This window comes from Rhizobium sp. RCC_161_2, from assembly GCF_041355235.1.
Lineage (GTDB): Bacteria > Pseudomonadota > Alphaproteobacteria > Rhizobiales > Rhizobiaceae > Rhizobium.
The window spans coordinates 115,343-230,685 of sequence record NZ_JBFUPL010000007.1; the positions used below are offsets into that span (position 1 = coordinate 115,343).

Genomic DNA, 115,343 nt, shown 5'->3' on the forward strand with positions numbered 1-115,343 from the left:
CATGGCAACGTTCAAGCGGACGGGAAAAGTCGATGAATTCAAGCAAGACATGATTTCCGGTATGGTCGCAAACAATTATCCCCGCGACTTTGCAGAACGCTGCTTTAGCCAAATTGAAGGCTTCGGCGAATACGGCTTCCCCGAAAGCCACGCGGCTTCCTTTGCTTTGCTCGTCTACGCTTCTTCCTGGCTCAAGACTTATTATCCCGATGTCTTTTGCGCGGCGATCCTCAATGCCCAGCCGATGGGCTTCTATGCGCCGGCGCAGCTCGTGCGCGATGCGCGCGAGCATGGTGTCGAGATGCGGCCGGTGGATGTCAATCATTCCAGCTGGGACTGCCTTTTGGAGGAGGCGCGCTTCGATAAGGATGCGGTCGAGGCCCGCCATGCATCGATGCGCGACCACATCAAGACGAACAGGGCCGTTCGCCTCGGCTTCCGGCAGGTCAAGGGCCTTTCGGATAAGGAGATGGTCCAGCTCGTCGAACGCCGTGGCTCCGGCTATGCCTCCGTGCGCGATCTCTGGCTGCGCTCCGGCCTTGCCAAATCCGCCATCGAGCGGCTTGCCGATGCCGATGCCTTCCGGTCGATCGGGCTCGACCGCCGTGAGGCGTTGTGGGCCGTCAGGGCGCTGGATGCGCAAAGTGCCGCCGAAAAGCTTCCGCTCTTCGATCTGGCCGATCGCGCCGATCTGCAGGTCGAGCCTGGCGTTTCCCTGCCCGAGATGCTGCCCGGCGAGCAGGTTATCGAGGATTATCGTTATCTCTCGCTGTCCCTGAAGGCGCATCCGGTTTCCTTCCTGCGCGTGGATTTTGCCCGCATGGGCATCGTGCAGAACCGGGATCTGCCCACGATCGCCAATGGACGGATGGTGACGGTGGCGGGACTGGTGCTGGTGCGCCAGCGGCCGGGCTCGGCGAATGGGGTAATCTTCATGACGCTGGAGGATGAGACCGGCGTTGCCAATGCGATCGTCTGGCCGAAGATGTTCGAGAAATACCGCGCCATCGTCATGGGCGCCCGGCTGGTCAAGATCAGGGGCCGTCTGCAGAGCGAAAGAGGCGTCATTCATGTGGTGGTCGATTATATCGAGGACATGACGGCTGCGCTCGGCATCCTGCAACGCGAGGCTCGGCGTTTCGGCGTCAGTGATCGGGCCGACGAAGCCCTGCGCCCGACCATGGATCATCGGCAGAGCAAGCGGCGTGCAAGCTCAGCCCAGTCGGATCAGGGACAGGTTGATATCGCGACGGATGGCCGCGGTGATGTTGCAGAGACGGCCAGAGTCATGCCGCGCGGCCGCAATTTTCATTGAAATCTGAAGAAATTTCGGCTGCCGGGCCTCACACGCGGCGATATCCTTGGCTTTGCTCAATGAAAATTGACTCGATTCTTTACTTGACAAGAACCCTCTTCTTTCGCAGATAACAGGATAGCAAATGTCATGTTTGACGGACTGAGCGAAGAATGCTGGTTTGTAGCTGTAATTATATCACCGATAAGGAAATCCGGGACGTCATCAACGAGTTCCTGGATGAGGACTGTTGGCAGCTCATCGTCCCTGCCAAGGTGTATCACGCCATGTCGAAGCGCGGCCGTTGCTGCGGTTGTTTCCCGAATGTCGTTGATATCATTATACAGACAACCGAAGACTATCATGCCCGTCGCCACTCGACGGAAGCCGAAATATTTGATTTCATGTCCCGCCTGAAAAAATTTCATGAAGACAGCAGGAGAGCGGACATTGAAAGGCGACAAAAAAGTCATCGAGCGGCTTAACGAGGCTCTGTTCCTCGAGCTTGGCGCAGTCAACCAATATTGGGTTCATTACCGGCTTCTTGAAGATTGGGGCTACACCAAGCTTGCCAAGAAGGAGCGTGCCGAATCTATCGAGGAGATGCAGCACGCCGACCGTCTCGTCGCCCGTATCATCTTCCTTGAGGGACATCCGAACCTGCAGACGCTGGCACCTCTGCGCATCGGCCAGAATGTCAAGGAAGTGCTGGAAGCGGATCTTGCCGGCGAATACGACGCCCGTACCGCCTACAAGAAGTCGCGCGACATCTGTCATGACGCCGGCGACTATGTGTCGATGAAGCTGTTCGAACAGCTGCTGATCGACGAGGAAGGCCATATAGACTTCCTGGAAACCCAACTCGAACTGCTCGGCAAGATCGGCGAAGCCAAATACGGCCAGCTCAATGCCGATTCGGCTGATACCGCCGAATAATCACATTCAGGTCCGGCCGCTTTCCCGGCGGCCGGACCTCAATTTGCGTCAGTCTTCGGCTTCCAGGCCCGCCAGGTGCTGGAATTCAGCTACCACCTGCTCATAGACCGGGCGCTTGAAGGCGACGATCAAGCTGGGCAGCTCCGCCATCGGCTTCCAGTCCCAGGCGTCGAATTCTGGCTCATGGCCGCCGGGCGGCGGATTGATGGCGATTTCGCTCTCGTCGCCATCGAAGCGGAAGGCGAACCAGCGCTGGGTCTGGCCACGGAATTTCCCCTTGAGGCCGATGCCGATCAGTTGCGGCGGCAGGTCGTAGTTGATCCAGTCTTTTGCCTCGGCGAGCAGCGTCACCGTCTTCATGCCGGTTTCTTCGTAAAGTTCGCGATAGGCGGCTTCCAGCGGGTCTTCGCCGGCGTCGATGCCGCCTTGCGGCATCTGCCAAAGCTGCGGCGAGCCATCATATTCGGAGTTGCCGATCGGAATGCGCTTGCCGGCCCAGACCAGCCCCTCGCGGTTGAGCACCATGATGCCGACGCAGGGGCGATAGGGCAGGTCTTCGGCTTTGACGGGTGAGTGGGTCTTGCTCATCGTGTCCTCTAGCGGTCAGGGGTGTTTGGGGTCGTCGGCAAGTGCCGAGACGGCGACGATCTCGATGCCGCGCATCGCTGCCTCCTCGCTCCATTTGCTGATGGCGTCGATGCTTTCGTCGAAGGCGGATGCGACGCCGATCGCCGTGCCATTGCGACGCGCGACGCGCTCCAGTTCGTCGAGCTTCTTCAGGATGGCATCCTGCTGCAATTCGCCATCAAGCTGCATGTCGGCGAAAGCATGCGGTGTCTCCAGCGCCTTGGCGACGGTGCCGGATTTGGATTGGGCGGACGAGCCGTCGTCGAGGAACAGCAGGCCGCGCTTGCCGATATCGCGCATGACGGGCTGCAGAGCGTCGGTGTTCGACAGGAAGCGCCCGCCGAGATAGTTCATCACGCCGGTATAGTTGGTGATCTTGCCCATGGCCTTATGCAGGTTGTCGATGTTCTTCGCCGCTGATTGCGAGGTCAGAAGTGTCTCAGGCCCGGGATTGTTGCTGGGATAGTCGAAAGGCTCGAAGGGTACCTGGATCAGGATCTCATGGCCGCCGCGCCGCGCCTCCTGCATCCAGCGCTGCAGGCTGTTGCCGCTGGCGGCAAAGGCGAGCGTGATTTCTTCCGGCAGCTTCTCGATGGCGCGTTGCGTGCCGGTCTGGCTGAGACCGAGGCCACTGACGACAATGGCGATGCGCGTGCCGCGAGCGCCGGACCACGGCCGGGCATATTGGTCCATTGGTCTAAGCCCGCTCGGCGCGACGATCGGCAGCTTGCCGAAGGGCGAATCCTCCAGTAGAGCCTCGTTTGGCGTTGCCGCCATGCGTGGATCCTGGCCGATCTGGTTGGCATTGATCAGCACCGGACCGCTGCCATCGCGCGTGCTCGGGCTGAACATGGTTACCACGGAACCATCGCTGGTGACGATGCGCGAGGTATTGGCGCCTGATTGCGGATCGACCTCCGTCAGGCTCGGCTGATCGGCGGCGGTGGGCTTGCTGTCAGCCGGTGGCGTGGGCGCCGTCTTTTCGGCTGTCTCGACCGGCGGCGGGGTTTTCTGGAGAGTATCGCGCAGCAGCGCCGAATAGAGAGAAAAGCTGGCGATTGCGATCAGACAGAAGCCGGCAAGGATGCGCCCGAAGGGCGGCCGCCGCCGCTTGCGGTTCGGTCCGCGGTTCTGGCCGAGCGGTGCATGCAAATCCGTTCCCAAAGTCCGTATCCACCCCAAGCGGGAAACTGTCTGCCCCAGACTCAAAACACGAAAGCATGATCCGAATAGATGTCGAATGAGATCGCGCTCATTCCGGCGGCGGAAGCGAGATGAGATCAGTCATCTCGGCCCCGGATATGAAAAGCGCCGGGTCTGTTTCCAGCCCGGCGCTGTTTCCTTATTTGGAGGAAACCGCCTTTTCCGGATTCGGCGGGAAGGCCGGATCAGTCTTGGCGCCGCGCAACAGGTCAAGCGCGTAGTTGAGCTGGAGATCGTCCTTCGGATCCGGCGGCACATAGGCGGCCGAGCCGGAGCCCTGGTCGGTTTCGCTCTGGCCCTTGATGTGGCCCGGCAGGCTGGATTCGCCTTCGGTCACCAGCTTGCCCTTCAGATCGTCCGGCAGCGGCTGGTCGACCTTGATGTCCGGTGTGATGCCGGTGCCCTGAATGGAGCGGCCCGACGGCGTGTAGTAGAGCGCCGTCGTCAGACGCAGCGCGCCGTTGCCGTCACCGAGCGGGATGATCGTCTGGACCGAGCCCTTGCCGAAGGACTGCGTGCCGACGACGGTGGCGCGGCGCAGGTCCTGCAGGGCGCCGGCGACGATTTCCGAAGCTGAAGCCGAGCCGCCGTTGATCAGGACGATGATCGGCTTGCCGTCGGTGATGTCGCCCGGGCCGGCATTGAAGCGGCGGGTTTCATCCGGATTGCGGCCGCGGGTCGAGACGATTTCGCCACGCTCCAGCACATCGTCGGCAACGTTGATCGCCTGGTCGAGCAGGCCGCCCGGGTTGAGGCGCAGGTCGAGGACATAGCCCTTCAGCTTGTCGGCCGGGATATCCTTCTTGATCTTGGTGATTGCGGCTTCGAGATCCGGCGTGGTCTTTTCGGTGAAGGAAATGATGCGAAGATAACCGACATCACCTTCTTCGCGCGACTTGACGGCGGCAACGGCGATCACGTCACGGATGATGGTGAGTTCGATCGGCTTGTCGGCGCCTTTGCGCAGCAGCGTCAGCTTGATCGGCGTCTTGACCGCGCCGCGCATCTTCTCGACCGCATCTTCCAGCTTCAGGCCGCGCACGGACTGGCCATCGATGGCGGTGATGTAGTCGCCGGCGAGAACGCCAGCCTTGGCGGCAGGTGTGTCGTCGATGGGGGTGATGACCTTGACCAGATCGTTGTCCATCGTCACTTCGATGCCGAGGCCGCCGAATTCACCCTTGGTCTGGGTGCGCATGTCGTCGGCATCCTTGGCATTCATGTAGCTCGAATGCGGGTCCAGTGAGGTCAGCATGCCGTTGATGGCGGCTTCGATCAGCTTGTCTTCCTGGGGCGGCGTCACATACTGCGCGCGCACACGTTCAAAGACATCGCCGAAAATCGACAATTCCTTGTACGTGGAAGAACCAGCGGCTTCCGCCGGCACTACAGCCGTGTAGATAACGCTCATCGCGGTCGCACCCATCAATGCGCCAACGAGAACAAGAGAAGCCCTACGTATCATTGCGTGCCTTTCCAGTATCCTTTGAGGTCCACCAAGGTCGAGAATCGACCGGCTTCCCATCTTTTCGAAATTCAATGTAAAGCGTTGGCCGATCTGTTTCCAGCGCCAATGCAGTCGCACTCGCGACTCTTTTTTGGCCCATCACCGCGAGTGGCTCGCCGGCGAAAACAAATTTGCCCAGACGCGTCTTGATCGCGTCCATACCCGACAGCACCATATGGTAGCCGTCGCCCGTGTCTAGAATGACCATCTGGCCGTAGCTGCGAAACGCGCCGGCGTAAACGACTGTCCCATCGGCAGGAGCGGTGACGAGTGCGTCGGGACCGGTTGCGAGCGTGATGCCCATCGCCGTATGTCCCGTACCGTCGTTGTCGCCGAACTGGCGGAGAATATCGCCCGCCACAGGCAGCTCCAATTTCCGTTTAAGATCGGAGAACGGATATGCGGGCGCAATGCGGTTTTTATCGGGCACTCCGCTTTCGGCCAGGGCCTTGGCCTGCTCGCGCTGCTGATCGGTCAATTGCTCCCGGCGGAGCTGTTCCGCCCGCGCCGCGGCGGCGGCATCGCGCACCGAGCCGATCTGGCTTTCCAGCGAGGCGACAAGGCCCTCGAGGCTGGTCGCTTGGCCCGCCAGTTCCTCGGAGCGCTTGCGCTCGGTGTCGAGTTTTTCGGCATTCTCGTGGCTGAGCTTGTCGTTCTCGCTGAGCAGCAGATCCATGCGGCGCTCTTCCTCCAGACTGTTGGTCATGGTGGTGGTGAGGTCAGCCTTCTCGGCGGCGGTGGCGGCATGCAGCTTGGTGAGGTCGGTCAGGTCGGCGATGAGCTTGTCCGTCTCCTTGCGCATGCCGGGAACGACGGCGCCGAGCAGGATGGCGCTCCGCACCGAGGCAAGGGCATCGTCGGGCGTCACCAGCAGTGCCGGCGGCGGGTTGCGGCCCATGCGCTCCAGCGCGCCCAGAACCTCGGCCAGCAGCGCGCGGCGATCATGCAGCGATTTGCGGATCCCGTCTTCCTTCACGGCCAGATCAGTCAGCGTCTTTTCGCTCTGCTGGATCTTGCGGTCGAGATCCCTGCGGCGGGTGGCGCTGTCGATCAGGGCTTGGCGCAGGCTGGCAGTGCTCTTGTCGAGCGCGGCGATGCTGTCGGTCAGGGCTTTCGTCTTGTCGGAGGAAAGGCTGATCGTCTTCGACAGATCCTCCAATGCCGCGCGGGTCTCGTCGCGCTTGCGGGCAAGTTCGGCCGCCGGATCCGGGGCCTGTTCTGCCGGTCCCATCGATGGAGGAGCGGCGGCAGGCTGGTCGCTTGGCGCCTGCGCCACCGTGCCGCCATCTTCCTGCGCGAGCGCCATGTCCCGGAACTGAAATGGCCCGATCACATAGGCACCCACGCCAAAGCACACCGCCAGGGACGGCAGCAGCAGGCGGGAAAACGTGGGCGGGGTTTTTCTCATCCAGTCGGTTCGGGCTTGGTCCCTTTAGATCGCGTGAAATTAAGCTGATTTGCCGCGATTACCTAGGAAGCATCATTATTTTTCCGGCGGGAATCAAAACACGCCTGTGTGAGCGTTCCGTTAACGCAAAACGGCGCAAAGCCAAACTGTTTTCGAGCGGCTGGACTCTCGCCGACCGAGCGTCAAACCCGGTGGTAGGGATGTCCGGACAGAATGGTGACGGCGCGGTAGAGCTGCTCGGCGATGAGAATGCGGACGAGCTGGTGCGGCCAGGTCATCTTGCCGAGGCAGATGGTGGCGTCGGCCCTGTCGTAAAGGGAAGGGTCGAGCCCGTCGGCGCCGCCGATGGCGATCGTCAGGTCGCGCTTGCCCTGGTCGCGGAAGGTGCCGAGCAAAGCCGCGAAGGCTTCGCTGTCGAGCGCCTTGCCCCGCTCGTCGAGGAGAATGAGGATACCGCCGTCCGGATGCGCTTTCTGCAGCAGAACCGCTTCTTCGCGCTTACGCGTTTCGCCGTTGGAGGCGCGGCTTTCAGCCACTTCGGTCATCCGCGCCAGTTCCAGGCCGATTGCCGGACCGGCCTTGGCGAAACGGTCGAGATAACGGGCCGCAAGATCCTTTTCAGGGCCGGTTTTCAACCGTCCCACGGCAAAAAGACCTATTCGCATTCCCACTCCCAAGCATATCCGCCGTCATGGCGGCACACATATAGACTGTTGCCGGACAATTATGTCCGGCGTTTCAAAATAGCCTGCCGGGACCGGGAAGTGCTTCCGGGAACCGGTTAGTGCAACGTGCCCTCGTCGAGGTCAGGCGCGGCCCACATCTTCTCGATGTTGTAGAACTCGCGGATCTCAGGACGGAACACGTGGATGATGATGTCACCGGTGTCGATCAGCACCCAGTCGCCGCCTTCCAGGCCTTCGACGCGGGGAGAGCCCAGGCCTTCGTCCTTGAGGTCGGTGGTCAGGTGGTCGGCAATCGCCAGGACGTGGCGGTTCGAACGTCCGGAGACGACGACCATGTGGTCTCCAAGCGCGGATTTGCCAGCAATGTCGATGGTGACGATATTTTCGGCCTTGGAGTCCTCGAGGCTAACGAGGACGGCTTGCAGGGCTCGGGCGGCGGCATCAACGCCACGTTCCGGGCTCTTCGGGATAACGACAGGCGTTCTTCCCTTGGCGTGTACTGTTGTCAGTGCTTTTCCTTCCTTGAGTAACAGAACATGCACATAGGTGATCTGAGTCGATCACACTACAAAGATAGGCATCAAAGCATAAAGGTTTCAAGACGCCGGCCGGTATCTATTGGCCGTGAAGACACGCTTTTGTGTCAAAGGCTGGTTCTTTCGCACTATATACGGGCAATTGTTCATGCCGGATGTCGATCAAGGCTTCCGGCGCGGCAATATCTGTCGAATTTGCGCGCCATGTACAGGCGGACGAAGGCCGCGTATACACGAGAGCAGACCGAAACGCCCCGATGCCATGACCAAAGCTCCGCAACAATCCCTGAAGCCTGTCCTCCGTGTCCATTTTTCCGGGCAGGACCGGCTTGGGCGCGGCAAGATGGAGCTTCTCGAGCATATTCGCGAAACCGGTTCGATTTCGGCGGCAGGCCGCGCCATGGAGATGTCCTATCGCCGCGCCTGGCTGCTCGTCAGCGAATTGAACCACATGTTCCGGGAGCCGGTGGTCGAATCGCAGCGCGGCGGCCAGAAGGGCGGCGGCGCGGTGCTGACGCCATTTGGTGAAGAGCTGTTGCAGCGGTTTCGCTCCATGGAAAGCGCGGTGCGTGCGGCGATCGCCGGCGATCTCGCATGGCTGGAGGCCAATCGCAGCGATGGCGAGGCCATTGCGGCGCAATCCACGAAGTCCTGATCGTTCCTAGGATTCGAGCGCCACGGTCTTGATGACCGCGTGGATGGGCAGGCCAACACGCAGATCCATGCGCTCGGCGGAAAATTGCGTGATGCGGGCAAGCACGATGTCGCCACCGCAATCGACCTTCACCTCGACCGTGCCATCGGCGGCAGCCCCCATCCCCACTATGCAGCCGTCGAGAATGTTGAGGGCGCTGAGCCCTTCCGGCCTGCCTGTTGCCAGCATGACGTCGCGGGCGGGAATATGGACGCGAACGGTCTTGCCGATACCAGTGGCTTCGCCGGGCACGAAGAGCCTCGCCGCCTTCAGTGCGACGATGGTCAGGCGATGCTGGTGGTCGATATGCTCGACGCGGCCCTCGAGCAGAACGCCGGCTTCGCGACGGTCGCTCGCCTGCGGGCCGGAAAGCTCGCTGAAGATCTCGACAGCTGGTCCCATCGCTTCCACCTTGCCGTCACGCATGACGACGACGCGGTTGGCGAGCCGCGCCACCTCGGCGATCGAGTGGCTGACATAGATGATCGGCACGTTCGTTTCGTCGCGCAGACGTTCGAGATAGGGCAGGATCTCGGCCTTGCGGGCCTCGTCGAGTGCTGCCAGCGGTTCGTCCATCAACAGCAGTCGGGGCGAGGACAGCAGGGCGCGGCCGATGGCGACGCGCTGTTTCTCGCCGCCGGAGAGTTTTCCCGGCCGCCGGTCGAGAAGCGCTTCGATGCCCAGGAGGTCGATGACGCCATCGAAACTTTCGCCGCGCTCGTTCTTCGGTGCGAACCAGCGGCCGTAATTCAGGTTCTGTCGCACGGACAGATGCGGAAACAGCCGTGCTTCCTGGAAGACATAGCCGAAGCGGCGGCGGTGGCGCGGCACGAAGAGATGCTTGTCGCTGTCGGCAAGCACGTCGCCGTCGAGGCTGACGCGGCCATGGTCGGGCCGGATGAGGCCGGCGATGATGCGGATCATCGAGGTCTTGCCGGAGCCGGAGCGGCCGAAGAGCGCGGTGACGCCGCCGTCGGTGGTGAAGGCGGCGTCGAGCGAGAAGGCACCCAACCGATGGCGGATATCGACGGAGAGCGTCATTCGAAATCTACCCTCTTGCCGGCGAGATAGGCGAGGAATTCCGAGGCGAGCAGTGCCGCCATGGAGATGGTGATGGCGATGATCGTCAGCCGCATCGCGCCGGCATCGCCGCCCGGCACCTGCGTGAAGGTGTAGATCGCCGAAGACAGGGTCTGCGTTTCGCCGGGAATGTTGGAAACGAAGGTGATGGTGGCGCCAAACTCGCCCATGGCCTTGGCGAAGGAGAGGATCATGCCGGCGATGATGCCGGGCAAGATCAGCGGCAGAGTGACGGTGAGGAAGATCCAGAGCGGGCTGGCGCCGAGCGTTCCGGCTGCCTCCTCCAGTTTGCGGTCGACCGCCTCGATCGACAGGCGAATGCTCCTGACCATCAGCGGAAAACCCATGATGCCGCAGGCAAGCGCTGCACCCGTCCAGCGGAAGGAGAGCACGATGCCGAGATACTGGTCGAGCAGCGCGCCGATCGGGCCTTTGCGGCCGAAGAGGATGAGCAGGATGAAGCCGGTGACAACCGGCGGCAGGATCAGCGGCAGATGGATGACGCCATTGAGGATCGACTTGCCCCAGAACTTGCCGCGGGCAAGCAGCAGCGCGGCGACGATGCCGAAGGGCAGGCTTACCAGCATGGCGACGGTCGAGACGCGCAGGCTCAGCTCGATCGCCGTCCATTCGTCGCTGCTCAAACCCAATGCGTCCAAGTCCCGCCTCACAAAACATGTCAGGCTCGCCAATACAGCTGGCGAGCCTGGAGGGATAAGCTCTTGCCTATGGTCGAACGATGAGGCTCAACGCTTCAGGACCGTGAAGCCTTCGTGCTCGAAGAACGGAACAGCCTTAGCCGATTTCAGATAGTCGACATAGGCCTGCGTGTCCGAATTGGTGCTGCTGGTCGTGATCGCGATCGGATAGACGATCGGCGGATGGCTGTCTGCCGGGAAGGTACCGACGACGGCGACGCCCGGATCGGCGGAAACGTCGGTCTGGTAGACGATGCCATAGGGGGCTTCGCCGCGCGACACCAAGGCGAGCGCGGCGCGTACGCTTTCGGCGCCGGCGACCTTCTTTTCGACGGAAGACCAGATGCCGAGCTTTTCCAGTGCGGCCTTGCCATACTTGCCTGCGGGCACCGATTCTGGTTGGCCGATCGCCAGGCGTCCGTCGCCGAGAAGGCCGGCAAGGTCCAGGCCCTGCTTGATCTCGACAGGTTTGGCCTTGTCCTTGGCGGCGACGAGGACGAGCTCGTTGCCGAGCAGGTCGACGCGGCTGTCATCCTTGATCAGCTTCTTCTCGGCGACATAGTCCATCCAGTTCTTGTCGGCGGAGATGAAAACGTCGGCCGGTGCGCCGTTTTCAAGCTGCTTGGCCAGCGGTCCGCTTGCCGCGTAGGAGACGGTGACCTGCTTGCCGGTTTCCTTGGTGAAGGCGGCGTCGAGGTTGTCGAGCGCGTTTTTCATGCTGGCGGCGGCAAAGACGGTGATCTTGTCGGCGGCGAGCGCCGGTGCCGGAATGGTCGACAGGCCGAGCCAGGCGGCGGAGAGGGCGGTAGTTGCAAGTTTGAACCATTGGCGGCGACCGGTGGCCATCATATTTCTCCCAGAGATTGTCGAGATATTCCGAGAGATATAACGGTCGGCGAGGCTTGGCTAGGGGATATATCTGAAAAAGCATAGCGCCACTGCCAGCCGTAACCACACGAATTTAATGGGGTTTTTCATTCTCCGTGCATATTGAGGGACTTTGATATCGCGAAAATGCATGACTAGAATCGCCCAAGACAATGGCGAACGCTCACGACCTGAGACGCAACGTTACGAATCGTGCGTTTTCGCCGATAATAGGTAAAAGTATGATTTTTTAAATCGCCTGCTCGCACCTTCGGATGATGTAAAAGAAGCGTTTTTTGGGCAGGAAGTTTTCAGAGCTATGATCTAAGTGCATTGCTGCATTGCGCTATCGGCGATTTATCTTTCGGTCAAATCTGCTAGAACTTAAGCATCGGAACGGCGATCTCCTCCTCCCAATGCCTTCCGATAACGATCGGCAACTCTCCTCCTCCCTGTTGCTGATCAGGTTTGAAAGCCCGACGGATCTCCTCCCCCGTCGGGCTTTTCATTTCTGGAGGTTTTTCCTGAAATTCAGCTTGGTCTTGTGCGGACGCCGTTATTGCGCGGCGCGCAAGGCCGTCGAGCTTAGCGTCGAACGACGGCCATGGATGAAGGTCCAGGCGGGTGCCTGCTTCTTCCAGAGAACGCGGGCATCGTCCTCGTCGACGCGGGCATATTGAAACGTCTTAGCCATCTTCGCGGAGAGATAGGACAAGGTTGATCCCGGCCGGTCGATGACGGCGATCGGAAAGGTGCGGGCAATCTCCTGCCATTTCTGCCAGCGATGAAACGTGTTGAGGCTGTCGGCGCCCATGATCCAGATGAAATTGACATGGGTGTTGCGCGCCTTGATGTAGGCGAGCGTATTGGCCGTGTAGCTCATGCCGAGCGTCTGCTCGAAAGCCGTGACCTTGATGCGCGGATCGTGGGTGATCGCCTCACTGAGCGCGATGCGCTCGGCAAGCGGCGCCAGATGATTGCGGCTCTTCAGCGGATTGCCAGGTGTCACCATCCACCAGAGCTGGTCGAGACCGAGCCGGCGGAGGGCGATTTCGGCCACCAGTGCATGGCCCTGGTGCGGCGGGTTGAAGGAGCCGCCGAAAAGACCGACCACCATGCCGCGTTCGGCATGCGGCATGCGCAGATGGCGGTAATCGATCTCTTGGCTGTGGTGCACGTCAGGGCCGTATCTGTCCGGTGCCGCGCACGCGGTATTTGAAGGAGGTGAGTTGCTCGACACCGACAGGCCCGCGCGCGTGCATCTTGCCGGTGGCGATGCCGATTTCCGCGCCCATGCCGAACTCACCGCCATCGGCAAACTGCGTCGAGGCATTGTGCAGCATGATTGCCGAATCGATCTCGGTGAAGAAGCGCTCGACGACATCAGGGTCCTCGGCAATCACCGCTTCGGTGTGATTGGACGAATATCTGCCGATATGGGCGATCGCGCCGGAAATGCCGTCGACGATCGCGACGGAGATAATGGCGTCGAGATATTCCGTCGACCAGTCCTCTTCCGTTGCGGCTTTCAGTCCAGGTACGAGGCGGAGCACCTCGGCGGAACCGCGGATTTCGCAGCCGGCCTCAGTCAGCCCATCGAGCAGGGGCTTCAGATGCGTCTCTGCTGCCTTGGCATCGACCAGCAGCGTCTCGGCGGAGCCGCAAATGCCGGTGCGGCGCATCTTGGCGTTGACGACGATCGCTTTCGCCATATCGAGATCGGCGGAGGCGTCGATATAGACGTGGCAGAGGCCTTCGAGATGGGCGAAGACCGGCACGCGGGCTTCGCTCTGCACGCGCGCTACGAGGCTCTTGCCGCCGCGCGGCACAATGACGTCGATCGCGCCTTCCAGTCCGCGCAGCATGGCGCCGACAGCAGCGCGGTCGGTGACGGGCACGAGCTGGATTGCATGTTCCGGCAGGCCGGCGGTCTTCAGGCCCTCGACCAGGCATTCGAGGATTGCCTGCGACGAGCGGCGCGAATCGCTGCCGCAGCGGAGAATCACGGCATTGCCGGCCTTGAGGCACAGCGCGCCGGCATCGGCGGTGACATTCGGGCGGCTTTCGAAGATGACGCCGATGACGCCGAGCGGCGTGCGGACGCGCTCGATCTTCAACCCGTTCGGCCGATCCCAGGCGGCGATGATTTCGCCGACCGGATCCGCCAGCGCTGCAATGGCGCGGATACCCTCGGCCATCTCGGCGACGCGCTTGTCGTTGAGCGTCAGGCGGTCGACGAAGGAGGCAAGGATGTCAGTGCCTTCGACATCCTTCAGGTCCTTGGCATTCTCGGCAAGGATATGATCCTTGCGGGCGAGAATGGCGTCGGCCATGGCGGCGAGCGCCTTGTTCTTGCTCTCGGTCGAAGCGAATGCCAACGGTCGCGACGCAGCCCGGGCCTTGCGGCCGATATCGTTCATCAGCGCATCGATGTCGGGGCTTTGTGCGACGGTATCAAGCATGAGCTTCATCCTTCTTCAGTTTTTCGGCCTTCGTCTTGACGGACGCGGTCATGACGAGGTCGTCGCGATGCACCATGGCGGCGCGGCCGGCATAGCCGAGGATGGCCTCGATCTCCGCCGACTTGCGGCCGGTGATCTGCCGGGCTTCCTCGGCATCGTAACCGACGAGGCCTCGGGCGATTTCCCGGCCCGAAGGGGCGATGACGGCAACGGTGTCGCCACGGCCGAAATGACCGGTGACCTTGCGCACGCCGGCGGGCAGCAGGCTCTTGCCGGCGCCGAGTGCTGTGACGGCACCCTCGTCGACATGCAGTTCGCCGGCCGGCTGCAACTGCCCGGCAATCCAGGTCTTGCGGGCGGTGACGGGCGTGCCCGATGGTGCGAACCAGGAGGAGCGCGCGCCGTTTGCGATGGCGTTCAAGGGACGATCGGTCTTGCCCGAAGCAATGATCATGGCGCAACCGGCACCCGTGGCGATCTTGCCGGCGTCGATCTTGGTACGCATGCCGCCGCGCGACAGCTCCGAGGCCGCACCGCCAGCCATTGCCTCGATCTCGGGCGTGATGTCGGCGATCGTTTCCAGGAACTTGGCGTCTGGATCGAGATGCGGCGGGGCGGTGTAGAGCCCGTCGATATCAGACAGCAGGATCAGCAGATCGGCGCCGGTCATGGTGGCGACGCGGGCGGCGAGGCGATCATTGTCGCCATAGCGGATTTCGCTGGTGGCGACTGTGTCGTTCTCGTTGATGATCGGCACGGCGCCGATCTTCAACAACTGATTGATGGTGGCGCGCGCGTTGAGATAGCGGCGGCGCTCCTCGGTGTCGCCGAGCGTCAGCAGGATCTGGCCGGCGACGATATCGTCGTGCGACAGGCTTTCCGACCAGGCACGCGCCAGCGAAATCTGGCCGACGGCTGCTGCTGCCTGGCTTTCTTCCAACTTCAAGGCACCAGAAGGAAGGTCAAGTACCGAGCGCCCGAGCGCGATAGCGCCGGAGGAAACAACGAGGACGTCGACGCCCTTCGCTTTCAGCGCGGCGATATCGGCGCACATGCCATCAAGCCAGGCCTTCTTCAGGCCCGTCTTGCGGTCGACGAGAAGCGCCGAGCCGATCTTGATGACGATGCGGCGGTAGCGATCGAGCGACTTGCGGGCAGTCATCCCTGCTGCTCCTCGCCGTCACTACGGCGCTCGTCATCGAGATCGCTGTTGTCCCCGCTTTCGTCTTCACTGCCGGAGGACTGCATGTCGCGATGGCGCACCTTCAGTGCCTTCATCGGCGCTTCCTGCCCAGCACCGCCGTTGGCTTCGACGATGATGTCGCGCAGAGCGCGCAGCACCTCGGTCATGCCGCTGCCGGTGATGGCGGAAATAAGGAATGGTGTCTTGCCGCAGGCCCGCGCCAGTTCGCGCTTCTTCTTCTTCAGCGTTTCCTCGTCCACCACATCGATCTGCGACAGCGCCACGATCTCCGGCTTGTCGGTAAGCTCGTTACCATAGGCTTCAAGCTCGTGCTTCACGGTCTTATAGGCCTTGCCGACCTTCTCTTCCTGGGCGGAGACCAGATGCAGCAGCACGCGGGTACGCTCGACATGGCCGAGGAAGCGGTCGCCGATACCGACACCCTCATGGGCGCCTTCGATCAGGCCGGGAATGTCAGCCAGCACGAATTCCTGGCCGTCGATGGTGGCGACGCCGAGATTGGGGTGCAGCGTGGTGAAGGGATAATTCGCGATCTTCGGGCGGGCGCGGGTGACAGCGGCCAGGAATGTCGACTTACCAGCATTCGGCAGGCCAACGAGGCCGGCATCGGCGATCAGCTTCAGCCGCAGCCAGATGGTCTTTTCTTCGCCCGGCAGGCCGGGATTGGCCCAGTCCGGGGCTTGGTTGACAGAGGATTTGAAATAGGCGTTGCCGAAGCCGCCATTGCCGCCGGCGGCGACGCGATAGCGCTGGCCCTCCCGCGTCAGGTCGCAGATCAGGGTTTCCTCGTCTTCCTCGAAGACCTGCGTGCCGACCGGAACCTTCAGCGTCACATCGGCACCCTTGGCGCCGGCGCGGTTGCGGCCCATGCCGTGCGTGCCGATGGTGGCCTTGAAATGCTGCTGAAATCGGAAATCGATCAGCGTGTTCAGCCCGTTGACGGCCTCGACCCAGACGTCGCCGCCTCGGCCGCCATCGCCGCCGTCGGGTCCGCCGAACTCGATGAATTTCTCGCGCCGGAAGGAGACGCTGCCCGCGCCACCATCACCGGACTTGATATAGACTTTTGCTTGGTCGAGAAATTTCATGTTGCGTCCGTCACTCGGTATCGGCGCATGACTTTCCCGGATCGAACGGGATTGGGAAAGCCCACGCGCTCTTTTCAATTGTTACCGCGCCCTTTTGCATATTCATCAGGATATGCGGCGCGGTCATTTGCCCGTCATGTCGCCTTCGATATAGGCGGTTCAGCCGGAGGTCAAAGACTATCGTGCGGTCGATGACCCATAACATCAAGGATCATGCGATCAATTCTGCCGATGCTTTCGATCTTACATCCGGTGGATCGAGATCGACGGGCGGCAATGTCACCGCCGGCGGAACCGGCGATGACTGATTTTGAAGACTTCACGCCGCCCGCGAGAGCCGCAGCGCGCCCGGCTTCAGCACGGTTTCGATATGCGGAACCATGGTGTTGCGGGCAAAGCTGTAGACCTCCGAGCAGCCGATGATCTCGAAGCCGAGCTTCTGTTGCATCTTCAACGAGGCCTGGTTGTCGGCGAAGATGCCGGAAAACACCGCGACGTCGGGCATGCGGCGGGCAAAACGCTCGAGCGTTGCCCCGACCGCCTCGCCCATGATGCCGCGCCGCCAGTAGTAGCGGTTCAGCCAGTAGCCGAGATGCCAGCGGCCATGCCTGAGATCGATGCCGACCATACCGATATGGACATCGTCCTTCTCGGTGACGGCCAGTTCCCAGCCGGTGTCGAGGCCGGCGGTGTGCTCGACCAGCCAGTCCAGCGCATCCTGCCGGTCATAGGGCGTCGGCACGCGGGCGAGCATGCGCGTGACAGCGAAATCCGACAGGGATTCCGTGATCGCATCGGCATCGCCCAGCCGATGCGGACGCAATGTCAGCCGCTCGGTCTGGATGATCGGGGTCGGTCCGGGCGTCAGGATCCTGACGTCGCGGCGGGGAAGGGCGAGGGCGTTCATCTCAGACCTCCCCAGCTTCGCAGCGACATCCAGGTCTTGCGGTCGAGCCGATACCATTCGACCGATACCGTGCTGCCGAGCGCCAGCGACGCGGCAAGGCCGGATCCCTGGAACTGGAAGCCGCACTTCTGCACGACCCGTCTCGAAGCGACGTTCATGACCCGGCAACGGGCATCGATCTGGGCGACGTTTTCGCGCGTGCGGAAGACCATGTCGATCAGGGCATGGGCGGCTTCCGTCGTATAACCCTGGTTCCAATGGGGCTCGCCTAGCCAGTAACCGATCTCGACCGTTTCCGGGTCGGCCGTCGGCTCGACGCCGCAGCAACCGAGAAAGGCGCCGTTATCGGCTTTGGTAATCGCATAGACGCACTTGCCAATCTCGCCAAGCTTCGTGCGTCGCACGAAATCGGCGGCATCATTGGTCGTATACGGATGCGGCATACGCGATACCATAGTGGCGACGTTGGCGTTGTTGGCGAGATGGGCAAGGGCGTCAATGTCTTCTTCGTGGGGCGCGCGCAGAACGAGCCTTTCCGATAACAAGACAGGGCAATCGGTCCTTAACCGCTCCGGCCTCAGCCGTTCTTCGGGAGACCTTGATTGGTCTTCCCTTAACAATTCGCCTTGCATGGTTCAGTCCTCCTTGAGGTTAAAGAAAAAGGGGAGATGGTGTCCCATCTCCCCTTTTCTTGACTGAACCTGATGCGTCAGCCGGGTCAATGAGACACCGGCTGTTTTCGAGCGCTACCGGTTATTCCGCTGCTTCCGCTTTCGGCATGACAGACACGTACACGCGGCCATTGGCCTTCGTACGGTAGTTCACATTGCCGGCCGTAAGCGCAAAAATGGTGTGATCCTTGCCGAGACCGACATTGGTGCCCGGATGCCACTCGGTACCGCGCTGACGCACGATAATGTTGCCCGCGATGACGGCTTCGCCGCCGAACTTCTTCACGCCAAGGCGCTTGGACTGCGAATCGCGACCGTTGCGCGACGAACCGCCAGCTTTTTTGTGTGCCATTGGAGTTCTCCTTTAAACCTTGTCCCGTGATCTTACTTGGCAGCCACGATGTCCGTGATGCGGACAACCGTGTGATGCTGGCGATGGCCGCGCGAACGCTTCGAGTTCTGACGACGGCGCTTCTTGAAGGCGATGACCTTCTTGCCGCGGTTGTGCTCGACCACTTCGGCCTTGACGGAAGCGCCCTTGACGAAGGGAGCACCAATCGCAGCGTCGGCGCCTTCGCCGATAACGAGGACTTCGGTGAATTCTACGGTGTCGCCGGCGACAACTTCCAGCTTTTCGATGGTCAGCACGTCGTTGGCTGCCACGCGGTACTGCTTACCGCCGGTCTTGATGACTGCGAACATTTTTTATCCTTTCATGTTCGTTCCAGCTCTCTCGCCCCGAGGGACAAGTGGCCGTCTTTTTATCAGTCGAAACTTAGCAGGGATTTCAAAGGCTTGCGGCCTCAAGAAAGATCTGCCGGTGAAGCCTCGCACAGAGCGAGGCGGCCAAGGCACGGACTTATCCACACCTATTGCGTTGCGGGGATACATAAGGGCCTCGGATCTGTCAAGGCAAAAGGATGAAAAGCTTGAATATTCACCCTTGCCATCCCTTCCGTCACTCGCTATGAGAACGCCGCGCTCCAAACGCGCCGACCAGCATAACCGGAGAGGTGGCAGAGTGGTCGAATGCACCGCACTCGAAATGCGGCATGCCTGCAAGGGCATCGTGGGTTCAAATCCCACCCTCTCCGCCATTATTGGCCCTTGGTTGTCAGCACATCCCCCAAGCTTACGTCGGTGAGTCGCCGCTCTACCGGTGAATGCAGCAGTTCTTCTTCTGGTGGGCCAGGTCCAAGGCGCATCGGAATGCCTTTTCGATGGCCGCCTAGCCTTGTTTCCTGATGTCTTCGAACCTGAGCTCGAAGCGGGCAAGATATTTGGTTAAACGATCCGCATCGTTGCTGCTCTTCTTCTCCAGTCGCGAGTTGGCGAACAGGGCTCTGCCGGCAGCGCTTGCCGTTGGATGTTCTCGGCAGGTATGAAGGACGATGGCAAGTTGCGGCGTGTCAAAGCGATCAAGGCGAGCGGCAGCTTCGGCGCCCAGCAGTTCTACGATAATTGCTTCGGCTGCATCCCCGTCATCTGCGGTGCGCCAGAAGGTCTTCAGTCTCCGGACTTCGTCGTCAACAACATCGGTGGTGATGCGCCCATGCGGCGCGAGTGTCGCCATGCGGGTAATAGAGGCCGACAAGTCGCGGAAGTTGGCGCTCCAGACGGCTTGCGGGCCGGTCGCGAAGGAAAGATAGCGTTCGCGTGCTTCTTTGTTGAAGGTGATATTTTCGCCTTCACGTTCCAGATAGCGCTTAAGCTCGAAGTCGAGATTGGGCTCTATGTCCTCCTTGCGTTCGCGCAGGGCCGGCAGCTGGAAGGTCCAGAGATTCAGGCGAGCATAGAGATCTTCGCGGAACCTGCCTTTGCGGACATTCTCGCCGAGATCGCGATTGGTGCCGGCCAGCAGCTGGAAGTCGGCCGACGTCTCCCGATCGGCTCCCACGGGCAGGAACCTCTTTTCCTCGATCGCCCGCAGGCACATGGCCTGTTCGTCTAGGCCGAGTTCGCCGATCTCGTCGAGGAACAGCACGCCCTTGTCTGCGGATTTGAGCAGGCCGGCCCGCTCGCCGGCAGCCCCGGTGAACGCGCCTTTCACATGGCCGAACAGGGTGGACATGGCCTGGTCGCCGCGCAGGGTCGCACAGTTGACCTCGACGAAAGGTCCGCTGACCTTGCGCTGGCTCTTTTTCAGCTCATAGATCCTGCGGGCGAGCTGCGACTTGCCGGCGCCGGTCGGCCCAGTCAGGAGAACGGGGGCTGTCGAGCGGATCACCACCCGTTCGATCTCGTCGATCATTCTGTTGAAGGCGGCGTTGTGGGTCGAAATCCCCGATTTCAGGAAAGAGGCGGCGTCTTCCCGCTCGGACGCGAAGCGCTTGGCGATCTCGTCATAGCGGGAAAGGTCGAGGTCGATGATCCGATGCGTGCCGGCGAAATCCTGCTCCGGCTCGCGGTCTCTGGGCGGCGAGAGCTGCAAAAGCTGGCCGGGAATGATACGGGCCTCGGTTAGCAGGAACCAGCAGATCTGCGCCACATGGGTGCCGGTGGTGATGTTGACGAGATAATCTTCCGTTTCGGGGTCGAAGCTGTAGTCGCGGGCAAAGTCTCTGAGGCTCGTGTAGACCTCCGAAAAATCCCAGGGATCCCGGAAGTTGATGACGTTGCTCCGCACCTCCGTCGCCGGCGCCACAGTTCCGATGTCGCCAACGATGCGGTGACAAAGCGCTTGCGAGTGGTTGTCGTGGATCAGTTCCAGCCGGTCGATGAACAGGCCGGGTTGCTGGCAGAGCGCGACATTGGGCCGCCAGCGGCTCCAGCGGTTTTCCCATTTCCCCGCATCCAGGGTGGTTCCCAATATGCTGATAGCGACGCGGCGCTTCATGGATTATCCAAAATTATAAACAGTAATACCAAAAGATAATATAATCGGGTCCATCAATTTAGCAATTCATGATTGCGTTCGACAAGGCATAAAAATTTCTCTTTTTAAAACATATGGATGAGAGAAAATTTCGTGTGTATCGCACTCTTTCCCCCCAAACTGGCACGCCTCTTGAAATGTATCTGGCACGAACCAACAAAGAGGTGCTGTCATGGTCAATAAGGCAATCTTCAAATCCTACCTCGGGAAACTGCTTCCGGGAACGGATACGAAAAATCATGAAGCGGCCCCGGCCTACCAGCTGACGCCGCGCGAGGCGCTGGCGCAATATGCGGTCACCGGCACGTTCAACGGCACCTTCTATGCGGATGGAGCCGAGCAGCTTGATGCGGTAAAGACGCTTGCCCTTCAGGTCGAGCCGGAGTTCCTCGCCAGGGTGGCTGTCTACGCGGCTGAAAAGGGCCACATGAAGGACATGCCGGTGACGTTGCTCGCCATGCTCTCCAGCCTTCAGAGCGATGCTTTTGCCCGTGCATTCCCGCGGGTGGTGAAGAGCGGCAAGATGCTGCGCGGCTTCGTGCAGGTCATGCGCTCTGGCACTACCGGTCGGAAGTCGCTCGGCACACGGCCGAAGAAGGCGGTGCAGGTGTGGCTTGAGCGGGCCAGCACCGAGCAGATCCTGCGTGCGATGGTCGGAAACGATCCGTCGCTTGCCGACGTGATCCGCATGGTGCATCCGAAGCCGGCTACGGAAGAGCGTAAGGCGCTCTATGCCTGGGCGATCGGTAAGCCGCACGACTACGCAGCGCTGCCGGACCTCGTCAAGGCATTGGAAGCCTTCCGACATGACCAGACGGTGCCAGTGCCGGACGTCCCGTTCCAGATGCTGACCTCGCTGCCGCTGACGCGGGAGCATTGGGTCGAGATCGCCCGCAAGGGCGGCTGGCAGATGGTGCGGCAGAACCTCAACACCTTCGCACGCAACGGCGTATTCGAGGTCGAGGGTTTTGCCGAGGCGCTGGCGGCACGGCTTGCCGATCCGGATGAAATCCGCAAGGCAAAAGTCTTCCCCTATCAGTTGATGATGGCGTGGAAGATGGTCGATGGCCAGGTTCCGGATGTCGTGCGGGATGCGCTTCAGGATGCGATGGATATCGCCATTGCCAACGTGCCGTCGCTGACGGGCAATATAGTGCTGTGCCCTGACGTGTCGGGTTCCATGGGCTCGCCCGTGACCGGTTACCGGAAGGGCGCGACGTCCTCGGTCCGCTGCATCGATGTCGCCGGTCTGATGACCGCGGCGTTCCTGCAACGCAATCCGAAGGCGCGGGTGTTGCCGTTTGAGAATGACGTGGTGAACGTCAGTCTCAACCGGCGGGATTCGGTGATGACCAATGCCGACAAGCTGGCGAAAATCGGCGGTGGCGGAACCAACTGCTCCGCGCCGCTGAAGAAGCTGGCAAACGAGAAGGCCAAGGTCGATCTCGTCGTGTTCATCTCGGACAACGAGTCCTGGGTGGATGCACGCGGAAGTGGCCAGCCGACGGCGGTGATGACGGAATGGGCGAGGATCAAGCGGGTCAACCCGGCTGCAAAGCTGGTCTGCCTCGATATCCAGCCCCACGCCACCACACAGGCGCCGACGCGGGAAGACGTGCTCAACATCGGCGGTTTCTCGGATGCCGTCTATGGGGTGATCACGGCTTTCGCAGCCAATAGCAATGGAGCGGATGGCTGGGTGAAAGCCATCGAGGCGATCGAGCTCTGACGGGCTCACAGGAAGCAATACCCCCGCGTCGCCGTGAACGGCGCGGGGAGCCGTGACGAATGCCGGATGAAACTACAGGCTGTTACCCTCCAGGTCGCGGGTTCGAATCCCGTCGGGTCTTCCAGTTTATGGACCCGTAGCTCAGCGGATAGAGCAGGACGTTTCACCACACCTCGTCGTCACGGACGAATGGAATGACATGGCGAATGCGGAGGAAACTACATTGGTTACCCTTCGGGACGCGGGTTCGAACCCCGCCCTGCTGTGCGATCCCCAAGGGGAGGACCAGCAGGTTGTTTCCTCAAATCTGGTCGCCATGGCCAAATGCAGCGGCGAATGCCGGACGGAACTACAGCCTCCAAAGTTGGATGGTCTGGCAGGTTCGACTCCTCCTGGGCATACGCTCTCTGGCACGAGCGGGGCCATCCGGTTTCGTCCACCCTCGTCGCCGCTGCATGGCATGCATATCCTCGTTATGCGGGGATGGAATGATCTGGCGAATGCCGGCAGGACTACAGGGATAGAGCGGCCCGCCGGATTTTTGGCGGGCAGGTCGGACGTTCAAATCGTCCCGCGTTCCGAAAGGGAGCGCGTAGCTCAGTAAACTGTCCTGCCAAAACTTGTCGCCGGGATGATGAGAAGGCCCTGGGCGAATGCCGCCGGTGACTACAGGGGCCGCTTAGCGCCATGACCCATGGAATGCGTGCGGTGAGATAGATCTCCGGCGATGCTCGTCGCCCAGGCGGTGTGAAGATAAGCAACTTAACAAGAAGGACTGCAGACGCAGAAAAGACAATGATAGCGGTAATGAGCGGACAGGATTTGATCGATGCCGGCATGAGCCAGGGAAAGTGGTTTCGCCCGGCTCTCGACGCGGCCAACGCGGTTTTGAGCAAGGGTGGCTCGGTGTCGGGTGCGCTTGAGGCAGCAAGGGCCTTCCAGCCGGGGCCGACGCTTGCCCTGAGGGCGGACAACGATATCGAGATCTATTCCAACATCCGTGCCGAGAACGCCTTCGAGCAGGACAATGTCGAGAAGGTCAACGCGACAATGCGCGCGCTGGTACGCACGCCGGTCGTCCGTTCCGCGGCGATCATGCCGGACGCCTGCCCTGCAGGCCCGGTCGGAACGATCCCGGTCGGCGGCGTGGTTGCGTCCGAAGCGATCCATCCCGGCATGCATTCGGCCGATATCTGCTGCTCGATGGCGATCTCGATCTTTCCGGGCACAGATCCGAAGTCGTTGCTGGATGCCGTGCATGCCGTGACGCATTTCGGTCCCGGCGGTCGTCCGCGCGGCGCGCAGCTTAAGCCTTCCGAGGCGACGCTTTCGGCCTTTGAGCAGAACCCTTATCTGCGCGACGGTGCATTGAGCGTCGGCATTGAGCATTTCGCGACTCAGGGCGATGGCAATCATTTCGCCTATGTCGGAACGATGAGGTCGACCGGCGAAACGGCGCTTGTGACCCATCATGGATCGCGAGCACCGGGAGCACGGCTCTATGACAAGGGCATGAAAGTCGCGAACCGGTTTCGTGAGCGCATTTCTCCCGAGACGCATCGGGAAAACGCCTGGATTCCGGCAGATACCGAGGAAGGCGACTTCTACTGGTCTGCCTTGCAGACGATCCGCCAGTGGACGAAGGAAAACCACTATGTCCTGCACGACATGGCGGCGGAAAAGCTCTCGGCCAAGGTCGCGGACCGCTTCTGGAACGAACACAACTTCGTCTTCCGTAAGTCGGACGGGCTGTTCTACCACGGAAAGGGTGCGACGCCCGCCTTCGACAACTGGGCTGACGATGCGACCGATCTGACCATCATTCCGCTCAACATGGCGGAGCCGATCCTGATCGTTCGCGGCTCGAATGCCGCCCATGGCCTCGGCTTCTCGCCGCATGGCGCCGGCCGCAACTTTTCGCGCAGCGCACATATGAGGCAGTTGTCTGCGGAGTACGGGGCGGATTCGCGAGGTCTGAGCCCGAACAACATCGCGGCTATTTTGGAGAAGGAAACAAGCGGCCTGGACGCGCGGTTCTTCTCCGGTTTCGCCGATGTGTCGGAACTGCCGAGCGCCTACAAAAGCGCTGCGAACGTGCGGGCACAGATCGAGCATTACGGCTTGGCCGAAGTGGTCGACGAAGTGATCCCCTATGGTAGCATCATGGCCGGCGACTGGCAGAAGAACGCGCCCTGGCGTAAAAAGCGTCAGTAAACATCGGGGAAGGCGACAGGTTCGCCTTCCCTCGAAATGCGACACGCCTGCAGGGGCATCGTTGATTCGAATCCCATCATTTCCGCCGATGCAAATCCGAGCCGATCAGTCGACGCAGCTCCGAACCACTTGTTGGAGCTATTTGATATCCCCAACAGACCCGACCTGCATGATCCGGTCCATCGCCGGCTCATCAATCCTCGCCGAAACGATAGACCACGTCTTCGAAAGAACTGGTGGGAAATACGTAGAGCAGCTTCACATTCGCGTTGGAATCGTTGCGGATGCCGTGTTCCGCGTTGCTGGGAATGAAGACGGCGGTGCCGGGGGTGACGACCGTTTCACGTCCGTCGACGGTCAGGATGCCGGTTCCCTCAAGAATGAAGTAGATCTCGGGCTGTTCGTGCCGATGGGGCTGAAGGGCGCCGCTGCCCGGCGCGATCTCGGCGACGCCCGCCGTCAAGCTGTCGGTCGGGGTTCTGTCGCTGCTGAAAAGCGTATGCCAGGATATTCTGCCGCGGGATGGATCGTTCCATTCTTCAAGCGGTCTCTCTTCGGCGGTGGTGATAACGGCCCGTGACTGCTCGCCCATTTTGCCTCGACCTGTTGTTCAGGATACCGCCGTGAACGGTGTCACAACGATCGCGGATGTCAATGAGCAAGGCTTTTCCCGGGCCTCTACTCTTCCGAATCGTCGGCCCCCGCTGCCTTGGCCTTGCTTCCAAACAGGCTCTTCAGCGCGCTCGTTTTCACTTTCGATGCCTTGCTGACTTTTATCGCCCGCGTCGCGGCCTTGGCCTGTTCCAGCATCATCTCGATCTGGATCTGCTGGATTTCGGTCAGGCGCTCCCATTGCCGATTGAGGAGGTGGTCGACTTTTTCGTGCAGGTGGCGGATTTCCAGTTCAGCTTTCAGGTTGACCTTGTAGTCGTTGAGTGCGCGCAGCCGGTCCTTTGCTTCCTGCCGGCGCTGGCTCATCATGATGATCGGCGCCTGCAGCGCGGCGATCGTCGAGAGGATGAGGTTGAGCAGAATGAACGGATAGGCATCGAAGGCCTTGTTCTCGCCCATGAGGGCATTGATGCCCATCCAAACAGCCAGAAACAGACAGAAGGAGATGATGAAGGTCCAGCTGCCGCCGAAGGCCGCGACGATGTCGGCCATGCGGTCGCCGATGGAGCGGTGATCCTCGTAGTCTTCCTCGATGTTCTCGGCGAGCGTGTCATGCGTCTTCAGGCTCTCGACGACCTCGTCCTCGAGGTTGGAAAGCTCGCCGCGCTCGTCCGTCAAAAGCTCGGCGATATATTGGGCGCGATAATCGTCCATCGCCTTGCGGCTGATATAGTCGTCGGCGCGAAGGTCGGGATGTTTCAACCGCATGAAGTCCGCCAGCGAGGGGCGGAGGTCATCGACGTGGACGGCATCCTTCTTCTTCAGAGTCTGGCCGGTAATGGCATCGACGAGCTTGACCGACTTGGCCTTCGCCTGGGCGAGGCTTTTGGTATAGTCGTCCATTTCCACCACGGTTGCCGCTTCGCCCTCGCCGGCGTCGAAGTCGACAATGCCTTCGGTCGGATCAACGGTCTTTGTCTCTGTCATGTGCGGCCCTCGTTTGCAGTTTTTCGTTCATCTAGCCAATGATCGGAACAGGATTGTGACTGTAAGGAGACTGTCGAGACGGCTGTCGACAAAAACCATTCCCGTTCGTCTCAATCTTCGTCGGTTATCCGCTCGCAGCAAATGATCGTAGCGATGTTGTTCTAAGCAATGGCAAACAAATCATGCCGCAGTTGCGTTCATGGCACGATATGTCCGCTGCCGTCTGCGCCGCGATGAGGCTGCTAAGCCTCATTTAACAACTGATCCGTGAGCCATTGAAAATATTTGTAAAATCGGAGCGTGTTGGCGTCGTCGATTCTTCGGAATGAATCGCGATTGTGCATTTTCAGCCCCTTGACCATGGTCTGCCGGCTTCTATTTGCCGCAATGCAACATGCGTCTTGCTGCACTGAATGAATGAATATGCTTTAACGGACTATTCAACAGGGGTGTTGGGCCTGTTGTCATGGGTTCGCACGTGTGCGGAAAGGATACCTATGCACAATCCTCCGGCAAATGACCTGGAGTCCATCGCCCGACGGGGTAGTCGTTTCAAGCGAATGGCTGTCCGGATACCGACCTACCTGACGGATTTGAGGGAAAATCCGGCCTGGCTGCCCATGTTCCTGCTCGCCCGGACATTGCCGTTCCGGCGCATGCACTGGGCGGCGACCAGGCGGCCGGTGGCGCGCCCCGCTTCCGGCACCTCCATCTTCACCGGGGTCGAATGCGACGCGGTCGTCAAAGCGCTGCGGACGGACGGGATTTTCTCCGGCCTCACCCTCCCGGACAATATCCATCAGGAGATTGCCGAGTTTGCGCGAACCACGGGTTGCTTCGGCAATTTCAACCGGAAGCTTGAATTTGTCGCGCCTGAGCACAAGGAAGCCGAAACGCGCTTTGGCCGCCCCCTTCTCAGCGGGCATTTCTTCGAGCGCTCGCTCGATTGCGACGCCGTTCTGGCAGTCCAGCGCGATCCGCTACTCACCGATGTCGCCAAACATTATCTCGGCGGCCAGGCCAAGGTGATCACCACTCGCATCTGGTGGAGTTTTCCGACGCAGGCCTCGGAGGCCGATCGAAGCATGGCTTCGCTCGACAAGTTTCATTTCGACCTCGACGACTGGCGGATGCTGAAATTCTTCTTCAATCTGGTCGATGTGGATGAAGGTACCGGACCACACGTCTTCGTCAAAGGCAGCCACAGGCGGCGTGCCGTCAAGCATCAATTGACGCTCATGGTCGGCCATCCGGCGGATGAGGTTCTCGGCTACTATGGCAAGGACAGCACCGTCACGCTGACCGGCAAGGCCGGCTTCGGCTTCGGCGAGGATCCCTTCGGCTTCCACATGGGCACGGTGCCGACGACCAAGCCGCGATTGATGATGGAAGTCGGCTTTGGCGTCTCGAAGCCGTCGCAACGCCGGTTCCATGGAGAGCCGGTTCTCAAGTAGACGACCACCGGCATTGCCTGGACACCGTTGCCCAGGCAATGCCAGCGGTTCCCACATCAGCGCCTACACGCCACGGCGGAGAAGCCGGGCGATCAGATGGTCGATGGCGATGCGGCCAGGCCCGCCGGCGATGATTACCAGGAAGCAGGTGGCCCAGGTGCCGTGCGTCGGCCAAGCATCGGGATAGACGAAGATCTCGATCACCAGCGTCATGCCGAGCAATGCCAGCGCCGACAGCCGGCTGGCAAAGCCGATCACCAAAAGCACCGGAAAGAAATGCTCGCTGAAGGCGGCGATATGGGCGGCGATCCAGGGATCGACGAGCGGCAGCCTGTATTCCGTCTGGAAGAGATAGACGGCGTTGTCGGTGACATGCCAGCCGTCGACCTTGGTCTGCCCCGATTGCCAGAAGACAGCGGCGATCGACAGGCGCGCGATCAGCGCGATCAGATCGTGCGGAATGCGGTCGAGCAATCGCAGAATGCCATAAAGTCTTTGTGGCACGGTTTCGCGTTCGGCCGTCACGGCCGTCATCATCTGGTCCTGCATGGCGGTTCTCCTGAGCGGCGTCTAACGCATGATTGTGAATGTGCCGGCGGCAAGCGCCCCGGCGAGATTGGCTGAAAGATCGAAGTCCGGCGCTGCGGTGATGGCTGCCTCGACGGCGGTAGTAAGATCGGCGCCGGCGGCCAGCGCTTCGAGAAAGGTGACGCCGCCTGCCGGCAGGCGATGTACTTGGACCGTCATCTCCGGCCGGACGACGAGGGCATCCTCGCCACTCCAGTCATCGATCGGTCGAAGCTCCATTTCGCCGGCGTTCATTGCCCAGATGGTGACCGCCGGAAAGGGCGAGCGCAGGATCGAGGCGGAGGGATGCAGTGCGAAAGCCAGACTTGCGAGCCGTTCGGGTTCGATCGTCGCCAGCAAGGCGGGGTCGAGCGGTGCGGCGTCGGCGGCGTGGTAGGCCTTGCCGCGTGCCGCCTCCAGGCGGATGACATCGGGCAGATAGTCGATATCGCGCGCCGGCTCGAAGGTTTCGACGAAATCGGCAAAATCGTCGCCATAGGCCAGCAGTAACGGCGATCGCGGTGGATGCAGCCGGATGAATTCATGCGCCATGACGGCGAAGAAGTCGTTGCCGACGATCTTTTCGGCCACCGGAAAACGCGAGGCGAGCGCGCCGACCAGCCCGACGGTGACATTGTTGCGGTAGACGCCAAAGCGCCGTTCCGGCCGAGGGCCATTCCATGCCGTCAGCCCTTTGGGCACAGCGCGTTCGGGATCGACCAGTGCGGCGGCGAATTTGGCCTGGGTGGTGATGGACATGGTCGCTCCTCACGCTGCCCGGCGGTCGGCGGCGCGGCGCAGGATGGCGCTGGCGGCTTCCGCCTCGACCCTGAGAACCGGCCATTGCGGGACGTCATTGTCCCACTCGACCAGGCTGGCGATCGGCCCGGTGCGGGCGATCAGCTCTTCATAGAGCGTCCAGACCGGATCCTTGACGGGGGTATCGTGGCTGTCGATCAATAGCGGCGCGCCGGCGTCATCGACGGTTTCGGAATGGCCGCTCAGATGGATTTCGCGCACCCATTGCACGGGAAAGCGGGCGAGATAATCGCGTGGGTCCATGTGGTGATTGGTCGAGGCGACGAAGACGTTGTTGACGTCGAGCAGCAGGCCACATCCGGTGCGCCGGACGATCTCGGCCAGAAAATCGGTCTCTTCGAGGGTGCTTTCCTCAAACAGCAGATAGGTAGCCGGGTTTTCGAGCAACATCTGCCGGCCAAGCAGCCTCTGCACTTGGTCGATATGGGTGCAGACCTGGGCAAGTGTCGTGTCCGTATAGGGCAGGGGCAGCAGATCGTTGAGAAAGGTGGTGTCGTGGGTCGACCAGGCGAGATGTTCGGAAAAGCTCTCCGGCTCGTAGCGGTCGCAGACGATTTTCAGGCGAGCGAGATGATCTGTGTCGAGCGGCTGCATCGAGCCGATCGACAGGCCGACGCCATGGATCGACAGTGCATAATCCTGGCGCAGCTTTCCGAGCTGGGCATGCGGCGGTCCGCCGGCGCCCATATAGTTTTCGGCATGCACCTCAAAAAAGCCGACCGGCTGCGGAGCAGCATTGATGGCGGAAAAATGCTCCGGCTTGAAGCCGACGCCGGCACGGCGGGGAAGCTCTGAGGGTTTCATGACGGGCCTCGTTGATTTTGGGAGACGGCGGCGCGACCGAGATTGCGCCGCCTGTCGTTGCTCGCTTCGATCAGACCGGCGCCGGCCCCTGGGCCAAGGTGCCATGGCCGTTCGGCGTCTTGATCGTTTCGCAAGTGCCGGCCGGAACCAGTTTCCAGGAATTTTTCTGGTAGTCGGTCTTCGATGTTCCGGCACAGGTGGTGCCGGGGCCGGCGGCGCAATCGTTCTGGCCCTTGAGAGCGATGCCGTAGCATTTCTCCTTGGCATCGGCGGCGGAGGCGGTGGGGACGCCGGCGATCAGCGTCAATGCCGTGGCGACCGAGGCAGCGAAGGCGAGGGCGGGAACTTTGGTCATGACAAACTCCAGATATCGTGTGGTTCGGATAATAAGCCGACGAACTAATCAGGCCGGGGTCAGCGTACCATGACCCTTAGGGGTCTTCATGGTGGTGCAGGTGCCGGTCGGGACGAGCTTGAAGGACATCTTGTCGTAGCTCATGGTCGACTTGCCGGCGCAGTCATGCTTGCCGGCGGCGCAATCATTCTGGCCCTTCAGGGCAACGCCGTAGCACTTTTCCTTCGACGCGCTGTCGGCGGCGGAAGCGGGGGCAGCGACAACGGATGCGAGCACTGAGGCCAGCGAACCGGCAATGGCCAGGGTGAGGATGCTGTTTTTCATAGGTCTGTCTCCGTGATGGGTGCCAGCCGTGATTGGCTTGCACTGACGTCTACGGAGCCGCCACGGCGAATATTACAGATGCTGCGAATTTTTTTCTATTGCCGCCCGAGCCCCAGCGCGGACAGTCTAATATTCAATTCAATCCGTGTATATCGGGCATGAGAAAAGCCGTTCGACTTCACAGGAGCTGCGTCCGCGATCAGGGACGATAATGTGTGCTCGATCGCGCGGTCGCGTTCTTTTCTCGCCAGGCACTGGCAAATTGTCGAATAATGTCCAATCTTTGGCGCAGGCGCTTCGGTTCAAATCCGATCCGGGAGGATCTTGAAAAAAGCATGGTCGTTGCCGGTAACAAAAGCGTGCGGCCGCGCGTAGAGGGGAATGTCGGGTGAAACATTCGGCGCGCGAAGAGGAGTGGGCAGTCTGGATGCGAGCCGCCATCGATGGCGATGCGCAGGCTTACCATCGCTTCCTGTCCGCTGTTGCGCCCTATCTGCGCGCCATGGCGCGGCGGCGCTGCGATCAGTTCGGCGCGCCGGCAAGCGAGGCCGAGGATGTGGTCCAGGAAGTGTTGCTGGCCATTCACCTGAAGCGCGGAACATGGGATACGTCGCGCCCCATCGGCCCGTGGATATCGACGATCGTGCGCAACAAGCTGATCGATAGCCTCAGACGGCGCGGGCGGCATGTGAACGTGCCGATCGACGATGTCATCGATATCCTGGAGGCCGAGGAGCAGACGGATACCTTGGATAGGCTCGATGTCGACCGTATGCTGGCGCAATTGCGGGATCCGCAGCGGACCATCGTGCGTTCGATTTCCGTCGAGGGAACCAGCGTGCGCGAAACCGCCGACCGGCTGAAGATGACTGAAGGTGCGGTGCGCGTGGCGCTGCATCGCGCATTGAAGGCGCTTGCCGCCTTGTATCGGAGTGAAAACAGTGAAAACCGATGACCTCATCCATCTTCTGACGCAGGACGCGCCGGTCCGCACGCGGATCGGGCCGGCGCTGACGCTTGCGGCCATCGGGGGCATCCTGATCAGCGGCGTGATGTTCTTCGCAGCCTTTGGTTTTCGCTCCGATATCGGCAGCGCGGTCGAAACGGTCCGCTTCCTGTTCAAATTCGTAGTGACGATCGCGCTTGCCGTCACCGCAAGCACCGTCGTCTTCCGCATCGGCCGCCCCGGCGTGTCACTGCGCCCTTGGGGCTGGACGCTTCTTGCCGCGCCGCTGCTGCTGTCGGTCGCCGCATTCGTTGAAATGATGGCCATGCCGGCCGATAGCTGGGGAGCGCGGATGATGGGCCACAATGCGCGCTTTTGCCTGACGATCATTCCGCTGCTGTCGATCGGTCCACTCGCCTGCTTCCTCTTCGCGCTGCGCCAGGGCGCCCCAGAAAAGCCGGGCGTCGCCGGCGCGGTCGCCGGGCTCGCCGCTAGCGGCATCGCTGCAACTTTCTACGCGTCCAACTGCACGGACGATAGCCCGCTCTTCGTGCTGCTGTGGTATCCGATCGCCATCACCATCGTCACAGCCGTCGGATATATCCTCGGCAAACGCCTATTGCGCTGGTGAAATGACCAGCCGCCAAGCTTGCAGCGGGGCTATCATCTTGGGCATCGACGGCGCTTTGCCAAAAAATCGCATTTGCCTGCTTTAAACTATTTGCATCCGCGACGAATTCCATTATAGAGGCGCAGCCTTCACCGCGAAGGGTTTTATCGCCTAGCGGCCGTTGGGGAATAGTTCAATGGTAGAACGACGGACTCTGACTCCGTTAATCTTGGTTCGAGTCCAGGTTCCCCAGCCAATCTTAATTTCCAATTAAAACAGAATTTGCTGTTGTGGATGCGATTCGTCCATGCGCTCCGTTTGTCTCAAAAGTGGCTCGGATGCGAAGCTTTGATATCGGTCTTTCATCGATGGATTCGGCGTTTCGGGGTGCGGTCGTCCACGCTTGTATTGTGTTTATTTCAATCACGGAAAATGGAATGATCTTGCGGGTTCTGGCGCCGAACAGCGCTGGAGCCGCGACTTCGTGCTCGTGATAAGCGTAGTTCCTGGACTGGACGACACAACATCCCTATGCGCTGAAGCGGGCCTGGCGTCTTCTTAAGAACCAAAAGCGCAGGGAGCTAAAGCAATTGAGGTAATTTAGCAGAGAAAGCTTTTCAAAGTGTTTGTGGACGTTGTAGAAGTTTGGCCTTCGCCAAACGTTTCTTGGCAAGATCGGTTGGATAGCCGTGATTATATTAAGACAAGTCTAGGTGGGAATAGAAGCGAAATGACGATATTGGTTTCCGGGGGCGCCGGCTTCATCGGTGGGAATTTCGTTCTCGACTGGTTGAAACACTTCGATGAGGCTGTGATCAATCTCGATAAGCTGACCTATGCCGGCAATCTGGATACGCTGAAGAGCCTGAACGGCAATAATCGTCATGTTTTCGTTCATGGCGATATCGGCGATCGCAATCTCCTCAGCAATCTGCTGGCCACGCACAAGCCTCGCGCCGTTATCAATTTCGCCGCCGAAAGCCATGTCGATCGCTCCATTCATGGGCCCGGCGATTTCATTCAGACGAATGTCGTCGGCACGTTCAACCTGCTGGAATCGGTTCGTAGCTACTGGGACGGCCTGCCGGGTAACGAGAAACAGGCGTTCCGCTTCCTGCATGTCTCGACCGACGAGGTCTATGGCACGCTATCCAAGGAAGACGCGCCGTTCAACGAGCTCAACCGATATGAGCCGAACAGCCCCTATTCCGCAAGCAAGGCGGCGTCCGACCATCTGGTGCGCGCCTGGCATCACACCTATGGCCTGCCGGTTCTGACAACGAACTGCAGCAACAATTATGGCCCTTATCATTTCCCCGAGAAGCTGATCCCTCTGGTGATCCTAAACGCGCTGTCGGGCAAGAGCCTTCCCATCTATGGCGATGGCCAGCAGATCCGCGACTGGCTCTATGTCAAGGATCACTGCAGCGCCATTCGCCGCGTGCTTCAAGCGGGCGAGGTCGGCGAGACCTATAATGTCGGCGGCTGGAACGAGAAACCCAATCTGGATGTGGTGCATACGATCTGCACGATCCTCGACGAGCTCCGGCCGAAGGCTGGCGGCGGCCGTTACAGCGACCAGATCGCCTTCGTGAAGGACAGACCCGGCCACGATCGCCGCTATGCGATCGATGCGCGCAAGCTCGAGCGCGAATTGGGCTGGAAGCCGGAGGAAACCTTCGAGACCGGCATTCGCAAGACGATCGAATGGTATCTCGCCAATGAGGATTGGGTAAAGAATGTCACCAGCGGCGCCTATCGTGAATGGGTGGGCAAGCAATATGAGGTGCGGCCGTGAGCTCGATCCTGGTCACCGGCGCCAACGGGCAAGTCGGCTTCGAATTGCAGCGCTCTCTCGCACCATTGGGAAAAGTAACGGCAGTCACGCGCGCCGAGATGGATCTGGCGAGCGAGGCAAGCATTCTCTCGGCTCTTGAGGAGCATAAGCCAAGCATCATCGTCAATCCCGCAGCCTACACCGCCGTCGATCGCGCCGAGAGCGAAAGAGAGCAGGCGATGGCGGTGAATGCGGTGGCACCGGGCGTGCTGGCGCGCTGGGCTGCCGAGAATGGCGCCTATCTCGTGCACTATTCGACCGACTATGTCTTCGACGGTACAAAGGCCGATGCCTATGTCGAAACCGATCCGGTCAACCCGCAGTCGGTCTATGGCGAAAGCAAGTGGCTGGGCGAGGAGGCGGTTCGTTCCTCCGGTGCGCGTCACGCCATCCTGCGGACAAGCTGGGTCTATGGCCATCACGGCAACAATTTCCTCAAGACCATCCTGCGCCTTGCGCAGGAGCGCAGTTCCCTGAACATCGTGGCTGACCAGATCGGCGCACCGACGTCGGCGGCGCTGATTGCGGACGTTACACGTGGGGTCGTCGAGTTTGTCAGCCGTTCGGAGGCGCCGGATGTATCGGGTACCTATCACCTGAGCGCGCAGGGCAATACGTCCTGGCATGGCTACGCGGTGCAGATCGTCCGCGAGGCATTGGCGAAGAATTTCAATCTTGCGCTTGCGCTCGATGCCGTGAAGCCGATCTCGACAGCCGAATATCCGACGCCAGCAAAGCGTCCGCAGAATTCGAGGCTGAACTGCGCCAAGTTGATGGATCGTTTCGATCTGCGTCTTCCCGGATGGCAGGAGGGCGTGAATGACGTCATAGAAAGACTTTCGCCTGCCGCAAATTGAAATGCATAAGATCTGTCTAGGTTACCGGTTGCAACTGACGGGTTAACCGACCGTAAAACGAAAACAAGATGAGACGGTAGATAATGACCAAAGCACGTAAGGGCATCATACTCGCTGGCGGATCCGGCACGCGCCTCTATCCTGCGACGCTCGCCGTCAGCAAGCAGCTTCTGCCAATCTACGACAAGCCGATGATCTACTATCCGCTGACGACTTTGATGTTGGCCGGCATCCGCGAAGTCCTTGTTATTTCGACGCCACAGGATACACCTCGCTTCGAGCAGCTACTGCAGGACGGAAGCCAGTGGGGCATGAAGATCGACTATGCGGTGCAGCCGAGCCCAGACGGGCTTGCACAGGCATTTCTCATCGGCGAGGAGTTCCTGGATGGCGCCCCGTCGGCCCTGGTGCTGGGGGACAATATCTTCTACGGGCATGATTTCGCCAAACTCCTCCATCAGGCGAGCGACAAGGAAAGCGGCGCTACGGTCTTTGCCTATCACGTGCATGATCCGCATCGCTACGGCGTTGTCGAATTCGATGCGCAAGGTCGTGCGATCAGCCTTGAAGAAAAACCGAAGGTCCCCAAGAGCAATTACGCCGTTACCGGGCTCTATTTCTATGATGCTGATGTCGTTGATGTCGCCAAATCGATTCGTCCCTCGCCCAGGGGCGAATTGGAGATTACCGATGTCAACGCGTATTATCTGAGAGCCGAGCGGTTGGACGTGCAGACGATGGGCCGCGGCTACGCCTGGCTCGACACCGGCACGCATGAATCGATGCTGGAGGCGAGCCATTACATCGCGACCATCGAGAGCCGGCAGGGGCTGAAAGTCGCCTGCCCCGAGGAAATTGCCTACCGGAGCCATTGGATCGATGCTTCGCAAGTGGAGGCGCTGGCCGAGCCATTAAAGAAGAATGGCTATGGCCAGTATCTTCTGGGTATTCTGCACGAACAGATATTTTAACGGCGCACCCCGTCGAGTTGCGTTTAGCCGGCCTGTCGTATGCGGGCCGCGTCATGCGGGAAAGACATATGAAAGCCATCGATACCGCCATACCGGACGTAAAGATCATCGAACCCACGGTGTTTGCCGATGATCGCGGGTTTTTCCTTGAGAGCTTCAACCAGGCCAAATTCGAAGCGGCGATAGGACGAAGTGTGACCTTCGTGCAGGACAACCACAGCCGTTCGGGCAAGGGCGTTCTGCGCGGCCTGCATTATCAGCTGCCGCCGTATGCGCAGGCCAAGCTCGTCCGGGTCGTCGCCGGAGAAGTCTATGATGTCGCCGTCGACATCAGACGGTCGTCGCCGACATTCGGCCAGTGGGTCGGTGTTTTCCTGTCGGAGGAAAACAAGCGCCAGCTTTGGATCCCGGAGGGCTTTGCCCATGGATTCCTGACGTTGAGTGACCGTGTCGAATTCCTCTACAAGACCACCAATTATTACGCCCCGGCGAGCGACCGTGGAATTCGCTGGGACGATCCGACGATCGCCATTGATTGGAAAGCCGCCGAGGCGCTCACGCTCTCCGCCAAGGATCAGCAGCAACCGTTGCTGGCGGAGGCCGAGGTATTCGATTGATTGCGTGCCCGCAGCACACCACAATACTGCGCGTCGCCAACAATTCTGAGTCGAAACTGGAGATGGCGAACTGGGCTGCCAAGACGCCATCGACCAGTTTTGCCTCGTCGGATTTTAATGTCAGGTCCGGTTATAGTCGTCGCTGAGCCGGATGATATCATTCTCATCAAGCAGTTCGCCATATTGAATCTCGATGAAAACCAGCGGCTTCTCGCCGGTGCAGGAAGCCCGGTGCGTCGCTTTCAGCGGAATATCGACTGTATGCCCGAGCCGCAGAGGGTGTTCCGTTCCGTCGATCTCGGCAATTCCATGCCCCGAAACGGCGGTCCAACGCTCCGAACGATGGTTGTGATATTGCAGTGATAGGCGCTCGCCGGGATTCACAACAATACGTTTGACGACGTGGCGATCACCAATATCGAGCACATGCCATGTGCCCCAAGGGCGCTGGTCGTTGTCCCCTACCTTATAAAGGCTTCCAGATTTCAATGAAATTTCCTTTGCAAAAAGTCGATCGGCTACTGCACGATCGAAAATTATGCGCGGGATTAATTCAGCAGCGGCGGTAGAGCAAGGCTTTTTGGTCGGCGACGCGCAGTCGATTTCGATGCTGCGGCCATGAAACATGCAGATCATTGTGTTGGAAGTTATGGGGCTTCGGGTGTTTTCCCGCGCTCAACGATGCTCTAGGTGACGTGGCAACTGGTTTTCGATACAGGGATGGCATGCGCGTTCTACATTTTTTCAAAACATATTGGCCTGACACATTCGGCGGTGTCGAGCGGACGATCCATGCGATTGCCAAGGGCACTGCCAAGTATGGCGTGGAGTCCGATGTTCTGTCGCTCAGCAAAACGCCGCTGGAAAACAGCGTCGAATTCGATGGTCATATGGCGCATAAGGCCAAGCTCGATTTCGAATTCGCATCCACCGGTTTTTCGCACGAGGCGTTTGGACGTTTTCGGGAATTGAGCCAGAAGGCCGACGTCGTCCACTATCACTTTCCGTGGCCGGTGATGGATCTCGTCCATCTTACGGTTCCTCCCGGCAAGCCGACTGTGGTGACCTATCATTCCGACATCGTGAAGCAGAAGGTGCTGCTGCAATTCTACAAGCCGTTGATGTTTCGCTTTCTGAAAAGTGTCGATCGCATTGTCGCTACGTCTCCCAATTACCTTATGTCGAGCGATGTGCTGGAAAGGTTCAAATCCAAGACAACGGTTATCCCGTTGGGTCTGGATGAGGCTGATTATCCGAAGGCGAATGACGCGGTGCTCGCCCGTTGGCGCGGCAGGCTTCCCGATCGCTTCCTCTTATTCGTCGGTGTCCTTAGATACTATAAGGGGGTCCACATCCTGCTGGAGGCCGCAAAGCGTAATGGCCTTGATGTCGTGATCGTCGGCAATGGGCCGATGGAGACGGAATTGAAGCGGGCCGCAGAGCAAAATTCCCACAAGATCCATTTTCTCGGATCCTTGCCGGATAGCGACAAGGTTGCCCTGCTCGAGCTTTGCACGGCATTCGTATTTCCGTCGCATCTTCGCTCCGAGGCCTTCGGGCTTTCTCTCGTCGAAGCGGCAATGTTTGGCAAGCCGATGATTTCGTGTGAAATCGGTACGGGGACGAGTTTTGTCAATCTCGATAAACAGACGGGATTTGTGGTGCCGCCGAACGATGTTGACGCTTTGTCGAACGCAATGACGCGTATTTGCGAAGATGAGGCAAAAGCCGCCGTAATGGGTGTTGCGGCTCGCAATCGTTATGTTGCATGTTTTACGGCCGACAAGATGTGCTCGGCATATCATCGTCTTTATTGTGAATTGACGGGCGCTATTGCGTCCAATCGTTGAGGTATTCGTTCGCGCCGCCACGATATAGCCATCTCGATACTCGAATGGGTATTGCAGACCTCATCGGTCGGCAATTCTGGAGGTCGGTGCTACAACTCGAGAATCTTCAATTTATACAGCACATTATAAAAGTGCTTATCAATACAATTTGAGGTTGTTGCATCGATTTCATATGAGTGATTTTGTGCTGCTGAGGTGCTGACGCAGAACGAAATTGCTCTTGATCGTTGTCATTGGGCTTTATACGGGCTAAATGGCGCTAGAAAATTGATGGCCAAGTCTGGCGCGCTCGCGGCGCTCCGTGTGCTTGGTGCAGCCGCGCAATATGAATGCGGTAAACATGGAGACGAAACTTGGCGAAGAAAGCGTTGGTAACGGGCATTACGGGTCAGGATGGCGCCTATCTTGCAGAACTGTTGCTGAAGAATGGCTACGAGGTTCATGGGCTTGCGCGTCGTTCCAGCACCGCGGATGTCAACCTCACCCGCCTGCAATGGCTGGGTATCGAAGGTGACGTTCGAATTGTCGATGGCGATCTCTTGGATCTTTCCGGCCTTATCAGAACGATCAAGGACGTGAAGCCGGACGAAGTCTACAATCTCGGAGCGCAATCCTTTGTCAAGTCATCCTGGCAGCAACCTCTTCTCACTGGCCAGGTGACGGGCCTTGGCGTCGCGAATATCTTGGAGGCGGTTCGCATAGAAAGGCCGGAAGCCCGTTTCTATCAGGCTTCCTCCTCTGAAATGTATGGGCTCATTCAGGAGCCGATGCAGTCCGAGGTTACGCCGTTTTATCCGCGCTCACCCTACGCGGTTGCCAAGCTCTACGGTCACTGGATCACCGTAAACTATCGCGAAAGCTTCGGCCTGCATGCCTCCAGCGGCATTCTCTTTAACCATGAATCGCCGCTTCGCGGCATTGAATTCGTCACCCGCAAGGTGACAGACGCGGTCGCACGCATCAAGCTCGGTCTGGCAAAGGAGCTTCGGCTCGGAAATATCGATGCCAAGCGCGATTGGGGGCATTCGAAAGACTATGTTCGGGCCATGTGGCTGATGTTGCAGCAGGACGTCGCCGACGATTATGTAATCGCAACCGGCCGCACGACCACTGTCCGCGACATGTGCGCCATCGCTTTCAAGCATGCCGGTTTGAAGATGGAAGAACATCTGGTGATCGACCCTGAACTCTTCCGTCCGGCGGAAGTGGACGTATTGCTCGGCAATCCGGAGAAGGCCCGGAAAAAATTTGGATGGGAACCTAAAATCAGCCTCGAAGAGATGATTGTCGAAATGGTCGAGGCCGATCTTAAGCGATTGAGCAAGTAAGTCCTCCGACCGAATGACGAGACACGTCCATGCCGAGAGAGCATCGTATTCTCATTACTGGCGCCAGCGGCTTTGTCGGGTCGTGGTTGCAGCGCGCATTGGACGAGCGGCGGCTGGAACTGGGCTCTGACCTGATCGTCTTGACCGCCGGACAGGGAGACGCATCGGACTGGAAGACAGATATTGCGGATCGGGGTCAAGTAGAGACCCTGATCCGTGGTTGTCGGCCGACGGCGATCATTCATCTTGCAGCGATTGCGGCCCCTGCGGATGCCCGCAGGATGCCGCAGCGAGCATGGGATGTGAATTTCCAGGGCACCATGAACCTGGCTTACGCCACCATGGAGTTTGCGCCGGAATCGCGCTTTATCTTCGCGGGCAGTTCCGAAGCATATGGTGCGTCGTTTATCGATGTGGCAAAAGCGCCGGTAAAAGAGAGTGCCGCGCTGAAACCGATGAACGTCTATGGCGCAACGAAAGCGGCTGCGGACGTTCTTGTCGGGCAGCTTGCTTATGACGGACTGAAATCCATCCGATTTCGTCCGTTCAATCACACCGGACCTGGCCAGACGGATGCCTATGTCGTATCTGCTTTCGCCAGGCAACTCGCCGAGATTTCAGCTGGTGCCAAACCGCCTCGCATCAGTGTCGGAAATCTATCGGCCTTTCGTGATTTTCTTGATGTGCGGGACGTCGTGCGTGCCTATGCCGATGCCGCGCTGATCGAAGACGCGTCGGGTCGCCTTGGCGGTGTCTTCAACCTGTCTTCGGGCCGCTCGGTGCAAATCCAGTCGATCCTCGACATGCTTATCCAGCTTTCCGGATTGAAGGTGGAAGTCGAGATTGATCCGCAGCGGCTGCGTGGCCCCGAAATCGCGGTGGCTGCGGGGGATAACGGCGCGGCGTTGAAAGCCTTCGGCTGGAAGCCGGAGATAGAATTGAGCCGCACACTTGGCGATGTGCTTGAAGATTGGAAGATCCGGATGGCGGGTCGATAATGTTATCGGTCCCATGTTCGATCTTATGCCGGAAATATCGGAGAGATAACATTTGCTGAGTAGCGTTTGGAGATACAGACATTTCATTCTCGCCTCGATCAAGGGGGAGCTGCGCGGACGATTTGCCCGGTCGCGGTTGGGCGCGCTATGGTTCATCCTTCATCCGCTGGCGCAGGCATTGATATTTTCGATCGTCCTGTCCGAGGTCATGCGGGCAAAGATGCCGAACATGACCAGCCCGGCAGCCTATCCGATCTATCTTCTGTCCGGCATGGCCGCATGGGGCCTGTTCACCGAAATATTGACGCGCAGCATGAATGTTTTTATCGAGCAAGCGCCGGCGTTGAAGAAGATCTCGTTTCCCCGGCTTTGCCTGCCCATCATCGTCTGGGGCAGTGCGATCATCAATCACCTTCTTCTTCTGGGTGCGATCGCTGTGATTTTTCTTTTCTTCGGCCATTATCCAGGCTTTGCCTGGTTCTATCTGATACCCGGCATGCTGATGATTTCAGCGCTTGCATTCGGGATTGGCGTGTTTCTCGGAGTACTGAACGTCTTTGCCCGTGACGTCGCCCAGTTTATGACTGTGGCAATACAGCTGTGGTTCTGGTTCACCCCGATTGTATATGTGACCTCCGCGGTGCCCGAGAGGTTTCAGCAGATTCTGCGTTTCAATCCGGTAATGCCGCTGGTCACGCTTTATCAGAATGCTTTGCTCCTCGACCAGGGCCCCTCCTGGAGCGGCATGTGGCCCGCCATCGTGCTGGGCGCGCTGATGGTTGCCCTCTCCTTTTTTGTGTTTCGCCGCGCCAGCGCCGATCTCGTGGATGCGCTTTGATGACTTCAGTACTCACGATTGACAACGTCAGCAAACGGTATCCGACCTACAGGAGCAATCTTCAAAGGTTTGCAAACTGGTTCGGCGCTTCGTTCTCTCCGGCGTCGGAATTCTCGGCCAGCCGCGATATTTCGTTTCAGGTCGGTCCAGGTGAAGCGGTTGCACTGATCGGTCAAAATGGTGCCGGCAAGAGCACTCTGTTGAAGATCGTCACCGGAACCGTCCGGCCGACCAGCGGCAGCGTTCATGTGTCGGGTCGGATCAGCGCGATCCTGGAATTGGGGCTTGGCTTCAACCCAGAATTCACTGGCCGCCAGAACGTCTACCAAGCGGGCGGTCTGATGGGTTTTTCACAGCAGGAACTCAGCGAGTTGATGCCGGCAATCGAAGCTTTCGCGGAGATCGGCGAATTCTTCGACCAGTCGGTGCGCGTCTATTCGAGCGGAATGCAGGCGCGATTGGCCTTTGCACTTGCGACCGCCAAGCGGCCGGACATTCTGATTGTCGATGAAGTACTCTCGGTCGGAGACAGCTATTTTCAGCATAAGAGCTTTGACCGCATCAGGCAATTCAAGGAAGAAGGCACGGCCATCCTGCTCGTGACGCATAGTCTTGGGGACGTCAAGGCGCTTTGCGAACGCGTTATTCTCCTGGATAAGGGTGCAGTCATGAAGGACGGCCCGCCAGATGAGGTTGTTGACTATTATAACGCGATGGTCGCTGAGCGTGAAAACCAAAAAGTGTCGATTGAACAACGACGCAAGGATAATGGATGGTTGCATACCCGTTCCGGCAGTTTTGAAATTCGCGTCGACACCTTGGAACTCCTTGATAGACATACGGGGAAACAACTAAGCACTGCGCTGGTCAACCAAGAGTTGCTTCTGAGACTCAGAGCCAAAGCTTATTCAGATGTTCCGCAATTGGTTCTGGGGTACATGCTGCGTGATCGTACTGGGCATGTAGTTTGGGGTACTAACACCTGGCATACAAAACAGGTGATTAGTGACGTGAAAGCTGGCGAAGATGTTGTTTTTGAATTGCCCTTTACCTGCGGCCTAGGCCCTGGATCCTATTCGTTCTCTCCAGCGCTGGTCAGCTCAGACACTCACCTTGAAAGGAACTACGAGTGGCAAGATAATGCGCTTGTCTTCGATGTCGTTAACACCAACCAGCATTTTTTTCTCGGTAGCTCTTGGTTGGATGCGACCTTTAACATTCTGAGGCAAGACTAGCGATGTTTACCTCCTACGCACAAAATTTTGAAGACGTCATTCTGTGGCGAGCTCTGAAGCACATTAAGAACGGTTTTTACATCGATATCGGCGCACAGGACCCGGTTGTTGATTCCGTTAGCTTAGGTTTTTACGAGAATGGATGGCGCGGGCTTCACGCAGAAGCCACATCACATTACGCTGAGAAAGTTCGTTTGGCACGACCGGACGAACGCGTGGTGCAGTCAGCGATCGGCCACGGCCAGGGAACAATATCGTTCTTTGAAATTCCGGAAAGCGGGTTGAGCACCAGTGATCGTGACATTGCGATGCTACATCTGTCCAATGGCCGTAGCATAATTGAAACCACGGTGTCTTTGGCTCCTTTATCGCAATTGTTGGATGAGGCTGAGCAAAAGGACGTCCACTGGCTTAAAATTGACGTGGAAGGAATGGAAGCCTCTGTCATAGACAGCTGGTCTCCCTCTGCCGTGCGTCCGTGGATTGTTGTCGTAGAAAGCACCCGCCCCAATTCACAGGAGCCGAGTTTTGAGGACTGGGAGCAAACGCTTCTTAGTAAGGGTTACAAATTTGCTTATTTTGATGGTCTCAGTCGCTACTATGTAAGTAATGACCATCCGGAGTTGTTGCAGCATTTTGGGCCTGGGCCAAATGTTTTTGATTCATTTTTGCTTGCTGACACCACCCCATACGTGAGCGAACTCAAGACAAAACTCACAATAAATGATCAGGAACTCAAATGGTTGCGAGGTGTTACCGCCGAGCAATCCCGTGAAAAAGACGTTCTGCTGGAATCCAACGCGATTCACGCACGAGACCTGGAGGCGCTTGTTCAGGAGATGGGCTTACTAAGGGTGCGCCAGCAGCACCTGGAAACGGAGGTTTCAGAGGCACGCATCCGTGAGGAGCAACTCAGGACGGAATTGCGTTTTACTTATGAGAGCTTGTCATGGAAGCTGACTAAGCCGCTTCGCGAAGCAAACGCAAGGGCGGCATGGCTAAGCATCGGTATAGTGTCGTGGATCAAATTTAAGCCGGGTACGAGACCAAGGCGGGTCACGGCAGGCGTTGTTAGCCAAACTCTGCGCTGGATAATCCGTAGGCCGCAGCTATTTCGCATTGCCAAGCGCCTTCTGCGATACAGCCCAGGTCTCGAGCAACGCTTGCGCCGCGTCGCCTCTGGAGATTATGCCGCTGCCAACAATGAGTTCGTTCTTAACCTTGATGAAGCGACGGCTATGGCAGAGCCGACTCTACTGGTACTTGATAGATTGGAACGCGCTTACCATCGTAACAAAGTCGTGCGGGAAGTATAATTAATGAGACTTGTGATTGATTTGATAGGCGCACAAAGTCGAAATAGTAGAAATCGTGGCATCGGAAGATATACGACCTCACTGGCCAAAGCTATGATCAAGCTGGTCGGGTCACATGAAGTTCATGTTTCTGTCAGTGACGCTTTCCCAGATACCATCGAGCCAATCTTCTCCGAGTTCCGGACACTCCTCCCGCGTGAAAATTTAACCTGTTGGAATTCAATAACATCAAGCGCGTACGTCGATACGGCAAACGAATGGCGTGCTAGGTCGAGCGAAATTGTGCGGGAAGCTTGGCTCGCAAGTTTAAAGCCTGATTTACTACATGTTGGCAGCTTTTTCGAAGGCTTTTGGGATGACGCAACTGTTTCGATCGGAAAATTCGTACCCAGCAATACCACCGGGATTACTCTCTACGATCTTATTCCATACATCCATCGGGAGATGTATCTCTCCAATAAGCGCTACGAAACTTGGTATGACTATAAGATCAATGAGCTGAGCAAAGCTGGCGTCTTACTCGCTATTTCCGAATCGTCCCGGCGGGAAGCCATTGATCTTCTCGGCATACGCGACGAGCAGGTGGTGACGATTTCAACCGCCGCTGAGCCAATTTTTCGGCCGACCTCGTTAACGGAAATGCAGACCTCGGAACTGAAGAATCGTTACGGGTTACGCAGACCATTTTTGATGTACACAGGCGGCATCGATCATAGAAAAAATATAGATGGACTTATCACTGCTTTTTCCCAGCTGCCTGAAAGTGTCCGACAACAACATCAACTGGCGATCGTTTGCTCAGCAAGAGATGAAGATGTCGCGCTTCTAAAACATCACGCAAAAAAACAAGGCCTCCGCAGTGATGATCTTGTTATGACTGGTTACGTGCCCGAGGCTGATCTCGTAGCGTTGTACAATAATTGCAAGGCATTCTGCTTTCCTTCAATACATGAAGGTTTCGGCTTGCCTGCTTTGGAAGCGATGCAGTGCGGTGCACCAACCATAGGCTCTAATCTTTCCAGCATACCTGAAGTCATTGGATTGAAAGATGCATTGTTCGACCCAAGAAACAGTGATGATTTCACTGGCAAACTGAATCACGTTCTGACGGATGCTGGCTTTCGAAAAACGTTGTCGGAGCACGGTCTGTCACAGTCGTCAAAATTCAGTTGGGATGCTAGCGCAAAACGTGCATGGGCGGGATTCGAAGCGCTTTATTCGGCACAACAGGAAGCGCGAAGGAGCTCTGTGGCAGTATCGGCAATGAAGCGTCCGCGACTCGCCTATATTTCTCCTTTGCCGCCCGAGCGCAGCGGAATAGCAGACTACAGCGTAGAGCTTCTCCCAGCCTTAGGTGAATTCTATGACATTGATGTCGTCGTCAACCAGGATTCGGTAGATGATGTTTGGGTCAATAAAAATTGTCAGGTCAGAAGTATAGAGTGGTTCAAGGAAAACGCGTGGCAATATGATAGAATCCTCTATCATTTTGGAAATTCAGTATTCCATCGCCATATGTTTGAGCTAGCTCGGCTATTTCCGGGCGTTGTGGTACTTCATGATTTCTACTTGAGTGGCATTATAGCCCACATGACGATTCATGATCATCTTACTGGCTTTTGGGAGCGGGCGCTCTACGATTCTCATGGATACCCAGCGGTTGTTGATCGATACAATACTGCAAATTCTGCATCTATCGTATATAGATACCCGGCAAATATGCCTGCAATAAGGGATGCCCTAGGCGTCATAGTACATAGCCAACATTCCAAAGATCTGGCGGCAAAGTTTTATGGAAACAACTTCGCTCAGGATTGGGGCATGGTGCCTCATCTGCGCCAGCTTCCGACTAGACCCGACAAGAGCGAAATTCGCAAAGAATTGGGTTATCACGAGGACGACTTCATTGTCTGCTCGTTTGGCGCGATGGGGCAGCTAAAGCTCAATCATAGGCTTATATCGGCTTGGTTAAATTCAGAGCTTTCCCAAAATAAAAATAGCTATCTGATCTTTGTTGGCACAGAGCCGGAGGGTGAATACGCAATTCAGCTAAAAAAGTTGACCAGTGGTCATGGGTCCACATCTCAAATTAAGATCACAGGATTTGCGCCCCCCGATTCTTATCGCAAATATCTTGCGATAGCCGATATTGCTGTGCAGCTTCGCTCATTGTCGCGCGGCGAAACATCAGGAACATCTATCGATTGCATGGCAAACGAGCTTGTCGCTGTCGTGAACGCGCACGGCGCAATGGCAGAATTACCTGTCAATTGCGTCACCATGATCGATGACGAATTCTCTGACGCGGATCTGACATCAGCATTGGAAAGCCTCTATAATGATCCTGTATTGCGACAGGGCATCGGAGCTGCCGGACGATCCTACGTGGAAAATACGCTATCGCCTAAGGCTATTGCTAAATCCTATAGCGAGCAGATTGAGCGCTTCTACATGGAAAGTCCGAACGCATACACAAACTACGCCATTGAGAAACTCGGCGGCCTCGATATACCGCGCGACGATACATCGAATGGGCTTTTTGAAATCGCGGACGCCGTCGCTGGAAATAGCAAAGTGGCAATCTCTCACAAGCGGCTATTTGTCGACATTTCCGAGTTGATACAGATAGATAATCGCACAGGCATTCAACGTGTAGTTCGAAGCATATTGAAAGAACTATTTGATTCCCCGCCAAATGGATATCGTATCGAGCCAGTTTATTCTATAAAAAATCGAAACGGTTACTATTTTGCTCGGCGATTTACAATGAAATTTTGGGGGCATCCAACCAATGTTCTCGAAGATCGAAAGATTGATTTTAGAAGCGGAGATATCTTTCTAGGGCTTGACCTTCACCACCAGTCTCCTGCGGAGCAGGCAGATTACATCGCGAAGATGAGAAGGTTTGGTGTTTTTGTCGCATTTGTGGTTTACGATCTACTCCCAATCAGGCTCCCCGAAGCTTTCCCCGAAGTTGGCTTCTCTCTTCATTCTAACTGGCTAAAAAGTGTTTCACGGTCAGCAGATGGATTGGTGTGTATCTCGAATGCCGTTGCCGATGAAGTTCGTGAATGGTTGCAAGAGAATACTGGCGATGGCGAGAATCGACCTGCTGTGGAATCGTTCCACCTGGGAGCCGATATTGCGAATAGCAAGCCATCGCAAGGCGTCCCGAGTAGTGCGCGTGAAGTAGTCGCGATGCTCAAGGAGCGCCCTACTTTCCTGACTGTCGGCACAATAGAGCCACGAAAATCGTATTCGCAAATCTTGTCAGCATTCGAGGGGTTGTGGGCAAGCGGTGTCGATGCCAACCTCGTTATTATTGGTAAGCAGGGGTGGATGGTCGAGAGGTTGATCGACGCGATTAATGGACATCAGGAACTCAATCGACGTCTTTTCTGGCTTCAAAACATAAGCGATGAATACTTGGAAATAATTTATGCCTCTTCCGATTGCCTAATAGCTGCGTCTCAAGGCGAAGGGTTTGGCCTGCCACTCATTGAGGCTTCAGCTCACAACCTTCCGGTGATCGCTAGAGATATCCCGGTATTTCGCGAGGTGGCAGGTGAAAGTGCCCATTACTTCTCTGGGCTGGAGAGCAAGGACCTAAGCGGCGCGATCGAAGAATGGTTGATACTCAAAGAAGGAAATACCATGCCGCGGCTGGACGGTATGAAGCGATTGACTTGGAAGGAAAGTTGCCAAGAATTACTCTCTCGTATTTTTGACCTGGCCTCCAAGTCAAATCTTGCGCGTGGTGTCGTGGACAACCAATGAGAATTGGTGTCAACGGCCGCACGCTTGTCTCCAACATTACCGGCTTGGGTCGTTATGTGATCGAAATGTGCCGCGCGCTGGCGAAAGCGGGGCATCAGATTATCATTTATCTACCCTCCCCGCCTGCCAATGCTCTCCCAGATTTGGAGGATATTGAATTCCGCGTCGGCAGAGCCAACGACGCGGTCATGCGAAATATCTGGGCACAGACAGTTCTGCCTTTATGGGCAAAAAGAGATAAAGTCGATGTGTTCTGGGGCCCAGCCCACCGCCTGCCGTTTTTTCTCGACCGTCACATTGCACGTATTGTCACGATTCATGATCTCGTCTGGCATGACATGGCTGCAACCATGCGATGGCAGACGTGGATGGCCGATCGCTGGTTGATGAAGCCCGGGGTCGCCATTGCCGACGAGATTGTTGCGGATTCCGCCGCAACAGCCAATGCGCTAAAGGCACAGTTTCCGGGATGCGGTGAGAAGCTTAACGTTATCTATCCCGGGTTAACGATCATTGGTGGAGCTGTGACCTCCAGGGATCTGTCACAGTTTGGGATCGATCGCCCCTACATTCTCTTCGTCGGAACGCTTGAGCCCCGCAAAAATCTACTCAGGCTGATGCAAGCCTATGCGTCTTTGCCTGAATCCACGCGAAAGCAATTTTTGCTCGTGCTCGCCGGCGGTCAAGGCTGGAGGTTGGGCGATCTGAAACAGCATGTCGCGGAGTTGCGGATCGAATCATCTGTTCGGCTGACCGGCTATGTGTCCGATAATGATCTGGCACTGCTATACAGCCAGGCACGATGTCTGGCGATGCCATCCCTCTATGAAGGCTTCGGATTTCCCATCATCGAAGCGAATGCGATGGGGATCCCGGTGCTGACGTCAAATACGTCCTCCATGCCAGAGGTTGCCGGTAAAGCTGGTATTCTTGTCGATCCCAACGATGTGCAATCCATTCGCGATGGTTTGGAAAGCCTTGCTACCGATAACGCTCTTCATGCGCGTCTTGTTGAACATACAAGGCTAAATTCTGCACGGTTCGATTGGACGGAAAGCGCGCTTCAGTTGGAGCGTATTTTTGAGAAGGCGATAGCCAAGCGCCGCTATGGCGTTTAGCTAAGCTATTTCTACATGCGCTCGGACCCACCGAGTACCACTTCCAAGTGGGGCTAAGCATTCTATAAGTGGATTGTAGAGCGGGTTTGACCGGCCACTGAGATCTTCCTTATTGCCAAGTCGACATGGCACGGTTCAGGGATCGAGTTTCAGTCCAGTTACAGTTTGCGGGTCGCAAGGTTACAAATTCAATGGGTGCGCTCTAGATCGGCGCGGAGAACTGCAACACCCAATGTGCGTTCGTCGGGTGAACCTGTCAGTGCTTGTGGGGACGTTGCGTCAGGAATTTTGATCTTTATCTCTTGATAGGGTTTCACACCGTCCAAGGGCACTGATATTTTATTGTTATCCTGGCTTGTTGAGGTAATTCTTTCATTCCAGCTACCGCCCTGAGCTTGGCTTTCGAACTCGATCGCTACCGGACGTCGCTCGCTGGCGCCAAAGACATTGAAATGGAGGACGGCAAAGCATTGTCCAATTTTGCAGTCGCTTGGAACTGGGAGGGCTAGCTTGGAAGCGGACTGTGACCAAACGTGGCGCTCTTCTGGAGCATACCATCCATCCTCGAGGATAAAAGAACTTTCCTGTAGCGCCGAGCCAAACTCGATCGGGAAGCGGACATGTTCAAATATTGTATTCAATAGGACCTGTCGGCCCGCATCCGCCGCGAATTGCCGCCGCAGCCTGACCGTTGCAAATAGATCGCCGTCTGCCACTTCAAGATAAGACAATTGTTCTATCTCTTGAATAAACGGCCGAAGTGCAATTTTCCGTTGATCTGGACAGTAAAATCCAGGGATGGCGTTCCAATCCTCTTTGGAAATTGCTGTCAGTTTGGCGCTTGTCTGATCGACGCAGGGCCAGAGGTGAGGGGACCAAAGCATGTGAAAATAGGGTATCACCACTACGTCGGCATTCCTGTCCCAGAGCATCTGAACAATAGGCGAAATCTTGCTTGTATCGAGATCTCCCCCCAGAGCCAGCATGGCCGGGGGCCAGTGCGCTTGTGCGTCAGCGAGGTTTTTGTCACCGCCTATGTTGAAGGTACGGAAACCCGCAGCCGGAGCCAGGTAATTAGCGACGAAGTCATTACCCGATGGCGCGAAAGCAACTATTTCCTTCCGCATAATGCGCTCGCGAAGGCTCTTCACTAGATCATTATCTATTTGAAGGAATTGTGCTCTGTTATCTAAGAGTGAGCGAAATCTTTGAGGAACATTCGGAATGTTAAAGAAGGTTACCAGCAGAAGCGTAGCAAGCGGGGCTATGTAGCTTTTTCTAAATGATCCCGACCAGATAACAACCGTCGCCCATAGCGCAAAAACCCCAAGCGCAGACCAGCGGTAAGATGCCCGCATCGATTTAAAGCCGGGTAAGGTTTCAGAGATCCATCCAGTGCCCGTTGGACCAAAACCATATTCAGCAGGCATCATAGCGCTCTGCTGCCGAGGATGAATTACCTGCATATCCTCAGGCTTGGTTGAATCAATCTTCAGGGTCGGCCCAAGCGCCATAACGAAACCGATCACGGCGACAATCAAAAAACCGGTTGCCAAGGTGCGCTGCCGTCTAATCCGCCACCAGGCTATTAGACCAGCTATAATTATGGGCAGTGAAAATGTTGTTTTCCAAACAGAGGCATCGCCAAAATACAGCTCATCTGTACGGCGGACAACAATACCAAGAGCATCCAGGATCCAAAACAAACCTTTTGTTGGAATAACGACAAATGATAAATCTAAACCCCACCCGCGAAAAAAATCTAACGGAATTTCTTCGAAACTATTCTTACCAACGTAGGTTATATACGCTATGTACGCCAGCAAAAAGCTAGCAATGTGGACGGGAAGTGCTACGGTCAGCAGGCGATGGCGCTTTGCAATATCCGTCAGCAAGCAGTAGCATAGTAGAATACTTGATCCTGTTGCAAACATGACAAAAGTATAGCCATCCAGGAATACGGATATAAAAGTCGCCACCAAGTGAAGCAAAGCCCCAGATATCGGGCTGGACACTGGCAGGCGCTGAAGCAAATTTAACGCTGCCAGTAGGTAAAAGGGCAGTAAGGCGATCCCCAGCGAAAGCATGGAATAGTCGGCATGCGCCCAGATGGTCGGCATGCTCATCCACATTACGGCGCTAAGGATGGAAATCGAACGGATCGCTCCAAATGAACGGGAAATGAGGTAAGCAGAATAAAATGCCAGCAGTAACCAGAGGGCAACCATTCCGGCATAAGCATCGGAAGGATGCAGCCCCAGTCGGATCAGCCAGCTTGCAGGCAGAGCCCCGGCGAGGCCAAATGCCATTGCAGCCGGAATAGGAAGCCCAAAGTCGTGTGCGTATACGCTATACAAAGGGCCGTTGGTGAATGATTGTGCAAAGCCAGTTGCCCAGACTGCTTGCCCCAACGTCGGTGTCATCAAGAACGGGACTGCTCCGTGGAACAGCAACACCAGGCCGGCTGCCAAAACGGCGAGGGTTCTTTCCTGGGCGGTCCAGTTACCGATTTCTGGCATGTTTGCTCCAACAATTCCAATGCATGCGTTGGTTCACTTTTTGAACGCGCAAAGCATGACCACTATGGCAAGCAAAGCGTCTCCAACGGTCGTCACGAAACGATATCCAAGCGCGACCGCAGTCGCCTCCACAGCAGGCAAGCCTGCTGTGGAGAGGCCGGCAATGAGGATAGTCTCACGGACGCCGAGCCCTCCAGGCGCACCCGGAACGAGGAAGCCGACGAGCCATGCTGCAGCTCCGATGCCGATCAGTTCGGGCACCTCGCTAGCGGAGGAAAGGCTTTTGCAGAGCCCGGCTAGCAGCAATCCGCTTCCAATGAAAAACAGTGCGTAAAAGACGAAGGCCACGGCAACTGCAACAAATGCCTTTTGCCCGGCTCCCGCCATCCTCTGGCGAACAATCGCAGTCACGCCAACAGCCAAGATGGCAATGCCGCCTACAACCAGTACGTTGACCAAGGTTGGATCATCGACGCTATGTTCTTCAAGCGCATGGACTAAAACCGCTCTTGCCAACAATACCGAGATGCCCGCTGCTGCCAGGACGATGGTGAGCAACTCCCCTATTTGGGCAAAAGCGAGCGCTTTGTTCGAAGCCCCAGCACTTTTGGCGAGACGATAGCGCCCGACCATGTGAAGTACGTTGCTCGGCAGATACTTGTAGATTTGCGTTCTTCCATAAATGGCAAGCGCATGTCCGATTCCGAGCGAGGGATGATCGATAGCTGCCAGCAGCCGGTGCCATGCCAATCCACAAAGCTGGAGGATCGTTGCATAGGCGACAACGGAGCCAGCAACAGCAATCAGAAATGACGGAGAAGCAAGCTGCTGTTGTAGGCCGTCGAACGAACGGTAGATCGCCCGACCGACGAAGGCAAATGCCGCTAGGCTAACAATGATACCGACGATGCGGACGATTGGCTTCATTCGGTTTGCCTGCGCCGTCGGGCTTTCCGGCCTCGTCTCAATCACAGCGGCAAAGAACCATCGTCCAGGGAAGGGGTGTCCGAACTTCAACGACTTTCATCGTTTTTCGAAGCATCTCCACGAAATTGGCGGAGGACCAATGCTGGATATGACCGGGCGTATTGCCCAGATCTGTGATGTATTTACCCCGCGCCAGATTGAGTATACGCCAGATAGGTTCCCGCGGTACGCTGAGGAGGAGATATGGATTTGCCAGCGATTTCAAAATAGCCAGCGCGCGCTCGGTTTGAGGAACATGCTCCAACACTTCACAACAGATTACTAGTTCGGCAGATGCTTCCTCCGGTGTCAGATCGAAAAGTGATCGGGCTTTAAATCTGGGAGCGATGCCGCGTGTTGCGCACTGCTGGTTGGATTCTGCGACACTCGTCGCCTCGAGATCGCTTCCGCGAACATCCCAACCACGGTCGTGAAGGCGCATCGATAGATTGCCTTCGCCACATCCGACCTCGTATACTTTGCGAGCGTCAGTCTTCTCCGTAAGCTCATCGAAGCTGCCCAGAAAGCCATTCATCAAATAGCGGGCGATAGGATTCCGCGTATTGTACTTATCATAATAATTGCCAGGGACATTGTCATATATTGGCGGCGTTTCCGTCATTTTATCTCTTCCTGCTCACGAAGTGGTGAGAGGCCCGAGGCCCTATCAATCATCGATTTCAACCACAAAGAACTGAATTGCTCTAGGGAGAAATCACTTATATTTTATTGGTTTGAGCCGGAAGCCCGGCCTCGTGCCCTTTGTGGAATGTGTCATGGGCCGGCGTCAATCCGTATATTTGATCAACCAGGTGCCGTCGCTTTCTTTTTCGCTTCGCCGGACGTCTCAACTGGCTGATCATCGATACCAACCTGAGGGAGGCCGCGCAGTTCTTGCCGGAACTGCCGGATCCTGATTTCCTCGAGCAATTGCCGATTGACGGCGATGAGTTCGGCGAGAATTCCACCCATTGCAAGAATACCCGCTAGCGCAAGGAGCGCACTTGAGAGGACGAGCGACTGGATATTGCCGCTACCATGGCCGGTCATGTATTTATACAGGAAGCGTGCAACCATCACCGCACCCGGTATTGCGACAATCGCTGCGCAGGCCGTGAAGAAACGCAACGGGCTATAGACGATAAATATTCTGACAATCGTGACTAGCGAGCGACGGACATAGCTTGCCACGCTCTTGACGAGCCTTGACGGCCGCAAATCGCCATTTACCCGGATCGGCACCGACGTGATTGGAATATTCTTCCGTCCCGCCTGGATGATCGTTTCCAGCGTGTAAGTATACCGGTTGAAGACGTTCAATTGTACTGCCGCGTCGCGATGGATGGCGCGAAAGCCGCTGGGAGCATCGGTGACCGTCGTATCGCTTGCCAGCTTCACGGTCCAGCTACCAAATCTCTGGAGCATCTTCTTGACGGGCGAGAAGTGCTCTATTTCGCTGATCGGTCTGGCGCCTACAACGATCTGTGCACGCTTCTCCAATATTGGTCGAACAAGATCAGGAATACAGGACGCATCGTACTGATTGTCTGCATCGGTGTTGATGATAACGTCGGCCCCGAGTTTCAGCGCCGTTTCGATACCGGTCATAAAGGCTTTGGCTAGACCTTGATTGTGCGACAGCGAGACAATGTGATCGGCGCCGTTTTCGGCTGCAACCCGGACCGTTCCGTCAGTCGAGCCATCATCAATGATGAGCCATTCGACTATGTCGAAACCGTCGACCTGACGCGGTAAATCCGCGAGTGTTAACGGCAAAGTCTCTTCTTCATTCAAACAGGGTATTTGGATAATGAGTTTTCGCAATGCAACTCTCTTTGGAAACCCGACGGGCATGAGTCTGGTCTGGCTAAAGTCCCAAAACGAACCGCTTATCTGAGCGTGGTCGTCTCATCAACAACTGGCCCACTTTATACCGTTTATGATTTAAGTTAAGAGCGCACCTGAACTGATGTGGTGGATGGAGGCCAGCATCCCATGACCGCACCTTTATCGAATGATCTTCGTGAACGTGTTGTAGCAGCCGTTTTGAATGGTGAAAGTAGTCGCGCAGTGGCGGCGCGTTTCGGGGCGCTGTCTCTTCGGTGGTGAAGTGGTCTCAGCGCTATCGCGCGACCGGATCGGTTCATCCGGGCAAGATGGGCGGCCATCGCAAACGCATTCTGGAACCACACCGTAGCTTCATTGTCGAGTGGCTGGAGCAGAACCCACATCTGACGCTGCATGGTTTGAAGGGCGAACTGGCATCGCGGGGCATTTCCGTCTCCCATAATACGATTTGGGAGTTCATCCGCAGCCAGGAGCTGCGCTTCAAAAAACGCTGTTCGCCCTTGAACAAGCTCGTGCCGATGTCGCCCGCAGACGAGAGCGGTGGAAGACTTTGCAACATCATCTCGAACCTGAACAGCTGGTCTTCATTGATGGTGAGGCGGATAAGCAATCGATCCAGTGAATCGATTGCCCGCCGAACAGGATCAAGACCAACATGACGCCCATCAGGGGCTGGGGACCAAAAGGCAGGCGTCTGCGGGTGTTTGTGCCACATGGCCACTGGCGCACGCTGACATTCCTCGGTGCATTGAGGGACGACCGGCTGACAGCGCCTTGTGTCTTCGACGGGCCGATCAACGGCCATCTAGGGAATTGACCAGAACTGTCGGGTTTTCGAAAAGAGAACCATGACAAGATATCGCGCCCACCATCAAAAATCGTTGGATGTCGCGCCGTCCCATTTTCGACATTCGGCCAAGCGCCTGCTTTCCGCCATTCGAATACTGTTGGGAACCAGCCCAAGCCAGGAAGTAAATCCCGCCCTTCTTGCAAAGCGGTCATGGCTGGCACAAAAGCTTCGATTGCCATGATGGTAATCGGCCCGCTGAAGGCCAAAGCCGAGCCGTGCGTTCCGAACACGCAACCTCTGTTTTGAGCGCCGTCTCCAGGAAATGCTGGAGGAAAGCAGTTCAATTTACTCAAGGTAAAATCGCACCTTAACTTCGAAACAACGGTATCATACCTGATGTCTTTGGAAGGGCGGGCTTGCTCATAATCAAGACCAGCGTTCTCTGTTTTGCTCCTAACGCCGCCGCCTAGCAGTCATAATCAATCCTCCACCGTACTCGCTTCCACCTTCGCCGCCGCCAGATATTCCCCCTTCAGCCGCATATGACACCAGCAGGCAAAGGCGGAGCTGGCGAAGGCCAGGCTTTCGCCGATGGCTAGGCGGTTGTTGGAGTTGCTGAGTAGCGTCAGCGCGAAGAAGAACAGGCAGACGGCATAGGCGTGCCAGGCGGCGCGGGGAATGATGGCGGCCTTGTAGGCGCGCCATACCGCTCGGATGAAGGTGGCGAGCATGAAGGCCATGATGGCGGCGCCGAACAGGCCGTAGCGCACCAGGATTTCCAGATAGCCGTTGTGCAGCAGCGTGTATTGGATATGCGAATAGCGCGTCTGATACCAGCGCTCCAGCCAGCGGTTGCCCCAGCCGAAGACCGGTGCGGAGGAGAAGACTTCCCAGCTGTTCGACCAGAGCTGCAGCCGCTCGTCCATCGACACCGGCGTGGTGGTGGAGCCGATGGTGTTTGTCACCGCGCCACCCAGGTCATGGCCGCCGGTGACGCTTTCCAGCATGGCGATGGTCGCTGACACGGTCGGGCCGGCCGTCTTGTCGAGATTATGGCGCACGGTGTAGACGCCGCCGACAAGCAGGACGGCGGCGACGGCGATGACGATGGCGCCGAGCTTCAGGCGCAGATAGGTGAGCGCCACCAGTGCCAACAGTGGCAGGGTGATGCTGAGCGCCAGCCAGACGCCTTTCGACTTGGCGCCATAGATCGCGATGAAACAGAGCCCGACGATGAAGGGTGAGACGATATAGGCAAAGCGCGCGATCCCGCGGTCGCTCGACTTGTCCGTCAGATAATGCAGCAGCCAGAACAGCGTGAAGATCACGATCATGCCGCAGGCGACGGCGCCGTGGATCTGGTTGTTCATGATCAGCGGGCGGACGGTCTCGCCGGCGAAAACCTCGCGGAAATGCTGCGTGGCGATCAGCATGATCAGGACCGCAGCGAAATAGGCGGCGATGATCTTTTCGAACAGCGGTTCGTAGAGCAGGACCGCGACGCCGAGGATCGGGAAGAAGAACGGGAAGGCATAAAGCCAGTCGGAAGCGCCGATGTCGTGTTCTGGCGTCAGCCAATAGGTGATGGCGAAACGGGTCATGACATAGGCACCCCAGCCCATGCAAAGCCAGCCGATCCAATCGGTGCGGGGCCGCACCGGCGCTTTCAGATAGTAATAGAGCGCGATCAGCGAGAGCAGGGCGACCGCATAGCGGTAGGCGTCGCTTTCCACCAGGGTAGCGGATGCAACGAGAATCCAGAGCAGGCTTCCGAAGATCGCCACGGGTTGCGCCATGATGCCCGTGGTCATCCTGCCGGTAATAGCCCCGGCTGCGGGATCAGCATGCGGTTTCTTCGCGCGCAGGTCGTCCAATGGTGTCTCCGCCTTCGTCCATAGTCGATTTGTCTGGCATGCCGGAGCATTCACGATGGCCAGTAGGGCTGTAAAGGGGCAGCAATACGGCATTTCGGCGGTCTTGCACCTGCCATGCCTTTTTCTGCCTGAGTCTTGTTAATGGGCCACACCATCGCTGCGGACGACCTTCAGTGCCGTCAGGACGATGATCTTGAGATCGAAGAAAAACGAGCGCCGGCGCAGATAGTCCTCGTCCAGCGCCACCTTCTGCGGGATCGGCAGCTCGTCGCGGCCGTTGACTTGCGCCCAGCCGGTCAGACCCGGCAGCAGGATGTCGACGCCGCGTTCGGTGCGCAGCGCGATCAGGTCATGCTGGTTGAAGAGCGCCGGGCGAGGGCCGACAACGCTCATCTCGCCCTTCAGGATGCACCAGAGCTGCGGCAGCTCGTCCAGGCTGGATTTGCGCAGGAAGGAGCCGATCGGTGTTAGATAGGCGCCGGCATCCTTCAGGAGATGCGTGGCGACCGCAGGCGTGTCGGTCCGCATGCTGCGAAATTTCGGCATGCGGAAAATCTGATTTCGACGGCCGACCCGATCCGACCAGTAGAGGATGGGGCCGGGGGAGGTCAGCCGCACGGCGACCGCGACGATCAGGATCGGGATGGAAAAGACGACGACAGCCGCAAAGGCGGCGAGGAAGTCGAAAAGGCGCTTGGCGATCGTATAGGGCATCGTCTCTGATGGTTTTACCGGCTCTGCTTACGCAGTGTCGGTCATGGTTTCTGCGCTGTCCATGTCATATCAGGCATTTCTGCACAATCGTTCGGAGCACGAATTTTGCTGGGCTTGTCCCGCAAGGGCGCCTTGTTTCTCAGGAAGATAATGTGCGAAGCATGGCCTGAGCGGACGCATGGGCGTCACTGAGAGGCGATGGGCGCATGATCCTGGTCACGGGTGCAACGGGTTTTGTCGGGCAGGCGCTTTGCGCCGAGCTTTCCCGACGGCAGATGGATTATCGTCCGATCAGCCGTGCACCAAAGCCGGGTTTCGTAGCTATGGGTACGTTCGATGGCGCGACCGATTGGGCAAGAGTGCTTGCGGGCGTCGAAACCGTCGTGCATCTGGCGGCGCGCGTTCACGTGATGAACGATACTTCGTCAGATCCGCTCGCCGCCTTTCGCGCTGCCAATGTCGATGCCACGGTCAATCTGGCCCGTCAGGCCGCAGGGGCCGGCATCAAGCGCTTCATCTTCCTGAGCTCGATCAAGGTCAATGGCGAGGCGACGGTGCCAGGTCGTCCGTTCAGGGCGTCCGATAGGCCGCATCCGGAGGATCCCTACGGCCAGTCGAAGCGGGAGGCGGAGGAGGCGCTCCTTGCCATAAGTGTTGAGACAGGCATGGAGATCGTCGTCATCCGCCCGCCGCTGGTCTATGGGCTGGGCGTGAAGGCGAATTTTGCGAGCCTGATGAAATGGGCCGGGCGGCCGTTTCCCTGGCCTTTCGGGCTCGTCATCAACCGCAGATCGCTGGTCTTTGTCGGCAATCTCGTCGATTTCATCCTGCTTTCGGCGCATCATTCCGCTGTCGGAAATCGGGTGTTCCTGATCAGCGACGGTGCCGATCTTTCCATCGGCGAATTGATCGGCAAACTTTCTGCGGCAATGGGGCGGAAAGCCCTGCTGCTGCCGATCCCCCCGCGTCTGCTGGAAGGGCTGGCGGCGGTGCTCGGACGTCGTGCGGCAGCACAGCGCCTTCTCGGTTCGCTGCAGGTCGATATCGGCGAGACGGTGGCGATCACCGGCTGGTCGCCGCCCTATTCGGTCGATGAGGGGTTGCGGCTGACGGTCGCTGCCTCCTCCAGGGCTGGCTGAGCGACGTTTACAGGCTCCAGACGGCGTGTCCCTCAAGCCGCGGGTTGTCGCGCTCCAGCGCCGCTTTCACGTCGACCACCACGCTGTTGTCGCCCAGAAGGCTGAGAATCTCCGCCGCACCATCGGCCAGGTAGGATTTGTGCGGCACGGCGAGCACGATCGCGTCGAGTTCGCCGAAATCCTCGAGCGCCGCCAGCCGCACGCCATATTCCTCTTCCGCCTCGTCATGGCTGGCCATGGGGTCGTGCACCAGCGGCTTGATGCCGAAATGGTGCAGTTCGCGGATGATGTCGGGGACGCGGCTGTTGCGCAGATCCGGCACATTTTCCTTGAAGGTCAGGCCGAAAATGCCGATCCGGGCGCCGTTGATCGGCTTTTGTGCCGAAACCAGCATCTTGATCAGCTTCTGGGCGATGAAGGCGCCCATGCCGTCATTGATGCGGCGGCCGGAGAGGATGACTTCGGGGTGGTAGCCGAGTTCCTCGGCCTTGGCGGTGAGATAATAGGGGTCGACGCCGATGCAATGGCCGCCGACGAGGCCGGGCGTAAACGGCAGGAAATTCCATTTCGTCCGGGCCGCCTTCAAGACGTCGGCAGTGCGGATATCCATCTTTTCGAAGATGATCGCGAGCTCGTTCATCAGGGCGATGTTGAGGTCGCGCTGGGTATTTTCGATGACTTTAGCGGCTTCCGCCACCTTGATGCTGGGCGCCTTGTGGATGCCGGCCTCGACCACCGCGCCATAGACGGCGGCGATCCTCTCCAGCGTCTCCTCGCTGTCGCCGGCGACAACCTTCACGATGCGTTCGAAGGTGTGCTCCTTGTCGCCGGGGTTGATCCGCTCCGGCGAATAGCCGAGGTGGAAATCCTCGCCCTGGCGCAGGCCGGAGACTTCCGCGAGCACAGGGCCGCAGACGTCCTCGGTGACGCCGGGATAGACGGTCGATTCGTAGACGACGATGCCGCCTTTCTTCAGGGCCTTGCCGACGGTGCGAGAGGCGGAAATCATCGGGCGCAGATCCGGCTGGCGGTTGCGGTCAATCGGTGTCGGAACGGCGACGATGAAGATGTCGCGGTCGCGCAGGTCCTCGATGTCGCTGCTGATACGCAGCCCGCTTTCCTTCATGCGTGCCGCCGAGATCTCGCGCGTATCGTCTTCTCCCGCTTTTAGGGCCGCGACGCGGGACGCCTTGATATCGAAACCAACGACATCGGGAAATTTCCCGGCCAGGGCAATCGCGACGGGCAGTCCGACATAACCCAGGCCGATCACGGCAATTTTTTCGCTCAACACACTCTACCTCGAACAATCGACCTGAATTAGCGCATATCCGAGCCGCGTGTCAGCGCAAATCTTTGCCGTGCCGTGCCAATTCAGGTGCATGTCAGATCAATGTGAATATCAGGCGGAGGCTTTGCAATAGCCGGATCGGCGAGACACTGCCGTATGTCGCCCGTCGCCTTGAGGCGGCTGAATAAAAGGGAAGCCCCAGGTGTTTGCTGCTCGTTCCTTCCAAGGAGATCTTAAATCATGAGCAATTTCAATAGAACTACCGCCGATGAACGGGCGCCCCGCTATGACGCTTTCACCATTGTGCTGCACTGGCTGACCGCACTCCTGGTGCCGACGCTGTTTGCGATGGCGCAGGTCTGGGATTTTGCCGAGCGCGGCACGCCCCTGCGCCTGGGGCTGATTTCGCTGCATGTCTCGCTCGGCATCCTGCTTGCCGTCGTTCTTATCCTGCGCATCGTCTGGCGTCTCCTGACGTATCGGCGCATAGCGCCCGCTGTTTCCGGGCTGCAGCATGTGGCCTCGACCCTCGTGCACCTCGTTCTCTATGCGCTGATGATCTCGCAGGTGTCCTACGGGTTCCTGATGCGCTGGGCGTCTGCGAGCGATCCGGAATTCTTCGGTCTCTTTTCCATCCCGCCCTTTGTCATCGTCGATCCGGCAATGCGGCGCCTGTTCAGCGAACTGCACAGTGCCACCGCCTGGGCGATCATCGCTATCGCCGGCATACATGCCGTCGCCGCCCTCGTGCATCATTATGTGCTGCGCGACCGTGTGCTTGCCCGGATGATGCCGGCGCGCTGATAGGTGCTTTTGGTCGCATCTATCGAAACTTTTTGCTCGCATGCTTATTTAGTATCCTGAGACATTTTTTCTCGGAATGCGTGGTTCGTTATGCGTAACAAATATCTCAAGCAACTATATGCCCGACGGACGGAGCTGGAAGCCAAGCTCGAGCTGCATATAGCGCGCTATTGTTTTGGCGATGGCGAGATTGAGGATGGCACTGAAGCGGATCTGAAAGAAAGGATCCGCGAGGTATCCGACGAGATCGCCGCGCTGGAACAGGGGCATACTAGCTAGACATCACCGTCATTTCCGCGTGATAAGGATTCATACTCTCTGATGGATCGCAGCGGAGACGAAGTTGTTGATGAAGCCGAGCCTGCCCACTCTCCTGAGCATCAATGGCGGTTATGTCGATACCGCCGGCTTCTTGGCCCTTCATGGCCTGTTTACTGCCCATGTCACCGGCAACTTCGTCACCTTCGCCGCCGCGATGGTACTGGGAACCTCGGGTGCTGTGGCCAAGCTGCTGGCGCTGCCGGTTTTCTGCATCGTCATCATTCTGGCCCGTCTGCTGGGCGGCGAACTGTCTCGGCGCAAATTGCCGGTGGTGCCGGTGATCCTGATGCTGCAGTTCCTGCTGTTGACGCTTGCCGCCGTCTTCATTCTTAGCTTCGGCCCGTTTGTCAGCGGCGATGGCTGGCAGGCGATCCTGACGGGGATGACGCTGGTGTCGGCGATGGCAGTCCAGAACGCCTTGCATCGCGTTCATCTCGGCACGGCGCCGCCGACGACGATGATGACCGGGACGACGACGCAGATCATGATCGATATCGCCGATCTCCTGCGCGGGGTAGAACCCGAGGCGAAGGCCGCCGCCAAGGCGAGGCTTGGCCGGATGGGGGCGACGCTTGGCGGCTTTGTCTTCGGCTGTGCCGCGGCGGCCCTGCTTTTCATGCTGATCGGCGTCGCATGTTTCCTCGTGCCGCCGGTTCTGGCGCTCGCCGGAATTCTGTTGCATGCGGGCAGGGCGGCGGCTCGGCCTGCTTAAAGATAGCGCTCGAAATCCTCGTCTTTGCTGCGCTTGCGAAGCCATCGCTTTTTTAGCCTTGCAACTCTCCCAGAGGTCTCTAACTCTAGGCCTCGGACCGAGCACGATCCTGTGTGCTTGGGCAGTACATTGTTGAGAAGGGATGGCTATGGCAGGGGAAACGGTTCTTGTGGTTGGGGGCGCCGGCTATATCGGCTCGCACACATGTCTGGATCTGGCGAACAAGGGTTTTCAGCCTGTCGTCTATGATAATTTTTCCAACGGTCATCGCGAATTCGTCAAATGGGGTCCGGCCGAAGAAGGCGATATCCGCGACCGGGCGCGGCTTGATGAAGTGCTGGCGAAATACAAGCCGGCCGCCATCCTGCATTTTGCGGCGCTGATCGAGGTCGGCGAATCCGTAAAGGACCCCGTCTCCTTCTACGAAAACAATGTCATCGGCACGCTGACGCTGCTGGCGGCGGCACAGGCGGCGGGCGTCGAGGCTTTCGTCTTTTCCTCCACCTGTGCCACCTATGGCTTGCCGCAGAGCGTGCCCCTCGACGAGAGCCACCGTCAGGTGCCGATCAATCCCTACGGCCGCACCAAATATATCGTCGAGCAGGCGCTTGCCGATTACGACCAGTACAAGGGTCTGCGCTCCGTGGTGCTGCGCTATTTCAACGCCGCCGGTGCCGATTTTGAAGGGCGCATCGGCGAGTGGCACACGCCGGAAACCCATGCCATCCCGCTGGCGATCGACGCGGCGCTTGGCCGCCGTCAGGGCTTCAAGGTCTTCGGCAGCGATTACGACACGCGCGACGGCACCTGTGTGCGCGATTACATCCATGTCCTCGATCTTGCGGATGCGCATGTGCGGGCGGTGGAATATCTGCTGCGAGGCGGCGAGTCCGTTGCGCTGAACCTCGGCACAGGCACAGGCACGACGGTTAAGGAACTGCTGGGAGCCATCGAAACTGTGTCGGAACGGCCGTTCCCGGTCGAATATGTCGGCCGCCGCGAGGGTGATTCGACGACGCTGGTCGCCAACAACGACAAGGCCCGCGATATTCTCGGCTGGTCGCCGAAATACGATTTGTCGCGGATCATCGAATCCGCCTGGAACTGGCATGCCAAATCCAACCAGCATTGAGCGGCCTGCCTCGGGTAAGCGCCCGAACGTGCTGTTGATATCGGCCGATCAGTGGCGGGGCGATTGCCTCTCCGCGGTCGGCCATGCCAGCGTCAAGACGCCGAATATCGATGCGTTGGCGCAAGACGGCGTGCTGTTTAGCCGGCATTTCGCCGGGACGGCGCCCTGCTCCCCGGCGCGCGCGACGCTTTATACCGGCCTCTATCAGATGAACCATCGCGTCTGCCGCAATGGATCGCCGCTGGATGCCCGGTTTGACAATCTGGCACTTGCCGCCCGGCGTGGCGGCTATGATCCGACGTTGTTCGGCTATACCGATACGGCGCCGGATCCGCGCGGCATGGATCCGAACGATCCGCATCTGACCACCTATGAGGGCGTGCTCCCGGGCTTCAGCGCCCGCCAGCTCCTGCCCGAGCATGAGAAGCAGTGGCTTTCCTGGCTGCGCTCACGCGGGCACGCGGAAGCGACGAGCCGCGATATCCATATTCCCGTCGGAGCCAAGCCCGGCGAAATTTCCGATGCCGCGCCGGCCTATTCCAAGGATGAGACGCAGACGGCCTTTCTCGCCGGCGAATTCATCCGCTGGCTCGGCGAGCAGGACGCGCCGTGGTTCGCGCATGTCTCGTTCCTGAGGCCGCATCCGCCGTTTTCGGTGCCGGAACCCTATAATCGCATGTTTACGCCAAGCGATGGACCAGCCTTTGCGCGTGCTGCCGATCGTGAGGCGGAACAGGCGGCGCATCCCCTTCTCGCCTTCGCCTTGCCGTTGATCGGCAAGGGCAGCTTCATCTATGGCGGTGAAGGATCCGCGAGCGACTGGACATCAGAGGATCTCTCGGCGATCCGCGCCATCTATTACGGCATGATCGCCGAGGTGGATGCGCAACTAGGCCGGATCTGGCAGGCGCTCAAGGATGCGGGCGCCTGGGACGATACGCTGATCATCTTCACCTCCGACCATGCCGAAATGTTGGGCGACCACTGGATGCTCGGCAAGGGCGGCTTTTTCGATGGCAGCTATCATGTGCCGCTGGTCATCCGTGATCCCGGCCATCCGGCGGGCGCGGGCCGGCAGGTCGAGCGCTTCACCAGTGCCGCCGATATCTTTCCGACGCTCTGCGACCGGCTTGGCCTTGTGCCCGACAATCACCTCGACGGCGAAACGCTTGTGCCCTTCCTAGAGGGCAAGGAGCCGGAGGCTTGGCGCGATGCGGCGTTCTGGGAGTTCGATTTCCGCGATATCGCCACGGGCGAGGCGGAGCGGCATTTCGGGTTGAAGTCGAATGCCTGCAATCTCGCCGTCATCAGGGATGAGCACTTTAAATACGTGCATTTCACCGGTCTGCCGCCGCTGCTCTACGATCTGGCGAAGGATCCGGCGGAGCTGACCAATGTCGCCGGTGACGGCGACTATGCAGCGGTTCGGCTGGAATATGCCGAAAAGCTGTTGTCCTTGAGGGCGCAGCATCTCGACCAGACGCTTGCCTATACCGAGCTGACGGAAAAAGGGCCGGTTTCTCACCGGCCCTGATCAACGTTCAGCAGCAGTCCATCAAGAGAACGCACCAAGATAGGTCATCTTGCCGACCGGCAGGCCACGGCTGCGCAGGATGGCGTGTGCGGTCGTGATGTGGAAGAAGAAATTGGGCAGGGCGAAGCTTGCGAGCAGGTTCTCACCGGTGAAGACCATCGTCTTGCCGCCGGGCGAAATCGTCACTTCACGGCTTTCACTGCCCGCCATCGTCTCCGGCGTGATCGTCGCCAGGAAATCCTGTGTCTTTTTCAGGCGTTCGCGCAGTTCGGCAACGGTCGTCTCATTGTCCTCGAAACGCGGCGCCTCGACGCCGGTCAGCCGGACAATGGCAAGCTTGGCGCTGTCAGAGGCGCGCTGGAACTGACCGGAGAGCGGCAACATGTCATCGATGAGCCGTGCGCCGACAAGCTCTTTTGGGTCGATGCCTTTCTCCGCGGCATAGGTCTCGATAGCATCGAGATAGGTCGCAAGGATCGTAAGACCGCGTTGAAAGACGGGAACTGAGAAGCTGTACATCGAGGGCATGCTGGTTCTCCATTGTCGGCCGGTGGGGGTATTCGGCCCGATAGTATCGGCGTTTTACGCCACTTCGATGTCGATGGAATGTCCGTTCCATCGGATCGAGTGGCTGAGATGTGGGTTCGAACGCCGGCTTTTACAGCCTTTCCCCATCAAAAATTCCGCTATCGCCCTGAGAACTTCGTCTCCGCTGGGACGGTTACAAAATAGTGTTGACGTTTTCCTTGGGAAATGGAATAAATATTCCGCATAATGAATTTTACGGTTTGTTTGTTCCGTTTTTAGGCCGCCGTTATGGGAGTGATGGCAGCTTGGATTGTTGGCCCTGCGGTCGAAGCCGAGGGTTCCGGTATTAATGAGGGGTGTGGCCGGACACCGCAATTGGGAGGAAAATCATGAGAAAACTTATTCTTGGCTCCGCTATGGCGCTTATGCTCTCGACGGCGGCGCATGCCGAAACCATCGGCGTGTCGATGGCGCTGTTCGACGACAACTTCCTGACCGTTCTGCGCAACGGCATGCAGGATTATGCCAAGACGGTGGATGGCGTGAAGCTGCAGGTCGAAGACGCGCAGAACGACATCGCCAAGCAGCAGAGCCAGATCCAGAATTTCATCGCCAGTAAGGTCGATGCCATCATCGTCAACCCGGTCGATACGGATGCGACGGCTGCCATCTCGAAGCTGGCGGCAGAAGCGAAGATCCCGCTGATCTTCGTCAACCGCGAGCCGGCGAACGTCGACAGCCTGCCGGAAGGGCAGGCCTTCGTGGCTTCGAACGAGGTGGAATCCGGTACGCTGGAAGCCAAGGAAGTTTGCCGTCTTCTCGGTGGCAAGGGCAAGGCCGTTGTCATGATGGGCGAACTGTCCAACCAGGCGGCCCGCATGCGTACCAAGGACGTGCATGACGTTCTCGCTACCGACGAATGCAAGGGCATCACCATTGTCCAGGAGCAGACCGCCAACTGGCAGCGTACCCAGGGCGCCGACCTTGTGACCAACTGGCTCTCCAGCGGTCTCGAATTCGATGCTGTCATTGCCAACAACGACGAAATGGCGATCGGCGCCATCCAGGCGCTGAAGGCTTCCGGCAAGTCGCTGGACAAGATCGTCGTCGCCGGTGTCGATGCCACGCAGGATGCCTTGGCTTCGATGCAGGCCGGCGATCTGAAGGTCACGGTGTTCCAGGACGCCGCCGGCCAGGGCAAGGGGGCGGTTGATGCCGCGCTGAAGCTTGCCAAGGGCGAGAAGGTCGAGAAGAAGGTCTACATTCCCTTCCAGCTCGTGACGTCGGCAAACGTCAAGGACTTCGTCAAGAAGAACTGATCGCGTTCATATCGACGGATGCGGGCGCGTGAGCCCGCATCCTCACAAATTCCGCCACATTCCGGGAGAGAAATGATGGTTGTCAGCCCATCCACCATGGCTGCGGTACGCGCCAGCGGCGCTGTTCCCAACGCCCCCTATCTGCTGAGTGCCGAAGGCATCCGCAAGGAATTTCCGGGCGTGGTGGCTCTCGATGACGTTTCCTTCCGTCTGAAGCGCGGCACGGTGCATGCGCTGATGGGCGAAAACGGCGCCGGCAAGTCGACGCTGATGAAGATTCTGGCCGGCATCTATGTACCCGATCAGGGCGAAGTGCTGCTGAAAGGCGTCGCGATTCGCCTGAAATCGCCGCTCGATGCGTTGGAAAACGGCATTGCGATGATCCATCAGGAACTCAACCTGATGCCATATATGACCGTTGCGGAGAATATCTGGATCCGTCGCGAGCCGAAGAACCGCTTTGGTTTCGTCGATCATGCCGAGATGCGCCGGAAGACGGAAGAGCTCTTCCGTCGTCTGAACATCAGCATCGATCCGGAAATCCAGGTGGGCGAGCTCTCGGTCGCCAGCCGCCAGATGGTCGAGATCGCCAAGGCGGTCTCTTATGATTCCGACGTCCTGATCATGGACGAGCCGACCTCGGCGCTGACCGAGCGCGAGGTGGCGCATCTCTTCGAGATTATCGGCGGCCTGCGCGAGCAGGGCATCGGCATCGTCTACATCACCCACAAGATGAACGAGCTGTTCGAAATCGCCGATGAATTCTCGGTGTTTCGCGATGGTAAATATATCGGCACGCACGCCTCGACCGACGTCACGCGCGACGACATCATCCGCATGATGGTCGGGCGCGAGATCACCCAGATGTTCCCGAAGGAAGAGGTACCGATCGGCGAGACGCTTCTCTCCGTCAAGGATCTCAGCCTGGATGGTGTCTTTTCCAACATTTCCTTCGAGGTCAGGGCCGGCGAAATTCTCGGTGTCGCCGGGCTGGTTGGCTCCGGCCGTTCGAATGTCGCCGAGACGCTGTTCGGCGTGACGCCGGCTTCCTCCGGCACGATCGAGCTGTTCGGCAAGACGGTCAACGTCTCTTCGCCGGCGGTGGCGATCAGCCATCGCATGGCCTTCCTGACGGAAGACCGGAAGGATACTGGCTGTCTGTTGATCCTCAGCGTGCTTGAAAACATGCAGATCGCCGTGCTGCAGGACAAATTCGTCCGTGGTGGCTTCGTGCAGGAAGGTGCGGTCGGGGATGTCTGCGAGGAGATGGCGCGCAAGCTGCGCGTCAAGACGCCGAACCTCGACGAGCGCATCGAGAATCTCTCCGGCGGCAATCAGCAGAAGGTGTTGATCGGCCGCTGGATGCTCACCAATCCGCGCATCCTGATCCTGGACGAGCCGACCCGCGGCATCGATGTCGGCGCCAAGGCGGAGATCCATCGCCTGGTCACGGAAATGGCACGCAACGGCGTCGCAGTCATCATGATCTCCTCGGAGATGCCGGAAGTGCTCGGCATGAGCGACCGTATCATGGTGATGCATGAGGGCCGGGTGACCGGCTTCCTCGATCGTGCGGATGCAACTCAAGTGAAGGTGATGGAGCTGGCGGCACAATGATCCGCGCCGGCCATCGCAAGGGAGGATTGAACCATGGTTAGCAAAGTCGCAGAGACGGTCGCACCGCCACTGACGCGCGCAAAGCGCCGCCGCGTACCGCCGGAACTCGGCATCTTTCTGGTGCTGATCGGCATTGCACTCGTCTGCGAGGTTCTCGGCTGGATCTTTGTCGGCCAGAGCTTCCTGCTCAACATCCAGCGCCTGAAGATCATGATCCTGCAGGTCTCGGTCATCGGCATCATCTCGGTCGGGGTGACGCAGGTCATCATTACCGGGGGCATCGATCTCTCATCCGGCTCCGTCGTCGGTTTGACGGCCATGGTGGCGGCAAGCTTCGCCCAGTCCTCCACCTGGGCGCGGGCGCTCTATCCGGCGCTCACCGACCTGCCGTTCTTCGTTCCGATCGGCATCGGCTTGCTGATCGGTCTTGCCGCCGGTTACGTCAACGGCCTGCTGATCACGAGAACGAAAATTCCGCCCTTCATCGCCACGCTCGGCATGATGGTGTCGGCGCGCGGCCTGTCGAAGCTCTATACCAAGGGACAGCCGATCTCGGGCCTCACCGACCAGTTCAATTTCATCGGCACCGGCATTTGGCCCGTCATCGTCTTCCTGATTGTCGCGGTGATTTTCCATATCGTGCTGCGCTACACACGCTACGGCAAATTCACCTATGCAATCGGCGCCAACATTCAGGCCGCGCGCGTCTCCGGCATCAATGTCGAGGGGCATCTGGTCAAGGTCTATGCGATCGCCGGTCTGCTTGCGGGTCTTGCGGGCATCATCACGGCGGCCCGCGTCCAGACGGCGCAGGCCGGCATGGGCGTGACCTATGAACTGGACGCGATTGCAGCGGCCGTCATCGGCGGTACCTCGCTCACCGGCGGCGTCGGGCGCATCGCCGGCACGGTGATCGGCACGGTCATCCTCGGCGTGATGATCTCAGGCTTCACCTTCCTGAACGTCGACGCCTATTATCAGGAAATCGCAAAGGGCGTCATCATCATCGCGGCTGTGGCCATCGACGTCTATCGCCAGAAGAAGCGGGCGAAACGTTAGAACGGCCGAGGCTTTTTCGGATTTCTGAAGGCGGGGGCAGTGCTTCCGCCTTTTGCTATTGTGCTCAAGGTTTCGAGTGTCCGTCGCGACCTTGCGGACACAGCAATAGCTGCGGCCATCAGGCCGCGGCCTTTTTCCATCCCGCCGCCAGCAGACCGGCGCCAATCATCAGCGTTCCGCCAGTCCGATTGACCAGGCGTTGCACGCTTGGCTTACGGATCGTCTTTCGGGCCATCGAGGCCATGAGGCCATAGGTGGTGGCATTCAACGTCGCCAGCGTCAGGAATGTCACTTCAAAGACAATCATCTGAAAAGCGATGGGCCGCGAGGTGTCGAGGAATTGCGGAAGAAAGGCGACGAAGAAAATGATGCTCTTCGGATTGAGCGCGGTCACTGCATAGGTGTGCAGGAAAATGCGCAACGGCCGCTCTTTCCCCGTCTCGGCATCTTCCGCATCGGTGGATCTGTCGGAGACCGGCACGCGCCAGAGCTTGATGCCGAGATAGATGAGATAGGCCGCGCCAATCCACTTGAGCCCGGTGAAGATCGCAGCCGATGCGGCCAGCAATGCGCCAAGGCCCAGCATGGAGGCGGTCATCGCCGTGAAGTCGCCGAGCGCGACCCCTGCAACGGTGGCTGTGGTCGCCTTGCGGCCATGCCCGAGCGCATAGGATATGACGAGAAGGATGGTCGGTCCGGGGATCGCCAGTAGCACCGCGGATGCGGCGACAAAGGCAAGCCAGTGTTCGATAGACATATGATGCTCCCAACTCTTTCAAGTGAGCAATCCACAAGACCAAATGCTTGGCAAGCGTTGTCACAAAATTTCTGATTGAAGCGACACTCTAGCCTCTGACCTTCGCTCCCACTTCCCGTCCGCCCGCATCCTTCATGCCCATGAAGATTTTTTCCATTTAGGGATGGCGAATTCTGTCATCTTTTCTATTCTGGCCGCTTTCCCTCCGCTCGTTCGAGCGCTTTATCCAGGATAGACGATGCAATCCGTATTCGATGGCCATAACGACGTTCTGCTGAGGCTCTGGCATCATGTAAACGAAGGCGCCGATCCGGTCGCCGAATTCAAAAATGGGATATCGATCGGCCATATCGATGCGCCCCGCGCCACGGCGGGCGGTCTCGCCGGCGGTCTCTGCGCCATCTACATCCCTTCCGGCCACCTCGTCTTTGCCGAACCCGACCGCAACGGCCACTATGCGACGCCACTCGCAGCTCCGCTGGAGCGGGCGCCGTCGCTCGATATCGCCCTGGAAATGGCGGCGATCGCGCTCAAGCTCGACCGCGCCGGCGCCTGGAAGCTTTGCCGGTCGACCGCGGACATCCGCGACAGCATGGAAAAGGGCATTTTTGCCGCCGTCATGCATATGGAAGGCTGCGAGGCGATTGACGCCGATCTCGTCGCGCTCGAGACCTTCTATGCCGCCGGTCTGCGCTCGCTCGGTCCCGTCTGGAGCCGCAACAACGTCTTTGCCCATGGCGTGCCCTTCGCCTATCCGAGTTCGCCGGACACCGGCCCGGGCCTGACGGATGCAGGGTTTGCGCTGGTGCGCGCATGCAACCAGCTCGGCATCGTCATCGACCTTGCTCATATCACCGAAAAGGGCTTCTGGGATGTGGCGAAGACATCCGACCAGCCACTGGTCGCTAGCCACTCCAATGCCCACGCGCTGACCCCGGTCGCGCGTAACCTCACTGACAAGCAGCTCGACGCCATCAAGGAGAGCCGGGGGATCGTCGGCCTCAACTATGCGACCGCCATGCTGCGCGAGGATGGCCGCTCGGATGCCGACACGCCGATCGAGGTGATGATCCGCCATCTCGACCATCTCATCAAGCGCGTCGGCATCGATTGCGTCGGCCTTGGATCGGACTTCGACGGGGCGACGATTCCGGCGGATATCGGTGATGCCGCCGGCAATCAAAAGCTGATTGCTGCTCTTCGGAACGTTGGCTATGGTGAGGCCGATCTTGCGAAGCTGTGCAGGGAGAACTGGCTTCGTATTCTGGCGTCCGCCTGGGGAGAAGGCAGCGCGCCACGTGCATAATCAGACTGATAAAAGTCCAAATAAGGGAACGAAAACATGATGATGACCAGGATGAACCGCAGCTTCCGCACCCTTTCGGCCGGCGCGGCTCTCTCGATTTTGCTGATGGCTGCGCCGAGCGCCTTCGCCGAAACGCCGAAAGACACGCTGGTCGAGGGCTTCGCCTTCGACGACATCCTCAGCATGGACCCGGCCGAGGCCTACGAGCTCTCCGCCGCCGAAATCACCGGCAACACCTACAGCCTGCTCGTTCGCCTCGATATCAAGGATACTTCCAAGATCCAGGGCGATCTTGCCGAGAGCTGGTCGGTCTCCGACGATCATCTGACCTATACGTTCAAGCTGAAGCCCGGCCTGAAATTCGCCTCCGGCAATCCGATCACCGCCGAGGATGTTGCATGGTCCTTTGAGCGCGTCGTCAAGCTCGACAAGAGCCCGGCCTTCATTCTCACCCAGTTCGGCCTGACCGGCGACAACGTCACGGAAAAGGCCAAGGCAACCGATCCGAACACATTCGTCTTCACCGTCGACAAGCCTTACGCACCGAGCTTCGTGCTGAACTGCCTGACGGCCACCGTCGCGAATGTGGTCGACAAGAAGCTGGTTCTACAACACGTCAAGCCGGCGACGCCGACGGCGGACTTCAAGTATGACAACGACTTCGGCAATAGCTGGCTGAAGACCGGCTTTGCCGGCTCCGGGCCGTTCAAGCTGCGCGAGTGGCGCGCCAACGAGGCCGTGGTTCTCGAGCGCAATGAGAATTACTATGGCGACAAGCCGAAGCTTGCCCGCGTCATCTACCGCTTCATGAAGGAAAGCTCGGCGCAGCGTCTGGCGCTGGAGAACGGCGATATCGATATTGCCCGCAACCTCTCGCCGAACGATCTCGCTGCCGTCGAGAAGAACGCGCAGCTTGCCTCGACCAGCGCGCCGAAGGGCACGATCTATTACATCAGCCTCAACCAAAAGAACCCGAACCTTGCCAAGCCGGAAGTGCAGCAGGCTTTCAAGTACCTGGTCGATTATGACGCCATCGGCAAGACGCTGATCAAGGGGATCGGCGAAATCCATCAGACCTTCGAGCCGAAGGGCTTGCTCGGCGCGCTGGACGAAAATCCATTCAAGCTGGATGTTGCCAAGGCCAAGGAATTGCTGGCCAAGGCCGGCCTGCCGGACGGCTTCACCGTCACCATGGACGCGCGCAGCATCGAGCCGGATACCGGCATCGCCACCACGATCCAGCAGACGCTCGGCCAGGCCGGCATCAAGGTGGAGATCATCCCCGGCGACGGCAAGCAGAAGCTGACCAAATATCGCGCCCGCAATCATGACATCTATTACGGCCAGTGGGGCAACGACTATTGGGATCCCCATTCCAACGCCGATACGTTCACGAACAATCCCGACAACTCCGACGCCGGCACCAACAAGACGCTTGCCTGGCGCAATACCTGGACGACGCCGGAGCTCGACAAGGAAACAAAGGCCGCCCTGTTCGAGGTCGATACCGCCAAGCGCGCCGCCATGTATCAGGATATCCAGAAGAAGTACCTGGAAGCCAGCCCCTTCATCTTCCTCTATCAGCAGACGGAAGTGGCCGGCTATCGCAAGGACGTGAAGGATTTCAAGCTCGGTCCAAGCTTCGACACGAATTTCGTATGGCCGATCTCGAAGTAGTAATCCGGAAGGATTAGTTCTTTGAGCACCGTCGAACGGAAAATGGAGGTACGGCCCAAGAAGGGCCGTACCGCGCCCATTCTAATGGGCGTCTTGCGCTTCCTGGTCGTCGCCGTCACGACCTATCTCGGCCTTTTGGCCGTCACATTCTTCATCGGACGGGTGATCCCGATCGATCCGGCGCTGGCGATTGCCGGCGACCATGCGCCTGCGCAGGTGATCGAACGCCTGCGCCGCGAAATGCATCTCGACCAGCCGCTCTATCAGCAGTTCTACTTTTATCTGGTGAGCGCGCTCACCGGCGATTTCGGCACGTCGGTGCTGACGACCAATCCGGTGATGGACGATATACGGCGCGTCTTTCCGGCGACGATGGAGCTTGCGACCGTCGGCACGATCATCGGTGCGGTTATCGGTGTTCCCTTCGGCGTGCTCGCTGCCGTGCGCCGCAACAGTTTCATCGACCAGATCGTCCGCGTGATCGGTCTCGTCGGCTATTCGGTGCCGGTCTTCTGGCTGGCGATGGTGACGCTCGTCATCTTCTATGCGCAGCTGCGCTGGGTGGCCTATCCCGGCCGCATCGACATCGCCTACGAATATACTTTCACGCCGGTCACCGGCTTCTACCTGCTCGACAGCGCCATGCAGGGGCAATGGGACGTGTTCTGGGACGTGTTCCGCCACATCATCCTGCCCGCTTCGCTGCTCGGCTATTTGTCGCTTGCCTATATCAGCCGCATGACGCGCAGCTTCATGCTGAACGAACTGGGCCAGGAATATATCGTCGCTGCCCGCGCCAAGGGGCTTTCGGAAACGCGGGTGATCTGGGGCCATGCGCTGCGCAGCGCCGCCGTGCCGCTGATCACGGTGATCGCGCTCTCCTATGCCTCGCTGCTGGAGGGATCGGTGCTGACGGAGATTGTCTTCTCCTGGCCGGGTATCGGCTTTTATATCACCAGCTCGCTGCGCAATGCCGACATGAACGCCGTGCTCGGCGGCACCATCGTCATCGGCACGGTTTTCATCGGCATCAACCTGCTGTCCGATCTGCTTTATCGGACCCTCGATCCAAGGACGCGACGTAAATGACGGCTGGGACCACGCAAATTAGCTGGCGTGACTGGCTGCTGTCGGATCGGCCGCAGTCGCGCCGGCAGGCAAGGCTCGGGCGCGCCTATGTCACCTGGCGGCAATTCTCCGCCAATCACCTTGCTGTCGTCGGATTGCTGATCATCCTCGCACTGGTGCTGATCGCCGCCCTTGCCGACATCCTCGCCCCGCATTCGCCCGTGATCGGCGATCTCACGAATGCCTATCTGAAGCCGCCGGGCACCCCGGGCTATCTGCTCGGCACCGATGATCTCGGGCGCGATATCCTCTCGCGATTGATCTATGGTTCGCGCTGGACACTCTATATCGTCGTTCTGGTCGCGATCATCTCCGCGCCGATCGGGCTTATCATCGGCATGGTCGCCGGCTATCTGGGCGGCTGGGTCGATACCGTGCTGATGCGCATCACCGACATCTTCCTCGCCTTCCCGAAACTGGTGTTGGCGCTCGCCTTTGCCGGTGCGCTCGGGGCGGGCATCGAAAACGCCATCATTGCCATCGCCATCACCTCCTGGCCGCCCTATGCGCGCCTGGCGCGGGCCGAGACGATGACCGTGCGGCGCTCGGACTATATTGCCGCCGTGCAGTTGATGGGCGCCTCGCCGCTGCGGATCATCTTCCGCCATGTCATGCCGCTTTGCATTTCCTCGTTGATCGTGCGCGTCACGCTCGACATGGCCGGCGTCATCCTGACGGCCGCCGGTCTCGGTTTTCTCGGCCTTGGCGCGCAACCGCCGCTGCCGGAATGGGGCGTGATGATCGCCAGCGGCTTCAAATATTATCTCGACCAATGGTGGGTGGCCGCCATGCCCGGTATTGCCATCCTGATCGTCAGCCTCGGCTTCAACCTGCTTGGCGACGGCCTGCGCGATGCGCTCGATCCCAAGGAGAGCGGCCAATGACGACGATGTTGACGGTCGAGAACCTCAAGGTTCGCTATCCCACCCGCACCGGCATCATAGAAGCTGTGCGCGGCGTGTCCTTCACGCTCGGCCGCGAGCGGCTCGGCATTGTCGGCGAGAGCGGTTCCGGCAAATCTCAGACTGGCCGCGCCATCATGGGGCTGACGCCGCCGCACGGCATCGTCACTGCTGATCGGCTGAACTTCAGTGGCATCGACCTCTTGTCGGTCTCGGCCAAGGAGCGCCGGTCCCTGCGCGGCAAGCGCATCGCCATGGTGCTGCAGGATCCGAAATATTCACTGGACCCGGTGATGCCCATCGGCAAGCAGATCACCGAGACGTTGCGCACGCATGAGAAGGTCGGCAGGGGAGAAGCCCGCGACCGTGCCCTGGCCATGCTGGAGGCCGTGCAGATCCGTGATCCCAAGCGCGTCTACGACCTGCATCCGCATGAAGTCTCCGGCGGCATGGGCCAGCGCGTGATGATCGCGATGATGCTGATCGCCGGGCCGGAACTGCTGATCGCCGACGAGCCGACCTCGGCGCTTGACGTCACCGTGCAGCTCGATGTGCTCCGGATTATGGATAAGCTGGTGTCTGAGCGCGGCATGGGGCTGATTTTCGTGTCGCACGATCTGCGGCTGGTCTCCTCCTTCTGTGACCGGGTGATTGTCATGTATGCCGGCAAGATCGTCGAGGAACTCAAGGCCTCCGAGCTTAACAATGCGCAGCACCCCTATACGCGCGGCCTGTTGAACTGCATGCCCGTGATCGGCGAGAACCGCCATCCGCTGCCGGTTCTCGACCGCAAACCGGAGTGGGCGGCATGACGGCGGCGCTTGCGGTTGACGGCCTCAGCGTCGTCTATGACGGTTATTATGCCCTGGATGCGGTCAGCATCGATGTGAACCGGGGCGAATCCTTCGGCCTCGTCGGCGAATCCGGTTCGGGCAAATCGACCATGCTACGGGCCGTCGCCGGTCTCGCGCCGGTCAGCGGCGGCACGATCCGCATCGACGGCGCGGCACTGAAGGGCTCGAAGCGCGCCAAGTCGTTCTACCGACAGGTCCAGATGGTGTTTCAGGACCCCTATGGTTCGTTGCATCCGCGCCAGACCATTGACCGGTTGCTGCTGGAGCCGCTGGCAATCCACGGCATCGGCGACAGCGAGACGCGCATTACCAGGGCGCTCGATGAGGTCGGTCTCGGCACCGGTTTCCGGTTTCGCTATCCGCACCAGCTTTCCGGTGGCCAGCGCCAACGCGTGGCAATCGCCCGCGCCCTGATCGTCGAGCCGTCCATTCTGTTGCTTGATGAGCCGACCTCGGCGCTGGATGCCTCCGTGCAGGCGGAAGTGCTCAATCTGCTCGAGCAGGTGCGCAGGGATCGCCATCTGACATTCGTCATGGTCAGCCACGATCTCGGTGTCGTCACGCACATGTGCGAGCGCCTCGTGGTCATGCAGAACGGCGCCATCGTCGAGCGGCTGAGCGCGAAAGATCTGGCGGCCGGCAAGGTCGAGGAAGACTATACGCGCAATCTGATGATCGCGAGCAAAGGTTTTGTTCGCGATTAAGCATCTGTAATTATTTTATTTTTGGTCGATATCCACCCAAAAGACGACCAATCGTATAGACTATTGACACGTGCCGCATTTCTGTCATGATGTTGTTAATGACGGTTAACTTTCGTGATCCTTACCGGGTCGTACACGAGTGGAGGCAGGCATGTTTTTCATGGGTGGCATGACCATGGGCTATCTTCATCCGCCGATCCCGGAGAAGGAAGAGGACGTCTTGACCGTCACTTTGCCGGAAGAAAAGAACCGTCATCTGATCGGTCAAACCGAGGCACCGGCCTCTGAAACAAGCGCCGTGGAGCGCACCTTGATCTGGGCTCGCCGCATTCTCTGCTGAGCTTCCGCTCCGCCGATTATCGAGCCCCACCTGAACCATAGTGGTTTATTTTTCTCCTCGCCGCCCTCTGGACGGAAAATTATCTCTACCTAATTGATAGAGACTATATAAATGTCAGGCATGGGCTCGTCCCTTGCGACAATAAAAAATCAACGGAGGCAACACATGGCGAATTTGGGTATGTCGAATACGCATGTGAACCGGTTCGATGCTTCGAAGCGTGCTGCCGCGACGCGGCACAAGATCCACACCGCGATCAATGTCGCGCTGTGTTCCGCCGCGTTCATTTTCGTCGCCGCTATCGTATGCGGCTTCGTGGTCTGATTTTCGTTCAAGGATGATCGACCGGGTTTGGCCGGTCGTGGCTAAAGCGTTCCTCTCGTTTGTCCGCAGGGACGACAGTATTTCAGCGAGCCGACGCTCAGGTCTGGCTGGCTATGACAGGCGGTTTGATCCGCCTCTTTCCAGATTCATTGCTCCCACACGGCAATTCTTCTTCCCGCACGCCACTGGAACTTTACCGGGCAAAGAAATTTTGCCCTGCCCAATGGAATGCGCTTCGTTAAAACAGTAAGCTCCGCCAAAATACAAAAATAGATTGGGGCGGAGGCATGACCAAGGTGGAGGCGGGGCGCAGCAGCAGGCGGAATGGTGCTCACGATGCGAAGGCAGTTCTGAAACAGGATCCGCACGCCGTGCGCGACGCGAAGGAGAACAACCTCGAAATGGCGATCGGCCATGAGGTGCGCGCCTATCGCAAGAAACTCGGCATCACCGGCGCCGATCTTGCCTCGGCCACCGGCATATCGCTCGGCATGCTCTCCAAGATCGAAAACGGCAATACCTCGCCGTCGCTCACCACGCTGCAGTCCCTGGCGCGGGCGCTCGGCGTGCCCGTCACCGCATTTTTCCGGCGCTTCGAGGAGAAGCGCAATGCCGTCTTCGTCAAGGCCGGTGAGGGCCTGGAAATGGAGCGGCGGGGTACGCGCGCCGGTCATCAGTACAATCTGCTCGGCCATATCGGCAACGGATCCAACGGCCTGCAGGTCGAGCCCTATCTGATCACGCTGACGGCCGATTCGGATGTTTTTCCGGCGTTTCAACACGCGGGGCTGGAATTGATCTATATGCTGGAAGGCGAGGTCAAATATCGCCATGCCGACAAGCTCTATGCCATGTTGCCCGGCGACAGCCTGTTTTTCGACGCCGATGCGCCGCATGGCCCGGAAGTGCTGGTCAGCCTGCCGATCCGTTTCCTGTCGATTATTTCCTATCCGGAGAAAAACGGCGCTTGAGACGAATTTGCGAATCTTTTGAGGGAGTTCAGTTTAAGTTCATCTTCTGCGGGATATGGAGGGCTCAGTCTGAAATACCCTGATTCCTGTTTGCAAGGAGAATGCCTCGTGACTCTGATCGATTGTTTTTGACGCACCGGGACTGCTGTCGGAACCATCCGGCCGCGTCTCAAGTTTCATGGGATGCCCGTTTCGAATGATGGCGCAAGATCGCCATGACCCCGAAGATGAGCCCATGAAGATCTTCGCCTGAATCGTTTGTTCTAAGCCGCCACCTTCAATTCACCCCCTTCGCGCGCCGGGAAGCGAAGCAAAAGGGTCCAAATGTGTGAATGGTTGTGTCGGGCAGGACAAAGACATCAAAGGCGATAATGCCTATCACTCTGTTTGGACCCAGAACCCGAATCCATGACGACTCAAAACCTCTCCACTGTTTCGCTACGCGATTCTGAAGCCAAGCAGATCGATCACAATGATTCGATCCGGGCGACCTATTTCTCCAACGAGCAGATACGCGAATGCGGTGCGACGTTCGCCCGCAATGGCGCCAAAACGACGCTGCCGGGCTTTGCGCCCTTCGACTTCTTCGCGCGTCACAAGGAGAACGAGAAGGAGATCCTGCGGGTCTATCGTTCGGCCAATGCCGATGTCGACGCCGGCGAATCGATCACGCCGGCGGCCGAATGGCTGCTCGACAACCACTACGTCATCGAAGAGGCGATCCAGGAAGTCCGCCGCGATTTCCCGAAGAAGTTCTACGATCAGCTGCAGACGATCACCATCGGCGGCATGGTCATGCCGCGCACCATGGCGCTGGCCTGGCTTTATGTCGCCCATACGCACAGCACCGTGTCCAACCAGGGCCTGCTGGCGCTGGTGGAGGGCTTCCAGTCCGTTGAGATGCTGAAGATCGGCGAGCTCTGGGCTGTCCCGTCGCTGGTTCGCTATATCCTCGTCGACAATCTGCGCCGCATCTCCAGCCGCGTCGAACAGAGCCGCATCACGCGCAAGAAGGCCAACGAGGCCGTCGACGAGCTGATCCGTCTCAATGACGACGCCAAGGTCGCCGAATTCCTGAAGACGCTGGAACCCTACACGTCGGACAATACCTTCGCGACGCAGTTCCTCTATCGCCTCCGTGACGGCTCGCACACCTCGGGTCTCGCCGTCACCTGGATGGAAAAGCGCATGGCGGATGCCGGCACGGACGCCGAAAGCGTCATGATGGCCGAGCATAACCGGCTGTCGTCCGGCAATGTGACGATGGGCAACATCATCAAGAGCCTGCGCCTGATCGACGATACCGACTGGTCGGTCTGGGTCGAAGAGGTGAGCGCGGTCGACAAGCTGCTCTGGGATGAGACCGACTACGCCAAGCTCGATCCCGGTTCGCGCAACAGCTATCGCCGCCGCATCGAAAAGCTTGCCCGTCGCTCCAAGAAGACCGAAATGGAGATCGCCCAGGTCGCCATGGCGATGACGGAAGCGGCCAAGGCTTCGGGCGAACCGCAGCCACAAGAGCCGAATATCGGCGACTACATCATGGGCCAGCAGACGGAAAAGCTGGAGAAGGCGATCGGCTATCGTCCCTTCTTGTCAGCGCGATTCGTGCGCCAGTGGCGCAAGCTCAACTGGCTGGCGATCGCAGCGCCCGTGATGTTTTTGACCGCTCTCGCCCTGGCTGTCGTCGGTTATTTCATGATCCAGGCCGGCATGGGCTGGGCCGAAACCATTCTCCTGCTGCTGATGTTTTCGCTGCCGGCGTCCGAAGGGGCGACGGGCCTGTTCAATTTCGTGGTCACCATGTACCTGACGCCGGCGCGCCTCGTCGGCTATGAGTTCAAGGAAGGCATTCCGGAAGAGGCCCGCACGCTGGTCGTCGTGCCGACGCTGATCGGCAACCGCGACAGCGTCGACGAACTCGTGCGCAATCTCGAAGTCCATTACCTCGCCAATCCGCGCGGCGAAGTCTATTACGCGCTGCTCAGCGACTGGCCGGACAGCCAGGAGGAAGAGAGCGAACGCGATCTGGAAATCCTCGACTATGCTCGCCGCGAAGTCGCCAACCTTGCGGCCCGCTATGCCGAAGATGGCAAGCAGCGCTTCTATCTCCTGCATCGCCGCCGCCTCTATAATCCCGCCGAAGGCTCGTGGATGGGCTGGGAGCGCAAGCGCGGCAAGCTGCACGAGCTGAACCTGCTCCTGCGCGGCGACCGCGACACCACCTTCCTGCCCGGCGCCAATACCGTGCCGAAGGACGTGAAATACGTCATGACGCTCGATTCCGACACGCGCCTGGTGCGCGATACGGTCACGAAGCTCGTCGGCAAGCTACATCATCCGATCAACCGGCCGGTCTTCGACCCCGAGACCAAGCGTGTCGTTCGCGGTTACGGTGTCTTGCAGCCGCGCGTCACCCCGTCGCTGACGACGGGCAAGGACGCCTCGGTGTTCCAGCGCGTTTTCTCCGTCAATCGCGGTCTCGACCCTTATGTCTTCGCCGTTTCCGACGTCTATCAGGACCTGGTCGAGGAAGGCACGTTCACCGGCAAGGGCCTCTATCATATCGACGCCTTTGAAGCCTCGCTGAAGGGCAAGATCGACGAGAACGCCGTTCTCAGCCACGATCTGCTCGAAGGCTCGATGGCGCGTTGCGCGCTGGTGACCGACTGCGAGCTCGTGGAAGACTTCCCGATCCGCTACGAAGTCGAAGTCTCGCGCCAGCATCGCTGGGCGCGTGGCGACTGGCAGCTCCTTCCTTACCTCTTCAATCCGAAGCGCGGCGTCACCGGTCTCGGCCGCTGGAAGATGATGGACAATCTGCGTCGTTCGCTGACGCCGATCGCCTGGTTCTTCGCCTCGGTGCTCGGCTGGTACTTCATGGGGCCGTTCGCGGCTCTGCTCTGGCAGATCCTGCTGATCTTCTGCCTGTTCGTGGCGCCGACCTTGTCCTTGATCAACGGCATTATTCCGCGCACCAGCGATATCGTCGCCCGTGCCCATCTCTATACGGTCTGGACGGATATCCGTGCCGCCAACGCGCAAGTGGCGCTGCGCATCGTCTTCATTGCCGACGGCGCCTGCATCATGGCCGACGCCATTGGGCGTTCGCTCTACCGCGCCTTCGTCAGCCGCAAGCTGATGCTGCAGTGGCGCACCGCCGCCAGCGCCCAGGCCGCGGCGCAGACCACCATTCTCGGCCACTACCGCGTCATGTGGCATGCACCGGTGCTGGCGCTGCTGGCGCTCGCCTTTGCGTCGCTGTCGGGCGACAATGCCTTCCTCGTCGGGATTCCCTTTGCCCTGCTCTGGGTCCTGTCGCCGGCGATCGCCTGGTATGTCAGCCAGTCGGCCGAAACCGAGGACAAGCTCGAAGTGCCGGAAAGCGTCTCGTCGGAGCTGCGCAAGATCGCGCGGCGCACCTGGCGCTATTTCGATACCTTCGTGGTCGAGCAGCAGAACCACCTGCCGCCGGACAACGTGCAGCAGACGCCGCATCCGGTCGTGGCCTCGCGCACCTCGCCGACCAATATCGGCGTCTATCTGCTCTCGATTATCTCGGCCCGTCATTTCGGCTGGATTTCCTTCGAGGAAACCATCGACCGCATGGAAAAGACCATGGCGACGGTCGAAAAGCTCGAGAAGTTCCGTGGGCATCTCTGCAACTGGTATCACACTGACACGCTGAAGCCGATGGGCGCGCGCTATGTCTCGGCGGTCGACAGCGGCAATTTCGCCGGTCACCTGATCGCCGTGTCCTCGGCCTGCCGCATCTGGGCGGAAGCGCCGTCCGCGCATATGCAGGGCAATCTCGACGGCATCGGCGATGTCGCCGGCATCCTCGGCGAAATACTCGCCGAGCTTCCGGATGACCGCAAGACCGTGCGCCCGCTGCGTCATCGCCTGGAAGAGCGTATCGTCGGCTTCCAGAATGCGCTGGCCGCGGTCAAGCGCGAGCACGAGTTCGCCTCGATCCGCATCATCAATCTTTCGGTCCTGGCGCATGACATCGAGAAGCTTGCCGCCAACCTCGACCACGAGGTCAAGTCGCCACAGAGCGGCGAGGTGCTTACCTGGTCGCAATCGCTGGTGAAGGTCTGCGAAGGCCATATCGCCGACAGCGTCTTCGATCTCGCCAATGTCGACGCATTGCGCCAGCGCCTGGCAAAGCTGCGCGACCGCATGCGCGAAACCGCCTTCGGCATGGAATTCGCCTTCCTCTATCGTCCGGAACGGCGCCTGCTCTCCATCGGCTTCCGCGTGGAGACCAACGAGCTCGATGCCGCCTGCTACGACTTGCTGGCGTCGGAAGCCCGCCTCACCAGCCTGTTCGCTATTGCCAAGGGCGACTTGCCGACGGAGCATTGGTATCGTCTCGGCCGTCAGGTCGTGCCGGTGGGCTCGCGCGGTGCGCTGGTCTCCTGGTCCGGCTCGATGTTCGAATATCTGATGCCGCCGCTCGTCATGCAGGAGCGTCAGGGCGGTATTCTCAACCAGACCAACAATCTGATCGTCCAGGAACAGATGAACTATGCCAAGCGTCTCGGCGCCGGCATTCCCTGGGGCATTTCGGAAGCGGCCTTCAACGCCCGCGACCATCAGATGCAATATCAGTACACCAACTTCGGTGTGCCCTCGCTCGGTCTGAAGCGCGGCCTCGGCCAGAATGCCGTCATCGCGCCCTACGCCTCTATTCTTGCCAGCCAGTATCGGCCGGAAGCGGCGCTCGAAAACCTGCAGAAGCTGCGCAAGGTCGGCGCTCTCGGCATCTACGGCTTCCATGATGCCGTCGATTTCACGCCGACCCGCGTTCCCGAAGGCAAGAAATGCGCGGTGGTCTTCAACTACTATGCCCACCACCATGGCATGTCGATTGCCGCTATTGCCAACGTTGCCTTCAACGGACGTCTGCGCGAACTCTTCCACGCCGATCCGGTGATCGAAGCGGCCGAACTGCTGCTGCAGGAAAAGGCGCCGCGCGATATCCCGGTCATGGCCGCCAAGCACGAGAGCGATCAGCCGGCCAATATCCAGGAAGACATGCTGCGTCCGGAGATCCGCAAGATCGCCGATCCGGCCACGCAGGACCGCGAACTCGCCTTCCTGTCCAACGGCCATTACTCCGTCATGCTGACGGCGACCGGTGCCGGCTATTCGCGCTGGAACGGCCTGTCCGTGTCGCGCTGGCGGCCCGATCCGACGGAAGACCGTTGGGGTACTTTCATCTTCCTGCGCGATACCGTGTCCGGCCAATGGTGGTCGACGACGGCGGAGCCGCGCAGCATCGAAGGCGAAAAGGTCAAGGTCGCCTTCAGCGACGAAAAGGCGGAATACAGCAAGACCATCGGTGATCTCACCAGTGAGGTCGAATGCATCGTTGCCACCGAGCACGATGCCGAAGGCCGCCGTGTTACGCTGCTCAACATGGGATCGGAGGACCGCTTCATTGAGGTGACCTCCTATCTCGAGCCGGCGATTGCCAGCGACGACGTCGATTCCGGCCACCCGGTTTTCGCGCGCATGTTCGTTCGCACCGAAGTCGGTAGCAGCGGTGACGTGCTTCGCGCCGAGCGCAACAAGCGCGAATATAACGAGCCGGACATGGCGATCGCGCATCTGGTTGTCGACAATGCCGGCTCCGAACGTCCGACGGAATTCGAGACGGATCGCCGCAAGTTCCTCGGCCGTGGCCGTACGCTTGCCGAGGCCGCCGCCTTCGATCCGGGTGCGACGCTCTCGGGCACACAAGGCTTCACCATGGACGCCTGCCTGTCGCTGCGCCGCGTCGTGCGCGTGCCGGCGGGCAAGAAGGTCAGCGTCATCTTCTGGACGATTTCCGCGCCGAACCGCGAAGAGGTCGACAAGGCGGTGGACCGCTACCGTAATCCGGATGCTTTCGCGGCCGAGCTGACACAGGCCTGGACGCGCACGCAGATGCAGATGCGCCATGTCGGCGTCTCCTCGCAGCAGGCGGCCGCTTTCCAGAAGCTTGCCCGCTACCTCGTCTATCCCGACATGCATCTGCGCGCCGACAGCGCCACCGTCCTTGCCGGCCTGCATTCGCAGTCGGCGCTTTGGCCGGTGACCATTTCGGGCGATTTCCCGATCTTCACGCTGCGCATCAATGACGAAATCGACATCGAAATCGCCAAGGAAGCGCTGAGTGCTGGGGAGTATCTGCGCTCGCGCGGCATCGCCGCCGATCTGGTGATCCTCAACGAATGCGCCGCTGAGCATGCGCAGGCGATGCAGCATCAACTGGATGCGCTTGCCGATCATATCCGTCACAATCAGGGAGATGGGTTGCGTCAGCACATCTTCGCGGTGCGCAAGGATCTGATCGAAAACGAGACCTACCAGCAGATCCTCGCCGCCTCGCGCGTCGTCTTCCATGCCCGCAACGGCAAGCTGGTCGACCAGATTGCTCGCGCAGCGACGCTGTTCGGCTCGGCCCCGCAGGGCGATGAGGCTCCGGTCGATCGTCGTGCCGTGGCGCTCGCGCTGCAGGCGTCGGTGTTTACGGCGGCAGAACTCGGAGCACAGGCCGATCTCGACTTCTGGAACGGTTATGGCGGCTTTGCCGAAAACGGTCGCGAATATGTCGTCCGGCTCGCGGGCGGCCAGTCGACCCCGCATCCGTGGATCAACGTCATCACCAACGAGCGCTTCGGTTTCCATGTGCCCGCCGAAGGTGGCGGTTTCACCTGGAGCCACAATTCTCGCGACTATCAGTTGACCCCATGGACCAACGACATGGTCATCAACCGTCCGGGTGAGGCGCTTTATGTGACCGATCTCGACAGCAATGCGGTGATGACTCCTTATGCCGGCCTGTCGCGCAATCCGAAGGTACAGTTTGAGACCCGCCACGGCCTCGGCTATTCGGTGTTCTCGAGCGAAGAGAACGGCATCGCGCTGGAACTGACGCAGACGGTCGATCGCGAGCGTCCGGTGAAGGTTTTCCGCCTGCGCGTCAGCAACAAGGGCAAGGGCACCCGGCGGCTGCGGCTCTACAATTACGCGGAATGGGTGCTCGGCATCAATCCGCACAAGACCAAGCCCTTCATCCTCTCGTCGCTGGACGAGGAGACGGGTGCACTGTTTGCCAACAATCCCTACAGCATCGATTATTCCAAGCGGGTCGCCTTCATGGCGGCGAGCGAGGCGCATTCGAGCTTCTCGGCCAGCCGCCGCGAATTCATCGGCCGTCACGGCACGGTGCAGATGCCGGAAGCCGTCGTTTCCGGCGCCGTCCTCTCCAACTCCACCGATCTCGACGGCGATCCCTGCGCGGCACTTGCCTTCGACCTGACCGTCGGTGCGGGTGAAGAAAAGGATATCTGCTTCTATATGGGCGACACCGCCTCTCTTGAAGAGGCGCGCACATTGGTCTCCGAGATCCGCAAGGCGGATTTCGAGGCTGTGCTGTCGGCGACACGCGGCTTCTGGGACGGCTTTACCGGTCGTCTGCAGATCTCGACGCCGGACAAGGCGATGAACAACATGATCAATGCCTGGCTTCCCTATCAGAGCCTCGGCTGCCGCATCATGGCGCGCACCGCCTTCTACCAGGCCTCGGGCGCCTTCGGCTTCCGTGACCAGTTGCAGGATACGCTGGCCTTCCTGATGCATGCGCCGGAACTTGCGCGCAAGCAGATCGTGAATGCGGCCCAGCGCCAGTTCCGCGAGGGCGACGTGCAGCATTGGTGGCTGCCGGGCAGCGGCGCCGGCGTGCGTACGCATATTTCGGACGACGTCGTCTGGCTCGCCTATGCGATCAACCAGTATTGCACAGTGACGGGCGACAAGTCGCTGCTGGACGAAGAGCTTGCCTTCGTCGAGGGCGCCGCCCTGATGCCTGGCACGCACGACGCCTTCTATCAGCCGACCGTGTCGCAGGATAAGGTCAGCGTCTATGAGCATGCTGCGCTGGCGCTCGATCTTGCCATCAAGCGCAAGGGCGGCAACGGCCTGCCGTTGATCCTCGGTGGCGACTGGAACGACGGCATGAACCGCGTCGGCATTCAGGGCCGTGGCGAAAGTGTCTGGCTCGGCTGGTTCCTCGCCGGCACGCTCACCGCCTTCCTGCCCTATGCGGAAGCACGTGGCGACAAGGAACGCGTCGAGCGCTGGACCAAGCACCTGCCGGAACTGCGCAAGTCGCTGGAAACGGCGGGCTGGGACGGCAACCATTATCGCCGTGGTTATTTCGACGACGGCAGCCCGCTCGGCTCCAGCGAGAATTTCGAATGCCAGATCGATTCGATCGCGCAATCGTGGAACATTCTCTCCGGCGAGGGCGACCCCAAGCGCGGCGAGACGGCGATGAACGCCGTTCTTGAAAAGCTGGTCGACGACGACAACCGGATGATCCGGCTGTTCACGCCGCCCTTCTCCAAGTCGGCGCGCGATCCGGGCTACATCAAGTCCTACCCGCCGGGTGTCCGCGAAAACGGCGGCCAGTATACCCATGCGGCCACTTGGGTGGTCATGGCTCTGGCGGAAATGAACCGCGGCGACGATGCCTGGCATTGCTTCGAGATGCTGAACCCGGTCAACCACGCACTTGATCGTGATCAGGCCGATACTTACCGCGTCGAGCCCTATGTCATTGCCGCCGACGTCTATGGCGAGGGGCAATTGACCGGTCGTGGCGGTTGGACCTGGTATACGGGCTCGGCCGGCTGGTTCTATCGCGTGGCGATCGAGGGCATTCTCGGTATCCGCGTCAAGAACGGCCGCCTCTACGTCAAGCCGGCGTTGCCGTCGACCTGGGACAGCTTTGCGGCGGACCTCGATCTGCCGAGCGGAAAATACCGCATTTCCGTCTCAAAAGCGCCCGATGCGAGCGGATACTCAGTCGCAGTGAATGATAGGGCGCTTGCTAATCCCGAAGAGGGCTATCCGATCGAACAGTAACGCTTTTGTGCACTGTTTTGCATTGATCGATAGGGCCAAAGAGGGAACTCTTTGGCCCTATCTGCATTTGATCGTCGGAACAGGAGATGTTCATGAACATCAGGGCACATATCGACACGCGGTCGGGAAGCGCCAGCGGCTCGCCGAAGATGTCGACGGGGCGCGATACGAGGCTGGATGTTCTAAGGGCCTTGGCCCTGATCACGATCTTCATCAACCATGTTCCCGGCCAGTTCTTCGAACATCTGACGACGAAGAATTTCGGCTTCTCCGATGCGGCCGAAGCCTTCGTGCTGATCTCCGGCATCTCCGTCGGCCTCGCCTATGGCACGCGGTTCAAGCCCGGCAACCGGCTCATGACCGCCTGGAAGGCGGTCAAGCGCGCCTTCACACTCTATACGGCGCATATGATCACCACCTTCATCACACTGGTGCTGTTCATCTCCGGCGCCTGGATCTTCCGGCAGGTGGGTCTGCTCTGCGAGGTAAACATCCTCGCGGTGCTGATGGATCCGGCGCGGGGCATTCCGGCCCTGCTGCTGCTTGGTCACCAGATCGGCTACAATAATATCCTGCCGATGTATGGCGCGCTGTTCCTGATGTTGCCGTTGATGCTGGCATTGGAGGCGAAAAGCCCATTGCTTCTGCTGCTGGTTTCCGGTGGCGTCTGGCTGCTGGCCGGCATCTACCAGATCGCGCCGCACACCATGCTGCTCGACGGCTTCTGGTTCCTGAACCCTCTCTCCTGGCAATTCCTGTTCGTCATCGGTTTCGTCGCCGTCATGCATGTGAAGCGCGGCGGCCGGATTGCCTATAATCCGGTTCTGTTCGCGCTGTCGCTTGCCTATGTCATGCTGTCCTTCATCTGGGTCACCGACAAGCTCTGGGTGCTGGGCGACCACTTGGCCGCGTTCGGCCTGCCCCCGGTCATTACCGGTTTCGACAAGACCTTCCTGTCGCTGCCGCGGCTTCTGCATGTGCTGGCGCTTGCCTATCTCATTATCTGCATACCATCCGTGTCGCGCGTGCTGCGGCGGCCGGAGAACCATCCGCTGGCGATCTTCGGGCGTCATTCCCTCAGCATCTTCGTTGCCGGTACGATCCTCGCCATGGCGGGGCAGGTCATCCTCTATGTCACGGAGAAGGACCCGGCCGTCGGTGCCGCCTATGTCGTCGTCGGTATCGTCCTGCAGTTTGCCTATGCCTACTATCTTGAGCATAAGCGGCTGGACACGGCCCATAATCGCCCCACCACGACATTGGCGGGTGCGCTTCGCATGCCGGTGCGGGTCGAACGACACCGGTAACCCGTCGGGGGTCATTCGGTACTGAACCAACCAACAAATTGATTTTCAACGACAATCCATTCATGACGATGTCGTGAAGGGATTGTGACGTGATTTTTCTGCAACGCAGCGACGCTTCGGTGTGCCGCAACCGATATTTAATTGCTCAAAATCTTGTTGTGCAAAACTGAAATCCCTAAATCGAGCCTGTGACGACGCTCGGGGAGTGTCGTCACCCCGGCGTCATACGTGCCCGAACGGGTGCGTGTCGCAATCGTGGGGATTGTCAAAACGGGAATGGGGTAGGGAACGTCGAATTTTCGGCGCGATAACTCATGCCCAATCGCTACTTGATTGGAGTAATCATGAATATCAGAAGTCTTCTTCTCGGGTCCGCCGCCGCCCTGGCCGCCGTCTCGGGAGCACAGGCGGCTGACGCCATTGTGGCCGCCGAGCCGGAACCGCTGGAATATGTTCGCATTTGCGACGCCTATGGCGCCGGCTACTTCTTTATTCCGGGCACCGAGACCTGCCTGAAGATCGGCGGCCGCGTCCGCACCGAGGGCGAATGGTACGACGCCTACAACGCCAACAGCAAGAACGGCACGCTCTGGCACACTCGCGCCGAGCTGAACGTCGACACTGCCACGGATACCGAATACGGTCCGCTGAAGACCAACACGGTTATCCGTTGGGACTGGAACGATGGCAATTCGACCAGCACCAAGCTGCTCTGGGCCAATATCAGCCTCGGCGGCTTCCTGGTCGGCAAGGCCGATTCGCAGTACAACTACTACATGGGTTATGCCGGCAACGTCATCAACGACGACGTCATTTATGACGGCCCGAAGGAGCTCAACCAGCTCACCTACAAATATGATGCCGGCAACGGCTTCACGGCGGTGATCTCGCTGGAAGATTCCAACTCCTCGAGCGATACCTCGTCCTATGGCGGCGCATGGCGCACCGGCAAGGCCGATCACTATGCTCCCGACGTCGTCGCCGGTGCCGGCTACAAGGCGGGCGCATGGACCCTCAGGGTCATCGGCGGCTACGACAGCGTTGTCCAGGAAGGTGCGATCAAGGCCCGCATCGATGCCGATTTCGGCGACTTCAAGGCCTTCCTGATGGGCGGCTGGAACACCGACGGCGACAAGCTGAACAAGTATGCGGGCTCCTATCTCAACAGCAACCGGGCTGCTTGCCCGACGGATGGCGCGGATTGCGGCTGGGGTGACTGGGCCTTCTGGACGGGTGCCAGCTACCAGCTGACGCCGAAGCTGCAGGCCAATGCCCAGGTTGCCTATACCGACTCGAAGATCTTCGCCGCCACCGCCAACGTCGCCTGGCGTCCGGTCAAGGATCTGCTGGTCGAGCCGGAAGTCTCCTACACCAATTGGGATGCCGCGAACACCGACCAGTGGGCCGGCGTGCTCCGCTTCGAGCGCAAGTTCTGATCTGATCCCGGCCTGAGGCCAGTCCTACCCTGGCTTGACGCCAATCATAATCGGTCCAACGCCCGTCATGACTCCGCGGGCGTCAGGCCGATTTGACCTCCGATCAGAGAAGGAGAAAGGCCCGGTTTTCCCTGCCGGGCCTTTCTTGTTTTGTCCCACGATTTCCGGCTAGGGTGATGTGCGCGCAAAAGAGTCGCGTCATATTGTAGATACGGGCGGCCGCCATTGGCCTTGTCTTTGAGTGTCAGGCTTGCTGGGAGAGCAGTTTTTTCAGGAAAAACCGGCAGGGCGTTTGCGCGTCTCCCTCAAGTTCGCCAAACTGCTCAAATCCGAGCTTGAGATAAAACGGCTTTGCTTGAAAGTCGTATGTATCGAGAAAGATACCGAGGTAGCCTCGCTCACGGGCCACCCGCTCTGCCTCGCTTATCAGCCTGGCACCAAAGCCTTTGCCTCTGAATGCCTCCGGCACAACCAGATATTTGATGAATAGCCAGTTGTATTCGTCAGTCGCATACAGACCACCGATGATCTCGGCTGTGTCGGGGTTCTTGAGAACTATTCCGAGATTGGGCCGCTCGATCAGGTGAGCGGTATGGTGAGCATTGAAATCCAGGAGCAATTTAAGGACTCGATCGCGCTCTTCGGCGGTCGGTTCATTGGGGAGGATTTCGATGATCGGAAGCATGTCTTCAAAATGAGGCAACGGGTGTTCGGTGTCCAGCAGTCAACTTCGCACTTGCAGGCCGTTTCGCATAGAGAAGAGAAGCTGGCGGCATGCAACAAAAAAACCGGGGGAGCATTGCTCCCCCGGCTTCGACTTTTGGGCCCCATGCGAATGATCAGGCGGCTTCGTGTTCCGTGGTATGTGCCTTGCGGACTTCCTCGTCCGTCAGGATACCGCTGGCGCGCAGCAGGGCGGCAAAGCGGCCGTTGCTCTGGCTGAGCGCGCTGAAGCTGCCATTCTCGATAACGCGTCCGTTTTCGAGGAAGAGGACGATATCGGCCTCGCGAACCGTCGACAGGCGGTGGGCGATGATGAATGTCGTGCGGTTCTGCCGCAGATTGTCGATCGCCGCCTTGACCCTGTTCTCCGTCTCCACGTCGAGCGCGCTGGTCGCCTCGTCGAGCACGAGGATCGGCGCGTCCTTGAGGATGGCGCGGGCAATGGCAATACGCTGGCGTTCACCACCGGAGAGCTTGTTGCCGCGTTCGCCGACACGGGTCTCGTAGCCGCTTTCACGCGTCTCGATGAAGTCGTTGGCGGCAGCCGCTTCGGCAGCGCGCATCATCTCTTCTTCGGTCGCACCCTCGCGGCCGAGACGGATGTTGTCGCTGATCGAGCGGTTCAGCAGGCCGGCATCCTGGAAGACGGTAGCGATGTAGCGGCGCAGCGACTTGCGTGTCACCTTGGTAATGTCGTTGCCGTCGACGAGGATCTGGCCACCCTGCGGATCGTAGACACGCTGCAGGAGGTTGACCAGCGTCGTCTTGCCGGCGCCGGTCGGGCCGACGATAGCGACGGTCTGGCCGGCCTTCACCGTGAAGTTGATGTTGTGCAGGCCCTGGGCGCTGTTGCCGAAGCCGAAGGAAACGTTGCGGAACTCGACTTCACCCTTGACGTCCTTGATCTCGGCAAGGCCAGCCGGCTCTTCACGGTCGCGGACGGAATCTTCCAGCGTATAGAAGTCCACCAGCTTGGCGCGGGCTTCGAAGATCTGGTTGGCGAAGTTGCGCAGCAGCTCCAGGCGGCCGATCAGGACGTTGGCGAAGGCGATGAAGGTGATCAGCGCGCCGATGCTGAGGCTGCCGCCCTGGACAAGTACGGTGCCGATCATGAGGATCGCCATCATCGCAATGGTCGAGGCGGTGCGGTTCAGCGCGCCGGCCAGCGCCCACCAGTCGAGGACCGGATACTGGGCGGCGAGCAGACGTTCGGTGAAGGACTTCAGCGCCTTGGTTTCCGCTTCGATGCGGTTGTAGCTATGCAGCACCGAGACGTTGCTGATCGAGTCGCTGACATGCGAGAAAACGGTGTTGTAATGGCTTTCGACCGAGGTTTGGCCGTCCTTGGTGCGGTTCATGACCACACTGCCGATGATCCAGTAGAAGATACCGAGCAGAACGAGGACGGCAGACAGGCGCAGATCCATGGCCATGGCGGTCGGGATCATCACGACAAGGGCGACGGCCGTCGTCAGGTGATTGCGCATGAATTCGAGCCACAGGCCGAACAGGGCTTCACAGGCACGCAGCAGCGTGTTCAGCGCGCTGGCCGTTCCGCGCTGGCTGTGCCAGGACAGGGGCATGGAAATGATGCGGCTGAAGGCCTCCGTCAGCAGCGACGCGCGACGGCCGTGGGCGAGACGGTCCGCCTCGCGGGAAACGATGATGAAGGCGACCGCGCTGAAGACGGCGAAGCCGGCCCACAGCATCATGGTCGGCGTCACGGGCTCTTTCTTGCCGATGGCGTCGAAGATGCGGCCGAACAGAACCGGCTCGTAAATGGTGGTCATGGCCAACGCGATGTTTGCGATGACGACCATCCAAACGCGGTAACGATACGCGCCAAGATACTTCAGGGCTCTTGCATAGACTTTGAAAAGTGACACGTCTGGCAACCTCTGTGCATCAGCAAATTCGGGATGATGGGGACACTACAGATTGCTACCTGAACCGGCGATTAACGGAATCTGGCGCTGTTTTTTCAAAGGAATTTTTACGGGTTAGGCGCCCAGTTGCCAGGGTGGGCCATTGACCGCTTGAGAAATATGAGGATTTAGGAATACTTGTCTTCGGATAGCATTGCCGCAGGGTGGGGCGATTGCTATGCGAGGTTGAATACTGAATTTCTCGCCAAAGACGTTCAATTTTATTTCGATCCGAGTATGTTTGCCCGCCATCCACCGCGCCGGTGGCCGAGCGGATATCGATGGGTGCTCGTCGATGAAGACCAGGCCTTTAGGCCAGGGGGTATGTGTGAATATTCATTCGTTAATGCAATTGCTTGTGGTCATCGAAGAATGCAAGCAAACCAAGAATGTCGTGGCGGAGCTGGAGTCGGTATTGCGCTCCTACAAGTTCGATTTCTATGGCCTGCTGAGACATCCGCGGCCTGCCGTCGACGTTGTCAGCGTCATGCTTGCCGGACGCTGGCCAGACAAATGGCCGCTTACCTATGTCACCCGGAAATATGTGCTGGTCGATCCGACCATGAGGTATCTCGGCCAGGCGCAGCGGCCGTTCCGCTGGCGGGATGCGATGGCGGCGCTAAAGGGCGATCCGCTCCGCCGCCGCATGGAGCAGATGATGGCCGACGCCCGCGCCAACGGGCTCGTCGACGGTTATATTTTTCCCATTTTCGGGCGCAGCGGCTTGCTCGGCACGATGACGATCGGCGGCAATTCGGTCGATCTGTCGCCCTCGGAGCTCTCGTTGTTCGATGCCGTAGCCAAGAAGACTTTCTGGCGGCTTCTGGAGCTGCGCGACGAGGCGCGGCCGCTGGAGGAAGCATCCGCGACCGACGCCAAGCTGACCAGGCGTGAGATCGAGGTGCTGAATTATCTTGCGGAAGGCATGACCTCGATGGAGATCAGCCGCACGCTGAAGATCTCAAATCACACAGTCGACTGGTATATGAACAGTATCCAGGACAAGCTGAACGCCCGAAACCGCCAGCACATCGTCGCAATCGCCTTCAGAAACGGACTTGTTCCATAGCCGCAACTATTTTGGTTTCTGACGTTACGGGAAATTGAACTTCTCGTGACAAGAAGTTAAGAATTCTCTTCGCGGGTGCAGCATTGCCCGTTTCGATGCCGTGAGGAGACTGCATTGCCCATTTCCAAGATCCTGGTTGCCAACCGTTCCGAGATTGCCATCCGCGTGTTTCGCGCCGCCAACGAGCTCGGCATAAAAACAGTCGCCATCTGGGCCGAGGAAGACAAACTGGCATTGCACCGCTTCAAGGCGGACGAAAGCTATCAGGTCGGCCGCGGCCCGCATCTAGCGCGCGATCTCGGCCCGATCGAAAGCTATCTGTCGATCGACGAGATCATCCGCGTCGCCAAGCTGTCTGGCGCCGATGCCATTCATCCAGGTTATGGCCTCCTGTCTGAGAGCCCCGAATTCGTCGACGCCTGCGATGCCGCCGGCATCATCTTCATCGGCCCGCGCGCGGATACGATGCGCCAGCTCGGCAACAAGGTGGCGGCCCGCAACTTGGCGATCTCGGTCGGCGTGCCGGTGGTTCCGGCGACCGAACCGCTGCCCGACGATATGAAGCTCGTGGCAAAGATGGCCGAGGAGATCGGCTATCCGGTGATGCTCAAGGCCTCCTGGGGCGGCGGCGGTCGCGGCATGCGCGCCATCCGTGATCCCAAGGATCTCGCCAAGGAAGTGACGGAAGCCAAGCGCGAGGCGATGGCCGCCTTCGGCAAGGACGAGGTCTATCTGGAAAAGCTGGTGGAGCGCGCCCGCCATGTCGAAAGCCAGGTGCTTGGCGACACCCACGGCAATGTCGTCCATCTGTTCGAGCGTGACTGTTCGGTCCAGCGCCGCAACCAGAAGGTCGTCGAGCGCGCGCCCGCACCTTACCTCACGGACGCCCAGCGCCAGGAACTGGCTGCCTATTCGCTGAAGATCGCCGGTGCCACCGGCTATGTCGGCGCCGGCACCGTCGAATATCTGATGGATGCCGATACCGGCAAGTTCTATTTCATCGAGGTCAATCCGCGCATCCAGGTCGAGCATACGGTGACCGAAGTCGTCACCGGCATCGATATCGTTAAGGCGCAGATCCATATACTCGACGGCTTTGCCATCGGCACCCCGGAATCGGGCGTTCCGAAGCAACAGGATATCCGCCTCAACGGCCATGCGCTGCAGTGCCGCGTCACGACCGAGGATCCGGAGCACAACTTCATTCCCGATTATGGCCGCATCACCGCCTATCGCTCGGCTGCCGGCTTCGGTATCCGTCTCGATGGCGGCACGGCCTATTCGGGTGCGATTATCACCCGCTTCTATGATCCGCTGCTGGTCAAGGTGACGGCCTGGGCGTCGACGCCGGATGAGACGATCGCCCGCATGGACCGGGCGCTGCGCGAATTCCGTATCCGCGGCGTCGCGACCAACCTTACCTTCCTCGAAGCGATCATCACCCACCCGAAATTCCGCGACAACAGCTATACGACGCGCTTCATCGACACGACGCCGGAACTGTTCCAGCAGGTCAAGCGCCAGGACCGCGCCACCAAGCTGCTCACCTATCTGGCCGACGTCACCGTCAACGGCCATCCGGAGGTTCGCGGCCGGCCGGCGCCGTCACCAAAGGCTTCGGAGCCGGTGCTGCCCTATATCGATGGCAAGGTTCCAGACGGCAGCAAGCAGCGGCTCGACCAGCTCGGTCCGCAGAAGTTTGCCGAATGGATGCGCAACGAAAAGCGCGTGCTTTTGACCGACACGACGATGCGCGACGGCCATCAATCGCTGCTCGCCACCCGCATGCGGACCTTCGACATCGCCCAAGTCGCCGGCACCTATGCCCGGGCGCTACCGCAACTGCTGTCGCTGGAATGCTGGGGCGGCGCCACCTTCGACGTTTCCATGCGCTTCCTGACGGAAGATCCGTGGGAGCGCCTGTCGCTGATCCGCGAGGGTGCGCCGAACCTGCTTCTGCAAATGCTTTTGCGCGGCGCCAACGGCGTCGGCTATACCAACTATCCCGACAATGTCGTCAAATACTTCGTCCGCCAGGCCGCCAAGGGCGGTATCGACCTCTTCCGCGTCTTCGACTGCCTGAACTGGGTTGAGAACATGCGCGTGTCGATGGATGCCGTCATCGAGGAGAACAAGCTCTGCGAGGCAGCGATCTGCTATACTGGCGACATCCTCAATTCCGCTCGTCCGAAGTACGATCTGAAATACTACACTGATCTCGCCGTCGAGCTGGAAAAGGCCGGCGCCCATATCATCGCGCTGAAGGACATGGCCGGTCTTCTGAAGCCGGCTGCCGCCAAGGTGCTGTTCAAGGCGCTGCGCGAGGCGACCAGCCTGCCGATCCATTTCCACACGCATGATACCTCGGGCATAGCCGCCGCCACGGTGCTGGCGGCTGTGGACGCAGGCGTCGATGCGGTCGATGCGGCAATGGATGCGCTCTCCGGCAACACCTCGCAGCCCTGCCTCGGCTCGATCGTCGAAGCCTTGAAGGGTACGGAACGCGATCCGGGGCTTGATCCCGAATGGATCCGCCGAGTCTCCTTCTACTGGGAAGCGGTGCGCCATCAGTATGCGGCCTTCGAGAGCGACCTCAAGGGGCCGGCCTCGGAGGTCTATCTGCACGAAATGCCGGGTGGCCAGTTCACCAACCTCAAGGAACAGGCCCGTTCGCTCGGTCTCGAGACCCGCTGGCATCAGGTGGCGCAGGCCTATGCCGATGCCAACCAGATGTTCGGCGATATCGTCAAGGTGACGCCGTCCTCCAAGGTGGTCGGCGACATGGCGTTGATGATGGTCTCCCAGGACCTGACAGTTGCCGATGTGGTCAATCCCGACCGGGAAGTGTCCTTCCCGGAATCGGTGGTCTCGATGCTGAAGGGCGATCTCGGCCAGCCGCCAGGCGGATGGCCGGTGGCCTTGCAGAAGAAGGCGCTGAAGGGCGAGGCACCCTATACGGTGCGCCCGGGTTCACTGTTGGCCGAGGCCGATCTCGATGCGGAGCGCAAGGTCATCGAGACCAAGCTGGAGCGCAAGGTCGACGACTTCGAATTTGCCTCCTACCTGATGTATCCGAAGGTCTTCACCGACTATGCGCTGGCCGCCGATACATATGGCCCGGTCTCGGTGTTGCCGACGCCTGCCTACTTCTACGGCTTGAAGGAAGGTGGCGAACTCTTTGCCGAGATCGAAAAGGGCAAGACGCTGGTGGTCGTCAACCAGGCGATGACGGCGACCGACGAGAAGGGCATGGTGACCGTGTTCTTCGAGCTCAACGGCCAGCCGCGCCGCATCAAGGTGCCGGACCGTGCCCATGGCGCGTCGGGCAGCGCCGTGCGCCGCAAGGCGGAACCCGGTAATGCCGCCCATGTCGGTGCGCCGATGCCGGGCGTCATCTCCCGCGTCTTCGTCACCCCGGGCCAGGCGATCAAGGCCGGCGACGTGCTCGTCTCCATCGAAGCAATGAAGATGGAAACGGCACTGCATGCGGAGAAGGACGGCACCATCACCGAAGTCCTCGTCCTTGCTGGCGATCAGATCGATGCCAAGGACTTGCTGGTCGTCTACGGGGCTTAAATGTCCGTCACGAAACAAGGGAAGGGGCCGGCTTCCGAGCCGGCCTTTTCCCGAACGTGGCCTTCAAGGCGAGATCGCATCAATGACAGACAGTCTCCGGCATTTCGGGCAGTATGACGTTATCCTTTTGCGCGACGGCGTCTTCGAAGCGCCGGCAGAGGTGCTGATCCATGCGGACGGCAGCGTTGCACGGCAGGGCGCGATCGCGGCGTTGGGCAAGCCGATGCTTCAGGTGGATGTAAACTGTTTTGCCTTGCGTAGCGCCGACGGCATTATTCTCGTGGACGCCGGCGCCGGTACCGCGTGGGGACCAAAATACGGCTATGCGCGATCGGCATTGCATGACGCCGGCATCACGCCGGACCAGATACGGCTGATATTGCTGACCCATATCCACGGCGATCATGCGCTCGGCCTGTTCGACGGAGACGCCCCGTATTTCCCGAATGCCGAAATAGTCGTGCCGGCCAGGGATTTTGCCTTTTTCACCGATCCGGCCGCTCGAGAGGCAACACCTGAGGCGCGCCGCGGTGGCTTCAAGGTGGCTGAGCAGCTTGTCCGCGTCTATGGGTCCCGAGTCCGGCAGATTCCTGATGGTCCAGTGCTCGCCGGCATAGAGGCCCGCCCTCTGCCGGGTCACACCCCCGGCCACACCGGCTATCTGGTGCGTGGCGGCGATCGGATCGACGCCGAGGACAAGGATCTCCTGATCTGGGGCGACACCTTGCATCTGGAAGACCTTCAACCCGGCGATCCGAAGATCGGCCTGATCTACGATATCGACCCCGAGATGGCAGTACGAACGCGTCAGGCTACGCTGGAACATGCCGTCCGCGAAGGCTGGATTGTCGCCGGCGGCCATATCACCGGTTTCGGCCGCGTAGAACGGGCCTCAGAGGGCTACCAGATCGTGCCGGCGTAAGACACTCGGCTATCGCTCCTGCCCCGTCGCTGGGCTGTTGCGAGTTATCCGGTCGATCTCGTAACCGAACCTCCGGTAAAGCGTCGGATGTCTGCCCTCATATATCGTAGCTATGCCCGGCATTCAGCGTCGAGATGAACTGCTTTGTCCGCTCCTGCTGAGGGGCGCCGAAGATGGTGCGGGAGGGGCCGGTTTCGACGATGTTGCCGGCTTCGAGGAAGACGACACTGGTGGCGATCTTCGAGGCGAGGCGCAGGTCGTGCGTCGCCATCACCATGGTCGTGCCTTCATTGGCGAGCTTGCCGAGAACATCGACGACTTCGGCGGCCAGTTCCGGATCGAGCGCCGAGGTCGGCTCGTCGCAAAGGAGCACGCGGGGCGAGGGGGCGAGCGCGCGGGCGATCGCCACACGCTGCTGCTGCCCGCCGGAGAGCGTCGAGGGCCATGCGTCGATCTTGTGCGCCATGCCGACCTTGGTCAGAAGCTCGACGGCGCGGGCGTGGGCCTTGTCGGCCGGCCAGCGCAGCACGGTCGTCAGGCCCTCCATGACGTTTTCTATGGCGGTCCTGTGCGGAAAGAGCTGGAAATTCTGGAAGACCATGCCGGTCTGGCGGCGGATCTTCTGGATGTCCGGCCAGGCGGTCTTCTTGCCCGGCTGAAAGGTGGTGCTCACCTCGCCGATGCGGATCGTACCGGCGGTCGGGATTTCCAGAAGGTTGATGCAGCGCAAAAGCGTGCTCTTGCCGCCGCCGGAAGGGCCGACCAGCGCCGTCACCGTGCCTTCCGGAATGGTCAGGCTGATATCCTTGAGGATGACGCTGTCGCCGAAGCGCTTTTCGATGTGTGACAGTTCGATCATGTCCGCGCCTCCAGCATGCCGCCGGAGCGCGCGAACCGACGTTCGAGATAGCCCTGCAGCGTCGAGAGGAAGGTGCTGAGCACGAGATAGATGATGGCGGCCTCGATATAGAGGATCAGCGGCTCATAGGTGGTCGCGACGATGCGCTGCGCGGCCTGGAACAGCTCCGGCACGGTAATGGCGGCGGCAAGCGAGGTGTCCTTGACCAGCGAGATGAAGGTGTTCGACAGCGGCGGCACGGCGACGCGGGCCGCCTGCGGCAAGATGGTGCGGCTCATCGCCTGGCGCCAGTTCATGCCGATGGAATAGGCGGCCTCCCACTGGCCTTTCGGCACGGAGGAGATGACGGCGCGGATGATCTCGGACGAGTAGGCGCCGACGTTCAGCGTGAAGCCGATGACGGCGGCCGGAAAGGCGTCGAGCAGGATGCCCATGCTCGGCAGGCCGTAGAAGATGACGAAAAGCTGCACCAGAAGCGGCGTGCCGCGGATCACCCAGACATAGAAGCGCGCGACCGCGACAAGTGGCTTTGGGCCGAACAGCCTTGTCACGGCGGTGACGAGGCCTAGCAGCAGGCCGAGAACGAAGGTGATCAGGGTGAGCGGGATAGTGAAGACGAGCCCCGCCCAAAGCAGCGTGCCCAGCGACTCCCACATCAATTGCAACCAGTGCTCCACGGAGAAGCGACCTTTCCATAATAAAATACGTCCGGGGATGGCCCCGGACGCATCTTTTTCACAATTTGGCGTTTCTGCCTATTCCCACTTACTTCGAAACATCCTGGCCGAAGTATTTGTCGGAGATCTTGGCATAGGTGCCGTCAGCCTTGATGTCGGCCAGCGCCTTGTTGATGGCGGCCTGCAGTTCCGGCTCGCCCTTGCGGATGATGGCGGCGGAAAAATCGGCATTGGCCTGCTGGGCGACGATCTTCACCGGCGCGTCGGGCTTGTGCTTCTTGAAATCGAGGAAGGACAGGCTGTCGTTGATGGTGGCGTCGGCGCGGCCGGTGAGCACAAGCTGGATCGACTGGTCGAAACCATCGGTGCCGACGAGTTCGGCGCCGGATGCTTGAGCGAGCTTGCCGAAATTGCTGGTCAGCGACTGTGCGGACTTCTTGCCCTTGAGATCGGCGAAATCCTTGATGTCGGTGTTGCTTTCCTTGACGATCAGGACGGCCTTGGAGGCGATGTAGGGGTCGGAGAAGTCATACTTCTGCTTGCGAGCATCGGTGACGCCAACTTCGTTGATGACGGTGTCGTAGCGCTTGGCGTCGAGGCCGGCGATCAGGCCGTCCCATTTGCCTTCCAGGAACTCGGCCTTGACGCCGAGCTTGGAAGCGATGGCCTCGGCGATCTCGACATCGAAGCCGACGAGCTTGCCGCTTGCGTCATGAAAGGTGAAGGGCGCATAGGTGCCTTCCGTGCCGACCTTCAGCACGCCGGCGTCCTGGATCGCCTTGAGATTGTCGCCGGCATGGGCGGGCAAAAGGAAAGCGGCCTGCACGAGGGCGGCGGCGGCAACGGTCTTCAACCAGTTCATCGTTTTCTTCCGTTTCTGGAACGTGTTGCAATCAATGTTGCATACATCGCAGAAAAATCGGAGCGGGAAAGCGTAGAAAACTGCGAAAGAAATCGGCAATTGCGAATATTTTTCTCAAGAGCTGGTGGATTCGATAGCTTTGCCAACCGGTCTGCCCTTTTGCACAATCGTTCAAGATCGATCCGGGGCTGCCGTTCATAACCACCCTTCCTGTATCCGAAAGGGAAGACCATGACAGACGTAAGCGCGGCATCGACCAGGCAAGCTATCAATTTCCAGGAGAAGCTTGGAAAGCTTCAGGGGTTCTGGCAGCCTCGCGTCGTTGCCGAGATGAACGACTATCAGTTCAAGCTCGTCCGCATCGAGGGCGATTTCATCTGGCACGATCATCCGGAAACGGACGAGACCTTCATCGTTCTCGAGGGGCAGTTGCGGATCGATTTTCGCGATGGCGCCGTTCATATCGGACCCGGCGAGATGTTCGTCGTTCCGAAGGGCGTGGAGCACAAGCCTTTCGCGGAGAAGGAAGTCCGGATGATGCTGATCGAACCACGCGGCACGTTGAATACCGGCCATGAGGGCGGCGAGAGGACCGCTGAGAACGATCTCTGGATATAGATCGCATTCCGCCGAGCCCGGTCGGGGAGGCCGGGCTTGTTGACGGCGATATCGGCGATGTGGCAGCGTTCCCGGTAATGGGCGACCCTCGTCATCTTGATGCTGTGGTGCCAGGCCCCAAACCAACGCGGCGCGTCCCGATGCATCCTCGACTTCTCACGACATTCCTCGCGGTTGCCCGGAGCAAAAGCTTCACGCGGGCGGCCGAGGAGGTTCATCTGGCGCAATCGAGCGTCAGCGACCAGATGCAGTCGCTGGAGGCCGAGCTGGGTGCTGCACTTTTTACCCGCTCGAAACAGGGGCTGGAACTGACGTCGGCGGGCGAGACGCTGGTCTCCTATGCGCAGGAACTATTGGCGCTGGCGGATGAAGCGCGGGCGGCGGTGGCGGCAACCGCCGGGCATGAGGCCGGATCGGTGACGATCGGCGCGTTGGAGACGATTGCCGCCGTCAAGCTTCCGGCATGGCTATCCACGTTCCAGAGCGACCATCCCGATATCAGTCTGCGGCTGAAAGTGGCCGGCAGCGGCGATCTGTTGCGAAAGCTTGAGGCCGGCGAGATCGATATCGCTTTCTGCTTCGATCGGGGTGGTCTGGACGCGCGTTTCATCAGCCGCGCAATCGCCACCGAGCCGCTGATCCTTGCGACAGCCCCTGCGGCCAACTTCGCGACGAGGAAGCCGGATTTGGCCGAGCTTGCCTCGATGGATTTTTTGACGACCGAAGTCGGCTGTGCCTATCGGGCCATGTTCGACCGGGCATTCGCCGAAGCTGGTATGGTGGCGCCGAAGCCCGCCGCCGAGGTCGGCAGCATCGGCGCCATCGCGCGTCTTGTGGCGGCTGGCGCCGGTATCGGGCTGGTGCCGCGCCTTGCGGTTGCCGAGGCGCTCGATCGCGGTGAGATCAGCGAGCTGCCATGGCCGGGGCCAACACAAACGGTCTCGCTGGTGATGATCTGGCGGCGGCGGCGCGTGCAGCCGCCAGCGTTGCGATTGTTGCTGGCGGCCGCCAGCGACCATTTTGCGCCGGCTAGATCAGCCGATGTCCGCCCTCGACATGCAATGTCGTCCCCGTCGTAAAGCCGTTGCCCATCAGATAGGTGATAGCATCGGCGATATCCTCCGGCTGGCCGACACGCCCGACCGGCAGCCGCTTTGCCATGGCGTCCAGCGTCTCGTCCTTCCTGTCGCCGGCGACGAATGTCCAGATGGGGGTGTCGACCCAGCCGGGCGAAACGGCATTGACGCGGATCGGCGCCAGCTCGACCGCAAGCGCCCGTACCAGCCCCTCGAGCGCCGCATTGACGGCGGCAACGATCGAGCCGCGCGCCGATGGGCGATAGGCCGCGATGCCCGAGGTGAAGGTAATAGAGCCCTTGGGTGAGAGCTTTGGCGCACCATATTTGGCAAGCAGCAACGGCCCATAGAATTTGCTCTCCACCACCCGTTGCGCGGCTTTCAGGTCCAGCGCCGGCAGCAACTGATAGGCGCCCTCGATATCGGCGGCGGTGCTGACGATATGATCGAGCCGGCCGACCCGCTCGAACAGATCGATGACCTGCGCTTCCTGCGTGATATCGACCGCGACTGTGGAGAGGGCCGGACTTTGCAGCTCCGCGCCGGCGCGCCGAAGCTTGTCCTCGTTCCGCCCGATGATGATCACCTCTGCGCTGGCAGCAAGCGCGCATTTTGCCAACGCCAGGCCCATTCCGGAGCTGCCACCGACGATGAGGATTCGTGAATTCGCGATGTCTGCAAGTGCCATGTCTTTTGTTCCCGAAGGTGGTGGTTGTGGGCAAAGACTTGGCAGAGAGGTGGGGGGAGGGAAAACGGAGAAAAACGATGGTGTCATCGGAGATTCCGATGAGGGGGTGGCGGCTGTGGCTATGTTCGCTAGCTGGACAGCCAGCACACACCGAGCTTTACGTTCGCTGACGATAGGATCGGTGTTGGGAGTGAAGGTGGCGGTGATTCTAGTGTGGAGAGCGGGGCGAAGCCGCAGGGCCCAGACGAGCCATCTAATCTATCGACTGCACACCGGCCGGGACATCACCTGACTGAAAGGCTGAGCGGTGCAAATCATTTCCCAGATCAATCTTGAATTTTTTCCAATGGCCTTCGCATAACGTCGCCATCCACCAATCGCCCGTTACTCTGTCTGAAAACTGCCAGAGGATATGATAACCGTCTTCATTGGAAAAACCTTCTCCGTCGGCCTGTATTATGCCTCCCACAGTACCCCAGATTTTGTTACGCAGCGTTCCGACGATTTCCGAGCCGCCACTGTCGTTGACATCTACAAATATCTGGAAAGCATAGATGGTCTCGACTGATGAAAGGTACTGACAAAGCCATTCGGAAGCGGATGTCGGTTTGCATTCGGCAATTTCACCTTTGAAGTCCTCGACTTCAACCTTAGCAAGGCTACCGTCCGAGAGGTCGAATTGCGTCGCCGAGCTTAGAGGAAGGTATAGGTTTGCGACTGGGAGTGAGGATGCGCGTATAATAGGGCATAGTTGGAATCCGCTTATTGATTGCTGTCCCCAAGCATCAAAAACTGTCAGATTTTTTAAGACAATTTCTGATTACGGACCATAATTGCCATTCGCGGTGATGGCAATTGTTGCCTTATGTTACATACAGCAGCCCGATGCGGCAGTGCGTGGTAGCTCCCAACAATCATACTACGCGCCCCGCCTCAAACCACCGACACCCGCCGCCGCCGTTCGCTGAAGATAATAATCAGCCCGGCGCTGAGGATCAGGGCGGCGCCGAGAACGGTGTTGATCTTGGGCACGTCGCCCCAGATGAGATAGCCGAGCCCAAAGGCCCAGACGAGCGAGGTATATTCGAACGGCGCCAGTACCGAGACCGGGGCCTGGCGCATGCCTTCGAACAGCGCCAGTTGGCCGATGCCGGCGAAGATGCCGGTGCTGCAGAGCAGGATGAGTTCGTAGGTCGTCGGCGTTTTCCAGTGCAGGATCGCCATCGTGCCCGTCATCAGGATCAGCATGATGTTGGAGACGGCCATCTGGATGTGGCTCTTTTCATGCAGCGCGGTCTTGCGCAGCAGCACCATGCCCGTCGCCCAGAGAACGGCAGCCTGCAAGGCCAGATAGACCGGCCAGGAGATCGACACTCCCACCGGATTGGAAGCGATCACCACGCCGCAGAAGCCGACACCGACCGCCATCCAGCGGGCGACGGTGACCTTTTCCCTAAGCACGATGGTCGCAAGGATAGTGCCCACGATCGGGGCGGCATAGTAGAGAGTGGTGACCTCGGCGAGCTGGAGATATTGGGCGGCCGAATAATAGGAGATCCAGGCGACCAGCAGCAGCATGCTGCGCACGATCATCGGCTTGACGACCGGCGAGCGCGCCACCTTGCGCACCAGGGACGGTCCTTCATAGACGAAGCAGCCCGCAAGGATAGCGCAGCTTCGAAGGAAGAGTACCTGCCAGACCGGAATGGTGACGACGAGCAATTTCACCGCCGAGTCATGGGCAGTGAATAGCATATAGCCGAACGCCGTAAGCAGAATGCCGTAGCTGATGGGGTTTTTCACTAGAGCACCAAGGGGAAAGGCCGATGCGAAGCAGTCGAGGAATCTTTCAGGCCTCAAGCGATAGGAGCCTACCTTTTCGTCGTCAATAGGCCATATGAACGGGGCGGATCGGGTTGGAAATATTTATTCGTGGTTGTGGCTCCATTGCCTACGTTTTAACAGATGGTGATGAAACGTGACCGGTGCGCCTGTTTTCGGATATTGCGATTTCAATCGATTTAAATATCTTGGCGGCACCGATTTGGGGGATTTTTCATGAATGATATGATGCAGTCTGAGGGTTTACAGGCACGCAGGAGCGGATTCTTCACAAAACCGCGCGCGGCCGTCTCGCTGCTGTTTTTGATGAATGGCTTCAGCGTCGGCTGCTGGGCGCCGAAGATTCCGGAATTTGCCGAGCGGCTGCAACTGAGCAAGTTCGAACTCGGCCTGATGATCCTGGTCTTCGGTGTCGGTTCGCTGGTGATGATGCCGATCGCCGGCGCGCAGATCGCCGGGCGGGGCTCGAAGATCGTCGTCAAGGCCTTCGCGGTGCTGCTCGTGCCGATGCTGCTCGCCTTGACCGTTGTCGAAAGCGTCTGGACCGCCGCGATCGTCATCTTCCTGTTCGGCGGCTTCATCGGCGCCATGGACGTGGCGATGAATGCCAATGCCGTCTCAGTGGAAAAATCCATGCATCGGGCGATTATGTCGTCCTGCCATGCCTTTTGGAGCTTAGGTGGTCTGCTCGGCGCGGCGATCGGCGGTTTCCTGATCTCGCATCTGGGCTACCTCGGTCACGCCGAGGTCGTCACCGTCCTTTCCATCCTCATCCTGGCTGTGGCATGGCCGATGATCCTCGGCGACCAACCGCATCCGGACGAGGCGAAACCGAAGGCGCGGTTGCCGATGATCCCGCTGCCCTGGCTGCTCGGCATGATGGCACTGTTCTCTATGATGCCGGAGGGAGCGGTGCTCGATTGGAGCGCGCTCTATCTCAGCCAGGAAAAGGCTGCGTCAGTCACCCTGTCAGGCTTTGGCTTTGCCGCCTTCTCGCTGACCATGGCGGCGATGCGCTTTGCCGGCGATTTCGTCCGCGACCAATTAGGCGCCGTCAAGACGCTACGTGTCTGCACGGTTTTCGCCATTGTCGGTATGGTGATCGCGGCGCTGGCGCCGAATGCGGAGCTGGCTATCATTGGCTTCGCGCTCTGCGGCATCGGCATTTCCAACATGGTGCCGATCGCCTTTTCAGCTGCCGGCAATATTCCGGGCCTGCAGCCGGGCATCGGCATCTCGGTCGTCACCACGCTTGGCTATTCCGGCATGCTGGTGGCGCCATCGGCGATCGGTTTCGCCGCCGAGCATGTCGGCTTCTCGCCGGTGCTGCTGGCGCTGCCGGTGCTGCTGCTTGTCGTGCTGGCGCTGTCGTCGCTGGCGCGCTATGCCGACGGCATCGGCCAGAGTTCGCATTAATTCGGCCGTCTTGACCTGCTATGGTCATGTTCCAGGCCGAGAAAGTGATATTCGAAGCGGTTGACAACGACCGTTTCGTGATCCACCTGAAAGGCACCGATTACCCGAGGCTAACGAGAGTTCTCCATGTCGTCCGCCAGTGATTTTGATCCGAAGCCGCGCCGTTCCTCCGTTGCCGTCGATGTCGGCGGCGTTATCGTTGGCGGCGGCGCGCCCGTGGTCGTGCAGTCCATGACCAATACCGATACCGCCGATATCGATTCGACGGTGGCGCAGGTGGCGGCCCTGTTCAAGGCCGGCTCGGAGCTGGTCCGCATCACCGTCGACCGCGACGAAAGTGCCGCGGCCGTGCCGAAGATCCGCGAACGGCTGCTGCGGCTCGGCATGGACGTGCCGCTGATCGGCGATTTCCATTATATCGGCCACAAGCTCCTGGCCGACCATCCGGCCTGCGCCGAGGCCCTGGCGAAATATCGCATCAATCCCGGCAATGTCGGATTCAAGGACAAGAAGGACAAGCAGTTCGCCGAGATCATCGAGATGGCGATCCGCTACGACAAACCGGTTCGCATAGGCGTCAACTGGGGCTCGCTCGATCAGGATCTGCTGACGGCGCTGATGGACAAGAATGCCGAAGCCGGCTCGCCGCTCTCGGCCCGCCAGGTGACGCGCGAGACGATCGTGCAGTCGGCGCTGATCTCGGCCGATCTCGCCGAGGAAATCGGCCTGCCGCGCAACCGCATCATTCTCTCGGCCAAGGTCAGCCAGGTGCAGGACCTGATCGCCGTCTATTCCATGCTCGCAGAGCGCTCCAATCATGCGCTGCATCTCGGCCTCACCGAAGCGGGCATGGGCAGCAAGGGCATCGTCGCCTCCTCGGCCGCCATGGGCTATGTGCTGCAGCATGGCATCGGCGATACCGTCCGCGTCTCGCTGACGCCGGAGCCGAATGGTGACCGCACCCGCGAGGTGCAGGTGGCGCAGGAACTGCTGCAGGTCATGGGTTTCCGCCAGTTCGTGCCTGTTGTCGCTGCTTGTCCCGGCTGTGGCCGCACGACATCGACCGTGTTTCAGGAGTTGGCACAGAACATCCAGAACGACCTGCGCAAGAACATGCCGGTCTGGCGCGACAAATATCCGGGTGTGGAAGCGCTCAACGTTGCCGTCATGGGCTGCATTGTCAACGGGCCCGGCGAAAGCAAGCATGCCGATATCGGTATCTCGCTGCCCGGCACCGGCGAAACGCCGGCGGCTCCGGTCTTCATTGACGGCCAGAAGGCGATGACGCTGCGCGGCCCGAATATAGCCTCCGACTTCGAGGCGCTGGTTGCCGACTATATCGAGAAGCGTTTCGGCCAGAAGAGCGTCGCGGCGGAGTGATCCGCCGCCAAATTGCTCAGATGTTGCTGGTCAGCAGCTTGATGCCGGCGAAGCAATAGAAGCCGGCCATGGCGCCCTCGATCCAGCGGCGCGCACTCCTGTAAATCTTCAGCGCATGCGGCGTCGAGAACAGCAGCGCATAGCCCATGAAGGCGACAAAGCCGGTTGCCCCGCAGACGGTGATGATCAGCACGGCGACCGAGGCGGGCGCGCCCTGTGGCATGCCGAGCGCGATGATGGCGAGCCAGGCGAAGATCGCCTTCGGATTGGTGACGTGGATGCCGTAGCCGCGCAGGATCAGCGACCTGTAGCTTGGTGTCTTTGCGTCCGTCACGGCCGCCTGCAAGTCGCCGGTCGTGCGGGCAGCGCGCAAGGCCTTGTAGGCGAGATAGAGCAGATAGAGCCCGCCGAAGATCTTCAAAACCTCGAGCGCCACCGCATAGGTCTGCAACAGGGTGGCAAGCCCGGCGGCGGCAGCGGTCGCCCAGGTTAGCGAGCCGCCGAAGATGCCGAGCGAGATCGCCATGCCCGACTTGCGGCCGTGGGTCATCGATGTGGCGATGATGGCCATGATCGCCGGACCTGGGCTGACGACAGCGATGATATAGGCGATATAGGCCGGCAGGATCTGCGGCAGGTAGGCAAGCGCCTCATGCATGGGATGGCTCCGGGGGGTCTCAGGCGACGATATTTGCCATGGAAACGCCTGGAGGTCACCCGTTTTCCGCGCGATTTCTTGTCATGGAGACATGTCCGGCGATCCGGAAGCGCTTGACGCGAAGGCTTAGTTCTTGCGGTTCGCCACGAACCGCGCCGTTTCCACCAGCACATCCGCCTTGTCGCCGTAACCGGACAACAAGTCCGCCGCTTCGGTCACCAGGCTTGCAAGCGTCGTCTCGGCCCATTGCCGGCCGTGTAGCGCCACCAGCGTGCCCTTGCCGCGGGCGGCATCCTTGCCGGTCGCCTTGCCCATGGTGGCGGCGTCGGCGGTGAGGTCGAGGAGGTCGTCGGCAAGCTGGAAAGCAAGGCCGATCTTTTCGCCGAAGCTGCGCAGCCGTTGGCGGTCTCCGGCCGGAGCACCCGCCAGGATGGCACCGGCTTCGCAGGCAAAGCGGATCAGCGCGCCGGTCTTCATGGCCTGCAGCGTGGTGATGCCCTGCTCGTCCGGTGTCACCTTCTCGGCGGCGAGATCGAGTGCCTGGCCGCCGGCCATGCCGCCGATGCCGGCCGCGCGCGACAGCGCCAGCACAAGCTCCATCTTCCGGTCCGCCGGCAGGTCGGTTTCCGGCGCGGCGATGATGTCGAAGGCATAGGTCAACAGGCTGTCGCCGGCAAGGATCGCGGTCGCATAGTCGAAGGCGATGTGCACCGTCGGCTGGCCACGGCGCAGATCGTCGTCGTCCATGGCCGGCAGGTCGTCATGCACCAGCGAATAGCAGTGAACGCATTCGAGCGCCGCACCGATCCGCAGCGCCGCATCGCTATTACCGCCGAGAAGTGCGGCTGTCTCCACCACCAGAAAGGGCCGCAGCCGCTTGCCTCCATTCAGCACACCGTGACGCATCGCCTCGAGCAGGCGGGTAGGGCGGATGATCTCACCGTCCAGGCTGGCATCGGCGAGAAGCTGGCCGAGGACAGCCTCGACCTTGCCGGCATTGTCCCTGAGGCGATGTTCGAAGGAGGAGGTGGTGCTGTCCATGGCCGCTGTTTGGCATGAGTGCCGGTCGCTGGCAACGGGAATTGTCAACAGCCGGGGAGGGAATCTCGTCGCACTCTGGTCATCGCTTTATGTAGACGGTATGACGATTGGAGCATTCCCGCCGCGTTCCTCGAATGTGCAAGGGATGTTCCGGGATGGGGCAATGGTGGACCTTCGGCAATTGGACATATCGACGGACAGCGAGGAGGAAGCCGAGATGCCACGACGGCCGACCCTCGTCGCGCGGTTCATGGCCCGTCCGCTCGCGCAGCGCATCGTTCTCGCCGTCGTCGGTTTGCTGCTGCTGCCCTATCTGCTGATCATCTTCTACGCCCTACCCTTCGTCCATCCTGTTTCGACCCTGATGCTGCGCGATGCCGTGACCTTTCAAGGGTATGACCGCCGATGGGTTTCGTTCGACGAGATATCGCCGGTGCTGGTGCGATCGGTCATGGCGTCCGAGGACGGGCAGTTCTGCTTTCATGGCGGTGTCGACTGGGGTGAGATGCGTGCGCTCGCGCAGCAGACGCTGAAGGGCCAATCGACGCGCGGCGGCAGCACGATCCCGATGCAGACCTCGAAGAATCTCTTTCTCTGGAACGGCCGCTCGTTCGTGCGCAAGGCGATGGAACTGCCGCTGTCCGTGTCCTCCTCCTTCGTCTGGTCGAAGCGGCGGATGATGGAAGTCTATCTGAACATCGCCGAATGGGGGCCGGGCATTTACGGCATCGAGGCGGCCGCGCGCTATCATTTCAAGGTGCCGGCCTCGAAACTCAACGCGCGTCAGGCGGCCCTTCTCGCCGTTTCCCTGCCCAATCCGATCGACCGGGTGGCAAGCAAGCCCGGACGCGGGCTGCGTCAGCTCGCCTCGCTGATCCAGCGCCGGGCGGCGAATTCCGGTGAGTACATCAAATGCCTTTATAACTGATATCAGAACTTGTCGTTCGATTGCATGACCGACATCTGGCATTTTCGGCTGGAATTATGACGCCGCTCGAACTGCGCCCGCCGGCCTTTCGAGGACTAAAAGGGACGAGCCATGGACAGACTGACCCTCTATATCGGTAACAAGAACTATTCCTCATGGTCGTTCAGGCCATGGATCGCGCTGGAGGGTTGCGGCGTCCCTTTCCAGGAGGTGCTGATCCCCTTTGATTTCGAGGCCGGCAATCCTGATATCCGCGCTGTCTCGCCGACGGGCAAGGTGCCGATGCTGGCTCATGGCGGCTTCAAGGTCTGGGAATCGCTGGCGATCATCGAATATACGGCCGAGCTTTTTCCTGAAGTGGGGCTCTGGCCCAGCGACCGGCAGGCGCGTGCGATTGCCCGGTCTTACAGCATGGAGATGCTCGCCGGTTTCAGTGCCCTGCGTGGCGCCTGCCCGATGAACATGCGTCGCCCCGTCGGCCGGCTCGATCTGTCGCAGGGTGTCATGGACGACGTGGCGCGCATCGAGACAATCTGGCGCGAGGCGCGGGACCGTTCCGGCGGCCCCTTCCTGTTCGGCACGTTTTCCGCGGCCGACGCGATGTTTGCGCCGGTCGTCAACCGCTTCGAGATTTATGACCTCGTCAGCTCCGCCGACACGCTGGACTACATGGCGGCGATGAAAGCGCTGCCCGCCTGGCAGAAGTGGGAAAAGGCGGCGCTTGATGAGACGTGGATCGTGGCGGTGGACGAGGCTTGATCGCCGATTCGGCCTCAATCCATCTGAATCCGGCGGCGCGGGCAAAAAATGCTGTGAGGGACTGGTCAAAGCCCTGCAAGGTATGTATAAGCCCCACCAAATTCCGAAATTGATCCATGTCTGTTTCGGCCGCCTGGCTGGCCGCTGACATGTTTCGTCCGCAAAGTGGAGTAACGAAAATGGCTGTACCGAAGAGAAAAACGAGCCCGTCCAAGCGCGGTATGCGCCGTTCGGCTGATGCGCTGAAGGCTTCGACCTATGTTGAAGACAAGAACTCCGGCGAACTGCGTCGCCCGCATCACATCGACCTGAAGACCGGCATGTACCGTGGCCGTCAGGTTCTGACGCCGAAGGAAAGCGCATAATCTAAGCGCTCCCTTAAAGGGTGAGATTAAAGGCTGGCGTTTCGCCGGCCTTTTTCTGTTTTGATCGGGATGTATGGGGGCAAGAAAAGCGGCCTGTTGATCTGCCGCGCCTGTGATACCCCCCTCTGTCACTTCGTGACATCTCCCCCACAAGGGGGGAGATCGTTGGGAGTGTGCCGTCCGTTGTCTTCAAGCTAACAAACTGCAGTTTCCGCGGATTCGATGTTTGCTTGAGGCGAGAGAGTTCCGCGAATTACCAATCGCACCCCTTGTGGGGGAGATGTCACGTCAGTGACAGAGGGGGTGAGCACTCTCCGCGAATTCATAAGCAGTTTTCCCCACGCTACCTTATCTCACAAGCTATCCAGCTTGCTTTGCATCGCGCGGAGCTGTTCTTTCAACTCGTCGATGTCCTTTGCTTCCGCCTTGCGGCTTTCCTTTGCCGGCGGCTTCATGAAGGGCGAGAACATCTGCATGGCCTGCTGGAACATTTCGGTGTTGCGGCGCACCTGTTCCTCGACGATCTGGATCGGCAGTTGCAGGTTCTTGACGAGCGGCGTCTCGCCGAAGGCGCGGTTGATCTGTTCGCGCATCTGCACCTGCTGCTCGGTGAAGGAGCGCATGGAGTGCTCGAGGAAACTCGGCACGACCATCTGCATCTGATCGCCGTAAAAGCCGATCAGCTGCCGGAGGAAGGAGATCGGCAGGAGCGTGTTTCCGGTCTTTGATTCCTGTTCGAAAATGATCTGCGTCAGGACCGAATGCGTGATATCTTCGCCGCTTTTTGCATCCTGAACGGTAAATTCCTCTCCCTTTTTCACCATTTCCGCCAGGTCATCCAAGGTCACGTAGGTGCTGGTGCCGGTATTGTATAGGCGGCGATTGGCGTATTTCTTGATTACGATCTGGCCCTCATTCTTTGCCATTACTCAGTCTCCTGACCCCGTCTGATTGTATGGAATACTCCTCCATTACCAAGTGTAGACGCAAAAGAAGCTTGGTGACAATCGCTTTGTGCGATGCGGCAAGCCCTTTCTACTGGTTGTATTTTTCGTTGGTGGTGACGGGTTGGATGAAATATGGGCAACCGCCGTCTTGCAGTTTGACTCGGGCGCAAAGCTTTGACAGTTTCGCCTCATATATGTTCATCCTGTGAGGAGGCTTCCATGAGCAATCCATCCATCGTCATCGCCAGTGCTGCCCGCACCGCCGTTGGTTCCTTCAACGGCGCTTTTGCGGCTGTTCCGGCCCATGAGCTCGGTGCTGCCGCCATCAAGGGCGCGCTGGAGCGCGCCGGCGTCGAAGCCGCGGACGTTGATGAAGTGATTCTCGGCCAGGTGCTGCAGGCGGCCGAAGGGCAGAACCCGGCCCGTCAGGCCGCGATGAAGGCCGGTATCCCGCAGGAAGCGACCGCCTGGAGCGTCAACCAGCTTTGCGGCTCTGGCTTGCGCGCCGTTGCGCTCGGCATGCAGCAGATCGCCACGGGCGATGCCAAGATCATCGTTGCTGGCGGCCAGGAGTCCATGTCGATGGCCCCGCATGCCGCGCATCTTCGCGCCGGCACCAAGATGGGCGACATGAAGATGGTCGATACGATGATCAAGGACGGCCTGACCGATGCCTTCTACGGCTATCACATGGGCATCACGGCGGAGAACATCGCCCGCCAGTGGCAGCTGTCGCGCGAGGAACAGGACCAGTTCGCCGTCGCTTCCCAGAACAAGGCCGAGGCTGCGCAGACGGCCGGGCGGTTCAAGGATGAGATCGTTCCCTTCACGATCCAGACCCGCAAGGGCGACATTATCGTCGATACCGATGAATATATCCGCCATGGTGCGACGCTGGACGGCATGACCAAGCTCAGGCCTGCCTTCGACAAGGAGGGCACGGTGACTGCGGGCAATGCCTCCGGCCTCAATGACGGCGCTGCTGCTGCCGTCCTGATGTCCGAGGCGGAAGCCTCGCGTCGCGGCATCCAGCCGCTCGCGCGCATCGTCTCCTGGGCAACGGCGGGCGTCGATCCCAAGATCATGGGCTCCGGCCCGATCCCGGCCTCGCGCAAGGCGCTGGAAAAGGCAGGTTGGTCTGTCGGCGAACTTGATCTTGTCGAGGCCAACGAGGCCTTTGCCGCCCAGGCTTGCGCCGTCAACAAGGATCTCGGCTGGGATACGTCGATCGTTAACGTCAACGGCGGCGCGATCGCCATCGGCCATCCGATTGGCGCGTCCGGCGCCCGTGTTCTCAACACGCTGCTGTTCGAGATGAAGCGCCGGGGCGCCAAGAAGGGTCTCGCGACACTTTGCATCGGTGGCGGCATGGGTGTTGCCATGTGCTTCGAGGCGCTCTGAGGCGTTTCGCGCGTCAGCGCCGCGCAAGACGGTTTCGAATAATTTTCCAGAAGAAACGATGAAGGCGGGGCGGGCGACCCGAAGATCGGTCGTCCAGTCTCTGCATTAACAATGGGGAGTGGAACATGAGCAGAGTGGCGTTGGTGACGGGTGGGACGCGCGGCATCGGAGCAGCGATTTCGATGGCGCTGCGCAATGCCGGCTACAAGGTCGCGGCAACCTATGCCGGCAACGAGGAAAAGGCGCGCGCTTTCCATGAGGTGACGGGCATTTCCGTCCATAAATGGGATGTGACTGACTATGAGGCTTGCGGCAAGGGCATCGCGAAGGTGCAGGAGGAGCTCGGTCCCGTCGAGATCCTCGTCAATAATGCCGGCATTACCCGCGACGCCATGTTCCACAAGATGACGCCGCAGCAATGGAACGAGGTCATCAATACCAATCTCACCGGCCTGTTCAACATGACGCATCATGTCTGGCAGGGCATGCGCGACCGCAGCTTCGGGCGTGTTATCAATATCTCGTCGATCAACGGCCAGAAGGGCCAGATGGGCCAGGCGAACTATTCCGCCGCCAAGGCCGGCGATCTCGGCTTCACCAAGGCGCTGGCGCAGGAAGGGGCGGCCAAGAACATCACCGTCAATGCCATTTGCCCCGGCTATATCGGCACGGAAATGGTGCTTGCGGTGCCGGAAAAGGTGCTGAACGAGCGCATCATCCCGCAGATCCCCGTGGGACGGTTGGGTGAACCGGAAGAGATCGCACGCGTCGTCGTCTTCCTTGCCGCTGATGATGCCGGTTTCATCACGGGATCGACGATCAGCGCCAATGGCGGCCAGTTCGTCGTTTGAGCTGACGGAAATAATGTATTGGCTGATTGTCGGGAGTGTCCGGCAATCAGTTCCGGCCTGAATTCCCGGAGCGCTGTTGCCTGGGTTTGAATTCCAGGATCACGGGCTTGAACACCATCCGGCGCATTTCCCTGTCCCGCACCCGCGAAGCGTGGATCAGTGCGGCGAAGCTGGTACCGACGAGAGCGAGCGCTGCAATGCCTGCGATGATTGCAATCATGGTGTCCGTCCCTTTTCAAAAACGTTGACCCATCCCTACGCGATCGGCGCGGGTGCTTGTATTCGCCAGAAAATTCCGGTTCGAAGTTTTCGGCATGACCATTTGACTTTCACGGCCGGTCGTCAACAAAGTGCTGACGGCCGTCCGTGAACTCTGTCTTAGCCTGTCACTGCCTTAGCGGCAGCGAGCCTCGTAGCGGCTGCCGTAGCGGTCGCGGTAGACGCAATAGCCGCGGCGCTCATGAGAGCGACCGATGAGGTTGCCGACAACACCGCCGGCCACGGCGCCGACTGCGGCACCACCCCAGCTATTGGTGGCAACACCGCCGATGACTGCGCCGGTTCCGGCGCCGATGGCCGTGCCTCTCTCCGTGGCACTGCATGATGCGAGTGCGCCCACGATGGCGATCGCGACGATGATTTTTTTCATGGTATTTGCTCCCTGGTATGATGAGGTTTTCAACGTTATCAGCCCGATCAGATCCGGCCCATCAGCAATAGAATGAGAACAATGACAAGAACGAGGCCGAGACCGCCGGATGGACCATATCCCCAGCTTCGGCTGTAGCCCCAGCTCGGGAATGCACCGATCAGCATGAGAATCACTACTATGAGTAAAATGGTACCAAGCATCGCTTATTTCCTCCGCGTCCAGCGCTTGAAGCTTCCGCTGGAGTGAGACTTCGCTCCAGTGGTTGCTCCAATCGGTGTGCCCATTTACCTCGTTTATGCAAAACGGGCGGCGCACCTTGTTCGCTACCCGAAGAAACTCGCGCCGCACGAAATTGTTCCGGCTCAGAAATAACCGCCGGTGTGAGGACGCGTCGGCAGGCCGAGGCAAAA

Annotated in this window: 102 protein-coding genes, 2 tRNA genes and 2 pseudogenes (1 of these 106 cut by a window edge); 57 read left to right on the forward strand and 49 right to left on the reverse strand. The window is 59.3% G+C overall.

All coding sequences use genetic code 11. From position 1 onward, the window contains the following. Positions 1–1,315, forward strand: the 3' portion of a protein-coding gene (locus tag AB6803_RS18955) for an error-prone DNA polymerase (RefSeq protein WP_371110345.1). It extends 2,156 nt beyond the left edge of the window; the window shows 1,315 of its 3,471 coding nt (coding positions 2,157–3,471); its start codon lies off the left edge, out of view; it ends in the stop codon at positions 1,313–1,315. A 56-nt stretch (positions 1,316–1,371) separates the two neighbouring features. On the opposite strand, the gene AB6803_RS18960 is transcribed toward AB6803_RS18955, so the two are convergent. Then, positions 1,372–1,620 (reverse strand): hypothetical protein, encoded by a 249-nt coding sequence (locus tag AB6803_RS18960; protein WP_371110532.1) that lies wholly within the window; start codon positions 1,618–1,620, stop codon positions 1,372–1,374. On the opposite strand from AB6803_RS18960, the gene AB6803_RS18965 reads away from it, so the two are divergent. After that, the gene (locus AB6803_RS18965) at positions 1,507–1,779 is read left to right on the forward strand and encodes a (2Fe-2S)-binding protein (RefSeq protein ID WP_312865278.1); all 273 of its coding nucleotides are present in this window, start codon (positions 1,507–1,509) and stop codon (positions 1,777–1,779) included. The genes AB6803_RS18960 and AB6803_RS18965 overlap by 114 nt on opposite strands. Beyond that, the gene (gene bfr, locus AB6803_RS18970) at positions 1,745–2,230 is read left to right on the forward strand and encodes a bacterioferritin (RefSeq protein ID WP_007698784.1); all 486 of its coding nucleotides are present in this window, start codon (positions 1,745–1,747) and stop codon (positions 2,228–2,230) included. Before AB6803_RS18965 ends, bfr begins: the two co-directional genes overlap by 35 nt. A 48-nt stretch (positions 2,231–2,278) precedes the next feature. Here bfr and AB6803_RS18975 read toward each other — a convergent pair whose 3' ends face one another. From AB6803_RS18975 to rsfS, 6 genes and pseudogenes are all read right to left on the reverse strand, one after another. Then, on the reverse strand, positions 2,279–2,818 hold the full coding sequence (locus AB6803_RS18975) for an RNA pyrophosphohydrolase (RefSeq protein WP_371110346.1): 540 nt from the start codon (positions 2,816–2,818) through the stop codon (positions 2,279–2,281). A gap of 15 nt (positions 2,819–2,833) precedes the next feature. Next, a complete protein-coding gene (locus AB6803_RS18980) occupies positions 2,834–4,021 on the reverse strand; it encodes a divergent polysaccharide deacetylase family protein (protein WP_371110347.1) in 1,188 nt (395 codons plus the stop codon). Between the two features lie 178 nt (positions 4,022–4,199). Further along, the gene (locus AB6803_RS18985) at positions 4,200–5,525 is read right to left on the reverse strand and encodes a S41 family peptidase (RefSeq protein ID WP_012652981.1); all 1,326 of its coding nucleotides are present in this window, start codon (positions 5,523–5,525) and stop codon (positions 4,200–4,202) included. Beyond that, on the reverse strand, positions 5,515–6,945 hold the full coding sequence (locus AB6803_RS18990) for a murein hydrolase activator EnvC (RefSeq protein ID WP_371110533.1): 1,431 nt from the start codon (positions 6,943–6,945) through the stop codon (positions 5,515–5,517). Before AB6803_RS18990 ends, AB6803_RS18985 begins: the two co-directional genes overlap by 11 nt. A gap of 212 nt (positions 6,946–7,157) precedes the next feature. Next, positions 7,158–7,640, reverse strand: a complete 483-nt coding sequence (gene rlmH, locus AB6803_RS18995; protein WP_007698806.1) for a 23S rRNA (pseudouridine(1915)-N(3))-methyltransferase RlmH — start codon at positions 7,638–7,640, stop codon at positions 7,158–7,160. A gap of 116 nt (positions 7,641–7,756) precedes the next feature. After that, positions 7,757–8,199 (reverse strand): annotated as a pseudogene (gene rsfS, locus AB6803_RS19000) (ribosome silencing factor). A gap of 260 nt (positions 8,200–8,459) precedes the next feature. Here rsfS and AB6803_RS19005 point away from each other — a divergent pair. Further along, the gene (locus AB6803_RS19005) at positions 8,460–8,852 is read left to right on the forward strand and encodes a winged helix-turn-helix domain-containing protein (RefSeq protein ID WP_371110348.1); all 393 of its coding nucleotides are present in this window, start codon (positions 8,460–8,462) and stop codon (positions 8,850–8,852) included. 6 nt (positions 8,853–8,858) lie between these two features. Here the strand turns inward: AB6803_RS19005 and modC are convergent, their stop codons facing one another. The 11 genes from modC to rplU form a co-directional block, all read right to left on the reverse strand. Beyond that, positions 8,859–9,932 (reverse strand): molybdenum ABC transporter ATP-binding protein, encoded by a 1,074-nt coding sequence (modC, locus tag AB6803_RS19010; protein WP_371110349.1) that lies wholly within the window; start codon positions 9,930–9,932, stop codon positions 8,859–8,861. Continuing rightward, on the reverse strand, positions 9,929–10,630 hold the full coding sequence (gene modB, locus AB6803_RS19015) for a molybdate ABC transporter permease subunit (RefSeq protein ID WP_371110350.1): 702 nt from the start codon (positions 10,628–10,630) through the stop codon (positions 9,929–9,931). Before modB ends, modC begins: the two co-directional genes overlap by 4 nt. Before the next feature lie 87 nt (positions 10,631–10,717). Continuing rightward, the gene (gene modA, locus AB6803_RS19020; RefSeq protein WP_371110351.1) at positions 10,718–11,515 is read right to left on the reverse strand and encodes a molybdate ABC transporter substrate-binding protein; all 798 of its coding nucleotides are present in this window, start codon (positions 11,513–11,515) and stop codon (positions 10,718–10,720) included. 577 nt (positions 11,516–12,092) lie between these two features. Beyond that, positions 12,093–12,674 (reverse strand): nicotinate-nucleotide adenylyltransferase, encoded by a 582-nt coding sequence (locus AB6803_RS19025; protein WP_371110534.1) that lies wholly within the window; start codon positions 12,672–12,674, stop codon positions 12,093–12,095. 40 nt (positions 12,675–12,714) lie between these two features. Beyond that, positions 12,715–13,998: a glutamate-5-semialdehyde dehydrogenase gene (locus AB6803_RS19030; protein WP_371110352.1), complete on the reverse strand. Its 1,284-nt coding sequence runs from the start codon at positions 13,996–13,998 to the stop codon at positions 12,715–12,717. Further along, positions 13,991–15,160, reverse strand: a complete 1,170-nt coding sequence (gene proB / locus AB6803_RS19035) for a glutamate 5-kinase (RefSeq protein WP_371110353.1) — start codon at positions 15,158–15,160, stop codon at positions 13,991–13,993. The genes AB6803_RS19030 and proB overlap by 8 nt, the downstream gene beginning before the upstream one ends. Continuing rightward, positions 15,157–16,290, reverse strand: a complete 1,134-nt coding sequence (obgE, locus tag AB6803_RS19040; RefSeq protein ID WP_371110354.1) for a GTPase ObgE — start codon at positions 16,288–16,290, stop codon at positions 15,157–15,159. The genes proB and obgE overlap by 4 nt, the downstream gene beginning before the upstream one ends. A 319-nt stretch (positions 16,291–16,609) precedes the next feature. Continuing rightward, positions 16,610–17,197 (reverse strand): GNAT family N-acetyltransferase, encoded by a 588-nt coding sequence (locus tag AB6803_RS19045; RefSeq protein ID WP_371110355.1) that lies wholly within the window; start codon positions 17,195–17,197, stop codon positions 16,610–16,612. Further along, positions 17,194–17,829, reverse strand: a complete 636-nt coding sequence (locus tag AB6803_RS19050; protein WP_007698850.1) for a GNAT family N-acetyltransferase — start codon at positions 17,827–17,829, stop codon at positions 17,194–17,196. Before AB6803_RS19050 ends, AB6803_RS19045 begins: the two co-directional genes overlap by 4 nt. A 121-nt stretch (positions 17,830–17,950) precedes the next feature. Further along, positions 17,951–18,220, reverse strand: coding sequence for a 50S ribosomal protein L27 (rpmA, locus tag AB6803_RS19055; protein ID WP_007698853.1), 270 nt, complete (start codon positions 18,218–18,220; stop codon positions 17,951–17,953). 32 nt (positions 18,221–18,252) lie between these two features. Further along, positions 18,253–18,570, reverse strand: a complete 318-nt coding sequence (gene rplU / locus AB6803_RS19060) for a 50S ribosomal protein L21 (protein ID WP_007698856.1) — start codon at positions 18,568–18,570, stop codon at positions 18,253–18,255. A gap of 305 nt (positions 18,571–18,875) precedes the next feature. Here rplU and AB6803_RS19065 point away from each other — a divergent pair. After that, positions 18,876–18,965: transfer RNA gene (locus AB6803_RS19065), tRNA-Ser, on the forward strand. A 131-nt stretch (positions 18,966–19,096) separates the two neighbouring features. Here the strand turns inward: AB6803_RS19065 and rtcR are convergent. Beyond that, on the reverse strand, positions 19,097–20,704 hold the full coding sequence (gene rtcR / locus AB6803_RS19070; RefSeq protein ID WP_371110356.1) for an RNA repair transcriptional activator RtcR: 1,608 nt from the start codon (positions 20,702–20,704) through the stop codon (positions 19,097–19,099). Between the two features lie 211 nt (positions 20,705–20,915). Here rtcR and AB6803_RS19075 point away from each other — a divergent pair, with 211 nt between their 5' ends. Both AB6803_RS19075 and AB6803_RS19080 read left to right on the forward strand, forming a co-directional pair. Continuing rightward, on the forward strand, positions 20,916–22,472 hold the full coding sequence (locus AB6803_RS19075) for an RNA-binding protein (protein ID WP_371110357.1): 1,557 nt from the start codon (positions 20,916–20,918) through the stop codon (positions 22,470–22,472). A gap of 807 nt (positions 22,473–23,279) precedes the next feature. Next, a complete protein-coding gene (locus tag AB6803_RS19080; RefSeq protein WP_371110358.1) occupies positions 23,280–24,686 on the forward strand; it encodes an RtcB family protein in 1,407 nt (468 codons plus the stop codon). 193 nt (positions 24,687–24,879) lie between these two features. Here AB6803_RS19080 and AB6803_RS19085 read toward each other — a convergent pair whose 3' ends face one another. Next, the gene (locus tag AB6803_RS19085) at positions 24,880–25,278 is read right to left on the reverse strand and encodes a cupin domain-containing protein (protein ID WP_371110359.1); all 399 of its coding nucleotides are present in this window, start codon (positions 25,276–25,278) and stop codon (positions 24,880–24,882) included. Positions 25,279–25,364: 86 nt separating this feature from the next. Continuing rightward, positions 25,365–26,285 carry a DUF1003 domain-containing protein gene (locus AB6803_RS19090; RefSeq protein ID WP_371110360.1) on the reverse strand — a complete coding sequence of 307 codons (921 nt, stop codon included), beginning with the start codon at positions 26,283–26,285 and terminating at the stop codon, positions 25,365–25,367. A gap of 497 nt (positions 26,286–26,782) precedes the next feature. Here AB6803_RS19090 and AB6803_RS19095 point away from each other — a divergent pair, with 497 nt between their 5' ends. Beyond that, positions 26,783–27,739 carry a hypothetical protein gene (locus AB6803_RS19095; protein WP_371110361.1) on the forward strand — a complete coding sequence of 319 codons (957 nt, stop codon included), beginning with the start codon at positions 26,783–26,785 and terminating at the stop codon, positions 27,737–27,739. 63 nt (positions 27,740–27,802) lie between these two features. On the opposite strand, the gene AB6803_RS19100 is transcribed toward AB6803_RS19095, so the two are convergent. From AB6803_RS19100 to AB6803_RS19120, 5 genes are all read right to left on the reverse strand, one after another. Next, positions 27,803–28,288, reverse strand: a complete 486-nt coding sequence (locus AB6803_RS19100; RefSeq protein ID WP_371110362.1) for a DoxX family protein — start codon at positions 28,286–28,288, stop codon at positions 27,803–27,805. Between the two features lie 21 nt (positions 28,289–28,309). Further along, positions 28,310–29,065 (reverse strand): DUF2063 domain-containing protein, encoded by a 756-nt coding sequence (locus tag AB6803_RS19105; RefSeq protein WP_371110363.1) that lies wholly within the window; start codon positions 29,063–29,065, stop codon positions 28,310–28,312. A 9-nt stretch (positions 29,066–29,074) separates the two neighbouring features. Next, a complete protein-coding gene (locus AB6803_RS19110; RefSeq protein WP_371110364.1) occupies positions 29,075–29,929 on the reverse strand; it encodes a DUF692 domain-containing protein in 855 nt (284 codons plus the stop codon). A gap of 70 nt (positions 29,930–29,999) precedes the next feature. Then, positions 30,000–30,284: a DUF2282 domain-containing protein gene (locus tag AB6803_RS19115; RefSeq protein WP_371110365.1), complete on the reverse strand. Its 285-nt coding sequence runs from the start codon at positions 30,282–30,284 to the stop codon at positions 30,000–30,002. A 48-nt stretch (positions 30,285–30,332) separates the two neighbouring features. Continuing rightward, entirely contained in the window at positions 30,333–30,608 is a 276-nt protein-coding gene (locus AB6803_RS19120) for a DUF2282 domain-containing protein (RefSeq protein ID WP_174052830.1), read from the reverse strand. A 388-nt stretch (positions 30,609–30,996) separates the two neighbouring features. Here AB6803_RS19120 and AB6803_RS19125 point away from each other — a divergent pair, with 388 nt between their 5' ends. The 7 genes from AB6803_RS19125 to rfbC all read left to right on the forward strand — a co-directional run bounded on the left by AB6803_RS19125 (position 30,997) and on the right by rfbC (position 36,446). Continuing rightward, positions 30,997–31,563, forward strand: a complete 567-nt coding sequence (locus tag AB6803_RS19125) for a sigma-70 family RNA polymerase sigma factor (RefSeq protein ID WP_371110366.1) — start codon at positions 30,997–30,999, stop codon at positions 31,561–31,563. Then, positions 31,550–32,185 carry an NrsF family protein gene (locus AB6803_RS19130; RefSeq protein ID WP_371110367.1) on the forward strand — a complete coding sequence of 212 codons (636 nt, stop codon included), beginning with the start codon at positions 31,550–31,552 and terminating at the stop codon, positions 32,183–32,185. The genes AB6803_RS19125 and AB6803_RS19130 overlap by 14 nt, the downstream gene beginning before the upstream one ends. A gap of 161 nt (positions 32,186–32,346) precedes the next feature. Further along, positions 32,347–32,420, forward strand: a tRNA-Gln gene (locus AB6803_RS19135). Positions 32,421–32,894: 474 nt separating this feature from the next. Continuing rightward, on the forward strand, positions 32,895–33,962 hold the full coding sequence (rfbB, locus tag AB6803_RS19140; RefSeq protein ID WP_371110368.1) for a dTDP-glucose 4,6-dehydratase: 1,068 nt from the start codon (positions 32,895–32,897) through the stop codon (positions 33,960–33,962). Next, entirely contained in the window at positions 33,959–34,858 is a 900-nt protein-coding gene (gene rfbD, locus AB6803_RS19145) for a dTDP-4-dehydrorhamnose reductase (protein WP_371110369.1), read from the forward strand. Before rfbB ends, rfbD begins: the two co-directional genes overlap by 4 nt. Positions 34,859–34,941: 83 nt before the next feature. After that, the gene (gene rfbA / locus AB6803_RS19150) at positions 34,942–35,829 is read left to right on the forward strand and encodes a glucose-1-phosphate thymidylyltransferase RfbA (RefSeq protein WP_371110370.1); all 888 of its coding nucleotides are present in this window, start codon (positions 34,942–34,944) and stop codon (positions 35,827–35,829) included. Positions 35,830–35,897: 68 nt separating this feature from the next. Next, positions 35,898–36,446: a dTDP-4-dehydrorhamnose 3,5-epimerase gene (gene rfbC, locus AB6803_RS19155; protein WP_371110371.1), complete on the forward strand. Its 549-nt coding sequence runs from the start codon at positions 35,898–35,900 to the stop codon at positions 36,444–36,446. A gap of 120 nt (positions 36,447–36,566) precedes the next feature. Here rfbC and AB6803_RS19160 read toward each other — a convergent pair whose 3' ends face one another. Beyond that, positions 36,567–37,073: a phosphomannose isomerase type II C-terminal cupin domain gene (locus AB6803_RS19160; protein WP_371110372.1), complete on the reverse strand. Its 507-nt coding sequence runs from the start codon at positions 37,071–37,073 to the stop codon at positions 36,567–36,569. Positions 37,074–37,171: 98 nt separating this feature from the next. Here AB6803_RS19160 and AB6803_RS19165 point away from each other — a divergent pair, with 98 nt between their 5' ends. From AB6803_RS19165 to AB6803_RS19200, 8 genes are all read left to right on the forward strand, one after another. Next, a complete protein-coding gene (locus tag AB6803_RS19165; RefSeq protein ID WP_371110373.1) occupies positions 37,172–38,296 on the forward strand; it encodes a glycosyltransferase family 4 protein in 1,125 nt (374 codons plus the stop codon). 353 nt (positions 38,297–38,649) lie between these two features. After that, positions 38,650–39,624, forward strand: coding sequence for a GDP-mannose 4,6-dehydratase (gene gmd, locus AB6803_RS19170; protein ID WP_371110374.1), 975 nt, complete (start codon positions 38,650–38,652; stop codon positions 39,622–39,624). Between the two features lie 29 nt (positions 39,625–39,653). Continuing rightward, complete coding sequence (locus AB6803_RS19175) at positions 39,654–40,622, forward strand: GDP-mannose 4,6-dehydratase (protein ID WP_371110375.1); 969 nt, start codon at positions 39,654–39,656, stop codon at positions 40,620–40,622. Between the two features lie 52 nt (positions 40,623–40,674). Further along, positions 40,675–41,460, forward strand: coding sequence for an ABC transporter permease (locus AB6803_RS19180; RefSeq protein ID WP_371110376.1), 786 nt, complete (start codon positions 40,675–40,677; stop codon positions 41,458–41,460). Further along, positions 41,460–42,695: an ABC transporter ATP-binding protein gene (locus tag AB6803_RS19185; protein WP_371110377.1), complete on the forward strand. Its 1,236-nt coding sequence runs from the start codon at positions 41,460–41,462 to the stop codon at positions 42,693–42,695. The genes AB6803_RS19180 and AB6803_RS19185 overlap by 1 nt, the downstream gene beginning before the upstream one ends. Before the next feature lie 2 nt (positions 42,696–42,697). Then, positions 42,698–44,011 (forward strand): FkbM family methyltransferase, encoded by a 1,314-nt coding sequence (locus AB6803_RS19190; protein ID WP_371110378.1) that lies wholly within the window; start codon positions 42,698–42,700, stop codon positions 44,009–44,011. Positions 44,012–44,014: 3 nt separating this feature from the next. Continuing rightward, positions 44,015–47,788: a glycosyltransferase gene (locus tag AB6803_RS19195; protein ID WP_371110379.1), complete on the forward strand. Its 3,774-nt coding sequence runs from the start codon at positions 44,015–44,017 to the stop codon at positions 47,786–47,788. Further along, a complete protein-coding gene (locus AB6803_RS19200) occupies positions 47,785–48,906 on the forward strand; it encodes a glycosyltransferase family 4 protein (protein ID WP_371110380.1) in 1,122 nt (373 codons plus the stop codon). Before AB6803_RS19195 ends, AB6803_RS19200 begins: the two co-directional genes overlap by 4 nt. A 188-nt stretch (positions 48,907–49,094) precedes the next feature. Here AB6803_RS19200 and AB6803_RS19205 read toward each other — a convergent pair whose 3' ends face one another. The 4 genes from AB6803_RS19205 to AB6803_RS19220 all read right to left on the reverse strand — a co-directional run bounded on the left by AB6803_RS19205 (position 49,095) and on the right by AB6803_RS19220 (position 54,215). After that, on the reverse strand, positions 49,095–51,425 hold the full coding sequence (locus AB6803_RS19205) for a hypothetical protein (protein WP_371110381.1): 2,331 nt from the start codon (positions 51,423–51,425) through the stop codon (positions 49,095–49,097). A gap of 33 nt (positions 51,426–51,458) precedes the next feature. Then, positions 51,459–52,352 carry a hypothetical protein gene (locus AB6803_RS19210; RefSeq protein WP_371110382.1) on the reverse strand — a complete coding sequence of 298 codons (894 nt, stop codon included), beginning with the start codon at positions 52,350–52,352 and terminating at the stop codon, positions 51,459–51,461. A gap of 37 nt (positions 52,353–52,389) precedes the next feature. Continuing rightward, a complete protein-coding gene (locus tag AB6803_RS19215) occupies positions 52,390–53,013 on the reverse strand; it encodes a class I SAM-dependent methyltransferase (protein WP_371110383.1) in 624 nt (207 codons plus the stop codon). 182 nt (positions 53,014–53,195) lie between these two features. Next, positions 53,196–54,215: a glycosyltransferase family 2 protein gene (locus tag AB6803_RS19220; RefSeq protein WP_371110384.1), complete on the reverse strand. Its 1,020-nt coding sequence runs from the start codon at positions 54,213–54,215 to the stop codon at positions 53,196–53,198. A gap of 171 nt (positions 54,216–54,386) precedes the next feature. On the opposite strand from AB6803_RS19220, the pseudogene AB6803_RS19225 reads away from it, so the two are divergent. Then, positions 54,387–55,041 (forward strand): annotated as a pseudogene (locus AB6803_RS19225) (IS630 family transposase); the annotation flags it as partial. A 467-nt stretch (positions 55,042–55,508) separates the two neighbouring features. Here the strand turns inward: AB6803_RS19225 and AB6803_RS19230 are convergent. Both AB6803_RS19230 and AB6803_RS19235 read right to left on the reverse strand, forming a co-directional pair. Beyond that, a complete protein-coding gene (locus AB6803_RS19230; protein ID WP_371110385.1) occupies positions 55,509–56,903 on the reverse strand; it encodes an O-antigen ligase family protein in 1,395 nt (464 codons plus the stop codon). Positions 56,904–57,041: 138 nt separating this feature from the next. Further along, positions 57,042–57,617: a sugar transferase gene (locus tag AB6803_RS19235; RefSeq protein WP_371110386.1), complete on the reverse strand. Its 576-nt coding sequence runs from the start codon at positions 57,615–57,617 to the stop codon at positions 57,042–57,044. Between the two features lie 206 nt (positions 57,618–57,823). Here AB6803_RS19235 and AB6803_RS19240 point away from each other — a divergent pair, with 206 nt between their 5' ends. Further along, positions 57,824–58,756 (forward strand): NAD-dependent epimerase/dehydratase family protein, encoded by a 933-nt coding sequence (locus tag AB6803_RS19240; RefSeq protein ID WP_371110387.1) that lies wholly within the window; start codon positions 57,824–57,826, stop codon positions 58,754–58,756. A 7-nt stretch (positions 58,757–58,763) separates the two neighbouring features. Here AB6803_RS19240 and AB6803_RS19245 read toward each other — a convergent pair whose 3' ends face one another. Continuing rightward, the gene (locus tag AB6803_RS19245) at positions 58,764–60,050 is read right to left on the reverse strand and encodes a nucleotide sugar dehydrogenase (protein ID WP_371110388.1); all 1,287 of its coding nucleotides are present in this window, start codon (positions 60,048–60,050) and stop codon (positions 58,764–58,766) included. A gap of 237 nt (positions 60,051–60,287) precedes the next feature. Between AB6803_RS19245 and AB6803_RS19250 the strand changes: the two genes are divergently transcribed. From AB6803_RS19250 to AB6803_RS19270, 5 genes are all read left to right on the forward strand, one after another. Further along, entirely contained in the window at positions 60,288–60,851 is a 564-nt protein-coding gene (locus tag AB6803_RS19250; RefSeq protein WP_371110389.1) for a cytochrome b, read from the forward strand. 90 nt (positions 60,852–60,941) lie between these two features. After that, positions 60,942–61,130 (forward strand): hypothetical protein, encoded by a 189-nt coding sequence (locus tag AB6803_RS19255; protein ID WP_371110390.1) that lies wholly within the window; start codon positions 60,942–60,944, stop codon positions 61,128–61,130. Positions 61,131–61,200: 70 nt separating this feature from the next. Further along, positions 61,201–61,884, forward strand: coding sequence for a YoaK family protein (locus AB6803_RS19260; RefSeq protein WP_371110535.1), 684 nt, complete (start codon positions 61,201–61,203; stop codon positions 61,882–61,884). 148 nt (positions 61,885–62,032) lie between these two features. Then, entirely contained in the window at positions 62,033–63,016 is a 984-nt protein-coding gene (gene galE, locus AB6803_RS19265; RefSeq protein WP_371110536.1) for a UDP-glucose 4-epimerase GalE, read from the forward strand. Beyond that, on the forward strand, positions 62,994–64,550 hold the full coding sequence (locus AB6803_RS19270) for an alkaline phosphatase family protein (RefSeq protein WP_371110391.1): 1,557 nt from the start codon (positions 62,994–62,996) through the stop codon (positions 64,548–64,550). The genes galE and AB6803_RS19270 overlap by 23 nt, the downstream gene beginning before the upstream one ends. A gap of 21 nt (positions 64,551–64,571) precedes the next feature. Here the strand turns inward: AB6803_RS19270 and AB6803_RS19275 are convergent, their stop codons facing one another. Further along, a complete protein-coding gene (locus tag AB6803_RS19275; protein ID WP_007694714.1) occupies positions 64,572–65,078 on the reverse strand; it encodes a DUF1993 family protein in 507 nt (168 codons plus the stop codon). A 389-nt stretch (positions 65,079–65,467) separates the two neighbouring features. Here AB6803_RS19275 and AB6803_RS19280 point away from each other — a divergent pair, with 389 nt between their 5' ends. The 3 genes from AB6803_RS19280 to AB6803_RS19290 all read left to right on the forward strand — a co-directional run bounded on the left by AB6803_RS19280 (position 65,468) and on the right by AB6803_RS19290 (position 69,073). Beyond that, the gene (locus AB6803_RS19280; RefSeq protein WP_371110392.1) at positions 65,468–66,397 is read left to right on the forward strand and encodes a sugar ABC transporter substrate-binding protein; all 930 of its coding nucleotides are present in this window, start codon (positions 65,468–65,470) and stop codon (positions 66,395–66,397) included. 75 nt (positions 66,398–66,472) lie between these two features. Then, a complete protein-coding gene (locus tag AB6803_RS19285; protein ID WP_371110537.1) occupies positions 66,473–68,014 on the forward strand; it encodes a sugar ABC transporter ATP-binding protein in 1,542 nt (513 codons plus the stop codon). A 33-nt stretch (positions 68,015–68,047) separates the two neighbouring features. Further along, a complete protein-coding gene (locus AB6803_RS19290) occupies positions 68,048–69,073 on the forward strand; it encodes an ABC transporter permease (protein ID WP_371110393.1) in 1,026 nt (341 codons plus the stop codon). Between the two features lie 118 nt (positions 69,074–69,191). Here AB6803_RS19290 and AB6803_RS19295 read toward each other — a convergent pair whose 3' ends face one another. Next, positions 69,192–69,830, reverse strand: coding sequence for a LysE family translocator (locus tag AB6803_RS19295; RefSeq protein ID WP_371110394.1), 639 nt, complete (start codon positions 69,828–69,830; stop codon positions 69,192–69,194). Between the two features lie 238 nt (positions 69,831–70,068). Between AB6803_RS19295 and AB6803_RS19300 the strand changes: the two genes are divergently transcribed. From AB6803_RS19300 to AB6803_RS19355, 12 genes are all read left to right on the forward strand, one after another. Further along, positions 70,069–71,136, forward strand: coding sequence for a dipeptidase (locus AB6803_RS19300; RefSeq protein WP_371110395.1), 1,068 nt, complete (start codon positions 70,069–70,071; stop codon positions 71,134–71,136). Positions 71,137–71,172: 36 nt separating this feature from the next. Continuing rightward, positions 71,173–72,813, forward strand: coding sequence for an ABC transporter substrate-binding protein (locus AB6803_RS19305; RefSeq protein WP_371110396.1), 1,641 nt, complete (start codon positions 71,173–71,175; stop codon positions 72,811–72,813). Between the two features lie 21 nt (positions 72,814–72,834). Next, positions 72,835–73,902, forward strand: coding sequence for an ABC transporter permease (locus AB6803_RS19310; RefSeq protein WP_371110397.1), 1,068 nt, complete (start codon positions 72,835–72,837; stop codon positions 73,900–73,902). Further along, on the forward strand, positions 73,899–74,825 hold the full coding sequence (locus tag AB6803_RS19315) for an ABC transporter permease (protein ID WP_371110398.1): 927 nt from the start codon (positions 73,899–73,901) through the stop codon (positions 74,823–74,825). The genes AB6803_RS19310 and AB6803_RS19315 overlap by 4 nt, the downstream gene beginning before the upstream one ends. Further along, positions 74,822–75,655 (forward strand): ABC transporter ATP-binding protein, encoded by an 834-nt coding sequence (locus AB6803_RS19320; protein ID WP_371110399.1) that lies wholly within the window; start codon positions 74,822–74,824, stop codon positions 75,653–75,655. Before AB6803_RS19315 ends, AB6803_RS19320 begins: the two co-directional genes overlap by 4 nt. After that, a complete protein-coding gene (locus AB6803_RS19325) occupies positions 75,652–76,401 on the forward strand; it encodes an ABC transporter ATP-binding protein (protein WP_371110400.1) in 750 nt (249 codons plus the stop codon). Before AB6803_RS19320 ends, AB6803_RS19325 begins: the two co-directional genes overlap by 4 nt. A 151-nt stretch (positions 76,402–76,552) precedes the next feature. After that, positions 76,553–76,741, forward strand: a complete 189-nt coding sequence (locus tag AB6803_RS19330; RefSeq protein ID WP_371110401.1) for a hypothetical protein — start codon at positions 76,553–76,555, stop codon at positions 76,739–76,741. 165 nt (positions 76,742–76,906) lie between these two features. Next, a complete protein-coding gene (locus tag AB6803_RS19335; protein WP_371110402.1) occupies positions 76,907–77,065 on the forward strand; it encodes a hypothetical protein in 159 nt (52 codons plus the stop codon). 287 nt (positions 77,066–77,352) lie between these two features. Further along, positions 77,353–78,036 (forward strand): helix-turn-helix domain-containing protein, encoded by a 684-nt coding sequence (locus AB6803_RS19340; protein WP_371110403.1) that lies wholly within the window; start codon positions 77,353–77,355, stop codon positions 78,034–78,036. Between the two features lie 408 nt (positions 78,037–78,444). Continuing rightward, positions 78,445–86,955, forward strand: coding sequence for a GH36-type glycosyl hydrolase domain-containing protein (locus AB6803_RS19345; RefSeq protein ID WP_371110404.1), 8,511 nt, complete (start codon positions 78,445–78,447; stop codon positions 86,953–86,955). 149 nt (positions 86,956–87,104) lie between these two features. Further along, the gene (locus AB6803_RS19350) at positions 87,105–88,262 is read left to right on the forward strand and encodes an OpgC family protein (protein ID WP_371110538.1); all 1,158 of its coding nucleotides are present in this window, start codon (positions 87,105–87,107) and stop codon (positions 88,260–88,262) included. 344 nt (positions 88,263–88,606) lie between these two features. After that, complete coding sequence (locus tag AB6803_RS19355; protein WP_371110405.1) at positions 88,607–89,698, forward strand: porin; 1,092 nt, start codon at positions 88,607–88,609, stop codon at positions 89,696–89,698. Positions 89,699–89,942: 244 nt separating this feature from the next. On the opposite strand, the gene AB6803_RS19360 is transcribed toward AB6803_RS19355, so the two are convergent. Together AB6803_RS19360 and AB6803_RS19365 are read right to left on the reverse strand one after the other, a co-directional pair. Then, positions 89,943–90,383, reverse strand: a complete 441-nt coding sequence (locus AB6803_RS19360) for a GNAT family N-acetyltransferase (RefSeq protein WP_371110406.1) — start codon at positions 90,381–90,383, stop codon at positions 89,943–89,945. Positions 90,384–90,537: 154 nt separating this feature from the next. Next, positions 90,538–92,307 carry a glucan ABC transporter ATP-binding protein/ permease gene (locus AB6803_RS19365; protein WP_371110407.1) on the reverse strand — a complete coding sequence of 590 codons (1,770 nt, stop codon included), beginning with the start codon at positions 92,305–92,307 and terminating at the stop codon, positions 90,538–90,540. Between the two features lie 367 nt (positions 92,308–92,674). Here AB6803_RS19365 and AB6803_RS19370 point away from each other — a divergent pair, with 367 nt between their 5' ends. From AB6803_RS19370 to AB6803_RS19380, 3 genes are all read left to right on the forward strand, one after another. Next, positions 92,675–93,415: an autoinducer binding domain-containing protein gene (locus AB6803_RS19370; protein WP_371110408.1), complete on the forward strand. Its 741-nt coding sequence runs from the start codon at positions 92,675–92,677 to the stop codon at positions 93,413–93,415. Between the two features lie 114 nt (positions 93,416–93,529). Next, entirely contained in the window at positions 93,530–96,991 is a 3,462-nt protein-coding gene (pyc, locus tag AB6803_RS19375) for a pyruvate carboxylase (RefSeq protein ID WP_371110409.1), read from the forward strand. An 82-nt stretch (positions 96,992–97,073) separates the two neighbouring features. Further along, on the forward strand, positions 97,074–97,913 hold the full coding sequence (locus tag AB6803_RS19380) for an MBL fold metallo-hydrolase (protein WP_371110410.1): 840 nt from the start codon (positions 97,074–97,076) through the stop codon (positions 97,911–97,913). 97 nt (positions 97,914–98,010) lie between these two features. On the opposite strand, the gene AB6803_RS19385 is transcribed toward AB6803_RS19380, so the two are convergent. The 3 genes from AB6803_RS19385 to AB6803_RS19395 all read right to left on the reverse strand — a co-directional run bounded on the left by AB6803_RS19385 (position 98,011) and on the right by AB6803_RS19395 (position 100,311). Further along, the gene (locus tag AB6803_RS19385; RefSeq protein ID WP_371110411.1) at positions 98,011–98,772 is read right to left on the reverse strand and encodes an amino acid ABC transporter ATP-binding protein; all 762 of its coding nucleotides are present in this window, start codon (positions 98,770–98,772) and stop codon (positions 98,011–98,013) included. Then, positions 98,769–99,449: an amino acid ABC transporter permease gene (locus AB6803_RS19390; protein ID WP_371110412.1), complete on the reverse strand. Its 681-nt coding sequence runs from the start codon at positions 99,447–99,449 to the stop codon at positions 98,769–98,771. Before AB6803_RS19390 ends, AB6803_RS19385 begins: the two co-directional genes overlap by 4 nt. A gap of 88 nt (positions 99,450–99,537) precedes the next feature. Further along, positions 99,538–100,311: an amino acid ABC transporter substrate-binding protein gene (locus AB6803_RS19395; RefSeq protein ID WP_037219427.1), complete on the reverse strand. Its 774-nt coding sequence runs from the start codon at positions 100,309–100,311 to the stop codon at positions 99,538–99,540. Between the two features lie 231 nt (positions 100,312–100,542). Between AB6803_RS19395 and AB6803_RS19400 the strand changes: the two genes are divergently transcribed. Together AB6803_RS19400 and AB6803_RS19405 are read left to right on the forward strand one after the other, a co-directional pair. After that, positions 100,543–100,929 (forward strand): cupin domain-containing protein, encoded by a 387-nt coding sequence (locus AB6803_RS19400; RefSeq protein ID WP_371110413.1) that lies wholly within the window; start codon positions 100,543–100,545, stop codon positions 100,927–100,929. 140 nt (positions 100,930–101,069) lie between these two features. Continuing rightward, positions 101,070–102,008 carry a LysR family transcriptional regulator gene (locus tag AB6803_RS19405; protein ID WP_371110414.1) on the forward strand — a complete coding sequence of 313 codons (939 nt, stop codon included), beginning with the start codon at positions 101,070–101,072 and terminating at the stop codon, positions 102,006–102,008. On the opposite strand, the gene AB6803_RS19410 is transcribed toward AB6803_RS19405, so the two are convergent. Continuing rightward, on the reverse strand, positions 101,959–102,693 hold the full coding sequence (locus AB6803_RS19410; RefSeq protein ID WP_371110415.1) for an SDR family oxidoreductase: 735 nt from the start codon (positions 102,691–102,693) through the stop codon (positions 101,959–101,961). The two genes, AB6803_RS19405 and AB6803_RS19410, sit on opposite strands and share 50 nt — an antisense overlap. Before the next feature lie 933 nt (positions 102,694–103,626). Then, a complete protein-coding gene (locus tag AB6803_RS19415) occupies positions 103,627–104,496 on the reverse strand; it encodes a DMT family transporter (protein WP_371110416.1) in 870 nt (289 codons plus the stop codon). 255 nt (positions 104,497–104,751) lie between these two features. Here AB6803_RS19415 and AB6803_RS19420 point away from each other — a divergent pair, with 255 nt between their 5' ends. Then, a complete protein-coding gene (locus AB6803_RS19420; protein ID WP_371110417.1) occupies positions 104,752–105,951 on the forward strand; it encodes an MFS transporter in 1,200 nt (399 codons plus the stop codon). A gap of 126 nt (positions 105,952–106,077) precedes the next feature. Further along, positions 106,078–107,331 carry a flavodoxin-dependent (E)-4-hydroxy-3-methylbut-2-enyl-diphosphate synthase gene (gene ispG / locus AB6803_RS19425; RefSeq protein ID WP_371110418.1) on the forward strand — a complete coding sequence of 418 codons (1,254 nt, stop codon included), beginning with the start codon at positions 106,078–106,080 and terminating at the stop codon, positions 107,329–107,331. A 16-nt stretch (positions 107,332–107,347) separates the two neighbouring features. Here the strand turns inward: ispG and AB6803_RS19430 are convergent, their stop codons facing one another. Together AB6803_RS19430 and AB6803_RS19435 are read right to left on the reverse strand one after the other, a co-directional pair. Beyond that, positions 107,348–107,989: a LysE family translocator gene (locus AB6803_RS19430; RefSeq protein WP_371110419.1), complete on the reverse strand. Its 642-nt coding sequence runs from the start codon at positions 107,987–107,989 to the stop codon at positions 107,348–107,350. Positions 107,990–108,115: 126 nt separating this feature from the next. After that, positions 108,116–109,030: a polyprenyl synthetase family protein gene (locus tag AB6803_RS19435; protein ID WP_371110420.1), complete on the reverse strand. Its 915-nt coding sequence runs from the start codon at positions 109,028–109,030 to the stop codon at positions 108,116–108,118. A gap of 181 nt (positions 109,031–109,211) precedes the next feature. On the opposite strand from AB6803_RS19435, the gene mtgA reads away from it, so the two are divergent. The 3 genes from mtgA to rpmF all read left to right on the forward strand — a co-directional run bounded on the left by mtgA (position 109,212) and on the right by rpmF (position 111,082). Then, complete coding sequence (gene mtgA / locus AB6803_RS19440) at positions 109,212–109,958, forward strand: monofunctional biosynthetic peptidoglycan transglycosylase (protein ID WP_371110539.1); 747 nt, start codon at positions 109,212–109,214, stop codon at positions 109,956–109,958. A gap of 111 nt (positions 109,959–110,069) precedes the next feature. Continuing rightward, a complete protein-coding gene (locus AB6803_RS19445; RefSeq protein ID WP_371110421.1) occupies positions 110,070–110,717 on the forward strand; it encodes a glutathione S-transferase family protein in 648 nt (215 codons plus the stop codon). 179 nt (positions 110,718–110,896) lie between these two features. Next, positions 110,897–111,082 carry a 50S ribosomal protein L32 gene (rpmF, locus tag AB6803_RS19450; protein ID WP_006724402.1) on the forward strand — a complete coding sequence of 62 codons (186 nt, stop codon included), beginning with the start codon at positions 110,897–110,899 and terminating at the stop codon, positions 111,080–111,082. 353 nt (positions 111,083–111,435) lie between these two features. Here rpmF and phaR read toward each other — a convergent pair whose 3' ends face one another. Further along, positions 111,436–112,008 (reverse strand): polyhydroxyalkanoate synthesis repressor PhaR, encoded by a 573-nt coding sequence (phaR, locus tag AB6803_RS19455; protein WP_371110422.1) that lies wholly within the window; start codon positions 112,006–112,008, stop codon positions 111,436–111,438. A 240-nt stretch (positions 112,009–112,248) separates the two neighbouring features. Between phaR and AB6803_RS19460 the strand changes: the two genes are divergently transcribed. Continuing rightward, the gene (locus AB6803_RS19460; RefSeq protein WP_371110423.1) at positions 112,249–113,430 is read left to right on the forward strand and encodes an acetyl-CoA C-acetyltransferase; all 1,182 of its coding nucleotides are present in this window, start codon (positions 112,249–112,251) and stop codon (positions 113,428–113,430) included. Between the two features lie 125 nt (positions 113,431–113,555). Then, positions 113,556–114,281, forward strand: a complete 726-nt coding sequence (gene phbB / locus AB6803_RS19465) for an acetoacetyl-CoA reductase (RefSeq protein WP_371110424.1) — start codon at positions 113,556–113,558, stop codon at positions 114,279–114,281. A 46-nt stretch (positions 114,282–114,327) separates the two neighbouring features. Here phbB and AB6803_RS19470 read toward each other — a convergent pair whose 3' ends face one another. From AB6803_RS19470 to AB6803_RS19480, 3 genes are all read right to left on the reverse strand, one after another. After that, positions 114,328–114,501 carry a hypothetical protein gene (locus AB6803_RS19470; protein WP_371110425.1) on the reverse strand — a complete coding sequence of 58 codons (174 nt, stop codon included), beginning with the start codon at positions 114,499–114,501 and terminating at the stop codon, positions 114,328–114,330. Positions 114,502–114,675: 174 nt separating this feature from the next. Further along, on the reverse strand, positions 114,676–114,930 hold the full coding sequence (locus tag AB6803_RS19475) for a YMGG-like glycine zipper-containing protein (RefSeq protein WP_007692297.1): 255 nt from the start codon (positions 114,928–114,930) through the stop codon (positions 114,676–114,678). A gap of 47 nt (positions 114,931–114,977) precedes the next feature. Beyond that, complete coding sequence (locus AB6803_RS19480) at positions 114,978–115,133, reverse strand: DUF3309 domain-containing protein (RefSeq protein WP_371110426.1); 156 nt, start codon at positions 115,131–115,133, stop codon at positions 114,978–114,980. Between the last annotated feature and the right edge of the window lie 210 nt (positions 115,134–115,343).

What these genes read in the sequence shown, in the direction of transcription:
- AB6803_RS19025 (WP_371110534.1), bottom strand. Translation starts at nt 12,674, where the DNA reads ATGCCGCATGCCGAACGCGGCATGGTGGTCGGTCTTTTCGGCGGCTCC.
- AB6803_RS19280 (WP_371110392.1), top strand. Translation starts at nt 65,468, where the DNA reads ATGAGAAAACTTATTCTTGGCTCCGCTATGGCGCTTATGCTCTCGACG.
- AB6803_RS19405 (WP_371110414.1), top strand. Translation starts at nt 101,070, where the DNA reads ATGCATCCTCGACTTCTCACGACATTCCTCGCGGTTGCCCGGAGCAAA.
- AB6803_RS19210 (WP_371110382.1), bottom strand. Translation starts at nt 52,352, where the DNA reads ATGAAGCCAATCGTCCGCATCGTCGGTATCATTGTTAGCCTAGCGGCA.
- rfbC (WP_371110371.1), top strand. Translation starts at nt 35,898, where the DNA reads ATGAAAGCCATCGATACCGCCATACCGGACGTAAAGATCATCGAACCC.
- AB6803_RS19110 (WP_371110364.1), bottom strand. Translation starts at nt 29,929, where the DNA reads ATGAAACCCTCAGAGCTTCCCCGCCGTGCCGGCGTCGGCTTCAAGCCG.
- AB6803_RS19345 (WP_371110404.1), top strand. Translation starts at nt 78,445, where the DNA reads ATGACGACTCAAAACCTCTCCACTGTTTCGCTACGCGATTCTGAAGCC.
- rpmA (WP_007698853.1), bottom strand. Translation starts at nt 18,220, where the DNA reads ATGGCACACAAAAAAGCTGGCGGTTCGTCGCGCAACGGTCGCGATTCG.
- AB6803_RS19120 (WP_174052830.1), bottom strand. Translation starts at nt 30,608, where the DNA reads ATGAAAAACAGCATCCTCACCCTGGCCATTGCCGGTTCGCTGGCCTCA.
- AB6803_RS19240 (WP_371110387.1), top strand. Translation starts at nt 57,824, where the DNA reads ATGATCCTGGTCACGGGTGCAACGGGTTTTGTCGGGCAGGCGCTTTGC.
- AB6803_RS19380 (WP_371110410.1), top strand. Translation starts at nt 97,074, where the DNA reads ATGACAGACAGTCTCCGGCATTTCGGGCAGTATGACGTTATCCTTTTG.
- AB6803_RS19205 (WP_371110381.1), bottom strand. Translation starts at nt 51,425, where the DNA reads ATGCCAGAAATCGGTAACTGGACCGCCCAGGAAAGAACCCTCGCCGTT.
- galE (WP_371110536.1), top strand. Translation starts at nt 62,033, where the DNA reads ATGGCAGGGGAAACGGTTCTTGTGGTTGGGGGCGCCGGCTATATCGGC.
- AB6803_RS19250 (WP_371110389.1), top strand. Translation starts at nt 60,288, where the DNA reads ATGAGCAATTTCAATAGAACTACCGCCGATGAACGGGCGCCCCGCTAT.
- rfbA (WP_371110370.1), top strand. Translation starts at nt 34,942, where the DNA reads ATGACCAAAGCACGTAAGGGCATCATACTCGCTGGCGGATCCGGCACG.
- AB6803_RS19005 (WP_371110348.1), top strand. Translation starts at nt 8,460, where the DNA reads ATGACCAAAGCTCCGCAACAATCCCTGAAGCCTGTCCTCCGTGTCCAT.
- AB6803_RS19115 (WP_371110365.1), bottom strand. Translation starts at nt 30,284, where the DNA reads ATGACCAAAGTTCCCGCCCTCGCCTTCGCTGCCTCGGTCGCCACGGCA.
- AB6803_RS19300 (WP_371110395.1), top strand. Translation starts at nt 70,069, where the DNA reads ATGCAATCCGTATTCGATGGCCATAACGACGTTCTGCTGAGGCTCTGG.
- rfbB (WP_371110368.1), top strand. Translation starts at nt 32,895, where the DNA reads ATGACGATATTGGTTTCCGGGGGCGCCGGCTTCATCGGTGGGAATTTC.
- AB6803_RS19215 (WP_371110383.1), bottom strand. Translation starts at nt 53,013, where the DNA reads ATGACGGAAACGCCGCCAATATATGACAATGTCCCTGGCAATTATTAT.
- AB6803_RS19080 (WP_371110358.1), top strand. Translation starts at nt 23,280, where the DNA reads ATGAGCGGACAGGATTTGATCGATGCCGGCATGAGCCAGGGAAAGTGG.
- phaR (WP_371110422.1), bottom strand. Translation starts at nt 112,008, where the DNA reads ATGGCAAAGAATGAGGGCCAGATCGTAATCAAGAAATACGCCAATCGC.
- AB6803_RS19290 (WP_371110393.1), top strand. Translation starts at nt 68,048, where the DNA reads ATGGTTAGCAAAGTCGCAGAGACGGTCGCACCGCCACTGACGCGCGCA.
- AB6803_RS19255 (WP_371110390.1), top strand. Translation starts at nt 60,942, where the DNA reads ATGCGTAACAAATATCTCAAGCAACTATATGCCCGACGGACGGAGCTG.
- AB6803_RS19395 (WP_037219427.1), bottom strand. Translation starts at nt 100,311, where the DNA reads ATGAACTGGTTGAAGACCGTTGCCGCCGCCGCCCTCGTGCAGGCCGCT.
- AB6803_RS19325 (WP_371110400.1), top strand. Translation starts at nt 75,652, where the DNA reads ATGACGGCGGCGCTTGCGGTTGACGGCCTCAGCGTCGTCTATGACGGT.
- AB6803_RS19470 (WP_371110425.1), bottom strand. Translation starts at nt 114,501, where the DNA reads ATGATTGCAATCATCGCAGGCATTGCAGCGCTCGCTCTCGTCGGTACC.
- phbB (WP_371110424.1), top strand. Translation starts at nt 113,556, where the DNA reads ATGAGCAGAGTGGCGTTGGTGACGGGTGGGACGCGCGGCATCGGAGCA.
- AB6803_RS19175 (WP_371110375.1), top strand. Translation starts at nt 39,654, where the DNA reads ATGCCGAGAGAGCATCGTATTCTCATTACTGGCGCCAGCGGCTTTGTC.
- AB6803_RS19275 (WP_007694714.1), bottom strand. Translation starts at nt 65,078, where the DNA reads ATGCCCTCGATGTACAGCTTCTCAGTTCCCGTCTTTCAACGCGGTCTT.
- AB6803_RS19335 (WP_371110402.1), top strand. Translation starts at nt 76,907, where the DNA reads ATGGCGAATTTGGGTATGTCGAATACGCATGTGAACCGGTTCGATGCT.
- AB6803_RS19090 (WP_371110360.1), bottom strand. Translation starts at nt 26,285, where the DNA reads ATGACAGAGACAAAGACCGTTGATCCGACCGAAGGCATTGTCGACTTC.
- AB6803_RS18985 (WP_012652981.1), bottom strand. Translation starts at nt 5,525, where the DNA reads ATGATACGTAGGGCTTCTCTTGTTCTCGTTGGCGCATTGATGGGTGCG.
- AB6803_RS19410 (WP_371110415.1), bottom strand. Translation starts at nt 102,693, where the DNA reads ATGGCACTTGCAGACATCGCGAATTCACGAATCCTCATCGTCGGTGGC.
- AB6803_RS19050 (WP_007698850.1), bottom strand. Translation starts at nt 17,829, where the DNA reads ATGCAAGGCGAATTGTTAAGGGAAGACCAATCAAGGTCTCCCGAAGAA.
- AB6803_RS19420 (WP_371110417.1), top strand. Translation starts at nt 104,752, where the DNA reads ATGAATGATATGATGCAGTCTGAGGGTTTACAGGCACGCAGGAGCGGA.
- rplU (WP_007698856.1), bottom strand. Translation starts at nt 18,570, where the DNA reads ATGTTCGCAGTCATCAAGACCGGCGGTAAGCAGTACCGCGTGGCAGCC.
- AB6803_RS19235 (WP_371110386.1), bottom strand. Translation starts at nt 57,617, where the DNA reads ATGCCCTATACGATCGCCAAGCGCCTTTTCGACTTCCTCGCCGCCTTT.
- rlmH (WP_007698806.1), bottom strand. Translation starts at nt 7,640, where the DNA reads ATGCGAATAGGTCTTTTTGCCGTGGGACGGTTGAAAACCGGCCCTGAA.
- AB6803_RS19095 (WP_371110361.1), top strand. Translation starts at nt 26,783, where the DNA reads ATGCACAATCCTCCGGCAAATGACCTGGAGTCCATCGCCCGACGGGGT.
- AB6803_RS19105 (WP_371110363.1), bottom strand. Translation starts at nt 29,065, where the DNA reads ATGTCCATCACCACCCAGGCCAAATTCGCCGCCGCACTGGTCGATCCC.
- modA (WP_371110351.1), bottom strand. Translation starts at nt 11,515, where the DNA reads ATGGCCACCGGTCGCCGCCAATGGTTCAAACTTGCAACTACCGCCCTC.
- AB6803_RS19185 (WP_371110377.1), top strand. Translation starts at nt 41,460, where the DNA reads ATGACTTCAGTACTCACGATTGACAACGTCAGCAAACGGTATCCGACC.
- AB6803_RS19320 (WP_371110399.1), top strand. Translation starts at nt 74,822, where the DNA reads ATGACGACGATGTTGACGGTCGAGAACCTCAAGGTTCGCTATCCCACC.
- AB6803_RS19295 (WP_371110394.1), bottom strand. Translation starts at nt 69,830, where the DNA reads ATGTCTATCGAACACTGGCTTGCCTTTGTCGCCGCATCCGCGGTGCTA.
- obgE (WP_371110354.1), bottom strand. Translation starts at nt 16,290, where the DNA reads ATGAAATTTCTCGACCAAGCAAAAGTCTATATCAAGTCCGGTGATGGT.
- AB6803_RS19200 (WP_371110380.1), top strand. Translation starts at nt 47,785, where the DNA reads ATGAGAATTGGTGTCAACGGCCGCACGCTTGTCTCCAACATTACCGGC.
- AB6803_RS19355 (WP_371110405.1), top strand. Translation starts at nt 88,607, where the DNA reads ATGAATATCAGAAGTCTTCTTCTCGGGTCCGCCGCCGCCCTGGCCGCC.
- AB6803_RS19435 (WP_371110420.1), bottom strand. Translation starts at nt 109,030, where the DNA reads ATGGACAGCACCACCTCCTCCTTCGAACATCGCCTCAGGGACAATGCC.
- AB6803_RS19350 (WP_371110538.1), top strand. Translation starts at nt 87,105, where the DNA reads ATGTCGACGGGGCGCGATACGAGGCTGGATGTTCTAAGGGCCTTGGCC.
- AB6803_RS18975 (WP_371110346.1), bottom strand. Translation starts at nt 2,818, where the DNA reads ATGAGCAAGACCCACTCACCCGTCAAAGCCGAAGACCTGCCCTATCGC.
- rtcR (WP_371110356.1), bottom strand. Translation starts at nt 20,704, where the DNA reads ATGAAGCGCCGCGTCGCTATCAGCATATTGGGAACCACCCTGGATGCG.
- AB6803_RS19330 (WP_371110401.1), top strand. Translation starts at nt 76,553, where the DNA reads ATGTTTTTCATGGGTGGCATGACCATGGGCTATCTTCATCCGCCGATC.
- AB6803_RS19100 (WP_371110362.1), bottom strand. Translation starts at nt 28,288, where the DNA reads ATGCAGGACCAGATGATGACGGCCGTGACGGCCGAACGCGAAACCGTG.
- AB6803_RS19400 (WP_371110413.1), top strand. Translation starts at nt 100,543, where the DNA reads ATGACAGACGTAAGCGCGGCATCGACCAGGCAAGCTATCAATTTCCAG.
- rpmF (WP_006724402.1), top strand. Translation starts at nt 110,897, where the DNA reads ATGGCTGTACCGAAGAGAAAAACGAGCCCGTCCAAGCGCGGTATGCGC.
- AB6803_RS19045 (WP_371110355.1), bottom strand. Translation starts at nt 17,197, where the DNA reads ATGAACGCCCTCGCCCTTCCCCGCCGCGACGTCAGGATCCTGACGCCC.
- AB6803_RS19165 (WP_371110373.1), top strand. Translation starts at nt 37,172, where the DNA reads ATGCGCGTTCTACATTTTTTCAAAACATATTGGCCTGACACATTCGGC.
- modC (WP_371110349.1), bottom strand. Translation starts at nt 9,932, where the DNA reads ATGACGCTCTCCGTCGATATCCGCCATCGGTTGGGTGCCTTCTCGCTC.
- AB6803_RS19085 (WP_371110359.1), bottom strand. Translation starts at nt 25,278, where the DNA reads ATGGGCGAGCAGTCACGGGCCGTTATCACCACCGCCGAAGAGAGACCG.
- AB6803_RS19030 (WP_371110352.1), bottom strand. Translation starts at nt 13,998, where the DNA reads ATGCTTGATACCGTCGCACAAAGCCCCGACATCGATGCGCTGATGAAC.
- AB6803_RS19305 (WP_371110396.1), top strand. Translation starts at nt 71,173, where the DNA reads ATGATGATGACCAGGATGAACCGCAGCTTCCGCACCCTTTCGGCCGGC.
- AB6803_RS19445 (WP_371110421.1), top strand. Translation starts at nt 110,070, where the DNA reads ATGGACAGACTGACCCTCTATATCGGTAACAAGAACTATTCCTCATGG.
- AB6803_RS19385 (WP_371110411.1), bottom strand. Translation starts at nt 98,772, where the DNA reads ATGATCGAACTGTCACACATCGAAAAGCGCTTCGGCGACAGCGTCATC.
- AB6803_RS19475 (WP_007692297.1), bottom strand. Translation starts at nt 114,930, where the DNA reads ATGAAAAAAATCATCGTCGCGATCGCCATCGTGGGCGCACTCGCATCA.
- AB6803_RS19480 (WP_371110426.1), bottom strand. Translation starts at nt 115,133, where the DNA reads ATGCTTGGTACCATTTTACTCATAGTAGTGATTCTCATGCTGATCGGT.
- AB6803_RS19430 (WP_371110419.1), bottom strand. Translation starts at nt 107,989, where the DNA reads ATGCATGAGGCGCTTGCCTACCTGCCGCAGATCCTGCCGGCCTATATC.
- proB (WP_371110353.1), bottom strand. Translation starts at nt 15,160, where the DNA reads ATGACTGCCCGCAAGTCGCTCGATCGCTACCGCCGCATCGTCATCAAG.
- AB6803_RS19260 (WP_371110535.1), top strand. Translation starts at nt 61,201, where the DNA reads ATGAAGCCGAGCCTGCCCACTCTCCTGAGCATCAATGGCGGTTATGTC.
- AB6803_RS19315 (WP_371110398.1), top strand. Translation starts at nt 73,899, where the DNA reads ATGACGGCTGGGACCACGCAAATTAGCTGGCGTGACTGGCTGCTGTCG.
- AB6803_RS19360 (WP_371110406.1), bottom strand. Translation starts at nt 90,383, where the DNA reads ATGCTTCCGATCATCGAAATCCTCCCCAATGAACCGACCGCCGAAGAG.
- AB6803_RS19160 (WP_371110372.1), bottom strand. Translation starts at nt 37,073, where the DNA reads ATGTTTCATGGCCGCAGCATCGAAATCGACTGCGCGTCGCCGACCAAA.
- AB6803_RS19285 (WP_371110537.1), top strand. Translation starts at nt 66,473, where the DNA reads ATGGTTGTCAGCCCATCCACCATGGCTGCGGTACGCGCCAGCGGCGCT.
- AB6803_RS19075 (WP_371110357.1), top strand. Translation starts at nt 20,916, where the DNA reads ATGGTCAATAAGGCAATCTTCAAATCCTACCTCGGGAAACTGCTTCCG.
- AB6803_RS19190 (WP_371110378.1), top strand. Translation starts at nt 42,698, where the DNA reads ATGTTTACCTCCTACGCACAAAATTTTGAAGACGTCATTCTGTGGCGA.
- AB6803_RS19195 (WP_371110379.1), top strand. Translation starts at nt 44,015, where the DNA reads ATGAGACTTGTGATTGATTTGATAGGCGCACAAAGTCGAAATAGTAGA.
- AB6803_RS19270 (WP_371110391.1), top strand. Translation starts at nt 62,994, where the DNA reads ATGCCAAATCCAACCAGCATTGAGCGGCCTGCCTCGGGTAAGCGCCCG.
- ispG (WP_371110418.1), top strand. Translation starts at nt 106,078, where the DNA reads ATGTCGTCCGCCAGTGATTTTGATCCGAAGCCGCGCCGTTCCTCCGTT.
- AB6803_RS19460 (WP_371110423.1), top strand. Translation starts at nt 112,249, where the DNA reads ATGAGCAATCCATCCATCGTCATCGCCAGTGCTGCCCGCACCGCCGTT.
- AB6803_RS19340 (WP_371110403.1), top strand. Translation starts at nt 77,353, where the DNA reads ATGACCAAGGTGGAGGCGGGGCGCAGCAGCAGGCGGAATGGTGCTCAC.